This is a genomic window from Sulfuricella sp. (genome assembly GCF_035531155.1).
Classification (GTDB): Bacteria; Pseudomonadota; Gammaproteobacteria; order Burkholderiales; family Sulfuricellaceae; genus Sulfuricella.
In genome coordinates, this window is the sequence record NZ_DATKTK010000027.1 from 1 (window position 1) to 82,524 (window position 82,524).

Annotated in this window: 85 protein-coding genes and 1 riboswitch; of the genes, 38 read left to right on the forward strand and 47 right to left on the reverse strand. The window is 60.4% G+C overall.

What is annotated here, in order from left to right:
- From VMV64_RS05520 to ubiB, 4 genes are all read left to right on the forward strand, one after another.
- The coding region (locus tag VMV64_RS05520) for a ubiquinone/menaquinone biosynthesis methyltransferase (protein ID WP_325328954.1) at positions 1–454 on the forward strand (454 nt) is incomplete at its 5' end.
- A 63-nt stretch (positions 455–517) separates the two neighbouring features.
- A complete protein-coding gene (locus VMV64_RS05525; protein ID WP_325328955.1) occupies positions 518–1,363 on the forward strand; it encodes a Tim44-like domain-containing protein in 846 nt (281 codons plus the stop codon).
- A 4-nt stretch (positions 1,364–1,367) separates the two neighbouring features.
- Positions 1,368–1,976, forward strand: a complete 609-nt coding sequence (locus VMV64_RS05530) for a hypothetical protein (protein ID WP_325328956.1) — start codon at positions 1,368–1,370, stop codon at positions 1,974–1,976.
- The gene (gene ubiB / locus VMV64_RS05535) at positions 1,973–3,517 is read left to right on the forward strand and encodes a ubiquinone biosynthesis regulatory protein kinase UbiB (RefSeq protein ID WP_325328957.1); all 1,545 of its coding nucleotides are present in this window, start codon (positions 1,973–1,975) and stop codon (positions 3,515–3,517) included. The genes VMV64_RS05530 and ubiB overlap by 4 nt, the downstream gene beginning before the upstream one ends.
- Before the next feature lie 77 nt (positions 3,518–3,594).
- Here ubiB and VMV64_RS05540 read toward each other — a convergent pair whose 3' ends face one another.
- The 4 genes from VMV64_RS05540 to VMV64_RS05555 all read right to left on the reverse strand — a co-directional run bounded on the left by VMV64_RS05540 (position 3,595) and on the right by VMV64_RS05555 (position 9,706).
- Positions 3,595–4,851 carry a TIGR03862 family flavoprotein gene (locus VMV64_RS05540; RefSeq protein ID WP_325328958.1) on the reverse strand — a complete coding sequence of 419 codons (1,257 nt, stop codon included), beginning with the start codon at positions 4,849–4,851 and terminating at the stop codon, positions 3,595–3,597.
- Positions 4,852–4,901: 50 nt separating this feature from the next.
- Entirely contained in the window at positions 4,902–5,234 is a 333-nt protein-coding gene (locus tag VMV64_RS05545; protein WP_325328959.1) for a hypothetical protein, read from the reverse strand.
- A gap of 310 nt (positions 5,235–5,544) precedes the next feature.
- The gene (locus VMV64_RS05550) at positions 5,545–8,595 is read right to left on the reverse strand and encodes an efflux RND transporter permease subunit (RefSeq protein ID WP_325328960.1); all 3,051 of its coding nucleotides are present in this window, start codon (positions 8,593–8,595) and stop codon (positions 5,545–5,547) included.
- A 40-nt stretch (positions 8,596–8,635) separates the two neighbouring features.
- Positions 8,636–9,706: an efflux RND transporter periplasmic adaptor subunit gene (locus tag VMV64_RS05555; RefSeq protein ID WP_325328961.1), complete on the reverse strand. Its 1,071-nt coding sequence runs from the start codon at positions 9,704–9,706 to the stop codon at positions 8,636–8,638.
- A 230-nt stretch (positions 9,707–9,936) separates the two neighbouring features.
- On the opposite strand from VMV64_RS05555, the gene VMV64_RS05560 reads away from it, so the two are divergent.
- Both VMV64_RS05560 and VMV64_RS05565 read left to right on the forward strand, forming a co-directional pair.
- A complete protein-coding gene (locus VMV64_RS05560) occupies positions 9,937–12,480 on the forward strand; it encodes a glycogen/starch/alpha-glucan phosphorylase (RefSeq protein WP_325328962.1) in 2,544 nt (847 codons plus the stop codon).
- A 9-nt stretch (positions 12,481–12,489) separates the two neighbouring features.
- Complete coding sequence (locus VMV64_RS05565; protein ID WP_325328963.1) at positions 12,490–12,972, forward strand: C-GCAxxG-C-C family protein; 483 nt, start codon at positions 12,490–12,492, stop codon at positions 12,970–12,972.
- Between the two features lie 23 nt (positions 12,973–12,995).
- Here the strand turns inward: VMV64_RS05565 and VMV64_RS05570 are convergent, their stop codons facing one another.
- Positions 12,996–13,547, reverse strand: coding sequence for a DedA family protein (locus tag VMV64_RS05570; protein WP_325328964.1), 552 nt, complete (start codon positions 13,545–13,547; stop codon positions 12,996–12,998).
- Between the two features lie 41 nt (positions 13,548–13,588).
- A complete protein-coding gene (locus tag VMV64_RS05575; RefSeq protein ID WP_325328965.1) occupies positions 13,589–14,029 on the reverse strand; it encodes a universal stress protein in 441 nt (146 codons plus the stop codon).
- A gap of 85 nt (positions 14,030–14,114) precedes the next feature.
- Between VMV64_RS05575 and VMV64_RS05580 the strand changes: the two genes are divergently transcribed.
- Positions 14,115–14,483, forward strand: a complete 369-nt coding sequence (locus tag VMV64_RS05580) for a DUF202 domain-containing protein (protein WP_325328966.1) — start codon at positions 14,115–14,117, stop codon at positions 14,481–14,483.
- 91 nt (positions 14,484–14,574) lie between these two features.
- Positions 14,575–16,095 (forward strand): sodium:solute symporter family protein, encoded by a 1,521-nt coding sequence (locus VMV64_RS05585; RefSeq protein ID WP_325328967.1) that lies wholly within the window; start codon positions 14,575–14,577, stop codon positions 16,093–16,095.
- A 116-nt stretch (positions 16,096–16,211) separates the two neighbouring features.
- Here the strand turns inward: VMV64_RS05585 and VMV64_RS05590 are convergent, their stop codons facing one another.
- Positions 16,212–17,165 carry a DHH family phosphoesterase gene (locus VMV64_RS05590; protein WP_325328968.1) on the reverse strand — a complete coding sequence of 318 codons (954 nt, stop codon included), beginning with the start codon at positions 17,163–17,165 and terminating at the stop codon, positions 16,212–16,214.
- A gap of 29 nt (positions 17,166–17,194) precedes the next feature.
- On the opposite strand from VMV64_RS05590, the gene VMV64_RS05595 reads away from it, so the two are divergent.
- The 4 genes from VMV64_RS05595 (at position 17,195) to VMV64_RS05610 (ending at position 19,768) form a co-directional block, all read left to right on the forward strand.
- On the forward strand, positions 17,195–18,451 hold the full coding sequence (locus tag VMV64_RS05595) for a VanZ family protein (protein WP_325328969.1): 1,257 nt from the start codon (positions 17,195–17,197) through the stop codon (positions 18,449–18,451).
- Positions 18,423–18,779, forward strand: a complete 357-nt coding sequence (locus VMV64_RS05600) for a nucleotide pyrophosphohydrolase (protein WP_325328970.1) — start codon at positions 18,423–18,425, stop codon at positions 18,777–18,779. Before VMV64_RS05595 ends, VMV64_RS05600 begins: the two co-directional genes overlap by 29 nt.
- A 112-nt stretch (positions 18,780–18,891) precedes the next feature.
- Positions 18,892–19,200: a (2Fe-2S) ferredoxin domain-containing protein gene (locus tag VMV64_RS05605; RefSeq protein ID WP_325328971.1), complete on the forward strand. Its 309-nt coding sequence runs from the start codon at positions 18,892–18,894 to the stop codon at positions 19,198–19,200.
- 67 nt (positions 19,201–19,267) lie between these two features.
- Positions 19,268–19,768, forward strand: a complete 501-nt coding sequence (locus tag VMV64_RS05610) for a DUF411 domain-containing protein (protein WP_325328972.1) — start codon at positions 19,268–19,270, stop codon at positions 19,766–19,768.
- Here the strand turns inward: VMV64_RS05610 and VMV64_RS05615 are convergent.
- The 4 genes from VMV64_RS05615 to VMV64_RS05630 are packed head-to-tail and all read right to left on the reverse strand — an operon-like array spanning position 19,762 to position 23,947.
- On the reverse strand, positions 19,762–20,505 hold the full coding sequence (locus tag VMV64_RS05615) for an N-formylglutamate amidohydrolase (protein WP_325328973.1): 744 nt from the start codon (positions 20,503–20,505) through the stop codon (positions 19,762–19,764). The two genes, VMV64_RS05610 and VMV64_RS05615, sit on opposite strands and share 7 nt — an antisense overlap.
- A gap of 6 nt (positions 20,506–20,511) precedes the next feature.
- Positions 20,512–21,747, reverse strand: coding sequence for a carboxylate-amine ligase (locus VMV64_RS05620; RefSeq protein ID WP_325328974.1), 1,236 nt, complete (start codon positions 21,745–21,747; stop codon positions 20,512–20,514).
- Positions 21,744–23,216, reverse strand: a complete 1,473-nt coding sequence (locus VMV64_RS05625) for a RimK family protein (RefSeq protein WP_325328975.1) — start codon at positions 23,214–23,216, stop codon at positions 21,744–21,746. The genes VMV64_RS05620 and VMV64_RS05625 overlap by 4 nt, the downstream gene beginning before the upstream one ends.
- Positions 23,213–23,947, reverse strand: a complete 735-nt coding sequence (locus tag VMV64_RS05630; protein WP_325328976.1) for a C39 family peptidase — start codon at positions 23,945–23,947, stop codon at positions 23,213–23,215. Before VMV64_RS05630 ends, VMV64_RS05625 begins: the two co-directional genes overlap by 4 nt.
- 225 nt (positions 23,948–24,172) lie before the next feature.
- On the opposite strand from VMV64_RS05630, the gene VMV64_RS05635 reads away from it, so the two are divergent.
- A complete protein-coding gene (locus VMV64_RS05635; protein WP_325328977.1) occupies positions 24,173–26,053 on the forward strand; it encodes a putative bifunctional diguanylate cyclase/phosphodiesterase in 1,881 nt (626 codons plus the stop codon).
- A 1,095-nt stretch (positions 26,054–27,148) separates the two neighbouring features.
- Here VMV64_RS05635 and dbpA read toward each other — a convergent pair.
- The 5 genes from dbpA to VMV64_RS05660 form a co-directional block, all read right to left on the reverse strand.
- Positions 27,149–28,576, reverse strand: a complete 1,428-nt coding sequence (gene dbpA / locus VMV64_RS05640; protein WP_325328978.1) for an ATP-dependent RNA helicase DbpA — start codon at positions 28,574–28,576, stop codon at positions 27,149–27,151.
- A 142-nt stretch (positions 28,577–28,718) separates the two neighbouring features.
- The gene (locus tag VMV64_RS05645; protein WP_325328979.1) at positions 28,719–30,008 is read right to left on the reverse strand and encodes an FAD/NAD(P)-binding oxidoreductase; all 1,290 of its coding nucleotides are present in this window, start codon (positions 30,006–30,008) and stop codon (positions 28,719–28,721) included.
- Positions 30,009–30,034: 26 nt separating this feature from the next.
- Entirely contained in the window at positions 30,035–30,577 is a 543-nt protein-coding gene (locus VMV64_RS05650) for an ankyrin repeat domain-containing protein (RefSeq protein ID WP_325328980.1), read from the reverse strand.
- A gap of 26 nt (positions 30,578–30,603) precedes the next feature.
- Positions 30,604–30,969, reverse strand: coding sequence for a MarR family transcriptional regulator (locus VMV64_RS05655; protein WP_325328981.1), 366 nt, complete (start codon positions 30,967–30,969; stop codon positions 30,604–30,606).
- Complete coding sequence (locus VMV64_RS05660) at positions 30,953–31,252, reverse strand: toxin-antitoxin system TumE family protein (protein WP_325328982.1); 300 nt, start codon at positions 31,250–31,252, stop codon at positions 30,953–30,955. The genes VMV64_RS05655 and VMV64_RS05660 overlap by 17 nt, the downstream gene beginning before the upstream one ends.
- An 81-nt stretch (positions 31,253–31,333) precedes the next feature.
- Between VMV64_RS05660 and VMV64_RS05665 the strand changes: the two genes are divergently transcribed.
- The 10 genes from VMV64_RS05665 (at position 31,334) to VMV64_RS05710 (ending at position 37,671) form a co-directional block, all read left to right on the forward strand.
- Positions 31,334–31,978 carry an alpha/beta hydrolase gene (locus tag VMV64_RS05665; RefSeq protein ID WP_325328983.1) on the forward strand — a complete coding sequence of 215 codons (645 nt, stop codon included), beginning with the start codon at positions 31,334–31,336 and terminating at the stop codon, positions 31,976–31,978.
- A gap of 91 nt (positions 31,979–32,069) precedes the next feature.
- Positions 32,070–32,981 carry an ATP-binding cassette domain-containing protein gene (locus VMV64_RS05670; RefSeq protein ID WP_325328984.1) on the forward strand — a complete coding sequence of 304 codons (912 nt, stop codon included), beginning with the start codon at positions 32,070–32,072 and terminating at the stop codon, positions 32,979–32,981.
- A gap of 25 nt (positions 32,982–33,006) precedes the next feature.
- Positions 33,007–33,444, forward strand: coding sequence for a large conductance mechanosensitive channel protein MscL (mscL, locus tag VMV64_RS05675; RefSeq protein ID WP_325328985.1), 438 nt, complete (start codon positions 33,007–33,009; stop codon positions 33,442–33,444).
- 10 nt (positions 33,445–33,454) lie between these two features.
- A complete protein-coding gene (locus tag VMV64_RS05680; RefSeq protein WP_325328986.1) occupies positions 33,455–34,237 on the forward strand; it encodes an ABC transporter permease in 783 nt (260 codons plus the stop codon).
- Between the two features lie 158 nt (positions 34,238–34,395).
- A complete protein-coding gene (locus tag VMV64_RS05685; protein WP_325328987.1) occupies positions 34,396–35,595 on the forward strand; it encodes a THUMP domain-containing class I SAM-dependent RNA methyltransferase in 1,200 nt (399 codons plus the stop codon).
- 26 nt (positions 35,596–35,621) lie between these two features.
- The gene (locus tag VMV64_RS05690; protein WP_325328988.1) at positions 35,622–35,873 is read left to right on the forward strand and encodes a TIGR02647 family protein; all 252 of its coding nucleotides are present in this window, start codon (positions 35,622–35,624) and stop codon (positions 35,871–35,873) included.
- A gap of 3 nt (positions 35,874–35,876) precedes the next feature.
- Positions 35,877–36,479 carry a hypothetical protein gene (locus VMV64_RS05695; RefSeq protein ID WP_325328989.1) on the forward strand — a complete coding sequence of 201 codons (603 nt, stop codon included), beginning with the start codon at positions 35,877–35,879 and terminating at the stop codon, positions 36,477–36,479.
- Entirely contained in the window at positions 36,476–36,772 is a 297-nt protein-coding gene (locus VMV64_RS05700) for a Dabb family protein (RefSeq protein WP_325328990.1), read from the forward strand. Before VMV64_RS05695 ends, VMV64_RS05700 begins: the two co-directional genes overlap by 4 nt.
- A 31-nt stretch (positions 36,773–36,803) precedes the next feature.
- Complete coding sequence (locus VMV64_RS05705; protein ID WP_325328991.1) at positions 36,804–37,049, forward strand: hypothetical protein; 246 nt, start codon at positions 36,804–36,806, stop codon at positions 37,047–37,049.
- A gap of 13 nt (positions 37,050–37,062) precedes the next feature.
- The gene (locus tag VMV64_RS05710; protein ID WP_325328992.1) at positions 37,063–37,671 is read left to right on the forward strand and encodes a DUF2238 domain-containing protein; all 609 of its coding nucleotides are present in this window, start codon (positions 37,063–37,065) and stop codon (positions 37,669–37,671) included.
- A gap of 15 nt (positions 37,672–37,686) precedes the next feature.
- Here the strand turns inward: VMV64_RS05710 and VMV64_RS05715 are convergent, their stop codons facing one another.
- The 12 genes from VMV64_RS05715 to VMV64_RS05770 form a co-directional block, all read right to left on the reverse strand.
- The gene (locus VMV64_RS05715) at positions 37,687–38,283 is read right to left on the reverse strand and encodes a class I SAM-dependent methyltransferase (protein ID WP_325328993.1); all 597 of its coding nucleotides are present in this window, start codon (positions 38,281–38,283) and stop codon (positions 37,687–37,689) included.
- Between the two features lie 12 nt (positions 38,284–38,295).
- The gene (lipA, locus tag VMV64_RS05720; RefSeq protein WP_325328994.1) at positions 38,296–39,243 is read right to left on the reverse strand and encodes a lipoyl synthase; all 948 of its coding nucleotides are present in this window, start codon (positions 39,241–39,243) and stop codon (positions 38,296–38,298) included.
- Positions 39,244–39,384: 141 nt separating this feature from the next.
- Entirely contained in the window at positions 39,385–40,053 is a 669-nt protein-coding gene (lipB, locus tag VMV64_RS05725) for a lipoyl(octanoyl) transferase LipB (protein WP_325328995.1), read from the reverse strand.
- 13 nt (positions 40,054–40,066) lie between these two features.
- Entirely contained in the window at positions 40,067–40,336 is a 270-nt protein-coding gene (locus VMV64_RS05730) for a DUF493 domain-containing protein (RefSeq protein ID WP_325328996.1), read from the reverse strand.
- A 106-nt stretch (positions 40,337–40,442) separates the two neighbouring features.
- On the reverse strand, positions 40,443–41,294 hold the full coding sequence (locus tag VMV64_RS05735; protein WP_325328997.1) for a D-amino acid aminotransferase: 852 nt from the start codon (positions 41,292–41,294) through the stop codon (positions 40,443–40,445).
- A complete protein-coding gene (locus VMV64_RS05740) occupies positions 41,291–42,430 on the reverse strand; it encodes a D-alanyl-D-alanine carboxypeptidase family protein (RefSeq protein WP_325328998.1) in 1,140 nt (379 codons plus the stop codon). The genes VMV64_RS05735 and VMV64_RS05740 overlap by 4 nt, the downstream gene beginning before the upstream one ends.
- Before the next feature lie 18 nt (positions 42,431–42,448).
- Complete coding sequence (locus VMV64_RS05745; protein ID WP_325328999.1) at positions 42,449–43,426, reverse strand: septal ring lytic transglycosylase RlpA family protein; 978 nt, start codon at positions 43,424–43,426, stop codon at positions 42,449–42,451.
- Positions 43,426–44,529 (reverse strand): rod shape-determining protein RodA, encoded by a 1,104-nt coding sequence (rodA, locus tag VMV64_RS05750; RefSeq protein WP_325329000.1) that lies wholly within the window; start codon positions 44,527–44,529, stop codon positions 43,426–43,428. The genes VMV64_RS05745 and rodA overlap by 1 nt, the downstream gene beginning before the upstream one ends.
- Positions 44,522–46,423, reverse strand: a complete 1,902-nt coding sequence (gene mrdA / locus VMV64_RS05755; protein WP_325329001.1) for a penicillin-binding protein 2 — start codon at positions 46,421–46,423, stop codon at positions 44,522–44,524. The genes rodA and mrdA overlap by 8 nt, the downstream gene beginning before the upstream one ends.
- The gene (gene mreD / locus VMV64_RS05760; protein ID WP_325329002.1) at positions 46,420–46,953 is read right to left on the reverse strand and encodes a rod shape-determining protein MreD; all 534 of its coding nucleotides are present in this window, start codon (positions 46,951–46,953) and stop codon (positions 46,420–46,422) included. The genes mrdA and mreD overlap by 4 nt, the downstream gene beginning before the upstream one ends.
- Before the next feature lie 4 nt (positions 46,954–46,957).
- On the reverse strand, positions 46,958–47,872 hold the full coding sequence (mreC, locus tag VMV64_RS05765) for a rod shape-determining protein MreC (RefSeq protein ID WP_325329003.1): 915 nt from the start codon (positions 47,870–47,872) through the stop codon (positions 46,958–46,960).
- 88 nt (positions 47,873–47,960) lie between these two features.
- Positions 47,961–49,004: a rod shape-determining protein gene (locus tag VMV64_RS05770; protein ID WP_325329038.1), complete on the reverse strand. Its 1,044-nt coding sequence runs from the start codon at positions 49,002–49,004 to the stop codon at positions 47,961–47,963.
- A 92-nt stretch (positions 49,005–49,096) separates the two neighbouring features.
- On the opposite strand from VMV64_RS05770, the gene gatC reads away from it, so the two are divergent.
- The 3 genes from gatC (at position 49,097) to gatB (ending at position 52,491) form a co-directional block, all read left to right on the forward strand.
- Positions 49,097–49,384 (forward strand): Asp-tRNA(Asn)/Glu-tRNA(Gln) amidotransferase subunit GatC, encoded by a 288-nt coding sequence (gene gatC, locus VMV64_RS05775; protein WP_325329004.1) that lies wholly within the window; start codon positions 49,097–49,099, stop codon positions 49,382–49,384.
- 74 nt (positions 49,385–49,458) lie between these two features.
- Positions 49,459–50,913, forward strand: coding sequence for an Asp-tRNA(Asn)/Glu-tRNA(Gln) amidotransferase subunit GatA (gene gatA / locus VMV64_RS05780; protein WP_325329005.1), 1,455 nt, complete (start codon positions 49,459–49,461; stop codon positions 50,911–50,913).
- A gap of 96 nt (positions 50,914–51,009) precedes the next feature.
- The gene (gene gatB, locus VMV64_RS05785) at positions 51,010–52,491 is read left to right on the forward strand and encodes an Asp-tRNA(Asn)/Glu-tRNA(Gln) amidotransferase subunit GatB (RefSeq protein WP_325329006.1); all 1,482 of its coding nucleotides are present in this window, start codon (positions 51,010–51,012) and stop codon (positions 52,489–52,491) included.
- Positions 52,492–52,644: 153 nt separating this feature from the next.
- Here gatB and VMV64_RS05790 read toward each other — a convergent pair whose 3' ends face one another.
- The 4 genes from VMV64_RS05790 to pyrE all read right to left on the reverse strand — a co-directional run bounded on the left by VMV64_RS05790 (position 52,645) and on the right by pyrE (position 57,770).
- The gene (locus VMV64_RS05790) at positions 52,645–53,805 is read right to left on the reverse strand and encodes a GGDEF domain-containing protein (RefSeq protein WP_325329007.1); all 1,161 of its coding nucleotides are present in this window, start codon (positions 53,803–53,805) and stop codon (positions 52,645–52,647) included.
- A gap of 196 nt (positions 53,806–54,001) precedes the next feature.
- Positions 54,002–56,089 carry a methyl-accepting chemotaxis protein gene (locus VMV64_RS05795; RefSeq protein WP_325329008.1) on the reverse strand — a complete coding sequence of 696 codons (2,088 nt, stop codon included), beginning with the start codon at positions 56,087–56,089 and terminating at the stop codon, positions 54,002–54,004.
- A 243-nt stretch (positions 56,090–56,332) separates the two neighbouring features.
- A riboswitch (cyclic di-GMP riboswitch) is annotated at positions 56,333–56,419 on the reverse strand.
- A gap of 75 nt (positions 56,420–56,494) precedes the next feature.
- A complete protein-coding gene (locus VMV64_RS05800) occupies positions 56,495–57,118 on the reverse strand; it encodes a DUF4124 domain-containing protein (protein WP_325329009.1) in 624 nt (207 codons plus the stop codon).
- A 10-nt stretch (positions 57,119–57,128) separates the two neighbouring features.
- Entirely contained in the window at positions 57,129–57,770 is a 642-nt protein-coding gene (gene pyrE, locus VMV64_RS05805; protein ID WP_325329010.1) for an orotate phosphoribosyltransferase, read from the reverse strand.
- Between the two features lie 27 nt (positions 57,771–57,797).
- On the opposite strand from pyrE, the gene VMV64_RS05810 reads away from it, so the two are divergent.
- The 4 genes from VMV64_RS05810 to VMV64_RS05825 all read left to right on the forward strand — a co-directional run bounded on the left by VMV64_RS05810 (position 57,798) and on the right by VMV64_RS05825 (position 60,367).
- Entirely contained in the window at positions 57,798–58,607 is an 810-nt protein-coding gene (locus VMV64_RS05810) for an exodeoxyribonuclease III (protein ID WP_325329011.1), read from the forward strand.
- 61 nt (positions 58,608–58,668) lie between these two features.
- Positions 58,669–58,932 carry a type II toxin-antitoxin system Phd/YefM family antitoxin gene (locus tag VMV64_RS05815; RefSeq protein WP_325329012.1) on the forward strand — a complete coding sequence of 88 codons (264 nt, stop codon included), beginning with the start codon at positions 58,669–58,671 and terminating at the stop codon, positions 58,930–58,932.
- A complete protein-coding gene (locus VMV64_RS05820) occupies positions 58,929–59,336 on the forward strand; it encodes a type II toxin-antitoxin system VapC family toxin (RefSeq protein ID WP_325329013.1) in 408 nt (135 codons plus the stop codon). The genes VMV64_RS05815 and VMV64_RS05820 overlap by 4 nt, the downstream gene beginning before the upstream one ends.
- 122 nt (positions 59,337–59,458) lie before the next feature.
- Positions 59,459–60,367, forward strand: a complete 909-nt coding sequence (locus VMV64_RS05825) for a hypothetical protein (protein ID WP_325329014.1) — start codon at positions 59,459–59,461, stop codon at positions 60,365–60,367.
- A gap of 595 nt (positions 60,368–60,962) precedes the next feature.
- Here the strand turns inward: VMV64_RS05825 and VMV64_RS05830 are convergent.
- Positions 60,963–62,213: an AmpG family muropeptide MFS transporter gene (locus tag VMV64_RS05830; RefSeq protein ID WP_325329015.1), complete on the reverse strand. Its 1,251-nt coding sequence runs from the start codon at positions 62,211–62,213 to the stop codon at positions 60,963–60,965.
- Positions 62,214–62,365: 152 nt separating this feature from the next.
- On the opposite strand from VMV64_RS05830, the gene VMV64_RS05835 reads away from it, so the two are divergent.
- Positions 62,366–63,040 (forward strand): sulfite exporter TauE/SafE family protein, encoded by a 675-nt coding sequence (locus VMV64_RS05835; protein ID WP_325329016.1) that lies wholly within the window; start codon positions 62,366–62,368, stop codon positions 63,038–63,040.
- Between the two features lie 50 nt (positions 63,041–63,090).
- Here the strand turns inward: VMV64_RS05835 and VMV64_RS05840 are convergent, their stop codons facing one another.
- From VMV64_RS05840 to gshA, 9 genes are all read right to left on the reverse strand, one after another.
- Positions 63,091–63,525: a DUF4426 domain-containing protein gene (locus VMV64_RS05840; RefSeq protein ID WP_325329017.1), complete on the reverse strand. Its 435-nt coding sequence runs from the start codon at positions 63,523–63,525 to the stop codon at positions 63,091–63,093.
- Between the two features lie 96 nt (positions 63,526–63,621).
- Entirely contained in the window at positions 63,622–64,215 is a 594-nt protein-coding gene (gene metW / locus VMV64_RS05845; RefSeq protein WP_325329018.1) for a methionine biosynthesis protein MetW, read from the reverse strand.
- Positions 64,212–65,354, reverse strand: a complete 1,143-nt coding sequence (gene metX, locus VMV64_RS05850) for a homoserine O-succinyltransferase MetX (protein ID WP_325329019.1) — start codon at positions 65,352–65,354, stop codon at positions 64,212–64,214. Before metX ends, metW begins: the two co-directional genes overlap by 4 nt.
- A 210-nt stretch (positions 65,355–65,564) precedes the next feature.
- Positions 65,565–67,286: a phosphoenolpyruvate--protein phosphotransferase gene (gene ptsP / locus VMV64_RS05855; RefSeq protein WP_325329020.1), complete on the reverse strand. Its 1,722-nt coding sequence runs from the start codon at positions 67,284–67,286 to the stop codon at positions 65,565–65,567.
- Between the two features lie 28 nt (positions 67,287–67,314).
- Complete coding sequence (locus tag VMV64_RS05860) at positions 67,315–67,584, reverse strand: HPr family phosphocarrier protein (RefSeq protein WP_325329021.1); 270 nt, start codon at positions 67,582–67,584, stop codon at positions 67,315–67,317.
- The gene (locus tag VMV64_RS05865) at positions 67,556–67,978 is read right to left on the reverse strand and encodes a PTS fructose transporter subunit IIA (RefSeq protein WP_325329022.1); all 423 of its coding nucleotides are present in this window, start codon (positions 67,976–67,978) and stop codon (positions 67,556–67,558) included. The genes VMV64_RS05860 and VMV64_RS05865 overlap by 29 nt, the downstream gene beginning before the upstream one ends.
- Positions 67,979–68,041: 63 nt before the next feature.
- Entirely contained in the window at positions 68,042–69,064 is a 1,023-nt protein-coding gene (locus tag VMV64_RS05870) for an FAD:protein FMN transferase (protein ID WP_414718843.1), read from the reverse strand.
- 83 nt (positions 69,065–69,147) lie between these two features.
- Positions 69,148–70,089, reverse strand: coding sequence for a glutathione synthase (gshB, locus tag VMV64_RS05875; protein WP_325329024.1), 942 nt, complete (start codon positions 70,087–70,089; stop codon positions 69,148–69,150).
- A complete protein-coding gene (gene gshA / locus VMV64_RS05880; RefSeq protein ID WP_325329025.1) occupies positions 70,086–71,357 on the reverse strand; it encodes a glutamate--cysteine ligase in 1,272 nt (423 codons plus the stop codon). The genes gshB and gshA overlap by 4 nt, the downstream gene beginning before the upstream one ends.
- Before the next feature lie 166 nt (positions 71,358–71,523).
- Between gshA and VMV64_RS05885 the strand changes: the two genes are divergently transcribed.
- The gene (locus tag VMV64_RS05885; protein WP_325329026.1) at positions 71,524–73,131 is read left to right on the forward strand and encodes an ABC-F family ATPase; all 1,608 of its coding nucleotides are present in this window, start codon (positions 71,524–71,526) and stop codon (positions 73,129–73,131) included.
- 46 nt (positions 73,132–73,177) lie between these two features.
- On the opposite strand, the gene VMV64_RS05890 is transcribed toward VMV64_RS05885, so the two are convergent.
- Entirely contained in the window at positions 73,178–73,711 is a 534-nt protein-coding gene (locus tag VMV64_RS05890; RefSeq protein ID WP_325329027.1) for a TlpA disulfide reductase family protein, read from the reverse strand.
- A 52-nt stretch (positions 73,712–73,763) separates the two neighbouring features.
- Here VMV64_RS05890 and hemJ point away from each other — a divergent pair, with 52 nt between their 5' ends.
- Positions 73,764–74,177 (forward strand): protoporphyrinogen oxidase HemJ, encoded by a 414-nt coding sequence (hemJ, locus tag VMV64_RS05895; protein WP_325329028.1) that lies wholly within the window; start codon positions 73,764–73,766, stop codon positions 74,175–74,177.
- Here hemJ and VMV64_RS05900 read toward each other — a convergent pair.
- The 3 genes from VMV64_RS05900 to VMV64_RS05910 all read right to left on the reverse strand — a co-directional run bounded on the left by VMV64_RS05900 (position 74,164) and on the right by VMV64_RS05910 (position 78,128).
- Positions 74,164–75,828, reverse strand: a complete 1,665-nt coding sequence (locus tag VMV64_RS05900) for a long-chain fatty acid--CoA ligase (protein ID WP_325329029.1) — start codon at positions 75,826–75,828, stop codon at positions 74,164–74,166. The genes hemJ and VMV64_RS05900 overlap by 14 nt on opposite strands.
- Before the next feature lie 108 nt (positions 75,829–75,936).
- Positions 75,937–77,073: a PilT/PilU family type 4a pilus ATPase gene (locus VMV64_RS05905; RefSeq protein ID WP_325329030.1), complete on the reverse strand. Its 1,137-nt coding sequence runs from the start codon at positions 77,071–77,073 to the stop codon at positions 75,937–75,939.
- 11 nt (positions 77,074–77,084) lie between these two features.
- On the reverse strand, positions 77,085–78,128 hold the full coding sequence (locus VMV64_RS05910) for a type IV pilus twitching motility protein PilT (protein ID WP_325329031.1): 1,044 nt from the start codon (positions 78,126–78,128) through the stop codon (positions 77,085–77,087).
- A 37-nt stretch (positions 78,129–78,165) separates the two neighbouring features.
- On the opposite strand from VMV64_RS05910, the gene VMV64_RS05915 reads away from it, so the two are divergent.
- Genes VMV64_RS05915 through VMV64_RS05935 form a run of 5 tightly spaced genes read left to right on the forward strand, consistent with a single transcriptional unit; the run spans position 78,166 to position 81,641 of the window.
- Positions 78,166–78,882, forward strand: coding sequence for a YggS family pyridoxal phosphate-dependent enzyme (locus VMV64_RS05915; RefSeq protein WP_325329032.1), 717 nt, complete (start codon positions 78,166–78,168; stop codon positions 78,880–78,882).
- A gap of 57 nt (positions 78,883–78,939) precedes the next feature.
- The gene (proC, locus tag VMV64_RS05920) at positions 78,940–79,767 is read left to right on the forward strand and encodes a pyrroline-5-carboxylate reductase (RefSeq protein ID WP_325329033.1); all 828 of its coding nucleotides are present in this window, start codon (positions 78,940–78,942) and stop codon (positions 79,765–79,767) included.
- A gap of 2 nt (positions 79,768–79,769) precedes the next feature.
- Positions 79,770–80,345, forward strand: coding sequence for a YggT family protein (locus VMV64_RS05925; protein ID WP_325329034.1), 576 nt, complete (start codon positions 79,770–79,772; stop codon positions 80,343–80,345).
- Between the two features lies 1 nt (position 80,346).
- Positions 80,347–80,646, forward strand: a complete 300-nt coding sequence (locus VMV64_RS05930; protein WP_325329035.1) for a DUF167 domain-containing protein — start codon at positions 80,347–80,349, stop codon at positions 80,644–80,646.
- The gene (locus VMV64_RS05935; protein WP_325329036.1) at positions 80,643–81,641 is read left to right on the forward strand and encodes a hypothetical protein; all 999 of its coding nucleotides are present in this window, start codon (positions 80,643–80,645) and stop codon (positions 81,639–81,641) included. The genes VMV64_RS05930 and VMV64_RS05935 overlap by 4 nt, the downstream gene beginning before the upstream one ends.
- Positions 81,642–81,944: 303 nt before the next feature.
- Here the strand turns inward: VMV64_RS05935 and VMV64_RS05940 are convergent.
- Positions 81,945–82,524 (reverse strand): reverse transcriptase domain-containing protein (locus tag VMV64_RS05940; protein ID WP_325329037.1); only part of this gene is annotated, 580 nt, incomplete at its 5' end.

Sequence of the window (82,524 nt, forward strand, 5' to 3'; positions counted from 1 at the left end):
CTCGATGCTCGGGGTCGGCCGCGACCGGCTGCTGGACGACGGCATCGTTCCCCTGGCGGCACAGTGCGATGGCGAAAAGCTGCCGTTCCCGAGCAACCATTTCGACTGCGTCACCGTCGCCTTCGGCCTGCGCAACATGACCCACAAGGATGCGGCGCTGAAAGAGATGTACCGCGTCCTGCGTCCCGGCGGACGGCTCCTGGTGCTGGAATTCTCCAAAATATGGAAACCGCTGCAACCCCTGTATGATATCTATTCGTTCAAGGCGCTGCCGGTGATGGGCAAGTTGGTGGCGGACGATGAAGAAAGCTACCGCTACCTCGCCGAATCCATCCGCATGCACCCCGGACAGGAAGAGCTGAAGCAGATGATGGAACAAGCGGGCTTCGAGCGTGTCGAATATTTTAACTTGACGGCAGGCGTTGTCGCCCTGCACAAAGGCTACAAGTTTTGAAAGACGTAAGTCGGGCTAAAGCCCGGCCTACAGCCTGACAGCAAAATTACCAAGGAGGTTTTCATGAACAAATTTTTCACTCTTTTTTTCGTTGCGCTGATCAGTTTCGGTCTGACCGCCCAGAATGCCGACGCCAGGCGCATGGGTGGAGGCAGCAGCATCGGCAAGCAGCGCACGACCACAACCCAGCAGACGGCAACGCCGCCAAAACCGGCGTCAGCCCCTGCGGCGGCCCCCGCGCCAGCCCCTTCCGGCGCCAGTAAATGGCTCGGCCCGCTGGCTGGCTTGGCCGCGGGCGGCCTGCTCGCGTCCATGTTCATGGGCGGCGGCATGGGCGGCCTGGGTGGCGGCATCGGCAACATCCTGATGATCCTCGCCCTGGTTGGCGGCGCATTCTTCATCTTCCGCATGCTGAAGAAGCCACAGCCGCAGCCGGCGCAGTACGCCGGCTACACGGAAAAATCGGTCGTGACCGACATGGCCGCCCCCGGTAGTTCTGCCGCGCCCGCCGCAGCGGTTCAGGCAAGTAGCACACGCCCGGCATGGTTCGAGGACGAGCCCTTCCTGCGCGAAGCAAAGAAACAGTTCATCCGCCTGCAGGACGCCAACGACCGCGGCGACATCAACGACATCCACGAGTACGTCACGCCGGAAATGTATGCCGAACTCAGCATGCAAATTCAGGAACGCAATGGCAAACCGAACAAGACCGAAGTGGTGACGCTCAACGCCGAGATCGCCGATGTGGTCACCGAAGGCGACTTGGTGATCGCCAGCGTGCGCTTCTCCGGCATGATCCGCGAAGAAGCCAACGGCCCGGCTGAAGCCTTCAGCGAAATCTGGCACATCCAGAAATCCCAGTCGCAGCCCAACGCCACCTGGTTCATCTCGGGCATACAGCAGGTTTGAACGATTGACTCCTGAAACGCCGAGCAAACAGCCCGGCAGCGCAGTTTCGGCCTTGCCCGAAACTGCGCTGGCCGGGCTTCTCAATCATCTTCTCCGCCAGCACTCTTGGGCCATGGCACGCTTGCGCCTGCATGCCGGCAAAAGCCTGCAACTGCGACTGCCGCTGACCTCTGCCGTTCTTTCCATCCAGGAGGATGGCAGCTTTGCACCCGCCGAGCCGGGTGCACGGGCAGACGCCACGCTGATCCCCAACCCCCTGGCCTGGCTGACCTCCTCGGATGCACGCTTCATCACCGGCGGGGAAGACGCCGTTCTGGCAAAGGAGCTCGCGGAAACCTTGGGGGAAATGCGCTGGGACGTGGAAGAAGACCTGAGCCGGGTGCTCGGCGACATCGCCGCGCACCGACTGGTTTCCACCGCAACCGATGTCCTCGAGTGGCACAGGAACGCAGCCGAAACTATCGCCCGATCCTGGGTCGAGCACTGGCAGGAAGAAAGTCCGATGCTGGCTCAACCCGGGCAGGTGCATGCCTTTTTCAATGAAGTGGGCAAACTGCACGACCGGGTGGAACAACTGGAACAAAAAATAAAACAACTCTCTGCCAAGCAATGAAACTCCTGCGCCTCGCCAAAATTGTTTATGTCACCCTGCGCTTCGGCCTGGAAGAATTCATCCTCGGCCATGAGCGCTTCCGCTGGCTGCGGCCGCTGGTCATGGTCGCGCTGTTCTGGCGCCCGCTCAATGAGCCGCGCGCGGTAAGGCTGCGCCAGGCGCTCGAAGCGCTCGGGCCGATCTTCGTCAAGTTCGGCCAGGTGCTCTCTACCCGGCGCGACCTGATTCCTGCCGACATCGCCGACGAGCTCGCCAGACTGCAGGACCGGGTACCGCCGTTCGCGCCTGAAATCGCCCTAGCGGCGATAGAAAAAGCTTACGGCAAGCCAGCCAGCGCGGTGTTCGCCGAATTCGACCCGGTGCCGGTGGCTTCCGCATCCGTCGCCCAGGTCCACTTCGCCCGGCTGCAGGATGGCCGCGAGGCGGCAGTGAAAATCCTGCGCCCTGCCATCGCCCACGTTATCGCCCACGACGTCGCGCTGCTCTATGCCGGTGCCGGCCTGGTCGAATCCCTGTGGGAGGACGGCAAGCGCCTGCGCCCGCGCGAGGTGGTGGCGGAATTCGAGAAGCACTTGGAGGATGAACTCGACCTGATGCGCGAGGCCGCCAACGGCAGCCAGCTACGGCGCAATTTCCAGGATTCCGACCTGCTGCTGGTACCGGAAATCTATTGGGACTGGTGCCACAAGAACGTAATGGTGATGGAGCGCATGGCCGGCACGCCGATCAGCCAGGTCGATGCTTTGCGCGCACAGGGCCTGGACATTCCCAAGCTGGCGCGGGAGGGGGTGACGATCTTCTTCACCCAGGTATTCCGCGACGGCTTCTTTCACGCCGACATGCACCCCGGCAACATCCTGGTCAGCCCGGACGGGCGCTACATCGCACTCGACTTCGGCATCATGAGCACCCTCACCGACAGCGACAAGAATTACCTGGCGCAGAACTTCCTCGCTTTCTTCAAGCGCGACTACAAGCGCGTCGCCCTGGCCCACATCGAGTCCGGCTGGGCTCCTCCGCAGACCCGCGTGGACGAGTTCGAGGCGGCTATCCGCGCGGTGTGCGAACCGATCTTCGACCGCCCGCTCAAGGAAATTTCCTTCGGCCGCTTCCTGCTGCGATTGTTCCAGACCTCGCGCCGCTTCGGCGTGGTGATCCAGCCGCAGCTGGTGATGCTGCAGAAAACCTTCCTCAACATCGAAGGCCTGGGGCGCCAGCTCGATCCCGACCTCGACCTGTGGCAAACCGCGATGCCTTTCCTGGAACGCTGGATGAGCGAACAGCTGGGCTGGCGCGGCCTGATCAGGACCATCAAGACCGAAGCGCCGCAATGGGGAACCCTGCTGCCGCAGCTGCCGCGGCTGGTGCATCGTGCCCTGAGCCGCGAAGGGGATAGCGAAGTTCAGCAACTGCGCGAAGAACTGCGCGCGCGGGACGCACGCGAACGCCGCTGGATGATGGTGATTGCCGCACTGCTGGCACTGGTGCTGCTGGGGCAGCTGCTGCCGTGGCTCAGCCTGTTGTTGCCCGAATCCTACTAATTCGAATTCTCTCAAAACGCCAACAATCATGTAGGGTGCGTCCCACGCACCATTATCATTGGTGCGTGGGACGCACCCTACAATTTCTGGGTTTCACCTTCAAACCAAGCCAACACCCCCAAGCCTGCGGCACGACCACTCGCAAAACAGGCGGTAAGCAGATAGCCCCCCGTTGGCGCCTCCCAGTCCAGCATCTCACCCGCACAGAACACGCCCGGCAAGGAACGGATCATCAAGCGCTCGTCGAGCGCCTCGAACGTCACCCCACCCGCACTGCTGATCGCCTCATCGAGAGGGCGCGGGGCGATGAGCCGCACCGGCAGCGCCTTGATCGCCGCCCCCAGGCGGGCCGGATCCGCAAAGTCTTGTGCCGGTACGCACTCACGCAGCAGGCCGGCCTTCACCCCCTTGATCCCCAGCCGACTTTGCAAGTGGCTGGACATCGACCGCGAACCTCTCGGTCGCGCCAGCTCTGCGATCACATACGACAGTTCCCTGCCGGGAACCAGATCGAGGTAAATGACCGCAGCGCCGGCGCTCTCAATCTCGTCGCGCAGACCTGCGGACAACGCATAGATCAGGCTGCCCTCAACACCAGTCGCCGTGACCATGAATTCGCCCTGCTTGCGAACCGTGACGCCTTCTTGATCCGTGAAAGTCACGACCACCGACTTCAAAGGGTGGCCGGCGAAGCGGGTGCGAAAGTGCTCGCTCCAGCCGATGTCGAAACCGCAGTTGGAGGGCCGCAACGCCGCGACGGGAACCCCGCGCTGCGCGAGCAGCGGCACCCACGCGCCATTCGAGCCGAGGCGCGCCCAGCTGCCGCCCCCTAGCGCCAGCACCACAGCGTCGCTGTGCACCGACAGCTCTCCCTCGGGTGTTGAGAAGCGCAGCGCACCATCCTCGTTCCAGCCGCGCCAGCCATGCCGCATGTGGAAGCGCACCCCGGCTTCGCGCAAGCGGTGCAGCCATGCGCGCAGCAGCGGGGCCGCCTTCATCTCGGTGGGAAACACGCGACCGGAGGTGCCTACGAAGGTCTCGACGCCGAGCCCGTGCACCCATTGTCGCAGGGCTTCCGGCCCGAATGCTTCGAGCCAGGGTTCGATCTGCGCCCGGCGTGCGCCGTAGCGCGACAGGAACAGATCGGACGTTTCAGAATGGGTGAGGTTCAAGCCGCCCTTGCCGGCCAGCAGAAACTTGCGCCCCACGGAGGGCATGGCGTCGTAGAGATCGACCCGCACGCCGTGCTGACTCAATATTTCAGCCGCCATCAGTCCGGCAGGACCGCCGCCGATGACCGCCACCGATCGGGCGTGAACGCTATCCGGTGACATTATTTAATTTATCCATAAGACACACACCACGAATGTTCATGCCGGGAACGCTAGCGATCAGACATGCCGCAGGGGTGGCGGTCCGCCCCACATCGGTGGAACTCGCCAAGTGGCCGATTGAACGTATATTCAGCGGGCCTAACAATCAGCTCCCGAGCCGAAGCCTCTACATTGCCGCCGGGGAGGGTAAAGGGCAGCGCCACCACCGTCAGTACCGTGCCAATCACCGTGGCAGCCAATCCCAGCGGCCGCACCACCACCAGATCCACCACCATATCCGTGGCTTTGTCGCCACTCACGGTATCGTTATCTTCAGCGGTTGCAGCGAGAGGCGTGACGGCAAACATCAGTGCGATCAAACATGCTTTCAGTCGCTTACTCATTTTACTGTGCTCCTGTCATCATTCACACCGTGCCAATCAACAAACCAATGGGTTAAACGGTGGCACCCTGCGCTGGCAGTGGCTAGCAGGGATGCGAAGCAAGTCGCCCATCCCTGCGAACCCGATTTCATTCGGCGCAATAACGATTGCGCCCTACGCGGGCTGGATCAATATTTCGGCCGCCATCAGTCCGGCAGGGCCGCCGCCGATGGCCGCCACCGATCGGCCATGAACGCTATCCGGCGACATCATTTAACATTCATCCTTAAAACGCCACACACGAATGTTCACCAATGGTTATTCGTTCGGACTAACCTGCCCGCTGCACTTTGAACCAGACCGCATACAGCGCCGGCACGAACAGCAGGGTCAGCATCGTGGCGACGAATAGTCCGCCCATGATGGCAGCTGCCATCGGCCCCCAGAAAGTGCTGAAGGTGAGCGGGATCATGGCCAGGATCGCCGCTGCCGCAGTCAGCATGATGGGCCGGAAGCGGCGTACCGCCGACTCGATGATTGCCTCCCTGGGCGGGTGCCCGGCAAGAATGTCCTGATCGATCTGGTCCACCAGGATCACCGAATTGCGCATGATCATGCCGCCCAGGGCAATGAAGCCCAGGTTGGCGACGAAGCCGAACGGCAGCTGGAATACCAGCAGCGCCAGCGCCACGCCGATCAGGCCCAGGGGCGCCGTGAGCAGCACCAGAGCCATGCGGCGGAAACTCTTCATCTGGATCATCAGCAGCGTCATCACGGTAATCAGCATCATCGGCACCCCCGCCTTGATCGACGCCTCGGCCTTGGCACTCTCCTCCACCGTGCCGCCGGTCTCCAGGGCATACCCCGGCGGCAGCTTGCTGCGGATAGCCGCCAGTTTCGGTTCGATTTCCTTAGTCACTGCGGGCGCCTGATGCTTGCCCACCACGTCGGCACGCACCGAAATTACCGGCACGCGATCGCGCCGCCAGATGATGCCCTCCTCGAACTCGTAGTTGATGCGAGCGATCTGGGCCAGCGGCACATGCCGCCCGTCATGGGTGTAGATGTTGATGTCCTTGAGCACCGCAGGATTGAGGCGCTCGGCCGACTCCGCCCGCGCCAGCACCTCGATCAGCTGGTCGCGCTCGCGATAGTAGGTCACGCTGTAGCCGGACAGGATCGAATTGAGGAAGTTGGAGAGTTCCTGCGAGCTGATGCCTAGGGCGCGCGCCTTGTCCTGGTCGACGTCGAGCTTCACCACCTTGACCATCTCGTTCCAGTCGGGGTGCACATCCTTGGTGTGCGGGTTGGCGCGCATCACCTCCGCCACCTCGGCGCTAATCGTGCGCAGCACCTTGGGATCGGGGCCGAGCACCCGGAACTGGACCGGGAAGCCGACCGGCGGCCCGTTCTCCAGGCGGCTGACGCGCCCGCGCAGCGACAGGAAATCGGTCTGAAACAGCTGGAGCAGCCGGGTCCGCACCACTTCGCGCACCTCCTTGTCTTGGGCCATCACCACGACCTGGGCGAAGTTGGCATGATCCATCTGCTGGTCCAGCGGCAGGTAGAAACGCGGCGAACCGTTGCCGACATAGCTGACGAAGTTGACGATATTCTTGTCGCCGGCAAGGTGCTTCTCCAGCTTTTTCACTTCCTCTTCGGTCGCCTTGAGCGAAGCGCCCTCCGGCAGCCACAGATCGACCAGCAATTCGGGCCGGTTGGAAGAGGGGAAGAACTGCTGTTCAACGAAACGGAAGCCGAACAGGGCCAGGACGAAAATCGCCAGGGTTGCGACGATCACCGTCTTGCGGCGATCCACGCACCAGCTCACCAACCTGCGGAAGCGCACGTAGAAAGGCTTCTGATAAACCTCGCGGCCATGCGCGGGATGCGCCTTGAAATCCGGCAGCAGCTTGTAGCCGAGATAGGGCGTGAACACCACCGCCACCACCCAGGACACGATCAGGGCAATCCCCACCACGGCGAAAATCGAAAAGGTGAATTCGCCCGCCGCGGACTTGGCGAAGCCCACCGGCAGAAAGCCGGCAGCGGTAATCAGGGTGCCGGTCAGCATCGGGAAGGCGGTCGAGGTGTAGGTGAAGGATGCCGCCTTGGTCCTTTCCCAGCCTTGCTCCATCTTCACCGCCATCATTTCCACGGCGATGATGGCGTCGTCCACCATCAGGCCCAGCGCGATGATCAGCGCGCCCAGAGAAATACGCTGCAGGTCGATGCCGAATGCCTTCATCAGCAGGAAGGTGATCGCCAGCGTGAGCGGGATGGTCAGCGCCACAACCAGGCCAGTACGGAATCCCAGACTGAGAAAGCTCACTGCCAGAACGATCACCACCGCCTCCAGCAGCGACTTCATGAATTCGTTGATGGAGCGCTTCACCACCCCCGGCTGATCGGACACCCGATGCACCTCGATGCCCACCGGCAGGTGCGCCTGAATGCGCGCGACGGCGCCATCCAGACCTTCGCCCAGCGCCAGCACGTTGCCGCCCTTCTCCATCGACACCCCCAGCGCGATGGCCTCCTGGCCCATGAAGCGCACCTTCGGCGCTGGCGGATCGGCATAGCCGCGATAAACCCGGGCGATATCTCCCAGGCGGAGCAAGCGGCCATTGGCGCGCAGGCCGATGTCGCGGATGCTCTCCACCGATTCGAAATCGCCCGACACGCGCAGGTTGATGCGGTCGCTGTCGGTTTCGATGCTGCCGGCCGGGCTCAGGGTGTTCTGCTTTTCCAGGGTGGCGGCGATCAGCATCGGGTCGATGCCCAGGCTGGCGAGTTTCTTGTGGGAGACCTCGACGTACACTTTCTCCGGCTGCACGCCCAGCAGCTCCGCCTTGCCCACGCCCGGCACGCGCAGAACATCCTGGCGCGCCTGCTCGACATAGTCGCGCAGCTCGGCATGAGTGAAACCATCGGCGGTGAACGCGTAGATGTTGCCGAAGGTGTCGCCGAATTCGTCGTTGAAATACGGCCCGCGCACGCCTTTCGGCAGGCTGTCGCGGATGTCGCCGATCTTCTTGCGCACCTGGTACCACACCTCCGGCACTTCCCTGGGCGGCGTGTAATCGCGCAGGATGACGAAAATCAGCGCCTCGCCCGGTTTGGAATAGCTGCGCACGAAATCTAGCCAGGGCGTTTCCTGCAACTTCTTTTCCAGCCTGTCGGTGACCTGCTGCTCCACCTCGTGCGCCGTGGCTCCCGGCCAATAGACCCGCATCACCATGATCTTGAAGGTGAAGTTGGGGTCTTCCGCACGCCCCAGCTGGGTGTAGGCAAAAAAACCCGAGATCATCAGGACAATGAGCAAGTACAGCACCAGCGAGGGGTGCTTGAGCGACCATTCGGAAAGATTGAAGCGGTTCATGTTTGAAATCTCACCACCTCTGTGGTTGGTATCAACCTTATCACTGAACCACCCGCACCTGCTGGCCCGGCACCAGTTTGTGCACGCCGGCGCTAACCACGTTGTCGCCGTCCTTCAGGCCGGACAGGACGGTAAAAGTTTTCTCCCGGTACTCCCCCACCTTGACCGGTATCAGCCGCACCTTGCCGCTGGCTGTATCTACCAGCCAAACGGCCGGCCCACCGCTCTGCTGGTACAGCGCGGTTAACGGCAACTCCGCCGCCGGCGCGGCCGTGCCGCCCCCCAGCAGGACATTGGCGGTCATGCCGAGTTGCATCGCCGGCACGGCATCCAGCACGGCCACCTTGGCCATATAGGTGCGCGTCACCGGATCGGCGGCAGGCGAAATTTCGCGCACCTTGCCGCGATACAATTTGCCCGGTTCGGCCCACAGGCTGATGCGGATGTCCTGCGCGGCACGCAGCTCGTCCAGGCGATTTTCCGGCACGCTGACGGCCACCTCTTTTTCCTGCGGCCGGGCCAGGCGCATCACCGGCTGCCCCATCGCCACCACCTGACCGGCTTCGGCTTCGATACTCACGATCACCCCATCGTGATCCGCGCGCAACTGGCCATAAACCGTCTGGTTGGCGCTAACCTCATGCTGCGCCTTGACCTGGGCAAACCGCGCCCTGGCTGTATCGAACAGGTTCTTGCGGCGCTCGTAATCGGCGAGGCTGATGAATTTCTTTTCCAGCAGCTCGGTGTAACGCTTGAGGTCGCGCTCGGCCAGCTCGAAATCCGCCTGCGCGGCGGCAAGCTGGGCGCGGTTTGCCGCTTCGGCCAGCCGGAGATCCTGAGGATCGAGTTCGGCCAGCACCTGGCCCGCCTCCACGAGGCGGCCCACCTCGACGTGGCGTTTGGCGATCTTGCCGCCGACGCGGAAAGCCAGCGCGGTTTCAAAGCGCGCGCGCACCTCGCCGGAATAATTGGCCTGATGCGATTGCACGCCCAGCGCCACCTTCACCACCCGCGCCGGCCGAACACCCTCCGCGGGCTGTTCCTGCTTGGCGCAGCCAAAAATCGCCATCCCCAGAAAAAGAAATAGAAGAGCAGTTGCATTCCGATTCACTTTGATTCCCTCCGCGACACCCCGAAGAATACCGCTGCCCGGCACATTCCGCCATCTTGCCTTGGTCTGACCCGGATGTTATTTTTCGGTTTCTGATAAATTAGCCGCAATTAGGTTGAATCCGCTTGACAAATATCAGTAAAATAGCACTCCGACCTCTCGCCGAAATCACACCTATTATTTAGTGTAATGAACACAGATTGTTCCAGTCTGTGTCTCGCTCATATCCGTTGCGACAACCCATTACCCGCCAGGGAGAACCCATCATTCATACCGAACCGCTAATCATCAGCAAGCCCGCGCCGGGGATTACCGAGCTGCCCGCCCTGGGCATGGACGCCGAGAATATCGTCAACGATTTCCGCCGCTATTTCAGCCACACCCTGGGGCGCGACAGGATGTGTCTGTCCGCCTACCATGTTTACACCTCACTCTCGCTGTCGTTGCGCGACCGCCTGGTGGAGCGGTGGAAGAACACCCAGTACGCCTATGAGGAACAAAACTGCAAGCGCACCTACTACCTGTCGCTGGAATTCCTGATGGGGCGGGCGCTGGGCAATGCGATGCTGAATCTGGAGGTGGACAAGCCCACCGAGGAGGCGCTACGGAAGCTGGGCCTGGTGCTGGAGGAAATCGCCGACCAGGAGCACGACGCGGGATTGGGCAATGGCGGTCTGGGCCGCTTGGCGGCCTGTTTTCTGGACAGCTGCGCGACGCTGCAATTGCCGGTGATGGGTTACGGCATCCGCTACGAGTACGGCATGTTCCGCCAGAAAATCGACAACGGCAACCAGCTGGAAGAACCCGACCACTGGCTGCGCGACGGCAATCCCTGGGAAATAGAACGGCCGGAACACATGGTCCGGGTCAAGTTCGGCGGCCATTCCGAGTTCCATGCCAGGGCCGATGGCGGCCTGCGCGCCCGCTGGGTCAATTCGCAGGACGTGATGGCGGTACCCTACGACGTTCCCATTCCCGGCTACCGCAACGGCACTGTCAATACATTGCGCCTGTGGTCGGCGGCGGCCACCGACGAATTCGACCTGGGCGAATTCAATGCCGGCAGCTACACCGAATCGGTGGCGGCGAAGAACGCCGCCGAGAACATCACCATGGTGCTCTACCCCAATGATGCCAGCGAGAACGGCAAGGAACTGCGCCTGCGCCAGCAGTATTTCCTGGCTTCCGCCAGCCTGCAGGACGTGCTGCGCAATTGGGTCAACACCCATGGCAGAAATTTTGAAAATTTCGCCGACAAGAACTGCTTCCAGCTCAATGACACCCACCCCACCTGCGCAGTGCCGGAACTGATGCGGCTGCTGATGGACAGGCACGGCCTGGGCTGGGATGCCTCCTGGGACATTACCCGCCGCACCGTCGCCTACACCAACCACACCTTGCTGCCGGAGGCCCTGGAAAGATGGCCGGTCAGCATGTTCGGCCGGCTGCTGCCGCGCCTCCTGGACATCATCTGCGAAATCAACGCTCGCTTCCTCGCCGAGGTGGCGCTGCGCTGGCCCGGCGACACAGACCGGCTGCGGCGCATGTCGATCATCGAGGAAGGGGGCGAACCGCAAATACGCATGGCCTATCTGGCGGTGGTGGCCAGCGCCTCGGTCAACGGCGTGGCCGAGCTGCACTCGCACCTGCTGCAGCAGCATTTGTTCCACGATTTCCACGAACTCTGGCCGAACAAGTTCAACAACAAGACCAACGGCGTCACACCGCGCCGCTGGATGGCCTGGAGCAACCCCGGCCTGAACGATCTGATTACCCGCACCATCGGCGACGGCTGGGTCACCGACCTGACCCGGTTGAGAAAGCTCGCGCCCCACGCCGACAAGGCGAAATTTTGCGCCGAGTGGCGCGCCGTCAAGCAGGCCAACAAGGCGCGCCTGGCAGAGATGGTTGAGCGCGATTGCGGCATCGTTTTCGATACCGATGCCCTGTTCGACGTGCAGGTGAAACGCATCCACGAATACAAGCGGCAACTGCTCAACGTGCTGCACGTGATTCACCTCTACGACCGCATCAAGCGCGGCGACACGGCAGACTGGACGCCGCGCTGCGTGCTGATCGGCGGCAAGGCCGCCCCCGGCTACATGATCGCCAAGCGCATCATCAAACTGGTGGCCTCGGTGGCAAAAGTGATCAACGACGACCCGGCCACGCAGGGCTTGCTGAAACTGGCCTTCTTTCCCGACTACCGGGTGTCGGCGATGGAAGTGATCTGCCCCGGCACCGACCTGTCGGAGCAGATTTCCACCGCCGGCAAGGAAGCCTCCGGCACCGGCAACATGAAGTTCATGATGAACGGGGCGCTCACCATCGGCACGCTGGACGGCGCCAACATCGAAATCCGCGAGGAAGCCGGCGCGGAAAACTTCTTCCTGTTCGGCCTCACCGCCGCGGAGGTGGACGCCACCAGAGCAAATTACGATCCCGCCGCGATCATCGCCGCCGACAAAGACCTGCACCGTGTGATGCAACTGCTGGAAAGCGGCCATTTCAACCTGTTCGAGCCAGGCATCTTCGAGCCCATCATCCACGCCGTGACCAGCCCTCACGACCCGTGGCTGACCGCAGCGGACTTCCGCGGCTACATCGATGCGCAGCAGCAGGTAGCGCGAGCCTACCGCGATCAGGTAAACTGGACTCGCATGAGCATCCTCAACACCGCCGCCAGCGGCAAGTTCTCCAGCGACCGCACCATCCTCGACTACAACCGCGACATCTGGCACCTGCCGCAAATACCGGCGTGGCCGGTGAAATGAAAGACGACCATGACCAAGGAAGAAAAGCAGGCGCTGGCCGAGCAGGCCTATGAAAAAGCGCAACAATACGAGCTGGATTACGGCTGTTGCCCGCAATGCGTGCTGGCCACCGTGCAGGAAACCGTCGGGATCGTAGACGACAGCACCATCAAGGCCAGCCACGGTCTTTCCGGCGGAGGCGGACTGATGGCGCAAGGAACCTGTGGCGCATTGACCGGTGGACTGATGGCGCTCAGCGCAAAATTCGGCCGCGACCGGGACAAGCTCGACAAGGGCCGCTGCATCAATAACTTCAAGAAAAGCAAGGAACTGGTCGAGCGCTTCAGCGCAGAGTTTGGCGGCATCACCTGCGCGGAACTCCAGCAGCAATTCACCGGCCGCACCTACGACATGTGGAATGCCGAGGAATACAAGGCGTTCGACGATGCCCGCGGCAAACAGTGCGCTCATGCGACCGGGACGGTCACGAAGTGGGTGATTGAGATGCTATAAAGGGTCCCGCTTGGCAATCTGCCTCACGAAGAGCGCCGGCGACGGATGATCCAGACCGTCACGCCCACGCCGGCCATCAGCGCCATCAGCGCCTCTTCGTACCGGCGCAGGTCGGCGAACAGAAGCTCCAGAGCGCTACCGAACAGATAACCCGCGCCGCCTACCAAAACCGCCCACACCAGCGCACCCGCCAGATTGAGCACGAAAAACATCATCCTGCCGAGTCGGCTCATGCCGAAGACCAGCGGCCCCACGGTGCGCAGGCCATACATGAAGCGGATGGAAAGGATCAGCGGCAGATGATAGCGCTGCAGCAGAGCCGCCACCTTCGCCGCGCGCGGCTGCAACCGCGGAAAGCGCGCGAGAATCTGCGGTCCATAGCGCCGGCCGAGATAAAAATAGAGCTGATCGCCCAGAGTGCCGCCAATGGCGGCAACCCCGATGACCCACGGCAATTCGAGGTAGCCCCTGTGTGCGGCGAAACCGGCCAGGACAAGGATGGTCTCCCCTTCCAGGAAGGTGCCCAGGAACACAGCGTAGTAGCCATAGTCCTGCACCAGTCCGGCTAGTGTCATATCGAATAGGGCCCGCGGCCACTCGCCAGTGGCGCTTGCCTTCAGCGCACCAGGAGCACCGGCACGCTGGCGCGGCGCGCGACGCCGTCGGCCACGCTGCCCAGAAGCACATCATGCAGGCCGCGCCGCCCGTGGGTTCCGACCACAATCAGATCCGCAGGCCAGTCTTTGGCCTCCTCCACGATCAGGTCGGAAATCCGATGGCCGAAGGTCTGAATCTCCAGCAGCTTGGCCTCAGGCTCCATCCCGGCCTCGCGCGCAAGATTTTGCGCTTTTTCCAGAACCCGCCGGCCCGATTCCCGAAAGCTTTCCAGAACCGTGGACATGTCACCATACTCTCCCTCCCAGTTCAGCGTAATCTCGTCTGCCACATGAACGATGCGCAGGACGGCGTGCTGGCTTTGCGCAAGGGCGATAGCCTCGCTCAACGCATGGTTGGACAGTTCGCTGCCATCGACGGCAACCAAAATATGCGGGTACATGGGTTACTCCTATTGGGTGAACACTTCATTAATTCTTAGCCTAGCCTAAAATAAAAACTTGTCCAAAGTCCCGATCGACAAAAACATGAACTACCTCCAGGACCCCCGCGTATTCTTCGCCGCCGAACGCACCCTGCTCGCCTGGAACCGCACGGTGCTGGGCCTGATGGGCTTCGGCTTCATCGTGGAGCGCTTCGGCTTGTTCCTGCACGTGGTGCTGGGGCGCCAGACGGAGCCCTTCCATCGCGGCTTCTCCCTGTGGCTCGGGGTGGCATTGATCCTGCTGGGAACGGTGCTGGCGGTGATGTCCACGCTGCAGTACCGGCGCTTGGTGAAAGACCTGAGCCCGCAGGAAATTCCGCCGGGCTACTGGGTGAACATGGGAGTGGTCACCAACCTGACGCTGGCCGTGCTGGGGCTGATGCTGGCGGTATACGCCGCCCTGTCTTATTAACCGGATCACCTATACCGGCCTGAAAACCAGCCGATTTTTTTAGCCTTTTCGGTATAATTCCCCAACTCCACCCACCGGCTAGCGTTCGATCATGTTGATCTGGTTCGTCGTCATCTACCTGCTGATCTCCATCAGCGTCGGCCTCTACGCCGCCACCCGCGTTCACAGCGCCAAGGATTTCGCGGTTGCCGGCCGCAGCCTGCCGCTGCCGGTAGTGATGGCGACCGTCTTCGCCACCTGGTTCGGCGCCGAGACCGTGCTCGGCATTTCCGCCACCTTCACCAAGGAGGGCCTGCGCGGCGTGGTGGCCGACCCATTCGGTTCCAGCCTGTGCCTGATCCTCGCCGGCCTGTTCTTCGCCGGCAAGCTGTACCGCATGAACCTGCTCACCATCGGCGACTACTACCGGCTGCGCTACAACCGTGCGGTGGAGATGATCACCACCCTGTGCATCGTGGCCTCCTACCTGGGCTGGGTTGCGGCGCAGATCAAGGCGCTCGGACTGGTATTCTTCGTCGTCACCGGCGGCGCCATCGACCAGAGCTGGGGCATGGTGCTGGGCGCGGCCATCGTCCTGACCTACACCACCTTCGGCGGCATGTTCGCGGTGGCCTTCCTCGATTTCGTACAGATCAGCGTGATCATGGGCGGCATGCTCTACATCGCCCACATCATCGCCGGCATGACCGGCGGGGTGGGCGCGGTGGTGAGCCACGCCGCCGCCGCCGGCAAGCTCGACCTGTTCCCGGCGGCGCGGATGTCGGAATGGGTCCCCTTCATCGGCGCCTGGGTCACCATGATGCTCGGCTCGATTCCGCAGCAGGACGTATTCCAGCGCATCACCTCGGCCAAGGACGAAAAGACCGCGGTGCGCGGCTCGGTGCTGGGCGGCTCGATCTACTTCGCCTTCGCCTTCGTGCCGATGTTTCTCGCCTACTCGGCGACGCTGATCGACCCCGCGATGTTCGGCGAGCTGCTGGAGAAGGACCCGCAACTGGTGCTGCCGACCCTGATCCTGCAGCACACCCCGGTGTTCGCCCAGGTGATCTTCTTCGGCGCGTTGCTCTCCGCCATCATGAGCTGCTCCTCGGCGACTCTGCTGGCGCCGTCGGTGGCCTTTTCCGAGAACATCCTGCGCGGCTTCTTCCCGAAGATCGGCGACCACGCCTTCCTGCGCTTGATGCGCATCGTCATCGTCTGCTTCGCCGGAATAATTCTGGCCTTCGCCCTGAATTCCGAATCCTCGATTTTCAAGATGGTGGAGAACGCCTACAAGATCACGCTGGTGGCCGCCTTCATCCCGCTCTTCGCCGGACTATACTGGAAACGCGCCAACATCCAGGGCGCCTATTTTTCCATGGCTGCGGGGCTGGTTTCGTGGCTCCTGCTGGAAGCGCTTCAGCCCGATACCTACTGGCCGCCGCAACTGGTGGGACTGCTGATGAGTGCCGGGGGCATGGTGATCGGGTCGCTGCTGCCGCATTTCGTCGGCCGGCCGACGCCGCTAGCGCCCACTCACGCCGTACTGCACCACCACGCGGCCGCCCAGACCGAACACGTGCCGGAACATCCGCACCACCATCCGTCGGCACATAGCGATCAAAAGACGTGAACCACAGAGGCGCAGAGGCACGGGGAAAGTCATGGCAAAAGCCGGGGGCCAAGCCTTCAAAAGAAGCACATCGGGGATTGCGCTACTAATCCAGACTTGACCCCGAATCCTGTCCCTTAATCCCACACCGCCCGAAACGCCGCCACAAACTCCGCCACCTTCGCCTCGGGCAAGCAGTTGATCCCGGCCGCCGCCTTGCGCCCGCCGCCGCTGTCGAAACGCCGGCACAGCTCGTCCGCTCCCGTCGGCGCGGCGAGCGGGGCGCGCACGCTGACGGTGTAGCCCCCCGAACGGCGCGTCAGAATCGCATGGGCGCGGTTCGGCCGGGACTGCGCCAATCGATTGCCGAACGAACCGCTGACGCGGCGGCTCCAGGGTGCATCGGGCAGGATGTATAGCGCGCAGGCTTGCGTCTCCATCTCCGGCTGGAGCCCCTCGGCTTTAGCCATATCTTCGGCATAGCCTTGTTGCAGTTGGCGGAATGCGGGTTCCCCGGCGATGAAGGCGAAAGGATCGGCATGGCGATGCAGCAACCGGTACAATTCATCGGGCGGAAAATGGAGATCGGCCAGGGTTTCCCCGTAGCCGTTGTAATTGAGGCATACACCCAGGCTCTGCAATGCGTCGAGCTGGTCGGTGCTTAAATGCAAGGACTCGGCAGCGCGTCGCGCGGCTTCGTGGAGGTTGTCGCCGAACGCGCCGACCACCGCCCAGATGCGATACCGGCCTTGCAGGAAACGGTCGACCAGCAGGCTGGTGCAGATATCCGGAGCGCGGTCGATATGGACCTCGAAGTCCCGATGAGCGGGAATATCGCCGGGAAAATGATGGTCGAAATAGGTAACCTGAACACCTCGCTCCAGCAAGGCCAGCAACGCCTCCCGGTTCTTGTCCAGAGAGATGTCCAGCACGGTGATCTTGTCACCCGGTTTCGCCACGACCCGCTCAAGTAAGGTAATATCCCTCTTCACCCCGGTAATGAGCTGACTGTCCGTGGGATAGGCCAGCCGCAACTGGTGCAGGGCGCAAATACCGTCGGCGTCGCCATTGAATACATCGTAATGAGTCATAAATTTTTGGATCGCAATCAGGTCGGCTTATGCTAGCACAGAAAGACAAAGCCTCCAGCTCCAGCGCCAGTCCCATTCTGGCAGCAGCCTACGCCTTGCTGATCGTTTATGGCAGCCTTTACCCGTTTAGCGGCTGGCTCCCGGCCGAGGACATGCTGGCCTTCCTGACCGCCCCATGGCCGCGCTACATCATCCGTTCGGATATCATCACCAACATCCTGATCTACCTGCCGATGGGCCTGCTCGTCGCACGTGCGTTGCGTTACCGGCTGCGTCCGGGTGCGGCGGTGATCGCCGCCACCGCGCTGTGCCTGCTGTTAAGCCTTACCATGGAAAGCCTGCAGGCCCTGCTGCCGGAACGGGTTTCCTCCCTCCTCGACCTGCTGCTCAACGGGCTGGGCGGGCTGGGAGGTGCGCTGCTGGCGAGGTTGACCGTCAATCCGCCGGGGCCGCTACGCAGGCTGGCCGCACTGCGCCGCGCATGGTTCCTGCCCGGACGCGCCATGGATCTGGGTTTGGTCGCCCTCGGATTGTGGGCGCTTGCGCAGCTCACCCCGCTGCTGCTTTCGCTGGATACCGACAACCTGCGCAAAGGGCTGCTGCCACTGTGGACCCCCGGCTTCCCATCGCTCTTCAACTGGCCGCAGCTGACCGCCTACGCCTGCACCATTACCGGCCTGGGTTTGTTCGGCACGATTCTCGCCCGCGCCGAAAAGAACACGGCACTGCCATTCATCGGCTTTGTCAGCGTTGTACTGCTGGTGAAAATCCTGGTGATGGGCCGCTATCTTGCGCTGGAAACGGCGCTTGGCGCCGCCATCGGAATGGTCCTGACGGTTGTTTTGTGCCCCGCCCCCAAGCCATTCCGGTTTGCCGCAGGTGGCCTGGCCCTGCTGGCCGGATTCGCGCTCGCCGAACTGGAACCGGCGACCGGCGTGATCTTCAAGCCCCTCCAGCCATTCAACTGGATCCCCTTCCAAGGCCAGATGCACAACCTCGCCGGTTTCAGCGAAATCCTTTCGCTGTTCTGGCCGTTCCTTGCCCTGGGATGCCTGGGCGCTTTCGCCACCAGGCCCAATCGACGCAGGCGGATGGCTTTTATCGGCGGCTTGCTGGTGCTGGCCTTCATGTTTCTGCTGGAATGGCAACAGCAAACCATACCCGGGCGGAATGCCGACATCACCGATGTCCTGCTGGCACTGGCCGGCTGGTCGCTGCCCTGGTGGTGGCGCATCCACACCTCACGAGGAGAACCGCATGGACAGCCTGGCCGAACTCACCCATAAACTGCGCGACTTTGCCCGGGAACGCGACTGGGAGCAGTTTCACTCGCCGAAGAACCTGGCAATGGCGATGATCGTGGAAGCGGCGGAACTGGTGGAACATTTCCAGTGGCTCACGGCGGAGCAAAGCTGCACACTCGATGCCGCCAAGCGGGAGGAAGTGCGCCAGGAAATCGGCGACGTGCTGATCTACCTGACGCGCATCGCCGATCAGCTGGGCATCGACCCGGTTGCGGCGGCGCATGACAAGATGGTGATCAATGCCGCAAAATACCCGGCTGAACTTGCCCGCGGCAGCGCTGCCAAATTTAACGATACGTCTAATACTTAATATTTTCACCGCAAAGGACGCAAAGTCACGCGAGGTAACCCACGTATCTTGCTTTCCTTTGCGAACCTTGGCGTCCTTAGCGGTTAAGATTTTTTATCAGGAACGATAACTTATGAGTTACTACGAAAAACACGTTTTCTTCTGCACCAACGTGCGCGAGGACGGCGGGCAGTGCTGCAGCCAGCACGGCGCGCAGGAAATGCGCGATTACGCCAAGAGCCGGATCAAGAAGCTCGATCTCAACGGCGAGGGCAAGATCCGCATCAACAGCGCCGGCTGCCTCGACCGCTGCGGCGAGGGTCCGGTGCTGGTGGTCTATCCTGAAGCAGTGTGGTACACCTACGTGGACAAGGAAGACATCGACGAGATCGTCGACCAGCACCTGGTCAACGGCAAGATCGTCGAGCGCCTGAAGATCTGAGCTCCTGGATGCCCAGCCTGCCCGCGACATACTTAATCCCAATGCGTAACCCATCAGGAGTGCAGTCATGCTGAAACGTATCGTCCTCGCCTCTGCGCTGGCGCTGTCGCTGAACGGGGCACAGGCAGTTGAAGCCAAAGGGGTGCCCACCGTCGAGATATATGGCCCGGCTGGGTGCCTGGCCTGCATGGAATACCTATACCATCTCAGCCAGAACGGGATTGCCGCGACCTTCAAGGCAATGGACGACATGGCAGCCGTCAAGCGCCGGCTCAGGGTTCCGGCCGCCGTGGAGTCGGTGCTTACGGCAAAGGTCGGCGGCTATTTTATCGAGGGGCATGTCCCGGCCGACGATATCAAGCTGCTGCTCCGCGAAAAACCGAAGGCCCGCGGCCTGGCGGTGCCGGGCTTACCGCTCGGCGCGCCGGGATTCGAGGAGACAGACCCATCGTGCGAGGCAGGCTGCACGATACTGGCCGGAGATTCCGAGCGCGAACCGCTCCGCGAACTGTTTTACACCCTGCTGGTGGCGCCGGACGGCAAAACCAGTGTCTACGCACGTCACTGACGGCTCAAATCCGGCAAGGTCGCCGAAAATAACGGCCTAGCAGCCTCGCGCAAAGCCTCGATCACCCCAGCCCGGAATGCGCGCCAGTGGCGCCCTCCATTAAAAACGTGCTTCTGGTTGACCTCCAGCTCAATGCCGATGTAGGCCTCAACCGGAAAACGACGGCGCAGGTAGGCGGTGAAGCCGTCGGACTTGCCGGCGTAGGGGTAATTGCGGCGTACCTTCAGCTCGGGCGCCCATGACTTGAGCTGCGCCTGCCAGCGGCGGCACAGTTCAGCCTCGCCAGACCGCGCCGGATCGTAGAGCAGGCCGATATCGGCGTTGCGCACCGCGCCGTCGAGCACCGGCGTGAAGCTGTGTGAGGCGACGTGGATCACGCGGCTGCCGTGCGCAATCGCTTCGGCGATATCCGCCTCGACCTTGTTTCGGTAAGACAGGTAATAATTTTTCAGTATCTCGCTGCGGACCCCGACTGGCGCGTCCCGTGTGGCCTCGGAGTACAGGCGCGGATGGCCGATCGAGCGGTTGAGGTCGATAAGCAGACGGCTGGTGGTGGAGACGAACAAAGGCGCGGCCAGCGCCCTAGCCAGCTCTCGGGCCAAGGCAAGCGCACCGGCGTCGTAGCCGCGGTGGGTTTGCAGCAACGCCTCGAAGCCCGTAAACAGGTGCCGGTAGCGGGACGGAATGAGGTTCCCGCCATGCTCGCAGGTGATCAGGAAGTGGTCTGTCTTCGCCATGGCCTATCAGTCCAAGAACATCCGGCCCTCTTCCAGGCAGTCGCACAGCTCGCGGTAGACCGAATGCAGGCGCGCTTTTGTGCAGTCCGGGCCGCTCGCCCGCAGGATGCGGCGGGCGAGCGGCCCGCGTTCCAGTATCACGCGCAGCGGCTCGCGCCAGTGGGCTGAACTGTCCAGCGACGTCGCTTCGATGAGGTGGCGCCAGAGTTCGCCGGCCTGGCATTGCCGATCGGGGAAGCCCAATAGGCGCAGATACCCGGCATCGTCGATCACCGCCTGCTCGGCGTCGCGGATGCAGGCGTGCAGAACCTCCACCAAAGAATCCGTGCCGATTGCCTGCTGCATGGAGAGCGGCGACCATTTGGCATCGTAGATCGCCCGAACAACGGCAGTGACGGCGGCGGCGATGGCGAGGTCGGCCTGCGGGCACTCCTGCACGTCGATCACGCGGATTTCGATGGCCTTGCGGTCGAAGCGCGGGCTCGCGCCGCGGACGTTGAGCCATTCGTGGCGCAGAACGCCATCCGGGTCGAAGGGCGCAATCTCTCGGTACATGGGCGCCAGGATGGTGGCCTGGTACTCTGCCCGACTGGTGACCGTATCCGGGATCACCCGCCCGATCGTCGATGGAATTCTCGCCTGGTGTGTGCGGTAAGCCTCCATACGAAAATCCAGGAAGCCCGCAGGCCTGCCTTCGACGATGGGCGAGCTCGCCGCCAGAGCCGGGATGATCGGCAGCACCAGCCGGATGGCGGCATGCAGGCGGGCGAACTCGGCATCGTCGGCAAACGGCAGGTTGAGCTGCATGCTTTGCAGGTTGGCCCAGCCGTGCGCTTTGCAGCCAAAAATGCGGTCGTAGGTCTGGTAAATAACGGCATCGTCGTGGGGCCACAGCCGCGTTTCGGCGACGGGGTCCATCCACGGGTGCATGGCGCTGGGCATGAGCCGCGCGCCCAAGGATTCGAGCAGCCGGTTGATGTATCGAACCTCGGTCTGGAAGGCGGCAGGAAGCGGTTCGAGGGCGGGATCGGGGCTCGCGTTCTTGAGTTCTACGAGGTGCAGCACCAACTCGTTGGACCAGCCGAACCTCCCCCGCTTCACTTCCGTCACGCAGGCTCCCGCGGCTTGGCGCAGCAGCTCGTCGGCGACCGGCAGAACCGACAGCTTCTGCCGATCCACGATTATGTACTCGAGCTCGATGCCGTAGCCCGTGAAGGCGTGAAGCACGGACGGGTCGCTCATAGTGAAGCACCCCGCTTGCGCGCTTCGATGCGCTTCAGGAACACGCCCATCACTTCGCGGTAGAGCGCGTCCTTGAGCACGCCGTCTTCATTGCCGGCGTCCACGTTGGGGTTGTCGTTGATCTCGATGATGTAAAAACGGTTGCCAACCTGCTTGATGTCCACGCCGTAGAATCCATCGCCGATCAGGTTGGCCGCCTTGAGCGCCAGCTTCACCACCCGGTCCGGCGCTTCGCCGACGGACAACGCCACCGTAGGCCCCTCGACAAAATCGCGCTTCTGGTCGCCGTGCTTGATGATCTGCCAGTGGCCGGGAACCATGAAGTACTTCGCCACGAACAGCGGCCGCCGGTCGAGAATGCCGACGCGCCAGTCGAACTCGGTGGGCAAATATTCCTGGGCGATGATCAGTTCCGATTTATCCAGCAAGGCATTCACTTTGGCCGGCAACTCTTCCTCCGACTCCACCTTCACCACCCCGATGGAGAACGAGCTGTCCGGCTGCTTGAGCACGCAAGGCAGCGCAAGGGTGGGAATGATCTGGTCCACGTTGTCCCGGTGCACCAGCAGGGTTTTGGGTGCGGGGATGCGGTGCCGGGCCAGGATCTCGGCGAGATAGACCTTGTTGTTGCACTTCAGGATGGAGTCCGGATCGTCGATCACCACCAGCCCCTCGGCGGCGGCCCGCCGCGAAAAGCGGTAGGTGTAGTGATTGACGAAGGTGGTGTCGCGGATGAACAGGGCGTCGAATTCGGTCAACCTGCTGAAGTCTGCCCGGGTGATGAACTCCACGTGCATGCCCAGGGCCTGCGCCGCCTTCTCGAACTTTTGCAGCGCCCTGGCATTGGATGCCGGCTCGGGATTGTTGGGATCGTGCAGGATGGCGAGGTCGTAACGCGGTGCGGCACGCTTCTGCGCCCGTCGCCTGCGGCCCATGAAGTACTCCGTGGTGGCCTGGATCGCGAATTCATGGTGCTGAGGCGGGATGTCGCTGGCGGCAATCGGCCGCACGCTGCGGATGCGCCAATGATGGCCGCGGCGCTCGAAATTGGCGCGCAACAACGGGGCCTGCAGCAGGTTGAACAGATGCCGGCTCAGCGGGCCGTGGCGAGCCGCCACGTTGCGGCCGAAGTAGATGCTGAGTTCGAAGGCATCCGACTTGATCGGCGCCAGCGATTTCTGGATCAGCTCGTCCAGGCCCTCGGTGAGCAGCCGCACCATGTTCTGGGATTTCAGGTCCTCGATGGTGTTCGACCGGGGCAGCGGCTTGTGGCCGCGGGCCTCGGCGAGCAGCGAGACGTAGTAGCCGAGGCTCTGGTAGCGGTAGGTTTTGCACAGGTTGAACACCCGGGCGAAGCGGTCGCTGCCATAGGCCGGATCGGTCAGGTAGGCCCGCGCCGGCACGACGGTCACGCCGGGAACGTCGAGCGGCCAGTCGCGCGGGTTGTTGACCACGATCAGGATGCTCATGGCTCGCCCCCGCGCTGCCGCGGACCCGGCGGATAGATCACCAGCAGATTGGCGTCGTGGGTCACGATGCCCAGCAGCACGGCGCCTAGCACACGGTCGATGTTGATCCAGTATTCGTGCGACGGGCCGTAGGGATGGCGCGCATAGGGATCGACCACCAGCACTGTGCGCTTTTCCCGATCATAGCCCGCGATCACGACGAAGTGCCCGGCCGGCAAGCCGCGCACGTCGTCGGGTTCGTCGTTCGGCCCGTATTCCCGCGCGGCGCGGTACAGATAGGTGGAGCTCAAACCCGTGATGATGGGCAGATTCCGGCGCAGCAGGCCGCGAATCAGGGGGCGGGAGAGATCGGTCAGGCGCAGCCGCCCGCCCAGGCTCAGGAATTCCAGATAACCCTCGGTGACATGTTGCAGCCTGGCGTCTTTTTTCACCTCACGCTGCCGCTGCAGGCGCTCGGCGATGTCCACACCAGGCGCAAACCAGGTGGGGTCGAACACCGTCAGGTTGTAGGTATAAATGGTGGCCTGATAGCCATGGCGCAGCGCATCGCAGGCCAGGAAAATCGCGAAGGTGCCGCCGAACTCCATCTTGCGGGTGCGGGCGATTACCTCCGGAAGCCGTGCGTCCTCGCCCCAGTAGCGGTAGACGGCATGCAGGCAAGTGGGGCCGCAGGTGGTCTCGTCCGGCTGTGGCAGCATCTTGACCGGCAAGCGCAGCGTGATCGGATGCATGACAAAGCCTCGCCAAAAGGATACTTACCTCATCAGTATAGGATGTGATGGCGCCATGAACTGGAAACAGTCATCTGATGCAGGCGGGGAAAAGGGAATTCAGCGTTTCTGTGAAATCAACGAAACAGGGGGTGACTGCGCATACCGATCAAAGTCGCCAGAAGAAGACCCCCACATGGTTGCTCGCCTATCTGATATATTGGGTAGCCTATTGGGACGCCAGTCATGATTCTTATTGAACTCATACAAAATATCGCCTTATTGGTTGCTCTCGCAGCTGTTTTCCAGGTAACCGTATCACGCGCTGGGAAAAGTGCGTTGACTAACACGGTGCTTATTGGCTTCCTTTTTGGTGTCGTCGGGGTATTGGGCATGATGACTCCAATCCAATACGCACCCGGAATTATTTTTGACGGACGATCAATTATCTTGGCCGTGGCAGGACTCATCGGCGGCCCTCTGGTGGCACTCATCAGCGGATTAATCACCGGTGCCTATCGGTTTTGGCTAGGTGGAGCAGGGACTCTAGTTGGCATTGCTGTCATTACTGCATCCTCTGCGATTGGGGTCACGTTTCATTACATCAGAAAACGTTCCGGAGGCTATCTGGGTGCGCTTCCCCTGCTGGGGTTTGGGTTTCTGGTGCATATTGTCATGCTGGCAATATTCATGTTTTTGCCTGATAAGGTTGGCCTAACAGTCATCAAAGAGATGGGGGTGACGATTTTATTGTTCTACCCTTCTGCAACGATGCTGGTCTGTCTTCTGTTTCAGGATTATGAAGAGAAAGAAAGAGCCAGGGGCAATCTGGAGCATTTGGCTTATTACGACACATTGACGGGTTTGCCCAATAGTTCACTTTTGATGGAAAAGCTGAATCAATCCTTGTCCTCGTGTAAACAGAGCGGGCACGAAGGCGCACTAATACTTTTCAACCTGGATCGGTTCAAAACGCTGAATGATGCGCGCGGGCATTCCACCGGAGACATTCTGTTGCGCGCAGTGGGGGATCGCCTCTCAACTGCACTCGATACAAGAGATATCTTGGCCAGAATATCTGCTGATGAATTCGCTATTCTGGTACAACGCACTGAAGAAGGTTCTGAAACTATTGCCTCGCTTACCCAAGGTTTGGCTGATAAGGTTCACATTGCCCTCAAATTCCCTCTTCACGTTGGTTCAGATGAAATTTCAATCACCAGCAGCCTTGGAATTACCTTGTTTCCTCAGAACCCCGATGACACGGCAGGCGATGTGCTGCGTCGTGTGAATACTGCGATGCATCGTGCCAAACAGAATGGCGGCAATCAAAGCGTAGTCTTTGAGCAATCCATGACGGGTATGGCGGAGCAACGCTTCCAGATTGAGCGTGAACTGCGTAAGTCCATTACGGATGGGGAGTTAAGGTTGTATCTCCAATCCCAGGTGAATGCCTCGGGCATCGTCGTCGGGGCTGAAGCATTGGTGCGTTGGCAGCATCCCGAGCGTGGCCTGATCCCCCCTGTATCTTTTATTCCAATTGCTGAAGAAACCGATTTAATCGTAGATATTGGCGTTTGGGTGATGACAAAGGCATGTCAGATATTGGCGCTAGACGAGATGGTAGGTCGTCCGGTCAGGCTGTCGGTAAATGTTAGCCCAAGACATTTTCGCCAACCCGGATTTGTTGCCTGGATCAGGTGGATCCTTGCCGATACGGGCGCCGATCCCAGTCACCTCACTCTTGAAATCACAGAGGGGTTATTGATTGATAACATTAATGATGTCATCGCCAAGATGATTGAACTGACGTCTTTGGGTATTCACTTCTCGATTGATGATTTCGGTACGGGTTATTCCTCGCTGACCTACCTCAAGCGCCTTCCCATTCACGAACTAAAAATTGACAAAATATTTATTCAGGATGCACCAACCAATCCAGATGATGCAGCGTTGGTTGAATCCATCTTGGCAGTTGCTAAACATATGAAACTGGAAGTTGTGGCAGAAGGGGTAGAAACCCATGAACAAGCTGCTTTTCTCAAAGCCAGAGCGGAAGTGATTTATCAGGGATATTTGTTTTGCAAACCAGAACCCTATGATATTTGGTTAAAGCATTTATCCTGACATGAACCTTCTATAACACATAACACAGGTAGCATCATACCTAGCCTGACCGGGTTACTAAAGATCGAATGTTTGATTTGGGTTATTGCGTTACCTCTACCTACCATGTCCGAAAAGACCGCTGAGACTAACGAACTTTGCTTTGGTTGCGTGTACTTTCCGCCCAATCTTCCCCTGCGGATGTATGCCGATGAAGATTGGGCCCTGCTTCAGGGACGCTCATGTTCGTTTGAATGTCATCTCGGTGATGAGGGGTGTCAAGCATCACGCAAGACAAGTTGCAGCTTGGTTGTGACCTAACCTCTTCTAGCGTCTCAGCAACTCTTCCGAATGTACAAGGCCTGGGCTAGTCTAAATAAATACTACGTCTTGAAAACAAAAGGATATCTGTTATGTTTATGATCAATTACAAAGAACTCAGTTGGTGGTACTGGTTTGTTACGGCATGCTTGCTTACCGCTGGTGTTGCGGGATACGGGAATGGATTCTTGTGGGCCATCGGCCTTACTTTGTTTCAGATAGCTCACTTTGCCATACGCGAGCACAGCATCACAGCTTTTCCGGTCCAGGTCCGATTCTGGTATTTGGTACTTCTTCTTGTTGCGCTCCCGGAACCACTACAGATAGTTTACTGGGTTCCTACTGTAGGAACGTGGGCACAATTGATATTTGGGTATTGCACGATGGCGCGTTGTGTATCGCTCTTTCCATGGAATCGTAACGAGCCATTCTCACTCAGCTTGTTGAAGAGAACATTCTTTTCCCGACCGGTGCGCGGAAACATACTGCAAGGTCTTCCACCCAAAGAAACAGTGTAGGGGACGCAGCAGGGATCAGCGTCGGATTGGTATAGGCCACGCTAGTTGGCGCGAAGCGCCCAGGTTGTCCAATCTAAGGCGCCAGGAAAAATGTGTCCGTTTCCCGAAAGTCTGATTGGCTAGTTTAGAGCTGGACCGGACGATCATCACTCGTGAGCTCATCCGTCTGTTTTTGGTCGATGATTTGAGCCGGTCGGCCGCGACTGTCGATGCTGTACACCCCTGGACGAGCAGGCCCGCTAATCCCACTACATTACCGTGCAAATCCGGGGGTAAATCAATCCTCCAGCGCGCGCACTTTAACCGTCTTGCCCTTTACCTTGCCTGCCGACAATTTGCGAACGGCTACACTGGCGATGTTGCGCGCGACGGCAACATAGGTGGATAGCTCGGTCACCGTGATCTTGCCGACTTGCTCGCGCGTGAATCCCGCTTCGCCAGTAAGTGCGCCCAGCACGTCGCCGGGGCGGATCTTCTCCTTGCGCCCGCCGAGTATCTGGAGCGTCACCATCGGCGGCACCAGCGGTGAGTCATTGCCGCTTTGCAATTCACCCAGCTCATGCCACTCCGGTTCGCTGCCCATCATCTGTGCGATGGCGGCGACACGGCGCTGGTCGGCCGGGCTGCACAGGCTCAGCGCCCAGCCGTCCTGATCGGCGCGGCCGGTGCGGCCGATGCGATGGATGTGGATTTCCGGGTCGGGCGTGACATCGACATTGATGACCGCTTCGAGTTGCGCGATATCCAGGCCGCGCGCCGCCAGGTCGGTGGCCACCAGCACCGAGCAACTGCGATTGGCGAACTGGATCAGCACCTGATCGCGTTCGCGTTGTTCCAGATCGCCGTTCAAGGTCAGCGCATGAATGCCCTGCGCGTGCAGCACTTCCAGCAAGTCGCGGCATTGCTGCTTGGTGTTGCAGAAGGCCAGCGTGCTGACCGGGCGGTAGTGCTTGAGCAAGAGGCCAACGGCCTGCAAGCGCTCCTCGGGTTTCACCTCGTAGAAGCGCTGGCGTATCTTGCTGTCCTCATGCTGTTCCAGCAGCTTCACTTCCTGGGGCTTGCGCAAGAACTGGCGCGCCAGTCGCGCGATGCCGTCGGGATAGGTCGCGGAGAACAGCAGGGTCTGGCGCTCTGCCGGGCAGCGCGTCGCCACGTAGGCGATGTCGTCGTAAAAGCCCATGTCCAGCATGCGATCGGCTTCGTCGAGCACCAGGGTGTTGAGCGCATCCAGCGCAAGGCTGCCGCGCCCGAGGTGATCGATGATGCGGCCCGGCGTGCCGACGACGATGTGCGCGCCGTGCTCCAGGCTGTTTATCTGCGGGCGCATGGGCGTGCCGCCGCACAGGGCAACGATCTTGATGTTGTCTGCGAATCGCGCCAGGCGGCGAATCTCCTGCGTGACCTGATCGGCCAGCTCGCGCGTCGGGCACAGCACCATGGCTTGCACCGCAAAGCGGCGCGGGTTCAGCCTGGTGAGCAGGGCCAGCGCGAACGCAGCCGTCTTGCCGCTGCCGGTCTTCGCTTGCGCGATCAGGTCGTGCCCGGCGAGCGCAATCGGCAGGCCGGCCGCCTGGATGGGGGTCATGGTCAGGTATTCGAGCTGCTGCAATGTCGCCTGTACGCCGGGCGGCAGCGGCAGTTCGTTGAAAGAGCGGCCGGCAGCGCTTGCTGCGGACGGGGAGGAGGGTAGGGAAATATCGGTCATGCGCAATTATCCCCGCCTGCGGTGCGACGTGCTTGTAAAAATTTGTTTTGGTGGAGTTTTGGGTCTGTTGGGCTTCGTACCTCAGCCCAACCTACATTTTGCTTTCGCGATGGTCGAAGCGGTGGGTGATTCAGGACGCTTCTCAGGCCTTGAACGCCAGAAATTCCTCGAACATCGACTTCGCCCACTGAACATCTTCGCCCATCGGGTTCGGGTCATGGAATTGTTTGACGGACTGAGCGATGAGCCCGTCGCCGCGAAATTTGTAGCGGGAATCGATGCGGATCGCTTCCATCGGATCGATGCTGGAAAACACGTAACAAGCGCCGTCTGGAAGCAGCGGTTCCGGCGCAACTCCCTTGGCGCGGGCGGCGATCTCGCGGGCGGCGATACGGCCCAGTCGGTTGGCCATGTGGCCGCTCTTCGGATAATGGCCGAAGAGCGGCGATACTTTATCCATGAGGTCGCCGATCAAGAACACTTTATCGTCCTCCCTGGCATGCAGATGCACCGGATCCTGGTCGGCCCAGCCGGTAGGCTTGCCTTCGCTGTCCTTGGCGATGAGGCCGGCTTTCCACACCAGATCGCCGGCCTGCTGCGGCGCCATGAGGATGGCGTCGTCGAAGCGGATATCGTCGAAATCGGTGGAAATGGTCTTGTTGAAAGGATCGACGGATTTCACCCTGGCATTGGGCACATAGACGATCTGATCCTGGTACTGTTCGGCGAAAATCCGGCTGAAGCCCAAAAAGCTGGGATTGGGATCGAGGACGATGAGCTTGCCCTTGATCTTGCGGGACTTGAGCGACCAGCCGATCATGCACGCCCGTTCGTAGGGCGAGGGCGGGCAACGGTAAGGCATGGGCGGGATGGTCATGACGAGATCGCCGCCCTTGAAGTTTTCCAGCTTCTCCTTGAGCGCCGCAGGCTCCTTGCCCGGGATGTAGGCGCAGGGATAATTCCCCAGGGTGTGGTCGATGGCGCGGCGGTCGTTGCCGTACCAGGCTTCGTAGTCGTAGCGTATGCCCACGGCGAGGATCAGCCAGTCGTAATCCAGCGTGCCCTGCTCCGTGACGACCCGACGCCTGTCCCGGTCGATGGCCGATACTTCGGTCTGGATGAACGTGTAGCCGTAGGCGCGGGCGGCGGTGGCGTAATCATGGACGAGGAATCGGGTGTCCACGAGATTCACCAGCCACTTGTTGCTCAGGGGGCAGGACCAGAACACCGGGTTCTTTTCCAGCAGGACGACTTCCAGGTCGGGCGCCAAGTCGCGCAGGTGACGGGCAGCGCTCAACCCGCCCCAGCCGCCGCCGACGATGACCACCCGCCGGCCTTTGCCGGGCGGCAGCAGCTCGGCCGCCCGACCGACGAAGGGCGCAGCGCACAGGGCGGCGGATGCGGCAAGGAAAGTGCGGCGGCTAAAGGACATTTTTCTCTTTATCGAGAAGCACTTCTTCAGTCCACCAGTCTCTTGAGATCGTAGGTGCTCGCCTGCTCGCACTTCCCGCCCGATTTGCAGCCTTTCAGCACCCACAGGGAAATCAGCCCGGCAATTTCGTCGGCCCGGCTTTTTCGGGCCATCGCCATCGGCGTGCGCCCCCCTGACGAGACGATGTTGACGTCCGCACCCGCCTCGAGCAGAACTTTCGCGACCTCGATCCGGTTGGTGTAAGCCGCCATGTGCAGCGGGGTGTTGCCATCCATGTCCTTGGCGTTGACGTCGGCACCGGCCGCCAGCAGCGCTTTCACGGCGGTGACGTCGGGATTGGTCGCCGCCAGGTGCAGCGGCGTGCTGCCGAGACCGGTACGCGCGTCCCGCATGGCCGGATTTTCCTTGATGATTCTGGCAACCTCCGCGCCGCTGCCCATCCTCGCGGCATCGTGAATGATCTGGTCGTTTTGGCCGAGCACCTGCTGTGCATGCGCCGCGGAAGCCAATGCGGCGACGGACAGCATGACTATTAACAAACTTGCCCATAATTTGTTCATGGATTTCATTTCACCCTCTCCTTTATGTGGCCTGTTCAAGCCGCCACCTTCAACGTGAAATCGGCATGAATTTCGTCCCACGGCACAAACACTTTGCCGTCCTCGTTTTTCTCGATCAATCCCAGCGCCAACAGTTTCCTTGCATCGGAATGAACGTTACTGTAATTGCGCCCAAGGTTTTTGGCGAGCGCATAAATGGTCATGGGCCCACTAGCCTTGAGTGCCTCCAGCAAAGACCAGCGGGCAGCCGTCAGGTTGGCGAGCAACAGTGGCATGTCGGCAAAATATAGCGCCTCGCGCGGCACGACTTCCTGGCTTGTCTCTGCACGCTTCCATGCCTCCAGGACATCCGCACCCATCTCTTTCAGGGATCTCGTCCCGACTTCAAGCTTCTTCATCATTCACCTCCGCCAATTTTTTCACATCGCCGAGAAAATCTGTCACCAGTTGTTCCGGGCTAACAAACTTATAGGGATACTCTTCTTCCCCATAGTGGATATGATCGCCTTTGCCGGTTTCATTATCGTAACGCACAATGCAACGCCCCTCATTCCCGCAATAAAACCGGTATTTCAACCTGTGCGGACGATCTGCCGTGGGCTTTGGTAACAGCCAAAGCACCATCTCAACCACCACGCCGTTTGGATAAATTTTCTTGAGGTCGCGGATCAGCTTTGCCTTCATATATCGTATTGTAGCAATATATTGTTAATGCGCAATACAACGTTCAACCCCGCTCGCTAAGCAACGCGCCGCCCCGTATAATTGGCCGCATTCTGGCAACTCACCCATCTTCCACCTGTGACCTCGCAGCACTTTTTCATCGACGGACCGGCAGGCAGGCTGGAAGCGGCTGCCGCCATGCCCAGCGGCGAATGCCGCGGCATCGCCCTGGTCGCCCATCCCCATCCGCTGTATGGCGGCACCATGGACAACAAGGTGGTGGCCACCCTGGCCAAGACTTTCAGCCGCCTCGGGCTGGCCGCATTTCGCCTCAACTTCCGCGGTGTCGGGCAAAGCGACGGGGAGTTCGATCAGGGCATCGGCGAAACCGGGGACATGCTGGCGCTGGCCGGTCATGCCCGGCACGAGTTGGGCGAGCTGCCCATCATGCTGGCCGGCTTTTCCTTCGGCGGCTACGTCCAGACCCGGGTGCTGGAACGGGTTGAAGCGCAACGGCTGGTGCTGGTCGCCCCGGCGGTGAAACACTTCAAGATCGGCCCGGTGCCGGCCGATACGCTGGTGATCCACGGCGAACAGGACGAAGTCGTGCCGCTCGCCGACGTGCTCGACTGGGCGCGGCCACAGAACCTGCCGCTCACCGTGGTGCCGGGCGCGGGGCATTTTTTCCATGGCCAGCTTAACCTGCTGGCCAGAATAGTATCCGACACATGCTTCCGCCTCCTTTAATTGATATCATGAATTTTCACTTCCTCGTGTCGGCGTCCAGCGACAATCGCGGACGGTCGCACCTTCCTTCGGAAGGCACTGCTCCCTGCTCATGCCGCTGCTGAACATCCACAACCTGCGCAAGTCCTATGGCCCGCTCGAAGTGGTGGCCGGGATCGACCTCGCCGTGAAAAAGGGCGAGTGCTTCGGCCTGATCGGGCCGAATGGAGCCGGCAAGACCACCACCCTGCGCCTGGCGCTGGGGCTGACTTCACCGGATGGCGGCACGATTTCCATGCTCGGCCTGCCGGTTCCCGGCAAGGCGCGCGAGGCGAGGACGCGGGTGGGGGTGGTGCCGCAGATGGACAACCTCGATCCCGACTTCACGGTGCGTGAAAACCTGCTGGCCTATGGCCGCTATTTCGGCATGAAGGATGCCGAGACCGCCGAGCGCATCCCGGCCCTGCTCGAATTCGCCGGCCTCGAACACCGCGCCGACGCACGCATCGACACCCTCTCCGGCGGCATGAAGCGGCGCCTTACCCTGGCGCGGGCACTGGTCAACGACCCTGATCTGATCTTTCTGGACGAACCGACCACCGGCCTCGACCCCCAGGCGCGCCACATGATGTGGCAGGGCTTGCGGCGGCTGCTCAACCAAGGCAAGACCATCCTGCTCACCACCCATTTCATGGAAGAAGCGGAGCGCCTGTGCGACCGGATCGCGATCATGGATCATGGCAAGATCATCGCCACCGGCAGCCCGCATGAATTGATCGGAAACCACATTGAACCCCAGGTGGTGGAAGTCTATGGTGAAGGGGTGGCGGACTGGACGGCGGCACATGGCAGCACTTATTGCGACCGCGTCGAAAGGGTCGGCGAAACCGTGTTCTGCTATACCCGCAACAGCGAGGCGCTGGTGCAGCAATTGCGCAACCGGACCGACCTGCGCTATCTGAACCGCCCGGCCAGCCTGGAAGATGTGTTTCTCAAGCTGACCGGGCGCGACTTGCGCGATTAGCTGTGAAGAAGAAGGAGAAGAAATCATGAGAATTTTGCGGGAATTCAAGGAATTTGCGGTCAAGGGCAACGTGGTTGACCTCGCTATCGGCATCATCATCGGCGCGGCATTCGGCAAGATCGTCACGTCCTTCGTCAACGACATCCTGATGCCGCCGATCGGCAAGCTGCTGGGCGGTTTCGACTTCAGCAACCTGTTCATCAACCTTTCGGACAAATCGGTGACCACCTTGGCGGAGGCCAAGGCCGCGGGGATCGCGACGATCAATTACGGCCTGTTCCTCAACACCCTGATTGATTTCACCATCGTCGCCGCCGCCGTTTTCATCCTGGTGCGCCAGATCAACCGCCTCAAAGCAGAGGAACCCGCCGCTGCACCGGCGACCAAGGAGTGCCCTTATTGCCTCAACGCCATTCCGGTCAAGGCTACCCGTTGCGGCCACTGCACCTCGGAATTGAAATGAAGCGGCTGCCATGACCGGATTCTGGGCTCTGCCCACCCTGAGCCTGCGCTTCATCCCGGTATGGCGGCGCAATTTCCTGGTATGGCGCAAGCTCGCCATCCCCTCCATCCTCGGCAATCTGGCCGACCCGGCCTTTTACATGCTGGGCTTGGGCTACGGCTTGGGCGGCCTGCTGCCCGAAGTGGGCGGCGTGCCCTACATGACCTTCCTCGCAGCCGGCACGGTGTGCTACAGCACCATGAACAGCGCCACTTTCGAGGTGCTCTACTCGGGCTTCTCGCGCATGCACGTGCAGAAAACCTGGGAGGCCATCCTCAACACACCGCTGACCCTGGACGACGTGCTGCTCGCCGAACTGCTCTGGGCCACCAGCAAGAGCCTGCTCTCCGGCCTCGCGATCCTGGTCATCGTCTGGGCGCTGGGCCTGGCGGGTTTCGGCCAGACCCTGTGGCTGATCCCGCTGATCATCCTGATCGGCTTCTGCTTCGCCGGCATGGGGCTGGTAATGAACGCGCTTTCGCCCAACTACGATTTCTTCATGTACTACTTCACCCTGGTGATCACGCCGATGGTGCTGCTGTGCGGGGTGTTCTACCCGGTCGACCAGCTGCCGCCATGGCTACAGACGGTATCAGTCTGGCTGCCGCTGACCCATGCCATCGCACTGGCCCGCCCGCTGGTGCAAGGCGGTGCACCGCAGCAAGTGCTCGCTCACGTTCTGGCGCTGCTCGCCTATGGCGGCGTCGGCTTTTATATCGCGCTGGTGCTGACCCGGCGCAGACTACTGAAATGAAAAACCCTGAAACGCAAAGACGCGAAGGCGCAAAGAAAAGCAACATAAGAACTAATGGTTGCTCACCTTCCGGGTTACTGGCTGACGCTCAAATCTCAATGATTCCCTTCGCGTTCTTTGCGCCTTTGCGGTTCATCTGCTTTTTCTAGGATATTGCAATGGAAACCACCCAACATTTTTTCGCCCCCTGCCCGCGCGGCCTGGAAGCCCCATTGGCGGCCGAGCTGGAAAAGCTCGGCGCAGCCGCCATTGAACCCACCGACGGTGGCGTCGGCTTTGCCGGCGACCTGGCGCTATGCTATCGCGTCAACCTGTGGAGCCGTGTCGCCAGCCGCGTCCTGTGGCGACTGGCAGAGCAGTCCTACCGCAGCGAGGAAGACATCTACCGCGCCGCGCTGGCCCTGTCCTGGCCGAGCTATTTCAATGTTGAACAGACCTTCCGCGTCAAGGTCAGCGCGATTCGGTGCCCGCTGCGCAGCCTGGATTTCGTCACCCTGAAAATCAAGGACGCCGTCTGCGACAAGTTCCGCACCGCAGGCGGCGAACGGCCGAGCATCGACACCGCCGCGCCGGACATGCGGGTATACGCCTTCCTCACCGCAGACCGGGTGTCGCTTTACCTCGATACCTCGGGCGAGGCGCTGTTCAAGCGCGGCTACCGCAAGGAGCAGGGCGAAGCGCCGCTGCGCGAAAATCTGGCAGCGGGGATCTTGCATCTCGCCGGCTGGCAACCGGGGATGCCACTGCTCGACCCGATGTGCGGCAGCGGCACCTTCCTCATCGAGGCCGCCCAGATGGCGCTCAACATCGCGCCCGGCGCGGAACGCTGGTTCGCTTTCGAGCACATGAAAAATTTCGACCCTACGACATGGGATGCGATTTACCAGGAAGCCGCTGCGGCAGAACTGCCGAAAACACCATTACCTATCTACGGCAGCGACGTTTCCAGCACCGTGCTGATGGCGGCGCGCGCCAACCTGGCGGCCGCCGGACTGGAGGAAGTGGTGACCTTGAAGCAGATCAACATGCTCGACGTCACGCCGCCCGCGCCGACCGGCGTACTGGTCACCAACCCGCCCTACGCAGTGCGCATCGGCGAACAGGAAGAAATGGCGCAGCTTTACCCCAAGATCGGCGACCTGCTCAAGCAGAAATTCGGCGGCTGGCGCGCCTGCTTCCTCAGCGCGGACATGCGCCTTGCCAAACTGATCCGGCTTTCCGTGTCGCGCCGCATTCCGCTTTTCAACGGCGCACTGGATTGCCGCCTATTCGTGTACGACATGGTGGCCGGATCGAACCGCAAAATGAAAAAAGAGACCGGGCCGGATGGAGCCGAGCCGGTTTCCGTGCCACAATAGTCGAAGACTATTCAGAAAGGCACACCATGTTGACCCCACCTCCAAAACTGACCCCCGACCTCGTGGCGGAACTGAACTTCCTCGCCCACTTCGATCTCGACACCATGCAGGAAGGCATCAAGGTACACAAAGACGCCGAGCCCTCGGTGATCGCCGCAGTGCAGCGGCTGCATGACAAGAAACTGGTAACCCTGGCCGACGGCGGCTACCTCACCGCTCTCGGCCGCGAAGTGGCGGAAGCGCTCCAGGCGACGCTGACCATTCTCACCGCAAAATAGCCGATGACGCCGCAGATCAGTGAACTGATCGAGCGGATCAGGGGGCTCGAGGAAGAACTTGAACTAGAGCTCGCCAAAAAGCGGGACGAGCTGCGCTTCAGCCTGGAAAACCGCAAGGCTCTTTTCGAAAATGAAGTCCTGCTGAAGTACAAGCAGCTCAGGATCAGCCTGCTGCGCTACGTCCTGCATGCGAAACCGCGCCATATCCTCACCGCACCGATTATCTACTCAATGTTTTTCCCACTGCTGCTGCTGGATGCCTTCGTCTTTCTGTACCAGCTCATCTGTTTCCCGATTTACGGCATCTCCAAGGTCAGGCGTCGTGACTACCTGATCTTCGACCATCAGGACCTCGCCTACCTGAACATCCTCGAGAAGATCAACTGCGCCTATTGCTCCTACGCCAATGGCCTCATGTCCTACATCAAGGAAATCGTGGCGCGGACGGAGCAGTACTGGTGCCCGATCAAGCACGCCCGGCGAATACTGCAGGCCCATTCGCGCTACAGCCGCTTCACCGATTACGGCGATGGGGCCGCCTATCGCAACGAACTGAAAAACATCCGCTGCGATTTCGGCAGCAACGAAAAGGAAGAAAAAGGATGATCAAGCACATCGTCATGTGGCGGCTCAGGGAGGAAGCCGGCGACAAGGCTGCCAACGCGCTGGAGCTGAAGCGCCAGCTGGAAAGCCTCAACGGCCGAATCCCCGGCCTGCTCAAGCTGGAAGTCGGCATCGATTTCAGCAAGGAAGGCGAGTCCTCCGACGTGGTGCTGTACTCCGAATTCGAGAGCAATGCCGCACTGCAGGCCTACCAGGTGCATCCTGCGCACAACGAAGTCATCCCCTTTGTGAAAGCGGTCCGCGGCGAGCGCCGGGTGGTCGATTATGAAGCCTGAGTCCACCGATCAATCCAACCAAGGAACCCCAATGACCCCCCGCAATACTGGAAGAAAAATCGCCTTCGGCTTCGCCGTCGCCTCCTTCGTCAGCATGGTCGTGAGCCTGGCGATCCTCATCTACTTGCTGGCAACACGCGGCAGCGGCGATGTCGTCACTGCCAGCATGTTCGCCACCACCTTGTTCTTCCTCAGCTGCGGCATCGTGCTCTACCTGATGAGCAAGCCGCCACGCTACAAGCTGGAACCGTGGGACAGCGTTGACCCGTCCGAATAAATCCGTTCCCGCCATGGCCGCACTTTGGGTCCTGGTCTATTTCGCCACCCTGATCTGGTCGGGCACCCACCCCAAGGACGCCCTCACCTGGCTGCTCGAAGTCCTGCCGGCAATGATCGCCTTCGTGCTGCTGGCGGCCACGCGCCGCCGCTTCCCCTTAACGCCGCTGGCCTATTTCCTGATCCTGATTCACGGCCTGATCCTGATGGTCGGCGGGCATTACACCTATGCCGAAGTGCCCCTGCTCGACCCGCTCGGAGATTATTTTGGCTGGCAGCGCAACAATTACGACAAGCTCGGCCATCTCGCCCAGGGCTTCGTCCCGGCCATCGTGGCGCGGGAGATCCTGCTGCGCAACGCCGTGGTCGCATCGGGGAAATGGCTGTTCTTCATCGTCGTCTGCATCTGCCTGGCAATCAGTGCATTTTACGAATTGGTCGAGTGGTGGGTGGCGCTGGCGTCGGAGCAGGCAGCCGAAGCCTTCCTCGGTACCCAGGGCTACGTCTGGGACACCCAGTCGGACATGGCTTATGCGCTGCTCGGCACCATCGCCGCGCTGGCTTTACTGAGCAGGATGCACGACCGGCAAATCAGGAAACTATCCAAAGAAACATCTGAATGAAGCGCTGCAGCTGGATCAAACCTTCCGTGCGACAATCGTCGCAAACACCTTCTCGGTATTGTCCGGCGCGGAAAAGCTCTGGTAGTTTAATTCCAGCACTTTCCAGCCCGCGAAGAGGTACATGAGTTCATCCCGGCCAAACAGATAATAGTGGTCCGGCTGGAACATGCCGAGATAAGTCGTGCCTTCGATCAGGACGTTGATCACAGCGCATCCGCCGGGCTTCACGTGCCGCTGGATTTCCTCGAGCAGCTCCAGTGCCCGCGCCCGGTCGAAGAACATCAGCAGCCCGATCGCCGCGATGGAATCGAACGACCCGTCGATTGAGTAGTTTCCCAGATCGGCCTGAACCCCTTGCAGTGCCAGCTTCTCCTGTTCTGCAACCCGCTGGATATGCGCAACCGCAGTCGGACTGGCATCGACCGCCACCACGGAGGCGCCACGCCGCGCCGCCTCGACGCTCAAATTGCCCAGCCCGCAACCCAGATCCAGCACGCTGCCCGTCAAATGCGGCAGCACCGCCGCCTCGAACGGGTTGAGGGCAAAGCTCTGCTCGCTGACCTGTTTCTGGAACTGCTTGTCGAAAAAATCAACGGGATGGTTGGCGTCCATGCAGGCTCCTTCTTAATTGTTTTCTTTCATGGTCATGCCGGCCTCTTTCGCCTGCCGGTCGGCATGGTAGCTCGAGCGCACCATCGGCCCACAGGCGGCGTTGGAAAAACCCATTTCTTCAGCTGCGGCAGCGTAGCGATCGAACTGGGCCGGCTCGACGAATCGCATCACCGGCAGGTGGTGCCGGGTCGGCTGCAAATACTGGCCGATGGTCAGCATCTCCACGCCATGGGCGCGCAGGTCGCGCATCACTGCCAGAATTTCCTCATCGGTTTCACCTATCCCCACCATCAGGCCGGACTTGGTGGGGATGTGCGGGTAGCGCCGCCGGAATTCCTGCAGCAGCTTCAACGAGTGGACGTAGTCGGCGCCGGGGCGGGCCTGCTTGTAAAGACGCGGCACGGTTTCCAGGTTGTGGTTGAGGACGTCGGGCAGGTCAGCCGCCAGCGCATCCAGCGCGACGTCCAGCCGGCCGCGAAAATCCGGCACCAGGGTTTCGATGCGGGTGTGCGGAGACTGCTCGCGGGTGGCGCGAATGCAGGCGGCGAAGTGGCTGGCGCCGCCGTCGCGCAGGTCGTCGCGGTCGACGCTGGTGATCACCACGTAATTCAGGCCCATCACCGCAACCGAGTTGCCGATCTGCGCAGGCTCCTCAACTTCGGGCGGCAGCGGCGTGCCATGGGCGACGTCGCAGAACGGGCAACGGCGCGTGCACAGGTCGCCCAGGATCATGAAGGTAGCGGTGCCGTGGCTGAAGCATTCGCCGATGTTGGGGCAGGACGCTTCCTCGCACACGGTGTGCAGGTTGCGGCTGCGCAGGATCTGTTTGATCTCCTGGTATTTGGCCGAGGTCGGCGCCTGGGCTCGGATCCAGCTCGGCTTGCGCAGCGGCTCGGAAGGGATGATCTTGATCGGGATGCGCGCGGTTTTCGCAGCGCCTGTTTGTCTGTTTTCAGCCATTTTCATTCCTAAGCCGGCCAAGCCGGAACCCAAAAAATATTTACCGCAGAGGCGCGGAGGCGCAGAGGTTTCGCTGAGAAAGGCTGGGCTTTCCTGGTTTCCCCTTGCATTGTTTTTCTCAGCGCCTCTGCGCCTCCGCGGTTAAAGATCTTGTTTCAATTTCTCAATTAATTTTTTGCCGACAACCTCAAGATTATCGGTGATGCCGACATCGCGGCACTGCGTCACCGCCAGCCCTTCGTAACCGCAGGGGTTGATCGCCGCGTACGGGGACAGATACATGTCCACGTTCAGGCACAGTCCGTGGTAACAGCAGCCGTTCTTGATGCGCAGCCCAAGCGCGGCGATCTTGGCTTTGCCGACATAGACACCCGGCGCCTTGTCGCGCCGCTCGGCCCTGGTTTCATATCCCGCCAGCAGGTCGATCACCGCTTGCTCCAAGCGCCGCACCAGCTCCTTGACGCCGATATTGCGCCGCTTCAAATCCAGCAGCAGGTAGACGACGATCTGCCCCGGCCCATGGTAGGTGATCTGGCCGCCGCGGTCGATCTTCACGACCGGGATATCGGTGGCGCGCAGCAGGTGCTCCGGCTTGCCCGCCAAGCCCAGAGTATAGACCGGCGGATGCTCAAGCAGCCATAGTTCATCGGGCGTATCCGGCCCGCGTGTGGCGGTGAAATCCTGCATCGCTTGCCAGGTCGGCAGGTATTCGACCAGACCCAGATGCCTGGTGATGGGTAATGGGTGATGGGTAATGGGTGAAGCGCGCCTCGCCACCGGTTTGTTTTCCACCCATTCCTCATCACCCATCACCCTTCACCCCCTACAGCGCCATCGACACCATCGGGTGGCCGCTGATCTCGCGATACAGGTCGTCGAGCTGGACCTGAGAAACAGCGGTAATGGTGCAGGTCAGGGAAACGTACTTGCCGCTACTGCTTGCCTTCATTTCCACGCTCGCGGCGACGAAATCCGGCGCGTGGCGCAGCACGATTTCCAGCATGGCATCGGCGAAACCCTCTCTCGCTTCGCCCATGATCTTGATCGGGAAGGCGCAGGGGAATTCGAGCAGGGTGGTGCGTTCTTCGGTCATGCCGCCCCCTCATCAATCATCATGCCAATTTTGACTTTCTCGCGTCGATGGCTGGCGTCAATCGCGGTCGGTCGCATCCAGCCTGCGGCCGGAACCTGCTTCCTGCTCATGCCGCTGCCCTCATCACGGTGTTCTTGTAATCCTGGTAAAGGTGGTACATCTGGCGGAACAGCGGACCCGGCTTGCCATCCGCGACGGGCTTGCCGTCCAGGTGGGTGATCGCCAGGACTTCCTTGGTCGAGGAGGTGAGCCACAGCTCCTGCGCCGTCCTCACTTCATGCTCACTAATGCGTCGCACCTCGATTTTGAGGGATGCGGCGGCAGCGAGTTCCAGGATCACGTCGTAGGTGATGCCGGGCAGCATCAGGTTGTCTTTCGGCGGAGCCAGCAGGACATCGTCGCGCACCACGAAGATGTTGCTGGCGGCGCCCTCGGTCAGGAAGCCGTCGCGCAGCAGCAGGGTTTCGGCCGCACCCGCATCTACCGCCAACTGGCGCAGCAATACGTTGGGCAGCAGGGCTATCGCCTTGATGTCGCAGCGCAGCCAGCGGTTGTCCGCCGCGCTCACCACGGCAATGCCGCTTTCCACCAGTTCAGGCGTCGAGGTCACCAGCGGGTTGCTCATCATGAACACCGTCGGCGCCACGCCCGTCGGGAAGGCGTGGTCGCGCTTGGCCACGCCGCGGGTGATATGCAGGTAAACCGACTGGTCCTCGTCCTGGTTGCGCTCGACCAGTTCGCCGATCAGGCGCACCCATTCCTCCTCGCTCAGGGGGTTGCTCAGCCGGATGCCGTCCAGGCTGTGCTGCAGGCGCTTCAGATGCTCGGGCAGTCGGAACGGGCGGCGCGAGTAGACCGGGATCACCTCGTAGACGCCGTCGCCGAAGATGAAACCGCGATCGAGCACCGGCACGCGGGCCTCTTCGATCGGCATGAACCGGCCGTTGAGGTAGATCATTTGAACCACAGCTTCACGCCATCCCAGCCGCGCTTGAAGAAGTTCGCCCTGGCCACACCTTCCAGCGCCACCAGCGGGTATTCGGCATAGGGTTTGTCGTCCAGCGTCAAACGGATGGTGCCGACTTGCTGACCCGCCGGAAGTGGCGCCAGCAAGGGCTGCTTGCTGACCAGCGAGGCCTTGAGGCGTGCATATTGGCCCTTAGGCAGCGAGACGTAGAAATCCTGGGCAACGCCGGCCTTGAGGATGTTTTCGCTGCCTTTCCACACCGGCAGGGTGGCAACAACCTGGCCCTTCTGGTACAAATGGTGGGTGTCGAAATTCTGGAAACCGTAATTCAGCAGTTTCTGGCTCTCGCTGGCACGCATGCTTTCCGAAGTCGTGCCCAGCACTACTGAAAGCAGCCGCCTCGAATCGCGTTTGGCCGAGGCGATCAGGCAAAAGCCGGCGGATTCGGTATGTCCGGTTTTCATGCCGTCGACGGTGGGATCCTGCCACAGCAGGCGGTTGCGGTTGGCCTGGGTGATGTTGTTGTACTTGTATTCCTTCAGCGAATAGAGCGGATAGTATTCGGGGAAATCGCGAATGATCGCCCGTGCCAGCAGGCTTAAATCCCGGGCTGTGGTGTAGTGCTGCGGGTGAGGCAGGCCGGTGGAGTTCATGAAGTGGGTGTTTTTCATGCCCATACGCTGGGCTTCCAGATTCATGCGACGAGCAAACTCTTCTTCGCTGCCGGCGATCCCCTCAGCCAAGGTGATGCAGGCATCGTTGCCGGATTGCACGATCATGCCGCGAATCAGATCGTCCACGGCAACAGGCGTGTTCGGCTGAATGAACATGCGCGACCCCTCGGCGCGCCAGGCCCGCTCCGACACCGGCAACGCCTGGGTGCCTGTGATCACTCCCTGGCGCAGGGCGGCAAAAGTCAGGTAGGCCGTCATCAGCTTGGTGAGCGAAGCCGGCTCCACCCGTTCGTCCCCGCCCCGCTGCTGTAAGGTCTGGCCACTGGATAAGTCCACCAGAATGTAACTTCTGGCAGCGATGTCCGGCGCGGGAGGCGGAGAAATGGCGGGGGGCGCCGCAAACACCGGGAGCGCGGCAAACAACAAGGCTAGAGTGAGGAATTTTTTCATCATGAATAAACCGTTTGATAATTAGCGGGTGGTCAACACTGTTTTGATGTTGAGCGAATTTTTAATCTCGGCGGCAAGCTGGCTGGCTTCAGCCAGGGTCTGAAAAGGCCCGGCGCGCACCCGGAACAGCCCGCCTGACGTGTAGATTTGCAGCTTGTCGGCCAGATGGGCCAGCTCAACCTTGAGCCTGCCACGGAAATGCTCGGCTTTTTCCTGCGCGCCGAACGCACCGAGCTGGATATAGTGGCCGCTACTCGCAACCGATTCCACACGGGTTTTAGTCTGTAGTGGATCGGAATCCCCTAGTGGGGCAACCGGTTGCAAAGGCGCCTCCTGCACTGCGACAACGGATCCCTTGTCGGCCAGCGGAGCGGCGATCGGGGCTTCTGCCGGTTTTGCTGCGGCAGCGTAATTGGCTGGGTCGATCGCCTGCACCTTAACCCGGGTACTGCCGCCGGCGAGCACGCCCAGCTTGTAGGCCGCGGTATAAGACAAATCGATCAGGCGGTCGCTAAGGAACGGGCCGCGGTCATTGACCCGCACCACCACCGACTTGTTGTTCTTCAGGTTGGTGACGCGCGCATAGCTTGGAATGGCCAGGGTGGGATGCGCCGCGGTCATGCCGTACATGTCGTAGACCTCTCCGATCGAGGTTTTCTGGCCGTGGTAACGCCGGCCATACCACGAAGCCACACCGGTTTCCGTATAGGGCTTGAAGCGGGTGTCGGGCGTAAAGGTCTGGCCCAGAACGACGTAAGGCCGGTTGGCGAACTTGTGCAGCGGCTCGACTTTCGGTTCGGCATCGGGAATGGCGTCGAGATTGGCGGGCGGGTTGTCGCCAGGACCATCATTGAGGTAATAGCCGCCACCCTTTTTGGTCACCACGGCCGGTTTTCCCGGCTTGGCGACAACCGGTGCATCCTGCCGTGGCGCGACGCTGCCGCAGCCGGCCAGAAGGGCGAGGAGTGAAACAAGCAAAATCCAGCGGGACGATTTCATTATGACTGCACCAGTTTCCGGTGGGTTTGAATACTCATCAAAATACCAAATCCAACCAGCAGTGTCACCATGGAGGTCCCGCCGTAGCTGATCAGTGGCAGCGGCACGCCGACCACGGGCAGGATGCCGCTCACCATGCCGATGTTGACGAAGGCATAGGTGAAGAAAGTCAGCGTAATGCTGCCCGCCAGAAGGCGGCTGAACAGGGTCGGCGCCTTGGCGGCAATCACCAGGCCGCGGCCGATTACCAGGACGTACAACGCCAGCAGGATAAGGTTGCCGGCCATGCCGAATTCCTCGGCATAAACGGCAAAAATGAAGTCCGTAGTGCGCTCCGGCAGGAAATCGAGATGAGCCTGCGTTCCGTTGAACCAGCCCTTGCCGAAAATCCCGCCCGACCCTAATGCAATGCTCGACTGGATAATGTGATAACCCGTGCCGAGCGGGTCCTGAGAAGGATCGATCAGAGTCAAGATACGCTGGCGCTGATAGTCGTGCATCAGCGACCACAAAATCGGTGCGCTCGCCGCTCCCATTGCTACCAGCCCAAGTATAATGCGCCAACTCAGGCCGGCCAGAAACAGCACATAGAAGCCGGAGGCGGAGATCAACAAGGCCGTGCCGAGATCCGGCTGTTTCACGATCAGTCCTACCGGCACCACCAGCATCAGGACGGCGACGCCGAAATCCTTGAGGTTGAGGGTTTTTTCGCGCCGGTCCAGGTACCAGGCGAGCATCAGCGGCACGGCCAGTTTCATCATCTCCGAGGGCTGGATGCGGATACCGATATTCAGCCAGCGCCGGGCGCCGTGACTGACGTCTCCGAACAGCGCCACGCCAACCAGCAGCAGCAAGCCCAGGCCATAAACCGGCAGCGCCGCGCGCGCAATGTGCTGCGGCGACACATTGGCGACGACCCACATCGCCACCAGCGCCACCAGCATATTGAGCATCTGGCCGGTGGTCTTGCCAAGGTCCTGGCCGGTGGCGCTGTACAGCACGGTCAGGCCAATTAGCATCAGCATCAGCATAAAGCTCAACAGCAGGCTGTCGATATGCGCAGTCAGCCACAACCAGATACGCCGCAGGTCGATTTTAATCATGTTCCTCCTCTGGCGCCTCGACTGGCAGCGCTGACGGCGGCGCCTTGCCAAGCAGGAAATAGTCCAACACTATTCGGGCGATAGGCCCTGCGATCGAGCCGCCGTGACCGCCGTTTTCCACCAGGATCGCCATGGCAATTTTAGGATCGTCGGCCGGGGCGTAAGCGATGAATAGGGCGTGGTCGCGATTGCGCTCCGACACCCGGCTTTCCACATACTTCTCGGTCTGCTTGATGGCGATCACCTGGGCCGTGCCGGTCTTGCCGGCAGTCAGGTAGGGAGCGCCCGCGCCGACGCGCGCCGCCGTACCGCCCGGCTGGGTGACGGCAATCATCGCTTTCTTCAACAGTTCCAGGTTCTCAGGCTTCAAGGCCAGGGTGGCAACAGGCTTGGCAGCAGGCACCGTCCGTACTTGGTTGGTGCCGGCATCGAGAATCGAGCGCACCAGGTGCGGACGGATAACGGTGCCGTTATTGGCCAATACCGCCGTGGCAAAGGCCAGTTGCAGGGGGGTGGCCAGGTTATAGCCCTGGCCAATGCCGACGCTGATGGTGTCGCCAGAGTACCATTTCTGCTTGTAGCGCTTCATCTTCCACTCGCGCGAGGGTAGCAGGCCGGTGGTTTCACCCTCGATGTCGATGCCGGTCTTCTTTCCGAAGCCGAACTGACCGATGAAGTTGAAGATGTTGTCTGGCCCCAGATCGTTGGCCAGGCCATAGTAGTAAGTGTCACAGGAAATTACGATGGATTTGTGTAAATCCACCGAGCCGTGCCCGCCCACCTTCCAGTCCCTATAACGATGGGCGTTGCCGGGCAGAGTAAAAAAACCCGGGTCGGAGATGGAGTATGAAGGCGTGCGTTTGCCCAGTTCCAGCCCAGCCAGCGCCATGAACGGCTTGAAGGTCGAACCCGGCGGGTACTGCCCACGCAAGGCGCGGTTGTTGAGCGGCTTGTCGAGGGAGTTGTTGAGGGCATCCCAGTTAACCGGATCGATACCATCGATAAACAGGTTGGGGTCGAACCCGGGCTTGCTGATAAAGGCCAGCACCTCGCCGCTCTTCGGGTCGATTGCCACCAGTGCGCCGCGGTACTGTGCGAACGCCTTCTCAGCCACTTCCTGCAAGCGGCTATCGAGCGTGAGGGTCAAGTCGCTCCCTGAAACCGGCGCGCGCCGGCTCAAAGTGCGAATCGCGCGACCGCCGGCGTCGGTTTCCACCTGCTCGAAGCCGGTGACGCCATGCAACTGCTTTTCGTAACTCTGCTCGATGCCGAGCTTGCCGATGTGGTCGCTACCGCGATAATTCGCCATATCTTCCGAGGCTTCCAGCCGATCGAGGTCGGCTTCGTTGATGCGCCCGATATGTCCAATGGCGTGGGAAGCCAGCTCCCCCTTGGGGTAATGGCGGAACAGCCGTGCCTTGATGTCCACGCCGGGAAAGCGGAAGCGGTTGGCAGTAAAGCGGGCAACCTCGATATCGTTCAGACGGGCGCGAATCGGCAGACTCTCAAAATTGCGGCTTTCCTCAATCAGCTTCCTGAAGCGCTTGCGATCGCGCGGCTGGATGTCGACCAGCATTGCCAGCCCGTTGATCGTCGCCTCCAGATCCTTGATTTTGCTCGGCGTGATCTCCAGGGTGTAGGCAGAATAATTATGCGCCAGAACGATGCCGTTGCGGTCGAGGATCAAGCCGCGATTGGGAGCGACGGGAACGATGGAAATACGGTTATTTTCAGCCAGGGTGTGGAAATATTCATGCTGCACCACCTGCAGGAAAAAGAAGCGCGCCACCAGCAGCGTAAACAACAGTACGGCGCCAGCCGCAGCAACGCCAAGCCGCCACCTGAAATAATACAGCTCCCTCTGATGGTTTCTGAGCTCGGTCGGGCGTTTCACTTGTGACCTGCGGAATACACCGAATCAGCACCCGGTTTGCCGCGCTGAGGAAGCAGAAATAGCAGGCTCAAAGCCGGCCACAGCATCGCACCGGTGAGGCCGGGAAGAAAATAACCGGCGCCGGGGAAAACGGCGCCGCCGAACAGCCGAATGATCAACATCGTGGCCTGCAACAGCAGCAGCAGCAGCAGCACGTGAGACGCCTGCTGCCACAGGGTGAAGCGCTGAATACGCCGATGCAGCATGATCGCAACATAGACGCCAAGGATGTAAGCAAAAGCATGCTGCCCCAAAATCACGCCATCACCGACATCCATCAGCAGTCCGGCGATCCAGGCCGCGGCAAACCCCAATTTTCGCGGTTCACGGATAGCCCAGAACAGGAGGGCCAGGGCGACAAAATCCGGACGAAACAACAGTGCCAGCCCATACCAGGGCAACAGATTGAGCAGTAACCCGCTCAGCAGCGTAAGCAAGATAAATTTTCTGCTGGCGGGTTTGAGCAGCTCCGGCGCTCCGGGGTAATGCATATCGTTAGCCCCTCTTCTTTTTCAAAACCGGCCCCTTGCCATCGCTTGTTCCCACAGCAGCGGGGTTGGCGGGCCCAGGCTTCTGAAACCGCCGCACTTCGCCGATCAGAATTAAAAGCTGCTTGTGGCGGTTCACGCCTGCGCTCGGCATGCACGTAATCTTGGCGAAAGACGCATTGCGCTCGATTTTCGATACCACCGCCACCGGCAACCCGGCAGGATAAACACCATCGATACCGGAGGTAACCAGGATGTCGCCGTTCTGGATATCTGCATTGGCCGCCATGAAAGGCAGCTCCAGCGCACCATCCTGGCCATGGCCGAAAGCGATGGCACGAGCGCCATTGCGAACGATTTCAACAGGAATTGCCTGGTCCTTGTCGGTGAGCGGGGTGATTTCGCTGCTGAATGGATAGACCTGGGTGACCTGGCCGATCACGCCAATATCGTCGAGTGCCGGCTGGCCAGCCTGGACTTTATGGTTCGAGCCTTTGTCCACGGTAATTTTCTGGGAAAACGGATCGCGTCCGGCATAGATGATTTCAGCCACCACCACGCTTTCACCGCGCTGCTGCTGAACACCGAGGATTTTTCGGAGATGAACATTTTCCGCTTGCATCGCTTGCATACGCTGCAACTGTGCCGCCTGCACCAACTGCCGCTGCCGGTGCATGGCATTCTCGTTTTGCAGGCGCGCCTGAGTAACGAAAAAGTTGCCGGTCCGGTCGAGAAGTTCAGCGGGGGTCATGGCCAGACGCTGCAGAGGAGCAACCGCAACCGAAATCAATTGGCGCAGGGAATCCAGTGCGTTCAAACGAGCATCCAACACCATGAGCACCAGGGAAATCAAGGCGAAAAAGACGAAACGCGTCAGTGGGCTGGGCCCGTGCTTGAAAAAGGGCGGCGCCTGGTGATCCATTCAGCCTGTAGGGTGGGCACGTTTTTGTGCCCACGCGGCCAAAGAAGTTATTTCCGCGTGGGCACAAAAACGTGCCCACCCTACATGCTTAATCATTCGTGAAGACGCCACCCAACTTGTCCATTTCCTCGAGCGCCCGGCCGCTGCCGCGCACCACGCAGGTGAGCGGGTCTTCGGCGACGATCACCGGCAGCCCGGTCTCTTCCATCAACAGACGATCCAGGTCGCGCAGGAGCGCGCCGCCGCCGGTCAGAACCATGCCCTTTTCGGCGATGTCCGCGCCCAGCTCCGGCGGGGTTTGCTCCAGAGCCGACTTGACCGCACTGACGATGCTGTTGAGCGGGTCGGTCAGGGCTTCGAGGATTTCGTTGCTGGAAATAGTGAAGCTGCGCGGGATGCCTTCGGCAAGATTGCGCCCTTTTACTTCCATTTCGCGCACTTCGCTGCCGGGGAAGGCGGAGCCGATCTCTTTCTTGATTTTCTCGGCCGTGGCTTCGCCGATCAGCATGCCGTAGTTGCGGCGGATGTAGTTGATGATGGCTTCGTCGAACTTGTCGCCACCGACCCGTATCGATGTGGCATAGACGATGCCGCCGAGAGAGATCACGCCGACCTCGGTGGTACCGCCGCCGATATCCACCACCATCGAGCCGGTCGCCTCCGCCACGGGCAGATCGGCGCCGATCGCCGCCGCCATCGGCTCCTCGATCAGGTATACCTGACGCGCGCCCGCGCCGATCGCGGATTCGCGGATGGCGCGCCGCTCCACCTGAGTCGACCCGCAGGGCACGCAGATGATGATGCGCGGGCTGGGAGAGAGCATGCGCGAATCATGGATTTTCTTGATGAAGTACTTGAGCATCTGCTCGGTGATGGTGAAGTCGGCAATCACGCCGTCTTTCATCGGGCGGATCGCGGTGATGTTGCCCGGCGTGCGGCCCAGCATCTGCTTCGCCTCCATGCCCACCGCCTGGATGGTTTTTTTCGAAGAAGGCCCGCCTTCCTGGCGAATCGCCACCACCGAGGGCTCGTCCAGCACGATACCTTTGCCACGCACGAAAATCAGGGTGTTGGCGGTACCCAGATCGATGGCCAGGTCGTTGGAAAAATATCCGCGTAAGAATCCAAACATCATTGCTTAATTCCAGTGAATGAGGTGCGTCGGTTAAATGAAACATGATACCATTTTATGCGTAACGCTTTGAAGTTCTCCGGGTGAATTTTATGTCATTGAATCTGGCCGATGTAAAGCGCATTGCCCATCTTGCCCGCATTGCGGTGGAAGAGGACGAAATGCCGGGCTATTTGCAGCAACTCTCCAACATCCTCAGCCTGGTCGAGGAAATGCAGGCCGTCGATACTACCGGCGTCGAGCCGATGGCGCACGCCCAGGACGTGGTGCTCCGCCTGCGCAGCGACGTTGCCACGGAAACCGACCGCCGCGCCGCCTACCAGGCCGTCGCGCCGCAAGTCGAAGCCGGCCTCTATCTGGTCCCCAAAGTCATTGAGTGATGGGTGACGGGGAATGAGTGATGAGGGGCGTTCCCCATCACCCATTCCCCTACCCGTTACTGGAATTAAAGAAAATGATCAACACATCGCTAAAAGAACTCTCGGCCCAGTTGGCCGCAAAGAAGATCTCCAGCGTCGAACTGACGCAGACTTTCCTCGATCGCATCAGGGAGCTAAACCCCAAACTCAACGCCTTCATCACTATAGACGAAAACAAAAGTCTGGCGCAGGCCAAGGCCGCTGATGCATTGATCGCATCCGGCAAGGCCGGGCCGCTCACCGGCATTCCGGTGGCGCAGAAGGACATTTTCTGCGCCGAGGGCTGGCTCTCCACCTGCGGCTCGAAGATGCTGCACAATTTCGTCTCCCCTTATGACGCCCATGTGATCGAACAATTCAATCACGCCGGCGCGGTCAACCTGGGCAAGACCAACATGGACGAATTCGCCATGGGCTCGTCCAACGAAACCTCGTATTACGGCAAGGTGAAGAACCCTTGGGACCTCGACGCCGTCCCCGGCGGCAGCTCGGGCGGATCGGCTGCGGCAGTCGCTGCGCGGCTGTGCCCGGCCGCCACCGGCACCGACACCGGCGGCTCGATCCGCCAGCCCGCGGCGCTCACCGGCATCACCGGCATCAAGCCGACCTATGGCGTGGTGTCGCGCTACGGCATGATCGCCTTCGCCTCCTCGCTCGACCAGGGCGGGCCGATGGCGAAGAGCGCCGAGGATTGCGCGCTGCTGCTCAACGTGATGGCCGGCTTCGACGCGCGCGACTCGACCAGCCTGGAGCGGGAAAAAGAGGATTACGGCCGCGACCTGGAGCAGCCGCTCAAGGGGCTGCGCATCGGCCTGCCCAAGGAATACTTCGCCGCAGGGCTTGCCGCCGACGTGGCGCAAGCCATCGAAGCCGCCCTGGCGGAATACCGGAAGCTGGGTGCGCAAACCGTTGAGGTATCGCTTCCCAACAGCAAGCTGGCGGTGCCGGTGTATTATGTCCTCGCCCCCGCGGAAGCCTCCTCCAACCTCGCCCGCTTCGACGGCGTGCGCTACGGCTACCGCGCCCCGGAATACAGCGACCTGATGGATATGTACCAGAAGACCCGCTCCCAAGGCTTCGGTGCGGAAGTGAAACGGCGCATCATGATCGGCACCTATGTGCTGTCCGCCGGCTATTACGACGCCTATTACCTGAAAGCACAGAAGCTGCGCCGCCTGATCGCGCAGGACTTCACCAACGCCTTCGCACAGTGCGACATGATCATGGGACCCACCGCGCCGACCACCGCGTTCAACCTGGGCGAGAAAAGCGACGACCCGGTTTCGATGTACCTCTCCGACATCTACACCATCGCCGTCAACCTCGCCGGCCTGCCGGGCATGTCCGTGCCCGCCGGCTTCGGCGCCAACGGCAGGCCGGTCGGTTTGCAGATCATCGGCAACTATTTCAGCGAAGCGAAAATGCTCAACGTCGCGCACCAGTATCAGCTGGCGACCGACTGGCATTTGCGGATGCCGCAGGGGATTTGATGCTTTAAATTGAACCGCAGAGGCGCGGAGGCGCAGAGAAAAATCAAGAACATCTCAGCGCCTCCGCGCCTCTGCGGTAAAGAAGGGGTAACAACCATGCAGTGGGAAATCGTCATCGGGCTGGAAACGCATGCCCAGCTCAACACCCAATCAAAGATCTTCTCCGGTGCGGCCACCGCCTATGGTGCTGCGCCCAACACCCAGGCCTGTGCAGTGGACATCGCCCTGCCCGGCGTGCTGCCGGTGTTCAACCGTGCGGCGGCGGAAAAAGCGGTCAAGTTCGGCCTGTCCATCGGTGCACGGATCAATCGCAGGTCGGTGTTTGAACGCAAGAACTACTTCTACCCGGATTTGCCCAAAGGCTACCAGACCACCCAGCTTGAACTGCCCATTGTGGCCGAAGGAGGAACGCTGCAGATTCAGGTGGGCCCTTCGACAGGCTCGGGACAGGCCGCTTCGACGGGCTCAGGACAGGCTTACGAGAAAACCATACGCATCACCCGCGCCCACCTCGAGGAGGATGCCGGCAAATCGCTGCATGAGGACTTCCACGGCATGACCGGCATCGACCTCAATCGCGCCGGAACGCCGCTGATCGAGATCGTCACCGAGCCCGACCTGCGCAGCAGCGCCGAGGCGGTGGCTTATGCCAAGAAGCTGCATTCCCTGGTGCGCTGGATCGGCATTTGCGACGGCAACATGCAGGAAGGCTCGTTCCGCTGCGACGCCAACGTTTCGGTGCGGCCCATGGGAGTGGAAACGCTCGGCACCCGTTGCGAAATCAAGAACCTCAACTCCTTCAAGTTCATGGAAAAAGCCATCGACTATGAAGTTCGCCGGCAAATTGAGATTCTCGAGGACGGTGGCCGCATCGTCCAGGAAACCCGCCTCTACGACTCCGACCGGGACGAGACTCGCTCGATGCGCTCCAAGGAAGAGGCCAACGACTATCGCTACTTCCCCGACCCCGACCTGCTGCCGCTGGTGGTGGACGAGGCTTTCATCGACCAGGCCCGCGCCACCCTGCCGGAGCTGCCGCAGGCGATGCGCGAGCGCTTCATGAGCGAATTTGGGCTGCCCGCTTACGATGCCGGAATCCTGACCACATCGCGTGAACTGGCCGCTTATTTCGAGGATACGGTTAACGCCCTGGGTGGTGAAGCCAAGCTCAGCACCAACTGGATCATGGGCGACCTGTCCGCCCAGCTCAACAAAGAGGGGCTTGAGATCACAAATTCCCCAATCGCCGCCGGCCAACTCGCCGGACTGCTGAAGCGCATTGTGGACGGCACCATCTCGGGCAAGATCGCCAAGGAAGTGTTCGCCGCGATGTGGGCGGGCGAGGGCGATGCCGACGCCATCATCGAGGCCAAGGGTTTGAAGCAGGTTTCCGACAGCGGTGCGATCGAGAAGATCGTGGACGAGATCATCGCCGCCAACCCGGCACAGGTGGCCGAATACCGCAGCGGCAAGGAGAAGGTGTTCGGCTTCTTCGTCGGCCTGGCGATGAGGGCCTCAAAGGGAAAAGCCAACCCGGCGCAGCTCAACGAGATATTAAAGAAAAAGCTCGCCGGCTAAGGGCGCAGGTAAAAACGGCGATTAACCACGAATAGTTTAGAGACAATCATCGTGTCGCCAAACAGGTGAATCAGGTGTCCATGATAACTCCTGATTGTTCGTGAACATTCGTGTTTCATTCGTGTAAATTCGTGGTTAAAGCTTTTTCTGAGTTTATCCCTGTTCGGCGCAGCCCACGCAGCGATCCTTCCCCGCCAGCTTGGCTTGATACATGCGCTGATCCGCTATTTCCACCAGTTGCCTCCAATCCGTTGCGCGGTCCGCCAGATGTTCGGCGATGCCGAAGCTCGCGGTCAGCCGGCCGCCTTCTGGCCGCGACCCCAGTCCCCGCTCGCGCAGGCGGGCGACCGCCTTGGTCGCGGTTGCGCAATCGGCGTCGGGAAGGATGATGGCGAATTCCTCTCCGCCCCAGCGCAACAGGACATCGCCGGCGCGCAGGTTGGACCGGAGCGCCTCAGCTGCTGCATTCAGGGCACTGTCACCTGCGTCATGACCAAAACCATCGTTGATTGCCTTGAAATTGTCCAGATCGGCAAAAACAACCGACAAGGGCGCACCGCTCCGGGCCGCGATGTGAAACTGGATATCCATCAGCTCCTCCCCGCTGGCACGGGAAAAACAGCCGGTAAGCCCGTCATGACTCGCCTGCCCGACCAGCGATATCATGAAACTCAACTGGCTCATGCCGGCCAGGGCCGCCACCGCGGTGATCAGAAACAGCAGCCAGAATGCGCCCAGATGCGAACTCCAGCTCAGCATGCCCAGCTGCATGAGGGCGACCAGCGCCTCCGCCAAAAGCACCGGAAGCGCGAAAAGGGTGCTTTCCAATGCGGTGAGGGGAAATACGCTTAAACCCGCCACCATGACGAAGGGCAAGAAGGCGTAGCCGGCGGCGATGGCGGCCGCCGGCCCCACCAATTGAAAATGGGAAAGCAGGGGATGGGAGTAGATAAAAAACAGCGTCGGGATGCCGAACAACATCGCCAGCGCGCGGTAGGCATCGGCCATTTTGGTCGATTTTCCATAGGACAACGCCAGCAGGCCGAAAGCCAGGCTGGTGACGATCCGGCCGGCGGCCAGCATGATCGAGACGGGGTAGGTGAACACCAGCGCATCCACGACTATCCACAGCGGCGTGAGCAGGGCAAACAGCGCCGCCACTATGCGCACCCGGGAAATGATCATTTCTGCGCGCCGACGGGCCAGCAAGGGCGCATGGCCGGCGGGTAAAAGCAGGCTGCGTAATTCTTCCCGGGGAAAAGCACCGAGAAGGCGCCCCGCCGTCATTTGAAAAAATATCTCTAACTTTTGCATGTCAGGTTTTCTCCTTCATGTCCCTGCAACCCGGGACGCATATCCAACGCACCTGGCACGCAGGTACGTGCATAATTAAATCCACAGCTCCTCCAATATGTTTTTTTGACGGAGTGCGGTGCATCAGCGGCTTTAGTTACGGCCGTTGCGCTTAACACCGATAAAGCCGGCGTTAGCCTCCACTGAAACTTCGTTTTCAGGCCACTACCTCGAAATGCCTCACCAATACCCGTAATTCCTCGGCGGTTTTGGCCAGTTCTTCCGTGGCCTTCCACGCTTGCTGGGCGGCGGTGGCATTGCTCTCGATCAACCCTGAAATCTGCTCCATGTTCCTGGCCACCTCTTCGGTTGCCGCCGACTGCTGTTTGGCCGCGCTGGCGATGTGCTGGGACATGTCGGTGACCTTTTCGCTGGTGGCGGTGATCTGCCCCAGGCTCGCCCCGCTTTCCTTCATCAGGCCGATGCCTTCCTCCACCTCCCTGACCGCCTGATCCATCGTGGTTACTACCACTTGGGTGGCGCCCTGGATGTCGCTGACGGTCTTGGTGATATCGGTGGTGCTGTTGGCAGTGCGCTCGGCGAGCTTGCGCACCTCGTCGGCCACCACCGCGAAGCCGCACCCTTGTTCCCCGGCGCGGGCAGCCTCGATGGCGGCGTTGAGCGCCAGCAGGTTGGTCTGATCGGCGATTTCCTTGATGGTCAGGGTAATATCGCCGATGCGCTGGATCGCCTGACTGAGTTCGGCGATGGTGCCGCTGGATGCCTGGACGGCCGTGACCACCCGGCGGGTCGCGTCCAGGCTTTTCGCCATCTGGCCGGCGCTGTTCGCGACGATGGATTGCGAGGCGACTGCGGCGCGGGAGGTCTCGCCCGCGCTCTCGGCCACCTCCGTCACCGATTGGCTGACCTCTTCCATCGCCGCCGCCACTTCCTGGACGCGGTCGTGCTGATGGTCGGAATGCTCCACCACTTCTGACATTTGGGTATTGAGATGGTCGCAGCGCCGCTCGATCTCGGTGGAAGCCACCGTGATTTCGTCCAGCATCACCTTGAGATGGACCTGCATGGCCGCCATGGCGCACTGCAGTTGGCCGATTTCGTTGTGGCCGCTGATGTCGATCTCGTTGCGCAGGTCGCCTTGGGCGATGCGGTCGAAGATTTCATTGGCTTGCCGCAGCGGGTGAATGATGGCGCGGACCAGGAGCATGGCAGCGATGGCGGCCAGCAGCAAGCCGATGATCGTCCCTCCCACGGCCAAGTTGCGGATGGTTTCGTAACGCGCCAAGGCTTGCTCGTACTCCGCCTTGGCCGTGGCCAGGGTCTGTTTCAGCAGCTCCTCGGCTTCGGTATTGGCGGCTGTGTAAAGCGGGTTGATCTTCTTGTGCAGGATTTCGTTGGCCTGGTTGAAGTTCCCGGCCAGAATCGCCTCGCGCGCGGCCGCCAACCCTTCGGTCACGTATTGTCCGCGGGCAGCGGCATATTTGTCGGCAAGCGCCCGCTCTTCCGGGGTCAGGTCCCGCTTGGTGTAATCCTGCCAGACTGCCGTGATCTCGTCGCGGTTCTTGACCATCGTGTCGGTATGGAGGCCGACCGGATGATCGTGCATCTTGGCAGAGGCATTTTCCGGGTTGTGCTGCAATGCCAGCATGATCTGGCTGCGATTCTCGTTCATCAGCAGCATGATCCGGTTGACCATGTTGGAAGGTTCCAGTCTATCCCGGTAAGTAGTCTCCAGCGCCTTGTTGGACATGACGATGCCGAAAAGGCCGATGCCGCCGCCGCCCAGCATCATCGCCGCCATGAAGGCCATGATCATCGCCAGGCGCGCACGGATCGACAGGTTTTTCCAGAATCCGCTGCGCGGAATCGGCGCCCTGGTCTGATTGAGTTGCTTGTAAAGCATCTCGGCTGCGTTGATCTGCTCGCGGGCCGGCTCGGTGCGGACAGACATGTAGCCGGTGATCTGGTTATGCTTCCGGACCGGCACGACGAAGGCGTCCACCCAGTAATGATCGCCGTTTTTGCAGCGGTTCTTGACGACACCGCGCCAGGGCTGCCCTTTCTTGACCGTTTCCCACAAATCGGCGAAAGCCTGCGGCGGCATGTCCGGGTGGCGCACGATATTGTGGTTTTTGCCGATCAGCTCTTCCCGGCTGAAGCCACTGAGTTCGACGAAGGCGTCGTTGGCGTAGGTGACGGCGCCCTTGAGATCGGTTTTGGAAACAATCAGCTTGCCCTTGGGAAAGGGTTTTTCTGCTTGCGTGACGGGGAGGTTTACTTTCATGGTTATTCCCTCATAAGTAGCATGAAAATGGACCGCCACCGCGATGGACGCTTGCGGCTTGAGCATTCTTAGTATTGCAGTGGAGTAATACGGGATCGGAAACCGGCCGAGATTGCTTCGAGAGATCGAAGCTCGGATAGGATGGAATTCTGCGTACGGTGTCGACGGCTATTGTCATCGCTTTGCTTGCGAAATTGCGGCAAAAAATCGGCAAGGCGTCCCGAGGATCGCCTTACCGGCCTGCCTGGCAATTCCGCAATCATGAAGCTGCCGCTTTTTAGATTGGAACTTTGTGCCCCCGCCTTTCGGTCAGGTTGACCTTTATCAGGACCTTCAGGTTTGACATCTTATATAACATAACCATTATGTCAACAGAATAGCGCGGTTTATTTACCCGAATAGCGCTTATTTCCTGGCGCTATCCTCGACCTGGCGCAGTTCACGAAAACGCTTCTTGTCGTCCTCGAACCTGGCGCGAATCGCGTCCATTTCCGCGCGCTTCTGTTGGATCATTTCCTGCAGGCGCCGCAGCTCTTTTCCCTTTTCCTCAAGCTCCTGCTGCAAATCAGGCGGCAACGGCCTCTTCTTTGCAACCAGGTCTTCCGCCCGTTTCCGTGCTTGATCAAGGCGCGGCTGGACCTGCTTGGCACGCAATTCCATGCTCTGGAGCTGGAGCTCGCCCTGTTGCAGGTTGCGGTCGCGTACCAGGTCGACTTCCTTCTCCGTGGTATAGGTATTGAGCAGCGCCTTGTCGCGGCGTTTCTGTTCCAGCGCCTTCTTTTCTTCCTCTTTTTGCTGCGCCAGTTCCTCTTCCTTGGCCTTGCGCTGCTCCGGCGTCAGGGCGGCGTCGGTTTTCTTGACCACCACGCCTCTCTGATTAAGCTCGGCGTTGCCCTGTTGGGCATACTGGGGCGGGACGGTATTGCCATAATGGGTTTTCCCATGCTCGTCCACCCAGGAATACAGTTTCCCCGCTATAGCCGGAAAGCTGGCGAGCAGAATCAGCAACAATGAGAAGCGAATGCGCATAGTGACTCCTTTAGGAAACGCCATATTGATTTTTGTATTCTAAAACCGCTTGCAGATTCTGCGCCATCTCCGGTTTCTGCCGCAAATAGCCGATCATGTCGTCCAGCGTGGCGATACTCACCACCGGGATGCCGTAGCCCTGCGTCACCTCCTGGGTCGCGGACAACTCGCCCGTGCCGCGCTCCTGCCGGTCGAGCGCGATCATCACGCCGCAGGGTTCGGCCCCGTTTGCCTTGATCAGTGTCACCGATTCGCGTACCGAGGTGCCGGCCGAAATCACATCGTCCACGATCAGCACCCGCCCTGCCAGCGGTGCGCCGACGATGGCGCCGCCCTCGCCGTGGTCCTTGGCTTCCTTGCGGTTGAAGCTGAACGGAAAATTCCGTCCGTGCCCGGCCAGCGCCACCGCGATCGCCGCCACCAGGGGAATGCCCTTGTAGGCCGGGCCGAATAGCATGTCGAACGGGAACGGGGCGGAAAGAATGGCTTTGGCGTAAAATTGCGCCAGCTGCCCCAGGGATTCGCCGTCGTTGAACAGGCCGGTGTTGAAGAAGTAGGGGGAGAGCCGCCCGGCCTTGGTCTTGAATTCGCCGAAGCACAACACATTGCGCTCGATGGCGAAGCGAATGAAATCCTGACGAAAATCCTGCATGCTTAACCTTTTTTCCGGAGAAATCGATTGCGCATTATAACCCTGAATCTTAACGGCATCCGCTCCGCCGCCAGCAAGGGACTGCTCGAATGGCTGCCCCAACAGCAGGCTGACATCGTCTGCCTGCAGGAGCTCAAGGCACAACTGCCCGACCTGACGCCGGAGATGCGCGCGCCACAAGGTTTTCATGGCTACTTTCATGCCGCCGAGAAGAAGGGCTACAGCGGCGTGGGCATCTACACCCGGCGTCAACCGGACAATGTGGTCGAGGGCATGGGCATCGCCGAGATCGACGCCGAAGGCCGCTACCTGCAAGCCGATTTCGGCAAGCTGAGCGTCATCTCGCTCTACCTGCCTTCCGGCTCCAGCGGCGAGGAGCGGCAGGCAGCGAAATTTCGCTTCCTGGACTATTTCGCTCCCCACCTGGTAGCGCTGAAGGCAGAAAGACGGGAAGTGGTGCTGTGCGGTGACTGGAACATCGCCCACAAGGAGATCGACCTGAAAAATTGGAAATCGAACCAGAAAAATTCCGGCTTCCTACCCGAGGAGCGCACCTGGCTGACCAAGATATTCGACGAAATCGGCTGGGTCGACGTCTACCGCCAGCTGCACCCGGAAGCCACCGGCGAGGCCTATACCTGGTGGTCGAATCGCGGCCAGGCCTGGGCCAAGAATGTCGGCTGGCGTATTGACTACCAGATCGCCACGCCGGGCATCGCCGCGATGGCGAAAGGTGCTGCTGTCTACAAGGAGCAGCGCTTCAGCGACCATGCGCCGTTGACGGTGGATTACGACTGGCCGTTCCGATGCGGCGTTCTGGCTCGGGGCTGTCCTTGACGGCCACTTTACTAGCGACCATAATCAGACCAGATAATCTGACCAGCTCGAAGGAAACAACATGCGCGCAAGCCAGTGGCGTCTTCAGGACGCCAAAACCCAGTTCAGTCAAGTGGTAGAGGCCGCCTTGCGGGGCGAACCCCAGCACATTACCCGCCGTGGCAAGCAAGCGGTAGTGGTTCTTTCCGAGCAGGCCTTCGAATCCTTGCAACGTAACGCACACGCGGCAGCTCCGGGTTTTGTTGCCCATCTGCTGGCCATGCCCAGGGATGAGGAAGTCGTTGAACGCCCCTCCCTGGCACTGCGAGATATCGATTTCTCATGATCCTGCTGGATACAGTCGTACTTTCGGAATTGCGCAAACGTCAGCCATCACCGGAAGTAGTGCGCTGGCTGACGAGTTTTCGGGACAGCGATCTATTTCTCAGCGTGGTGAGTATCGGTGAAATCGAGCGCGGCATCGAAAAGAAACGGGAAAGCGATCCCGCTTTCGCCGCATCACTCACCCGATGGATCGAGGATTTATTGCGCCTTTATGGCGACCGGGTATTGCCCGTTACCCCCGCCATATCCCGTTGCTGGGGTGTTCTTTCCGCTCAATTGGGGAATGACGGCGCCGACCTGCTGATCGCCGCCACAGCGCTTACCCACGGTTTGCAGGTCGCCACAAGGAATACCCGACACTTCGCGCCTGCCGGTGTGGGCGTGATTAATCCATTTGGCGACTGAAGGTTAAGGAATGGGGGCCACGGTTTAGATCTGATCCGGGAATAAGAAAGTTGGAACCGTGGCCTGTCCTTGAGGTTTTCTTCCCGTCATTCCCACTTTCTTAACAACAACGGAGACAATCAGTGATTACGCTAAACAGTGACAAAGGCTTAGTTAAGATTGAAAGCTGGGAAGACATTGAGCAGCTTCCCGGATTTGTCACGGATATGAATCCGTCCGATCACAAGCTTGAAGCTATTATTGGTCGCTACGCATTCAAAGACAAGATCAAATGCGGTCTCTCCAATTGCCGCACGCTTCACGGGAAGGGCTACATTGCCAAAACCGAGGACGGCAGGTCGACCAACATTGGTAAGGACTGCGGGAAAAATTATTTTGGGGTCGAGTTCGAAACCCTTTCGAAGAAATTCGAACGTGACGTCACCGAATCAGAGAATAGGGATCGCCTTTGGAGCTTCAGCTTTCAGCTTGATGAGCTAGAGCAAAAGTTAGACAATTTCCGTTGCCAGAAAAGAGGGGCTGATTGGGTGTACAAGAAATCACGCCCGCTTGTGAGCCTCGGCAGCGGCTGCCCGGAAGAGATTGTTCATCGCATCTCTGCCATGGTAAAGGCCCGAACAACTACGCTAAACCTACAACGGCCGGCAACCGAAACTGAAATTGAAACCTTAGAAGCTATGCAAGGACGTAAGGTTCAACGACCCCACGCTATTGACGAACCAATAGCCAACATAGCTGGCCTTCAAGTTCTTTACCCGGAAAATGACCTAAAAGAACTACTGGTTAATGATCTGGTAATCAATATCAAGTCTTTCAAATCAAATGATATTGATTCCTTAACGTTTGAAGAGCTTCGCTATTGGACAAAATGGGTTAGCTCCATTGAGAACACGATGGAGAAGGCGGCGAACGCTGTCGTTTTAGGCAATAGCCTCTTATCCCAAAGTAACCTTGATCCGCTTGCACGGCTTCTGTCGAAGCGTGAGGACTTATCTCTTTTTCGTTCATTCCTCAAAAGTTTAACCACATAACAATTGGCGCACCTCTGATTTCACTGCGCTAAATGATTGTGTGCGCTTCGCGCGAATGTTTATATGCCGGGGGCTGCCCGGCAGCAGGTCACTTTATTTTGCTTGCCCAAAATATAAGTAACCAAACAAAAGGGCACCCCGCCGCACCGGCCCTTCGGGCTTCCCTCGGTTTTCCGAAAAAATCGGGCGGCTGCGGAACTCGCGCTTTGCGCTCAGACAGTCCTCGCCGACGGCCCCCGATCTTTTCCGAAAACCGAGGCGGTGCAGAGGTGGATTTGGGTCTTGTGGGCGGAGCCCGTGTTTTGTTCCTTCCCCTTCAAGGGGAAGGCTAGGATGAGGATGGGTTTGATTTTCGGTCCCCTTGATCCGCCGCCGAGTAGCGCAGCCAAGCCGGGGGATTTCTGCGAGGACTGTCTGAGCGCGTAGCGCGAGTTCCACAGCAGCCCGGCTTGGCGAGCAACGCAGGGAACCCCGCAGGGGCGGTGGATAGGGGCGGCTTTCTTTGGTTCCTTTCTTTAGCCGTTTAAAGAAAGGGACTAGCTCGTCGGGCTACCCCCGACACCTAAAACATCCGCGCGAAGCGCACAAAACCCCACTACAAATACCTATCCTCCCCATCGCTCCAAGGCGCAACCTTGAACAACAAGGCCATCCCCGGCAACGCCAACACCGCACACAGCAAAAAGAAGGAAAACCACCCCAACCGATCGACCAGAAACCCGGTGGAAGCATTGATGAAGGCACGCGGCACCGCCGCCAGACTGGTAAACAAGGCAAACTGGGTGGCGGTATAAAGCGGGTGGGTAGTGCGGGCGATGAAGGCGACGAAGGCTGCCGTGCCCAAGCCTACTCCCAGGGCTTCGAAGCCAATCACCAGGGCGAGCACGATCTTGTCGTGGCCGACCAGCGCCAGCGCGGCAAAACCTAAAATCGACACCACCTGCACCACGCCGAACAGCCATAGCGCGCGGTTGATGCCCAGCCGCATCATCCATACCCCCCCCAACAACCCGCCGATGACGCTGGGCCACAGGCCGGCGTGCTTGGCGATCAGGCCGATGTCGGTCTTGGTGAAGCCCATGTCGAGGTAGAACGGCGTTGCCAGGGCGGTGGCCATGCTGTCGCCGAGCTTGTAGAGGAAGATGAAGCCGAGGATCAGCAGTGCAGCGCGCCAGCCCTGGCGGTTGATGAACTCGCGGAACGGCTCGACCACCGCCGCCCGTAGCGTTCTCGGACCGGACTTGATGAGTTCGGGTTCGCTCACCATCAGCGTCATGATGACGCCGGGCAGCATGAACAGGGCGGTGATCAGGAACACGCTGCTCCAGGGCAGATGGTCGGCCAGGATCAGGGACAGCGAGCCCGGCACCAGACCGGCGAGGCGGTAGGCGTTGACGTGGATGGAGTTGCCCAGTCCGAGTTCGACATCGGACAGGATTTCCCGCCGGAAGGCATCGAGCACGACGTCCTGCGTGGCGGAAAAGAAGGCGACAGCCAGGGCCAAGTAGGCGATGCTCCAAAGGTCCAGCTTCGGCTCGAACCAGCCGAACAGCGGCACCGAAAGCAGCAGCGCAATCTGGGTAAACAGCATCCAGCCGCGCCGCCGGCCCATCTTCGGCCAGGCGTAATGGTCGAGCAGCGGCGACCAGAGGAACTTCCAGATATAGGGCAGCTGGATCAGCGCGAACAAGCCGATCACCTTGAGATCAACCTGCTCGGAGCGCAGCCATGCCGGCACCAGGCTGATCAGGAAATACAGGGGCAGGCCGGAACTGAAGCCGGTAAAAACGCAGATGAGCATTTTGCGGGTGAAGATCGCCCGCCACAGAGAGGAATTTTCAGACATACGGGAATAACAATAATCGGAGGCGCTACCTTACCTGAAAAGGCGCGACAGAAATAGTTCTGGTGCAGAGGTGCGGCGCAAAGGTCCGCTTTGTCGGAAACTGCCGGCTGTGTCAAAATGGCCGACCATGATCTCTTTCATCCTCAAAAACCATGCCTGAAGTCAGCCTGATCTCGGCGCTGCTGGTCGGCCTGCTCGGCGGCACCCACTGCGTCGGCATGTGCGGCGGCATCGTCGGCGCATTGAGCCTGCAAATGCCGGCCAATGTGCCGCAGTGGCGTTTCCATCTGGCCTACAGCCTGGGCCGCATCGCCAGCTACGGCGCGGCGGGAGTGCTGGTGGGCGCGGCCGGGGCGAGTAGCATGATGCTGAGCGACATGCTGCCGGTCAAACAGGCCCTGTACCTGGTTGCCAACCTGCTGCTGGTTTTCCTGGGCCTGTATCTGGCCGGACTTTCCCACATGGTGGTGCAGCTTGAGCGCCTCGGCGGCGTCATCTGGCAGCGCCTGCAGCCTTACTCGAAAAAGCTGCTGCCGGTACGTTCGGTACCGCAGGCTTTCGCCCTGGGAGCGCTGTGGGGCTGGGTGCCCTGCGGCCTGGTCTACAGCGTGCTGGTGGCCGCGATGGCCAGCGGCAGCGCCGCATATGGGGGAATGGTCATGCTCGCCTTCGGCCTAGGCACGCTGCCCAACCTGCTGGCGATGGGCTATTTCGCCCGGCAGTTGAAGAGCTTCATGCAGCACAAGGGCGTGCGCCTCGCCGCCGGGCTGCTGGTGGCGGGATTCGGCGTGCTGGGGCTTTACCGGCTAGCGATGGCGATGTTGTAGGGCGCCGCCCCGGATTGCGGCCAATTCCAATCCTTCACCCAGGCTACCGGCTAGTAGAATGACTGCTGGTACTCGAAGCTGTGGGACTTTGCAGAGCCCTCGGGCTTGACGCTGATGTTGAATTTCAGCGTTTCCGGCAGCACGATCCCATATTCGCCGAGATAGTAAATCGCACTGCCTTCCTTGATCTCGCGCATATCAACGCTGACCAGCTGGTTATAGACGGTAATCGCGTTAACCTTGACTTCGGCCGGCACCGGGTAGCTTGCCCCCATGCTGTTCTTCTTCAATACCGAGATCGTCAGGAGTCCGCGGCTCTTGCTGCGGGTGAGCTTGTAGTTCCTGGCGATTTCCGGTGTGAGGTCGATGGTGGACAGCGCGTTATAGTGGATCTCCACGTCATCGAACTTCTGCGCCTGTTCCGCCTGGGCGGCGAAGGGCAGGAACAGGACCAGTGCCAACAGACTGAGCGGTGTTTTCATCATTATTCTCCTCAACCAGGATCGGATGATGATTTCACTATAGTCGATGGATGGAATTAGGGCCTGTAAACCGGCATTGACCGCCGATGAACGCGTTTTCTAGCCGAGGGCGCGCCGCTCCAGGCGATAGACGGCAAGATTGCCGAGCAGGTTGGGCAGGAAGGCCACGCTCTCACCGTCGCACATGACGTGGCGCTCCTGGACGAGCACGCCGTGGTCGCGGCAGAACACCTCAAAATCAACGAACGTGCACAAATGGATGTTGGGCGTGTCATACCACTGGTAGGGCAGGTCCTTCGACACCGGCATCCGCCCCCCGATGATCTGGATGCGCCGGCGCCAGTAGCCGAAATTGGGGATGGTGACGATGCCGTGCTTACCGACGCGCAAAATTTCCGTCACCAGTTGCTCGATGTGGTGCATCGCCTGCAGGGTCTGCGACAGGATGACAAAATCGAATGACTGCGGCTCGAAGCCGGACAGACCCGCCTCGAGGTCCATCTGGATCACGTTCACGCCCTTTTCCACGCAGGCGAGCACGTTGGCGTCGGCAATCTCGATCCCGTAGCCGTGGGTGTTGCGGGTTTCCTTCAGGTATTTCAGCAGGCTGCCATCGCCGCATCCGAGGTCGAGCACCTTGGCATTTGGCCTCACCCATTGGGCGATGGCGGCAAAATCGGAACGCTCGATCATAATCCCAGCCCCTTCGCAGCGTTGTTCATGTAGGCGCGCACCAGGCTGTGGTAATGCGGGTCGGGCATGAGGAAGGCGTCGTGGCCATGCGCCGCGGTGATTTCCACGTAGCTCACGTTGCGGTCGTTGTCGAGCAGCGCCTTGACGATTTCGCGCGAGCGGGCCGGCGCAAAACGCCAGTCGCTGGTGAAGGATACCACCAGGAAATCGGCCTGGGCAGGCTGCAACGCCGCGCTCAGACCGACACGATGATGATGGGTGGGATCGAAGTAGTCGAGTGCCTTGGTCATCAGCAGATAAGTATTGGCGTCGAAGCTGTCGGCGAACTTGTCGCCCTGGTAGCGCAGGTAGGATTCGACCTCGAACTCCACGCCATAGCCGAACTGGAATACCCCATTTTTCAGGATGCGGCCGAATTTTTCGCCCATCACGTCGTCCGACAGATAGGTGATGTGGCCGAGCATGCGCGCCAGACGCAGGCCGCGCCGGGGCACCACGCCGTGGGCGTAGAAGTCGCCGCCGTGGAAATCCGGGTCGGTCAGGATGGCTTGGCGCGCCACGTCGTTGAAGGCGATGTTTTGCGCGGTCAGCCCCGGCGCGGCGGCGATCACCAGGGCATGGCGCACGCGCTGCGGATGCAGGATGGTCCAGGATAGCGCCTGCATCCCACCCAGGCTACCGCCCATCACCGCGGCGAAAGTTTCGATGCCGAACCGGTCAGCTAGCCTCGCCTGGGTTTCCACCCAGTCCTCCACCGTCACGAACGGGAAGGCCTTGCCGTAAGGCTTGCCGGTTTTCGGATCCGGGCTGGAGGGGCCTGTCGAGCCGTGGCAGCCGCCCAGGTTGTTGAGCCCGATGACAAAAAAGCGTTCGGTGTCGACCGGTTTTCCGGGGCCGATCATGTTGTCCCACCAGCCCGGCCGCTTCTCCTGCTCGGAATGGAAGCCGGCGACATGGTGATTGCCGGAAAGAGCGTGGCAAACCAGGATGGCGTTGGATTTGTCCGCGTTCAGCGTGCCATAGGTTTCGTAAACCAGGTCGTAGCTGTCCAGCGTCGCGCCGCTTTTCAGGGTGATCGGCGTATCGAAGTGTGCGGTCTGCGGCGTGACGATGCCGACGGAGTTGGGTTGCGGATGCATGGCGGAAATTATAGCGTGATTTCGGGCATTCAACCTTAAAACGGCGATGAACCACGAATGACACGAATTTTCACGAATAAACACGAATAGTTAGAGACAAACATCGTGCCCCCAAACAGGCGAGCCAGAAAGACTTTGCTAACCAATTGATTATTGGTGAACATTAGTGTTTTATTCGTGTAAATTCGTGGTTAATCGCTTTTTCTAGGTTCAAGCGTTCAGGCGCGCCAGCAACTGGTGCAGCTTCTCCGGTTCGTGCACCTTGAGCATTTTCTGCGCCACGCTGGTGATGTGAGGCAGGTCGGATTTGAGGATCTGTTGCTTGACCGTGAGCAGGTGGGCCGGGTGCATGGAGAACTGGCGCAACCCGAAGCCAAGCAGCAGGCGGGAGAGGCTGGCATCGCCCGCCATTTCGCCGCACACCGAAACCGGAATGCCCGCCTTGTCGGCGGCGGCAATGGTCATGGCGATCAGCTGCAGCACTGCCGGGTGGAGAGGATCATAGAGGTGCGCCACGGTATCGTCAGTACGGTCGATCGCCAAGGTGTACTGGATCAGGTCGTTGGTGCCGATGGAAAGAAAATCGAGGCTCTTGGCGAAGGCCTGCACCGCCAGCGCCGCCGCGGGAATTTCGATCATGCCACCGACCAGGATGCCAGTGTCGAAGGGGGTGTTCTCCTCAGCCAGCTCCTGCTTGGCATGCCGGATCAGATGCAGAGTCTGGCGCAGCTCGCTCAGCGACGACAGCATCGGGATGAGGAGGCGAACCTTGCCGTAATGGGAGGCACGCAGGATCGCCCTCAACTGGGTATGGAACATCTGCGGCTCAGCCAGGCACAGACGGATGGCGCGCAACCCCAGAGCGGGGTTGTCGCCGCTGCGGTCGGCGAACCTGAGCTGCTTGTCCGCGCCCAGGTCGAGGGTGCGGATGGTCACCGGCAGCCCCTTCATGTCCTGCGCCACCTTGCGGTAGGCGGCAAACTGCTCCTCCTCGTCCGGCAAATCGTCGCGGTTGAGGAACAGGAATTCACTGCGGAACAGGCCGATGCCGGTGGCGCCGGACGCCTTTACCTGCGGGATATCCTGCGGCAATTCGATATTGGCGTGCAGTTCCACCGCTGTGCCGTCCAGGGTAGTGGCGGCAGTGGACTTGAGGCGCTTGAGCTTTTGTTTCTCGATCTCCCACTGGCTCTGGCGCAGCTTGTATTCGGCCAGGATCTGCTTGTCCGGGTTGACGATCACCACGCCCTGCTGGCCATCCACGATCAACAACTCGTTTTCGCGGATCAGCTGGCGTGCATGGTGCAGCGCCACGATCGAGGGGATGTTCAGGCTGCGCGCGACAATCGCGGTGTGCGAGGTGGCGCCGCCGACATCGGTGATGAACGCGGCGAAACGCTGCTGCTTGAACAGCATCATGTCGGCCGGACTCAAATCGTGCGCCACCAGAATCCGGCTCAACTCCGAGCTGACCAGCGGCACGTGGCCGGCATGACCTAGCAGCGCCTTGAGCACGCGCTCGACGACTTGCACCACATCGGCCTTGCGCTCACGCAGGTAGGCATCCTCGATCTGCTCGAACTGCATGAGCAGGGCATCCATCTGCTGCTTCAGCGCCCATTCCGCATTCAGGCGCTGGCCCTTGATCAGGTCGACCGGGGTTTTGGAAAGCGTGCTGTCGCCCAGAATCAGCAGGTGCAGATCGAGAAAGGCGCCGAATTCCGCCGGGGAGCCGGCGGGGATATTCACCCGTAGCGCCTCCAGTTCGAGGCGGGTAGTTGCTATCGCGGCCTCGAAACGGGCGATCTCATTCGGAACCTGCTCCGATGACAGGGCGTAAAGGGGAACCTCCAGAACCGCATGGGAGATCAAATGAGCATAGCCGATGGCGATGCCACCGGACACTCCGACGCCATGCATGGCAAAACTCATCGCGCTTTGCTCCTGCCGATCATTACCATCATTCCCCTTCGCCGAAACGGTCGGCGATCAAGGCCACCAAGGCCTGCATCGCCTCACTTTCGTCGGCACCGTCGATCTCGAGGTGAATAGTGCTGCCCTTGTTCGCCGCCAGCATCATCACACCCATGATGCTTTTGGCGTTGATGCGCCGTTCGTCGCGCGCAATCCAGATTTCGCTCTTGAACTGGCCCGCCATCTGGGTCAGCTTGGCGGAGGCGCGCGCATGCAGGCCGAGCTTGTTAACGATCTCTATATCTTGCTGTAACATCGCAGGCTTCCTTGGTAACGTGAACCACCCCATCGTGGCCGCCGGAAAGCGCTTTCTCTGCTACCGCTTCCAGCAGATCGTTGCGGTAAGTGATCGCCCGCACCAGCATTGGCAGATTGACCCCGGCGACGCACTCCACCCGGCCAGGCTCGACCAGGCGGCAGGCGATATTGCTCGGCGTGGCGCCATACATATCGGTCAGCACCAGCACCCCGCTGCCATCGTCAAGCCCCTCGATAATCTCCTGTACCATCGGCAACAGCCGACCGGGATCATCCTGGACCGCCACCCCGAACTGTTGCAACCGCGGCTGGGGGCTGCCGAATACATGGCTGGCGCAGTGAATCAAGCTGTCGCCCAAGGTGCCATGCGCGATGATTAGAATGCCGATCATTGGGAGTCCTTGGTTCCTGCCAAACACAAAACGGTCATTTTACCGCAAAGACGAGCCGCTGAATCAGGGAACTTCATGAAATACCAACCCCTTTTCCTGAAACTCCAGACGTTTTTTCATCGCCGCAGTCAGGTAGACTTCGCCGCGCTCATCGATCAACATGGCGCTCTCCGCTCCCATGGCTTTCGCCGCCGCGCGCCAGCCCTTCACGCCGGCGATAAAAGCCGGCTTGGAGGCCACATCGGACAGCGTGCCGGCATTGTTCCCCCGGGGAATCAGCACGGTCACCGCCTGCACGCCCTGCGCCGGGTAACCGGTGCGTGGGTCGATGATGTGACAGTAGCGCTTGCCGTCGAGCTCGAAGTAACGCTGGTAATCTCCCGAAGTGCCAATCGCTTCGCCGTCGTGAAGCTCCAGTGAGGCAATGGCCGCCGCCTTGCGCGGATGCTGCACGCCGACGCGCCAGGGTTGGCCGCCGCGGCTACCCACCGCGATGATATTGCCGCCGATGTTGATCAGCGCACCTTTCACCCCTTGGGCACGCAGGTACTCCGCCGCCAGATCAAGCGCATAGCCCTTGGCATAGCCGCCAAGATCGAGTTGGACGGCCGGGTTCTTGCTGTAAAACTGTATCCCCTCGAACACGATATCGGCCATGCGCGGATTGGCCCGGACCAGTGCCCCGATTTCCCCGGGGTCGGGCAGTTGCGGCGTGAACTCGTCACCCTGGAACCCCCAGAGTTTAATCAGCTTGCCGATGGCGGGATTGAACAAGCCGCCTGACATTTCCGAAAGGCGCGCGGCATCCTGGATGATCGGAACCAAGCCGGGCACAACCGCCGCTTTCGACGGGCTTTGCGCGAACACCGCATTCATCCGCGACAGCGAGCCTGGCTCCCAGGCATGCAGGGTGCGATGCAGATAATCGAAGTCCGCCAGCACCTTGCCCGCCAGCTCCCTGGCGCGCGCCTCTTCCTCGCCGGAAATCGTCACCTCCACCATCGTGCCGAAGACGAAGCTCTGCTCGTGGTAGACAGGGGTTTCCTTGGCACAGCCGGTCAAAATCGCGGCCACGGCAAAAAACATTCCTAACCGCAGAGGCGCAGAGGCGCGGAGAAAACCCTTGGTTAAAATCCCTCTGCGCCTCTGCGCCTCTGCGGTAAAAGAATTCAAGCGCATTTTCTCTCCAGCGCATCCACGAACATTCCCGCCACGTCGAAGCCGGTCTGGCTGGCGATCTCCTGCATCCCGGTCGGGCTGGTGACGTTGATCTCGGTGAGCCAATCGCCGATTACGTCGAGGCCGACCAGGAACAGCCCGGCTTCCTTGAGCTTCGGCCCCAGTACGGCAGCAATTTCCTGGTCCCGGTCAGAAAGCGGCTGCGCCACACCCTTGCCGCCGACAGCAAGGTTGCCACGGGTTTCGCCTGCTTTCGGGATGCGTGCCAGCGCGTAGGGCACCGGCTCGCCGTCGATCAGCAGGATGCGCTTGTCGCCCTGGGAAATCTCCGGGATGTAACGCTGCGCCATCACGGTTCTGGCTCCCAGCTGCGTCATGGTTTCGATGATCACGTTCAGATTGGGATCATTGCGCTGGATGCGGAACACCGAGCTGCCGCCCATCGCATCCAGCGGCTTGAGGATGATGTCGCCGTGTTTTTCGATGAACTCGCGAATCAGCACCTCCTGCCTGGTGACCAGCGTGGGCGGCATGAATTCGGGGAATTTTGCGGTGGAAAGCTTTTCGTTGAAGTCGCGAATCGCCGCCGGGCGGTTGAAAATCCGTGCGCCTTGCTCCTCCGCCAGCTCCAGCAAATAGGTGCTGTAGATGTATTCCATGTCGAAGGGCGGATCCTTGCGCATCAGCGTGACATCGAAGTCGGAGAGCGCGCGCCAGGCCGGCGCTTCCAGCGTGTACCAGCGCAGCGCGTCATCCACCAGATCAAGCTTGCGTACGAAGCCGGTCACCGCGCCATCGCGCAGCACCATCTCGTGCTGCTCCATGACGTAGATTTCATGGCCGCGGGCATGCGCCGCGCGCATCACGGCATAGGTCGAATCCTTGTAGGTTTTGATCGACTCCAGCGGGTCGAGGATGATCGCCAGTTTCATGGCGCAAGCCGCTCCAGCTCGATCGCCGCCGCCAGCAATGCCAGCCGGGCCACCACGCCATAGGCGTAGAAACGGTTGGGTTCGGCATCGGGTCCGGCGGCATTGTCCGGCAGGGTGCAGGCAGTCTGGAAAGCCAGCGGCTCGAAGCGCATGCCCGGCGCATTCAGGTTCTCATCCTTGCCGCGGCTGGTATGAACGCGGTAGAAACCGCCGATGACAAAGTGATCCATCATGTACACCACCGGTTCGGCCACCGCGTCGGCAAGACTTTCAAAGGTGTATACGCCTTCCTGAATGATGACATCGGTAACCGCCACCCCCTCCTTGCCCACTGCCATCTTGTTGCGCTGCTTGCGGTTCAGATCCCGCACTTCGGAGGCATCTTTCACCGTCATGATGCCCATGCCGTAAGTGCCGGCATCCGCTTTGACGATGACAAAAGGCTCCTCGTTCACGCCGTATTCGCAGTATTTTTCACGGATGTTCTGCAACATCTCATCCACATGAGCGGCCAGACATTCTTCGCCGCGGCGCTCCTGGAAATTGATCTCGCCGCAGGTGGCAAAAAAGGGATTGATCAGCCAAGGGTCGATATTCACCAGCTTGGCGAATTCCTCGGCGACCTGGTTATAAGCACTGAAATGACTGGATTTACGCCGCGTGTACCATCCCGCGCCCAGGGGCGGGATCACCGGTTGATCGAGGTCTTTCAGAATATCGGGAACTCCCGCCGAAAGGTCGTTGTTGAGCAGAATCGCGCAGGGATCGAAGCCCTCCAGCTTCAAACGGTCGCCCTCGCGCTTCAACGGTTCCAGCGTCAGGGTCGAGCCATCCGGCAAATCGAGCGTGGTGGGAGCGGTGATTTCCGGCAGCAGGCTGCCGATGCGCACCTGCAAACCGGCATGCCGCAGAATGGAAGCGAGTGCCACCACGTTCTGCAGGTAAAAGGTATTACGGGTGTGATTTTCCGGGATCAGCAGGAATCGCTGCGCAACGGGACAAACCTTCTCCACGGCCGACATCGCCGCCTGCACGCAGAGCGGCATGAAGTCGCGGTTCAGGTTGTTAAACCCGCCGGGGAACAGGTTGGTATCCACCGGGGCGAGTTTAAAGCCACTGTTGCGCAAGTCCACCGAGGCGTAGAACGGCGCGGCGCGATCCTGCCATTGGGTGCGGAACCAATGCTCGATGCGCGGCTGCGCGTCCAGAATATGCTGCTCCAAAGCGAGCAGGGGGCCGGTAAGCGCTGTAGTTAAATGGGGAACCATGGCTGTCCATGAAAAGTTCGGGGGTGATGATGATTGTAGCGGATAAGGCCGGACTCGTCAGGACTCCCGCAGGAGAACCGGCTCCGCCACGATAAAGGGCTGCTTATTTTGCGCGCTATTTGGTATAATGCTTGGTTTTTACAGCACAATTCAGGGCAGCTCCATATTGATTTCCACCTTCAACATCACCATGCAATTCGGGGCAAAACCCCTGTTTGAAAACGTTTCGGTCAAATTCGGCGACGGCAACCGCTATGGCCTGATCGGCGCCAACGGCTGCGGCAAGTCGACCTTCATGAAAATTCTCGGCGGCGATCTCGAGCCGTCCTCGGGCAACGTTTCGATCGACGCCGGCGAGCGCCTCGGCAAGCTGAGTCAGGATCAGTTCGCCTACGAGGACAACGTGGTGCTCGACGTGGTGATGATGGGCAACACCGAACTGTGGAAGGTGAAGCTGGAAAAGGACACGATCTACGCCAATCCGGAGGCCACCGAGGACGACTACATGCGCGCCGCCGAACTGGAAATCCAGTTCGGCGAGCTCGACGGCTACACCGCCGAATCGCGCGCCGGCGAACTGCTGATCGGCGTGGGCATTGCGGTCGAGATGCACACCGGCCCGATGAAGGAAGTCGCCCCCGGCTTCAAGCTGCGCGTGCTGCTGGCGCAAGCGCTGTTTTCCGATCCCGACATCCTGTTGCTGGACGAGCCCACCAACAACCTCGACATCAACACCATCCGCTGGCTGGAGGACATGATCAACGCGCGCTCCAGCACCATGGTCATCATCTCCCACGACCGGCACTTCCTCAACAGCGTGTGCACCCACATGGCCGACCTGGATTTCGGCGAGATCCGCATTTATCCCGGCAACTACGACGAGTACATGATCGCCTCGACGCAGGCACGCCAGCGGCTGCTTTCCGACAACGCCAAGAAGAAGGAAATGGTGGTCGAATTGCAGGCCTTCGTCGCCCGCTTTTCCGCCAATGCCTCCAAAGCGCGCCAGGCGACCAGCCGTGCCCGGCAGGTCGACAAGCTCAAGTCGGGCATGGTCGAGGTCAAGCCCTCCAGCCGGCAGAACCCCTACATCCGCTTCGAAACCGACGACCGGGAAAAACTCCACCGCCAGGCGGTGGAACTGCTGGACGTCGCCAAAGGCTACGACAAGGTGCTGTTCCATGGTCTCAACCTGCTTCTGGACGCCGGCCAGCGCCTCGCCATCATCGGCCCCAACGGCGCCGGCAAATCCACCCTGCTGAAAACCCTGGTGGGCGAGATCGAGCCCGACCAAGGCAACGTCAAGTGGCCGGACAAGGCCAAGATCGGCTACTTTGCCCAGGATCATCACGCCGACTTCGAGGACGACATGACCCTGTTCGAATGGATGGAGCGCTGGGGCCGCAAAAGCGACGACGACCAGATCATCCGCGCCACCCTCGGCCGGCTGCTGTTTACCGGCGACGACTCTAAGAAATCGGTCAAGGTGCTGTCCGGCGGCGAAAAGGGCCGCATGCTCTACGGAAAGCTGATCCTGGAGCGACCCAACGTGCTGGTGATGGACGAGCCGACCAACCACATGGACATGGAATCGATCGAATCCCTCAACCTCGCGCTGGAACAGTTCAAGGGCACGCTGATCTTCGTCAGCCACGACCGCCAGCTGATCTCGTCACTCGCCACCCAGGTTCTGGAACTCGACGGCAAGGGCGGCTTCAAGCATTTCTCCGGCAATTACGAAGAATACCTGCTCAGCCAGGGCATCGAGGCGTAAAGCCAGCCAGCCGGAAAACCCGGGGGTCCCCTGGTTTTCCCAATGTTTACTCGGCCAGCAGCGGCTTCACCAGGCCTTCCAGCCGCGCATAATGGACCTGTCCACTGATTTTGTGGCGCACCCGTCCGCGCTTGTCGATGATGAACGAAGTCGGCAACCGGTTCACGCCGCCGAAGGCAACGGCATGCCGGACTTCCGCCATCGCCACCGGAAAATGGTAACCTTCTTTCGCCATGAACTGGCGCACCGGTTCCGGCGCGTCATCCTGGCTCAGGGCCAGGATTTCGAAGCCCTGCGCCCGGTAATCGCGATAAAAACGCGCCATGTCGGGCATTTCATGGCGACAATAGGGGCACCAGGTGGCCCAGAAGTTGACCAGCACCACCTTGCCGCGCAGCTGTTCCAGGCTGATTTTCCTGCCGTCCAGCAACGCCGCCTCCACCTCCGGGGCCGCCCGGTTTTCGTCCGACACCCACGCCGGCGGACGAAACCAGACATAGACAATCAGCCCGAGCAGCACCAGCGTCAGCCAGTCCGGCCGGTATTTCCTGACCCGCATCCACATGTTGCCTGCTTTCACCCTCGCCCCCAATGCGTTATAGTTGCCCCGGATTTTAACATTGGAACCTGACATGCTCTGGGTCAAAGCATTTCACATCATCGCCGTGGTGACCTGGTTTGCCGCGCTGTTCTACCTGCCGAGACTGTTCGTCTATCACGCCATGAGCGAAGACGCCGTCAGCATCGAACGTTTCAAGGTGATGGAGCGCAAGCTCTACCGCGGCATCATGACGCCCAGCGCGATTGTCGCGGTTACGCTCGGTCTGTGGCTGTGGCTCGGCTTCGGTTTTTCCGGCGGCTGGCTGCACGCCAAGCTGGCGCTGGTGACGGTGCTGCTCGGCTATCACTGGTATTGCGGCAAACTGCTCCGGGATTTCCGTGATGACCGCAACCGCCACGGCCATGTCTTCTATCGCTGGTTCAACGAATTTCCGGTACTGATTTTGGTCGCCATAGTGATCCTGGTCGTCGTCAAACCGTTCTGATTCCATTCCGGTAGACCGCCTCGATCCGCTCGCGATACTTGTCGTACACCACGTTGCGCTTGACCTTGAGGGTTGGCGTCAACAGGCCCTCCGCCAGCGTCCATGGTTCCTGCAAGGCGATCACCCGGCGCACCCGCACCCAGCGGGAAAACGATTTGAGCCGGGCATTGGCGTGTTTCATCAAAGTTCTCTCATCGCTTTCCTGGGTCACGGCCAGCAACACGAGATAGGCGCGTCCTTCACCTACCAGCATCACCTGCTCGAACAGGGGGTCGTCGAGAATCGCCATTTCCGCATCCTGGGAGGACACTTTCTCGCCGTTGGACAGCACTAGAATATCCTTGGTGCGGCCCTTGATGATGATCTTGCCCGCCTGGATTTCCACCAGATCGCCGGTATTCAGCCAGCCATCCGCATCCAGCACTTCCGCAGTGGCCTCCGGATTATGCCAGTAGCCCAGCATCACGGAGGGCCCGCGCACCAGCAGCTCACCGGCCTCGTTGACCCTGACAGCCACGCCCGGCAAGGGTGCACCAACGGTAACCGGATCGTTGTCATGCTCGCGGTTGCCGGCCACCACCGGCGACGCTTCAGTCAGGCCATAACCCTGGAGCATGTTTAGCCCCAGGCCAATGAATGATCGCGCCACGCGCACCTCCAGCTGCGCGCCGCCCACCACCGTCAGGCGCAGGCGCCCGCCGAGCCGGTTCAGCACCGGCCCGGCAACCAGGGGTTGCAGCAACCGGAACAGCGCCTGCTCCACCTTGCTGGCGCGGCGCTCGAATTTGCGCCAGCCCAGCGCCAGCGTGAGTGAAAACAGCGCACGTTTGAGCGGGGAGGCGGCCAATGCCTGCTCGATCCGAGCGAGAAAGCGCTGGAACACCCGCGGCACGGCAACCATCACCGTCGGCTTGAGGAAAGCCAGATCCTCGGCCAGCTGATTGATGGAGCGGGCATAAGCAACCGGCACCCCGGCCTTGAGCGGCACGTAATAGCCGCAGGTGCGCTCGAACATGTGGGAAAGCGGCAACACCGAAATCAACAGATCGCCCGGATGCAGGCTGACCACTTCCAGCACCGCCGCCACGTTGCTGAGAATGTTGCGATGGGACAGCATCACGCCCTTGGGACGCCCGGTGGTGCCTGAAGTGTAAACGAGGGTGGCGAGCGTGTTTTCGTCCAGCTCGAGCGCCTCGAACGAGCCGCCGTTTTCGGGCAACCAGCGGCAGGCAGAAATGGCGGGGGCGGGCGCGTCTCCGTGCAGACAGATGATGGCGGGAAGGGAGGGCATCGCCCGGGTCAGGGCGTCGAGCAGACGGGTATTTTCCAGCACCAGCAAGCGCGCACCGGAATCGTTCAGGCACCAGGCCAGGTTTTCCGGGTTGTCGTCCGCATACAGCGGCACCACCACCAGGCCCAGACCCAGCGCAGCCTGATCGATCGCCACCCAGTCGACGCCATTCTTCAGGCACAGCGCCACGCGGTCGCCCGGTTCATAACCTGCGGTACGGAAGGCATGCTGCCAGCGGGCCGCCAGGGCTAATACAGCATCAGCGCAAAAGTCACGCCATGCGTCGTCGATGTACTGGCGGTAGAGGATTTTTTCCGGGGTGGCCCGATGCTGCTCGAGCAAGCTTGCGAGATTGGCCATGGGTTCCGCCAAAAAACAATTGAACCGCAGAGGACGCGGAGGGCGCTAAGGAATTCAAATGCTTAGAATATAGACCATTCACCCGATGGGTAACTTGCCACGAGTCGGCTAAACGATATCCAGATGCTCCAGGCCATCCATCAGATTGGCATCCTTGGCGCCCTTGCCATGGAGCTTGACCTTGAGGCGCAGGTCGTTGACCGAATCGGCGTTCCGGAGCGCATCCTCGTAGCTGATCAGATCGGCCTCGTAGAGCTTGAACAACGCCTGATCGAAAGTGATCATGCCGAGTTCGTTGGACTTGGCCATGATCTCCTTGATCTCGTGGACCTCGCCCTTGAAGATCAGGTCCGAGATCAACGGAGAATTGAGCAGGATCTCGATGGCCGCAGCGCGCCCCTTGCCGCCCACCTTGGGGATGAGACGCTGCGAGATCAGCGCCTTGAGATTCAGGGACAGATCCATCAAGAGCTGCTGGCGTCGCTCCTCCGGGAAGAAGTTGATAATCCGGTCGAGCGCCTGGTTGGCGCTGTTGGCATGCAACGTGCCCATCGCCAGGTGCCCGGTTTCGGCAAAAGCAATCGCATGTTCCATCACTTCACGATCGCGAATTTCGCCGATCAGGATCACGTCCGGCGCCTGGCGCAGCGTGTTCTTCAGCGCCGCTTCCCAGGACTCGGTATCGACGCCCACTTCGCGCTGGGTCAAGATGCAATTGATATGCGGGTGCACGTATTCGACCGGGTCCTCGATGGTGATGATGTGGCCGTAGCTGTTCTGGTTGCGGTAACCGATCATCGCCGCCAAGGAGGTGGATTTTCCCGAGCCGGTGCCGCCAACAAAAATCACCAGGCCGCGCTTGGTCATGGCGACATCCTTGAGGACTTGCGGCAACCCCAGATCATCAAAAGTGGGAATGGTTGTCGTAATGGTGCGCAGCACCATGCCGATCCGCCCTTGCTGGATGAAGGTGTTGACGCGGAAGCGCCCGATGTCCGGCGGGCTGATGGCGAAGTTACACTCCTTGCTCGCCTCGAATTCGGATGCCTGCTTGTCGTTCATGATGGCGCGGGCGAGTTCCTTGGTATGCTGAGGCGTCAGTTTCTGGCTGGAAACCGGCGTCATCTTGCCATCCACCTTGATGGCGGGGGGAAAGTCGGTGGTGATGAACAGGTCCGAGGCCTTCTTCGACAACATCAACCGCAACAGGTCGTGCATGAATTTGACTGCTTGATCGCGTTCCATAATGCGTTTCCTTAACCTGGAAAAGTGTCTTTGTTTGCGGCTTTGGTGCGGGCCTCAGCACTGGACACGACGTTGCGCTTGACCAGTTCAGTCAGATTCTGGTCCAGCGTCTGCATGCCGATATTCCCGCCGGTCTGAATCGCCGAATACATCTGGGCGATCTTGGCCTCGCGAATCAGGTTGCGAATCGCGGGGGTGCCGATCATGATCTCGTGCGCCGCCACCCGCCCGGTGCCGTCCTTGGTCTTGAGCAGGGTCTGGGAAATCACCGCGCGCAGGGATTCCGACAGCATCGAGCGCACCATATCCTTTTCCGCCGCCGGGAACACGTCCACGATCCGATCGATGGTCTTGGCGGCGGAGCTGGTGTGCAGGGTGCCGAACACCAGGTGGCCGGTTTCCGCCGCAGTCAACGCCAGGCGGATGGTTTCCAGGTCGCGCAGCTCGCCTACCAGGATCACGTCCGGATCTTCGCGCAAGGCTGAGCGCAGCGCGTTGTTGAAAGACAGGGTATGCGGCCCGACCTCGCGCTGGTTGATCAGGCACTTCTTGCTCTCGTGGACGAATTCGATCGGGTCTTCCACCGTCAGGATATGGCCGTACTCTTTTTCGTTGATGTGATTGACCATCGCCGCCAGGGTGGTGGACTTCCCCGAGCCGGTCGGTCCGGTCACCAGCACGATGCCGCGCGGCTGGTCGGAGATTTCCTTGAAGATCTCCGGGCATTTCAGTTCTTCCAGTGACAGCACCTTGGAAGGAATGGTACGGAACACAGCAGCGGCGCCACGGTTCTGGACGTAGGCATTGACGCGGAAGCGCGCCAGGTTGGGAATCTCGAAGGAGAAATCAACCTCCAGATTTTCCTCGTAGAACTTGCGCTGACCGTCGTTCATGATGTCGTACACCATGCCATGGACATCTTTGTGCTCCAGCACCGGCACGTTGATGCGGCGCACGTCGCCATGCACCCGAATCATCGGCGGCAGGCCGGCCGACAGATGCAGGTCGGATGCCTTGTTTTTTACCGAAAAGGCAAGCAAATCCGAGATTTCCATTATAATTTCCCTTATGCACAAACGCGTCCCCCCCATTATGACAACTATCGCAAACGCATTGCAAGCCGCGCGGCAGCGCATCGCGCTGGCTGCCACCGCAGCCGGCCGGCCGGTTGCGGGCATCCAGCTGCTGGCAGTCAGCAAAACCTTTCCTGCCGCCGCGGTACGCCAGGCCTATACGGCCGGACAGCGCGCCTTCGGCGAAAGCTACGTGCAGGAGGCGATGGAGAAAGTCGAAGCGCTCAACGACTTGCCGCTGAAATGGCACTTCATCGGCCCGATCCAGAGCAACAAAACACGTCCGATCGCCGAACATTTTGCCTGGGTGCATAGCCTGGACCGGGCCAGGATCGCCGACCGGCTGTCTGCAGGTCGGCCCTCAAACCTGCCCGACCTGCAGGTGTGCCTGCAGGTCAACGTCAGCGGCGAAGCCAGCAAAAGCGGTGTGACGGCGGAGGATTTGCCGGCCCTGGCATGCTACGTGCGGACCCTGCCGCGCATGAAACTGCGGGGGCTGATGGCGATCCCCGAACCGACCGACGACCCGGCGAAACAGCGCCTGGCCTTCGTCCGCCTGCGCCAGCTGCTGGAGCAGCTCAACGCCGAAGGCTTTCAGCTCGACACCCTGTCGATGGGCATGTCAGACGATCTTGAGGCAGCGATAGCCGAGGGCGCGACGATAGTACGGGTCGGTTCGGCGATTTTCGGGGAACGGCATAACATCCACCACAGCGAAACAGAGGCACAGGGATGACTTCAATACCCGGGGTTTCTCTGTGTCTCTGTGGTTAATTGATTCGGGAAAAACACCATGAACATCACCTTCATCGGCGGCGGCAACATGGCCGGCGCGCTCATCAGCGGCCTGCTGCAAAAGGGCTTCGACCCGAAAGCCATCAATGTGGTGGAAATTTCCGCCGAAGGCCGTGCCCATCTGAGTGAAAAATTTGGTGTCGCCACCCAAGAGGAAATCGGCGCGGCCGCCATTTCCGGCGACATCGTCGTGCTGGCCGTGAAGCCGCAGCAGCTGTTCGGCGTCGCCGCGCAGCTGCATGGTCTGCTCGACGGCAAGCTGGTCATCTCCATAGCCGCCGGGGTGCGCAGCGCCGATCTTTCCCGCTGGCTGGGCGGCCATACCATGATCGTGCGCGCCATGCCGAATACACCGGCGATGGTGCTGGCGGGGGTCACCGGCCTCTGCGCCTTGCCCGAAGTGCCCGAAAACCAGCGCAGCCAGGCCGAAACCATACTCGGCGCGGTGGGCATGACGCTCTGGCTGGAACGGGAAGAGCAGATGGACGCCATCACCGCCATTTCCGGCAGCGGCCCGGCCTATGTCTTCCTGTTCATCGAGGCATTGCAGGAAGCCGCCGTGGGGTTGGGCTTGACCCCTGACCAGGCGCGCGCCCTCAGCCTGGAAACCTTCCTCGGCGCCACAAAACTTGCCCTCCAGAGCAGCGAGGATGCCGCCACCCTGCGCGCACGCGTCACCTCCAAGGGCGGCACGACCGAAAGCGCCATTCTTGTGATGGAGTCCGCCGGGATCAAGCGGGTCATCACCCAAGCCGCACAGGCCGCCTGCCTGCGCTCGCGCGAGTTGGGGGACGAACTGGGCAAAATCGGCGCCGGGGGATCTTGATCATGCTGAACCAAGCCCTGCAATTCCTGCTCGAAACCCTGCTCGGCCTGTTCGTGTTGGCCGTGCTGCTGCGCTTCTATCTGCAATGGGTGCGTGCCCCATTCCGCAACCCGGCCTCGCAGTTCATCGCGGCACTCACCGATTTTGCAGTGAAGCCGCTGCGCCGGGTCATTCCCGGTCTGTTCGGTCTGGATCTGGCCTCGCTGGTGCTGGCCTGGCTGGTGGAATACGTCATGCTGCTCGCCGTATCCTGGCTGGGCGGTTTGTTCCTGCTACAGGCCGGACCTTCCGTCTTTCTTGCCATCGCCTTCCTGGCCGTGATCAAGCTGCTGAAAATCAGCATCTACATCCTGCTCGGCGCGGTCTTCATCCAGGCGATCCTGTCCTGGACCAACCCGCACACCCCCTTGGCGCCAGTGCTAAGCCGGCTCACCGACCCGTTCCTCCTGCCGCTGCGCAGGGTGGTCCCGCCTTTGGCCAATGTCGATCTCTCTCCACTAGTGCTGTTCATCATCTGCGAGCTGGTGCTGATGGTGCCTTTGGCTTGGCTGGAAAGCCTCGCCATGCAGCTTGCCTGACATGGCTGACTGGTATCAGCTCAGGGAAGACCGTCTCACCCTCACCGTGCACGTACAGCCCGGAGCCAAGCGTACCGAAGTGATCGGGCTGCACGGCGATGCCCTGAAAATCCGGGTCGCGGCCGCCGCCGTGGAAGGGCAGGCCAACACCAGGCTACTGGATTTTCTGCGCAAGGCATTCAAGGTTCCGGCCAGCCGGATTAGCCTGAAGCACGGCGAACATGCACGCCGCAAAGTGGTGGAAATCCAGGGTTCGCCCGTTGCACCGGAGACATTGCTGCCCGAAACGGACACAGCATGACGGACGCCCTGCCGCAGTGCGGCGAACTGACCACGGTGCCGGAAGACTGCCTGGCCTTGCCGGATACGGCCGAGTTGCTCAACCCGCAGTTGTTGCTGCGCGCCCATGAACTGCTGGATATCCTGAAAACCACGCCGTCGGACTCCGCCGCTTTCGCGCAAATCAGCCTGATTACTGAAACCGGCCGCACAGCCGTGCAGCGCCGGTACGCCGAACTGCATCACGAACAAGACACATTGGCCAGCCTGATCGGCAAAAACCGCGAGGTCGCGGATCGGCTGGAGCAAAGTCTGCAGGCAGACCAGTACCAGAGCCAGGAGGCATGGAAAAGTTTCAACATCGCGCGCAAACTCATTGCGAGGCAGGGCGGCATACTCCTCAACCACCTCGACAGCGAACACGTCAAGCAACTGGTGGCGAAAAATCTGAAGGAAATCCTGAGAAGCCCCACCACAAGTGCGCTTACCCAGGCAATGCAATCCCTGATCAGCGAAGCATCCACCTTGCTTGAAGGTTTCGAGCGCCAGAATCGCCAAATCATGAGCGTGGTCGAAGCCGTATACGCCCGACTCAATCAACTGCCTGGCTTTGCGCTTGCCCCACCCCAGCTTTCCGGCCTGGAAAATTACCGCCAGGACTTGGAGCGGTTCGGCGAAAAAACCGCGGAATTCTGCCGCCGCCCGATCAACCTGATGACAGACAAAGCCAGCCTGGCAAAGAAATTCGGCATGGAAGTAGTGGGGCCTTTATGCAATCTGTTCACGCAACTGAAAGCAGAAACCGACTGGTGGCTGAGGGAGTTGCCCGTCCCTGTACAGGAGCAGATCCAGACGCAAAAAATCGCGCTGGAGAGACGCGAGGAAGACATCAACATGATCCGCGGCCAGATCGCAATCCTGGAAGCACGGGAGGGGGAAACGGTAGCCGCGCTCGCCAGGCTGCAACAGCAGGAAGCGGCGATAACGCGGATATTGGCGCTCACGCAAACACCTTAGGGGAGATTAGCCCTCCGGGAGAGCGTTGGCGAGAGGGGTGGAAGTTAAAGAGAATCACCCCTCTAAGCACACCACCCGCTTCCCCCTCTGCACCGCCTCGGTTTTTCGGGCGAATCGGGGGCAATCGGCTGCGTTTGTCTGAGGCCAAAGGCCGAGTTTAACGCGGCCGCCCGATTTGCCCGGAAAATCGAGGGTAGCCCGAAGGGCCGGTGCGGCGGGGGTCGCGGTAGGAATGCCGGTTACCCGACACCCCCCGCACAGATCCGTACTTGCGGAATTGCCGCATACGGCTCCTGCCTCGGGTCATGACGCGAAACGCGGTGACGGATATGGATGCACCCGTCGAGGATATGGCAAGTATTTCATTGCCAATCGGCCAAACCGCGCCCATGTCATCTTGTCCTTCTGGCTGCGTCGGCGCAACTGTCCGAGCCACGCGCGGCATACTTCATACCGGAATCCGGCCAGCCTTCTCAGGTTGCCCGGTACGGCGTGGTAGTTGAAGTAGCCGCGCATGACCTTTGCCAGCCATGCGCCAACCTGACCTATCGGTTCGTGTCGCTTCTGTTTCAGCTTTTCCCGGATTGCCGCGAGCGTCGCTCGCAGCCGTTTATTGATCGTCAGTCGCAGTATTTTGAAGCCCCCTTGTCGGGTCTTCGCGCAGCAGTGCGTGAAGCCGAGAAAGTCGAAGGTTTCCGGCCTTCCCAGCCCTCGTTTCTTGCGCTGCTGTTCTGCGTGGCGACCAAATTCTATCAGCCGCGTTTTCTGCGGGTGTAGCGCCAGCCCGAATTTGGCGAGGCGTTCTTTCATTGCTTCCAGAAATACCTTCGCTTCTTCTTCGTGCTGAAATCCGATTACGCTGTCGTCCGCGTAGCGAACCATG

Coding starts and splice junctions, on each gene's coding strand:
- VMV64_RS05580 (WP_325328966.1), top strand. CDS start 14,115: ATGAACTACCTCCAGGACCCCCGCGTATTCTTCGCCGCCGAACGCACC.
- metX (WP_325329019.1), bottom strand. CDS start 65,354: ATGCATCCGCAACCCAACTCCGTCGGCATCGTCACGCCGCAGACCGCA.
- VMV64_RS05815 (WP_325329012.1), top strand. CDS start 58,669: ATGCGCGCAAGCCAGTGGCGTCTTCAGGACGCCAAAACCCAGTTCAGT.
- VMV64_RS05650 (WP_325328980.1), bottom strand. CDS start 30,577: ATGAAATCCATGAACAAATTATGGGCAAGTTTGTTAATAGTCATGCTG.
- VMV64_RS05525 (WP_325328955.1), top strand. CDS start 518: ATGAACAAATTTTTCACTCTTTTTTTCGTTGCGCTGATCAGTTTCGGT.
- dbpA (WP_325328978.1), bottom strand. CDS start 28,576: ATGACCGATATTTCCCTACCCTCCTCCCCGTCCGCAGCAAGCGCTGCC.
- VMV64_RS05830 (WP_325329015.1), bottom strand. CDS start 62,213: ATGTCTGAAAATTCCTCTCTGTGGCGGGCGATCTTCACCCGCAAAATG.
- VMV64_RS05735 (WP_325328997.1), bottom strand. CDS start 41,294: ATGATCTACCTCAACGGCCGGTTCATGCCGATCGAAGAGGCCCGCGTG.
- VMV64_RS05670 (WP_325328984.1), top strand. CDS start 32,070: ATGCCGCTGCTGAACATCCACAACCTGCGCAAGTCCTATGGCCCGCTC.
- hemJ (WP_325329028.1), top strand. CDS start 73,764: ATGCTCTGGGTCAAAGCATTTCACATCATCGCCGTGGTGACCTGGTTT.
- VMV64_RS05905 (WP_325329030.1), bottom strand. CDS start 77,073: ATGGAACGCGATCAAGCAGTCAAATTCATGCACGACCTGTTGCGGTTG.
- gshA (WP_325329025.1), bottom strand. CDS start 71,357: ATGGTTCCCCATTTAACTACAGCGCTTACCGGCCCCCTGCTCGCTTTG.
- mreD (WP_325329002.1), bottom strand. CDS start 46,953: ATGCATTACCCCGGAGCGCCGGAGCTGCTCAAACCCGCCAGCAGAAAA.
- VMV64_RS05590 (WP_325328968.1), bottom strand. CDS start 17,165: ATGACTCATTACGATGTATTCAATGGCGACGCCGACGGTATTTGCGCC.
- VMV64_RS05695 (WP_325328989.1), top strand. CDS start 35,877: ATGACGCCGCAGATCAGTGAACTGATCGAGCGGATCAGGGGGCTCGAG.
- pyrE (WP_325329010.1), bottom strand. CDS start 57,770: ATGCAGGATTTTCGTCAGGATTTCATTCGCTTCGCCATCGAGCGCAAT.
- rodA (WP_325329000.1), bottom strand. CDS start 44,529: ATGATTAAAATCGACCTGCGGCGTATCTGGTTGTGGCTGACTGCGCAT.
- mreC (WP_325329003.1), bottom strand. CDS start 47,872: ATGGATCACCAGGCGCCGCCCTTTTTCAAGCACGGGCCCAGCCCACTG.
- VMV64_RS05625 (WP_325328975.1), bottom strand. CDS start 23,216: ATGAGCATCCTGATCGTGGTCAACAACCCGCGCGACTGGCCGCTCGAC.
- VMV64_RS05700 (WP_325328990.1), top strand. CDS start 36,476: ATGATCAAGCACATCGTCATGTGGCGGCTCAGGGAGGAAGCCGGCGAC.
- gatB (WP_325329006.1), top strand. CDS start 51,010: ATGCAGTGGGAAATCGTCATCGGGCTGGAAACGCATGCCCAGCTCAAC.
- ptsP (WP_325329020.1), bottom strand. CDS start 67,286: ATGAGTTTTGCCATGCATGGCGTCGGAGTGTCCGGTGGCATCGCCATC.
- VMV64_RS05645 (WP_325328979.1), bottom strand. CDS start 30,008: ATGTCCTTTAGCCGCCGCACTTTCCTTGCCGCATCCGCCGCCCTGTGC.
- VMV64_RS05615 (WP_325328973.1), bottom strand. CDS start 20,505: ATGGCGAAGACAGACCACTTCCTGATCACCTGCGAGCATGGCGGGAAC.
- VMV64_RS05545 (WP_325328959.1), bottom strand. CDS start 5,234: ATGAGTAAGCGACTGAAAGCATGTTTGATCGCACTGATGTTTGCCGTC.
- VMV64_RS05835 (WP_325329016.1), top strand. CDS start 62,366: ATGCCTGAAGTCAGCCTGATCTCGGCGCTGCTGGTCGGCCTGCTCGGC.
- VMV64_RS05575 (WP_325328965.1), bottom strand. CDS start 14,029: ATGTACCCGCATATTTTGGTTGCCGTCGATGGCAGCGAACTGTCCAAC.
- VMV64_RS05685 (WP_325328987.1), top strand. CDS start 34,396: ATGGAAACCACCCAACATTTTTTCGCCCCCTGCCCGCGCGGCCTGGAA.
- VMV64_RS05605 (WP_325328971.1), top strand. CDS start 18,892: ATGAGTTACTACGAAAAACACGTTTTCTTCTGCACCAACGTGCGCGAG.
- gatA (WP_325329005.1), top strand. CDS start 49,459: ATGATCAACACATCGCTAAAAGAACTCTCGGCCCAGTTGGCCGCAAAG.
- ubiB (WP_325328957.1), top strand. CDS start 1,973: ATGAAACTCCTGCGCCTCGCCAAAATTGTTTATGTCACCCTGCGCTTC.
- VMV64_RS05900 (WP_325329029.1), bottom strand. CDS start 75,828: ATGGCCAATCTCGCAAGCTTGCTCGAGCAGCATCGGGCCACCCCGGAA.
- metW (WP_325329018.1), bottom strand. CDS start 64,215: ATGATCGAGCGTTCCGATTTTGCCGCCATCGCCCAATGGGTGAGGCCA.
- VMV64_RS05860 (WP_325329021.1), bottom strand. CDS start 67,584: ATGTTACAGCAAGATATAGAGATCGTTAACAAGCTCGGCCTGCATGCG.
- VMV64_RS05595 (WP_325328969.1), top strand. CDS start 17,195: ATGCTAGCACAGAAAGACAAAGCCTCCAGCTCCAGCGCCAGTCCCATT.
- VMV64_RS05715 (WP_325328993.1), bottom strand. CDS start 38,283: ATGGACGCCAACCATCCCGTTGATTTTTTCGACAAGCAGTTCCAGAAA.
- VMV64_RS05865 (WP_325329022.1), bottom strand. CDS start 67,978: ATGATCGGCATTCTAATCATCGCGCATGGCACCTTGGGCGACAGCTTG.
- lipB (WP_325328995.1), bottom strand. CDS start 40,053: ATGGGTGATGAGGAATGGGTGGAAAACAAACCGGTGGCGAGGCGCGCT.
- VMV64_RS05635 (WP_325328977.1), top strand. CDS start 24,173: ATGATTCTTATTGAACTCATACAAAATATCGCCTTATTGGTTGCTCTC.
- VMV64_RS05935 (WP_325329036.1), top strand. CDS start 80,643: ATGACGGACGCCCTGCCGCAGTGCGGCGAACTGACCACGGTGCCGGAA.
- VMV64_RS05730 (WP_325328996.1), bottom strand. CDS start 40,336: ATGACCGAAGAACGCACCACCCTGCTCGAATTCCCCTGCGCCTTCCCG.
- VMV64_RS05610 (WP_325328972.1), top strand. CDS start 19,268: ATGCTGAAACGTATCGTCCTCGCCTCTGCGCTGGCGCTGTCGCTGAAC.
- VMV64_RS05550 (WP_325328960.1), bottom strand. CDS start 8,595: ATGAACCGCTTCAATCTTTCCGAATGGTCGCTCAAGCACCCCTCGCTG.
- VMV64_RS05745 (WP_325328999.1), bottom strand. CDS start 43,426: ATGAAATCGTCCCGCTGGATTTTGCTTGTTTCACTCCTCGCCCTTCTG.
- VMV64_RS05740 (WP_325328998.1), bottom strand. CDS start 42,430: ATGATGAAAAAATTCCTCACTCTAGCCTTGTTGTTTGCCGCGCTCCCG.
- VMV64_RS05840 (WP_325329017.1), bottom strand. CDS start 63,525: ATGATGAAAACACCGCTCAGTCTGTTGGCACTGGTCCTGTTCCTGCCC.
- VMV64_RS05630 (WP_325328976.1), bottom strand. CDS start 23,947: ATGCATCCGATCACGCTGCGCTTGCCGGTCAAGATGCTGCCACAGCCG.
- VMV64_RS05915 (WP_325329032.1), top strand. CDS start 78,166: ATGACAACTATCGCAAACGCATTGCAAGCCGCGCGGCAGCGCATCGCG.
- VMV64_RS05690 (WP_325328988.1), top strand. CDS start 35,622: ATGTTGACCCCACCTCCAAAACTGACCCCCGACCTCGTGGCGGAACTG.
- VMV64_RS05925 (WP_325329034.1), top strand. CDS start 79,770: ATGCTGAACCAAGCCCTGCAATTCCTGCTCGAAACCCTGCTCGGCCTG.
- VMV64_RS05770 (WP_325329038.1), bottom strand. CDS start 49,004: ATGTTTGGATTCTTACGCGGATATTTTTCCAACGACCTGGCCATCGAT.
- VMV64_RS05600 (WP_325328970.1), top strand. CDS start 18,423: ATGGACAGCCTGGCCGAACTCACCCATAAACTGCGCGACTTTGCCCGG.
- VMV64_RS05930 (WP_325329035.1), top strand. CDS start 80,347: ATGGCTGACTGGTATCAGCTCAGGGAAGACCGTCTCACCCTCACCGTG.
- mscL (WP_325328985.1), top strand. CDS start 33,007: ATGAGAATTTTGCGGGAATTCAAGGAATTTGCGGTCAAGGGCAACGTG.
- VMV64_RS05655 (WP_325328981.1), bottom strand. CDS start 30,969: ATGATGAAGAAGCTTGAAGTCGGGACGAGATCCCTGAAAGAGATGGGT.
- VMV64_RS05620 (WP_325328974.1), bottom strand. CDS start 21,747: ATGAGCGACCCGTCCGTGCTTCACGCCTTCACGGGCTACGGCATCGAG.
- VMV64_RS05870 (WP_414718843.1), bottom strand. CDS start 69,064: ATGTTTTTTGCCGTGGCCGCGATTTTGACCGGCTGTGCCAAGGAAACC.
- VMV64_RS05910 (WP_325329031.1), bottom strand. CDS start 78,128: ATGGAAATCTCGGATTTGCTTGCCTTTTCGGTAAAAAACAAGGCATCC.
- VMV64_RS05540 (WP_325328958.1), bottom strand. CDS start 4,851: ATGTCACCGGATAGCGTTCACGCCCGATCGGTGGCGGTCATCGGCGGC.
- VMV64_RS05660 (WP_325328982.1), bottom strand. CDS start 31,252: ATGAAGGCAAAGCTGATCCGCGACCTCAAGAAAATTTATCCAAACGGC.
- VMV64_RS05705 (WP_325328991.1), top strand. CDS start 36,804: ATGACCCCCCGCAATACTGGAAGAAAAATCGCCTTCGGCTTCGCCGTC.
- VMV64_RS05710 (WP_325328992.1), top strand. CDS start 37,063: ATGGCCGCACTTTGGGTCCTGGTCTATTTCGCCACCCTGATCTGGTCG.
- proC (WP_325329033.1), top strand. CDS start 78,940: ATGAACATCACCTTCATCGGCGGCGGCAACATGGCCGGCGCGCTCATC.
- lipA (WP_325328994.1), bottom strand. CDS start 39,243: ATGGCTGAAAACAGACAAACAGGCGCTGCGAAAACCGCGCGCATCCCG.
- VMV64_RS05790 (WP_325329007.1), bottom strand. CDS start 53,805: ATGCAAAAGTTAGAGATATTTTTTCAAATGACGGCGGGGCGCCTTCTC.
- gshB (WP_325329024.1), bottom strand. CDS start 70,089: ATGAAACTGGCGATCATCCTCGACCCGCTGGAGTCGATCAAAACCTAC.
- VMV64_RS05570 (WP_325328964.1), bottom strand. CDS start 13,547: ATGACACTAGCCGGACTGGTGCAGGACTATGGCTACTACGCTGTGTTC.
- VMV64_RS05800 (WP_325329009.1), bottom strand. CDS start 57,118: ATGCGCATTCGCTTCTCATTGTTGCTGATTCTGCTCGCCAGCTTTCCG.
- VMV64_RS05565 (WP_325328963.1), top strand. CDS start 12,490: ATGACCAAGGAAGAAAAGCAGGCGCTGGCCGAGCAGGCCTATGAAAAA.
- VMV64_RS05680 (WP_325328986.1), top strand. CDS start 33,455: ATGACCGGATTCTGGGCTCTGCCCACCCTGAGCCTGCGCTTCATCCCG.
- VMV64_RS05820 (WP_325329013.1), top strand. CDS start 58,929: ATGATCCTGCTGGATACAGTCGTACTTTCGGAATTGCGCAAACGTCAG.
- VMV64_RS05795 (WP_325329008.1), bottom strand. CDS start 56,089: ATGAAAGTAAACCTCCCCGTCACGCAAGCAGAAAAACCCTTTCCCAAG.
- VMV64_RS05585 (WP_325328967.1), top strand. CDS start 14,575: ATGTTGATCTGGTTCGTCGTCATCTACCTGCTGATCTCCATCAGCGTC.
- gatC (WP_325329004.1), top strand. CDS start 49,097: ATGTCATTGAATCTGGCCGATGTAAAGCGCATTGCCCATCTTGCCCGC.